Genomic DNA, 115,343 nt, shown 5'->3' on the forward strand with positions numbered 1-115,343 from the left:
GAGACGAGCATGCCGGCCATTCCTCCTGCCCTCACGCTGGAGCGGCGCGTGGTGGTGGTGCGCGAGCTCATCGAGGGACTGCCCGAGGGCCCGGAGAAGGAGACGGTCCGCCTGTTCTATCTGGAGGGCGAGCTGAGCGCGCGAGAGATCGCGGAGCGTCTGGGGCTGGGCAAAAGCGCGGTGACGATGCGCCTGGAGCGCTTCCGGGCACGGGTGAAGCGTGAGCTGTTGGCGCGGCTGCTGGCCGCGGGAGTGGAGTGAGCCATGAGCGACGCGAGCAGACATCTGGACGCGCGGAGCTGGAAGGCCCTGCGCGACAAGTCGCCCGAAGAGGTGGCGTACTTCTCCACGCATCTGTCCCAGCCCTGTGAGGTGTGCGAGGCGTTCCTCGAACGGAGCGACGAGGACGACGCGTTCGGCGTGGAGTCGTTGGCGGATGAGGCGCTGGGCTCGATGTCCACCCCGCGCGAGGACGCGGTGGGGTGGGCTCGCCTGCGCCGTCGCCTTTGGACGCCACGACGCGCGTGGCTCGCGGGCGCCGTGGCGGTGGCCGCCGCGGCCGTGGTCGCCATCGCGGTGCTCCCCCCGGTGGCGTCGAAGGAGCACGAGGACCGCTCGTGGCGGCTGAAGGGTGTCGCGCCGATGTCCCTGGAGCTGTCAGCCGTGGCGCGCCTGCCGGACGGGACGTTGCACGCGGTGACGGAGGACGCCTTGCTTCCTCCCGAGGCCGTGGTCCTGGTGCGCTATCGCGCCAGCGAGGTCTCCGACGCGATGCTCGTGCTGGAGTCCCCGGAGGGCCCCGCGCAGATGCTGGGCGGCTACACGTTGGAGGCGGGGACGCACGACCTGAAGGAGGCAGGCGAACTGGCGGGTGTGTCCCTGGCCGGGGAGCACGGTCCACGGGTGCTGGTGCTGGCCGCGTGGCCACGGGGACCGCGCTCGGCGGCCGCGAGGGACGCGGCCCTCACTCAACGCCTGGTGCCCGAGGAAGCCGCCCAGGCGAGGCTCCGGCTGCGGGTGGAGCCGGGGTATGTTGCCCCCTGAGCGTGCCTTCGTGAGTCGTCCCTGCTTCCGCGTCGTCCTGTGGCTTGCCTTCGCGTCGCTCTGCGCGTGCGGTGCGGCGAGCGTGGGCGAGAAGGGGCGGGCGGTGCGCGTGCGCCTGGATTCGGCGGAGCTGGCGTCGGCGCACGAGGGCGAGCGGCATGCGCTGCTCATCGGCATCAATCAGTATGAGGACGCCTCCTGGCACGGGCTGCGCTACCCGGGCAAGGACGCGGAGGACCTGGGGCGTGTGCTGGCGGACCCGCGACGCGGCGGCTTCCGCTCGGTGACGGTCCTGACGCGGCCGGAGCAGACGACGCGCGCGGCGGTGCTGCAGGCGCTGCGGACGCTGGCCGCACGGCCCTGGAACCCGAAGGACGTGGTGGTCATCTACGTCTCCGGCCATGGCACGCTCGCGCGGGATGCACGGGGCGACCTCCAGCGCTACCTGGTGATGCGCGACACGCGCTTCCGGGACGTGCAGGGCACGGGGCTGGAGATGGCGGCGCTGGAGCGGGAGCTGGAGCACCTGGGCTCCCGGCGACGGGTGCTGGTGCTGGCCACGTGTCACAGCGGCACGGGCAAGTCGCTCCTTCCCCCGGCGGTGCTCGAGGAATTGGAGCGCACCAAGGGGGCGTTCCCACCGCGTCCGCTGGAAGAGGACAGCCGCGCCTCGCTCGTCCTGTCCGCCAGCGACTGGGGCGAAACGGCGCGCGAGGACGATGCGCTCGCCAATGACATCTACACGCACTTCTTCGTCCAGTCGCTCGACGGCCGAGGGGACCGCAACCGGGACGGCGCGGTGAGTGCGACCGAGGCGCATGACTGGGCGCGCCGCCACACGTGGACCTATACGGAGGGCCGGCAGCGCCCGAGCGCGCGGATGACGGAAGTGGGCGCGGACCCGGTGCTGCTCGCGGGCGCGTTGACCCAGCCCGGGCAGCCGGAGGTCTTCTCCTACAGTCCTCGCCTGGAGGGCTTCACGCTCAAGGTGGATGGCGTGGACGCGGGCGAGCTTCCAGGCGGCGTGGCCTTGCCGGAGGGAAGCCGGAAGCTGGGCCTCCACAAGGGTGGCCAGTTGCTGTGGGAAGACACCGTGGCGTTGCGGGCGGGGGAGCGCCGGGCGCTGGATTCGCTGCTGCGCGAGGTGTCGCACGGCCCCCAGCGCACGGTGGCCCTGGAGGTCGGCGCCCTGGGCTTCCTCGACGCGCGCAGCCGCCGCGAGGTTCTTCCGCCCACGGCGCTGGCGGGCGTGGGGCTGCGGCTGGGGGGCGTGCTGCTGGAGCAGCGGCTCGACGTGGGCGTGGACCTGGCCGCGGGGCAGGGGCGTCGGGCGCTGCTGCTCGACGTGGGCGGAACGGTGCCCGTGCGCCATCGGGTGTTGATGCTCGGCGTGACGGTGGGACCCTCGTGGCAATGGGGTCGGCTGGGGTTGTCCACGGGGCCTCGTGTGGCCGCCTTGTGGTTGGAGCGCTCCTTCCAGTTGGACCTGTTGAGCCAGGACGAGCGCTACCTCACGGTGTGGCCTGGCTGGATGGCGGGAGTGTCATGGCGTCTGGGGACGAGGTTTGTATTGGAGGCGAAGGGCCAGCTTCTCTGGGCCTACGTCCCCGTGGACGGGCGCACTCGCGCGGTGGGTTTTGGTGGCCTGTTTCTGGGCGGAGGATATCGCTTCTGATGCGTGCTCCGAGACGCGTGATGCCGCTGGCGTGGGCGGGCCTGGCCCTGATGGGGGCGTGTGGTGGCTTCAACAACGGGCCGCTGGAGGCGGGCACCGTGCGCGGGCGAATCCTCGGCGCCGAGGCCGACGTGGCGGTGGTGAGCGTGCTGGGCCAGCCCGAGTTGAGGGCGCGTGTGTCGTCGGACGGACGCTTCGAACTCGGCGGCGTGCCGGCCACCTCCGTGGAGTTGTTCCTGGTGGCCTCGCGCACCCGCGCGGCCCGCACGAAGGTGGTGGCGCAAGGCGCGCGCATCACCGAACTGGGTGACATCGACGCGCCCCTGGGCGCCTTCATCACCGTTCGCCTGCGAGACAGCGCTGGCAACGTGCCACCGCGTGGCGAGGTGGAGGTGGAGGGGACCGCGCTGGACGAACTGGAGATGGACGCGTCGAGCGGAGAGGTGCGCGTCGGTCCTCTTCCCGAGGGGTGCTACACGCTGGAGGTCAAGGCGGACGGTCTCGAGGAAGTGGAGGAAGAGGTCTGCGTCCGCCAGGGCGAGGAACTGGAGCGCGAGTTCGTCCTGCGTGAGGACGAACTCGGCGGAGACGACGATGGCGGCGGTGACGACGACGGAGGAGACGAGGGCGGCTGAGTGTCCTCGGCGCGTTCCGTCCCCGGTCAGCGTCCCGTGCGCGCGGCCAGGTCGATGAAGCCTCGAATCCAGATGAGGTTCACCGCGTGGCACGCCTCCATGCTCATGGGCGTGGTGGTCTCCAGCGTCGCCGTGTAGGGCACGCCCTGGCGCGCGTACCAGTCCGTGACGCTGCCGTCGTGGTAGACGATGAGCCCGTCGTCGTCGGTGATGTTCTGCTCGTCGACCTTCTGGTTGCGCACCACCGTCGCGTGTTTGGACGAGGCCTCGACGAAGGGGCGGTAGAAGGCCTTGTCTCCGAAGGTGTACGCGTACGTCGCGGCGCCGCCCAGGTAGTTGTCCTGGTGGATATCCAGCGCCGCGTTCGGCGCCCGGAAGCGCGACAGGTCCGAGCGCACCAGGCGCGTCTCCTTGGGCCCGCCGTCGTAGAGGGCCCAGCGCAGGTGGTCCTGCCCCTCGTTCAGCTCACCCCGCCACTCACCGGGCGCCACTTCATAGCGAAGGAAGTCGTTGTTGGGCTTCTCGCCGGAGCGGTTGTAGCGGGTGCCGTCCTCGAAGCCGGAGGGGTTGATACATGGATACACGCGCAGGCCCACGCCGCGTTGCCGGGCATAGGCCACCACTTCGGGGAAGCGCTCGGCCAGGGTGAGGGGACCCGCGGGTTCTTCCCCGTGGAACCCCGAGGTGATGACCAGCCAACGCTCTCCCGGCACGGTGATGCGGAAGAGCGGGTAGGGCTGTCCGCCCTCCAGGACCTGGCCGTACTCGGCCACTTCTCCAAGGTTCTCGAACGAACGGATGCGTTGCGCGTAGTCGGTGTATCTCACACCTTCAACCTATGCGTGACGCTCCCCGTCGCCTACCCATTCCCACCCATGGTCATGGGTGGGCGTTGAGTGGGGGACGGGCACCGAGGGGGCTTCTCACTCCATGCCGGTGCGCTCACGGAACTCCGTGGCCAGCTCCTTGCGCTGCTCCGGCGTCAGCGTGCCGTGGACCTCCAGCGCGGCATCCGTCGCCTGGTGGGCAAACGCGCGCATCGCGTCGATGCGCTCGTCCACCAGCGCGTGGAGCTTCTGCGCGTCGGGCGTGGTCGACTCGAACTGGGTGACGACCTCCGAGCGCACCGCGTGCTGCTCCTTCGCGAGCTTCGCGCCCTCGTCGAGGAGGCGGTCCTTCACGGCGTTGATGGACTTGCGCTGGGCGTCCGTCGCGTCGATGTCGTCCAACTTGTCGTTCAGCTTCCACGACACCATCTGCTTGATGCGCTCGGGGTTGTGGCCCCAGCCGTGGTGGCCTCCGCGGAAGGCGAAACCGCTGAGCAGGACGACGGCGACGACGGCGGAACCGGCGATGGCGAGCTTCTTCATCATAGGACTCTCTCCGAATGCGGGGCCCGACGCGGGCCCGGGTGGCTTCGCCGTGTTGGCGATGTTGCCCAATGTGCCGGGCCGCTTTTTCGGGCGCTTGTACCGGGCGTGAAGAAGTGTGAAGCCCCCCGGCCCTGGAGTTTCGCCCCGGGTGCGCCCGCCTGGACGGCTGGAGGGAGAGCCGGCCCACCGGCCCTGGGGGCCCCGATTTCGGGCCGCGCCCCGCCTTTCCGCTCCCGACAGAACGACTTTCGAGGCCGATTTCTCGGCCTGTGGGACGGGCCACCCTGACGCGTTCGAGAGAGTAGCGGGAGGCCGGGGCCGAACGTAGTGTTCGGGCCATGTCCTTTACCCACCTCCACCTGCACACGCTCTACTCACTGCTCGATGGGGCCATCCGGATGAAGGACCTCATCAAGACGGTGAAGGAGAAGGGGATGTCGAGTGTCGCCGTGACGGACCACGGCAACATGTTCGGAGCCATCGACTTCTACAAGAAGGCGAAGGACGCGGGCATCAAGCCCATCCTCGGCATGGAGGCGTACGTCGCGGGCGCCAAGGGTCGCGAGGACCGCTCGGAGAAGGTCAACCACCACCTCATCCTGGTGGCGAAGAACGCGGAGGGCTACGCGAACCTGCGCTACCTGTCCTCGACCGCGTACATGCAGGGTTTCTACTACCACCCGCGCATCGACAAGAAGGTGCTCGCGGACCACAGCAAGGGGCTCTTCGCGCTGACGGCGTGCCTGGGTGGTGAGGTGACGAGCGCGTGCTTCCGTGGGGACATGGACCACGCCCGCCGCGCGGCCCAGGAGTACAAGGACATCTTCGAGCCCGGGCACTTCTTCCTCGAAGTGCAGTCCAACGGGATGCCTGAGCAGGACAAGGCGAACGTGAACCTGATGCAGCTGTCGCGGGACATGGACATCCCGCTGTGCGCCACCGCGGACGCGCACTACATCAAGCGCGAGGACGCGCGCGCACACGAGCTGCTGATGTGCATCGCCAGCGGCAAGACGCTGGCGGACAGCAAGCGGATGAAGCACGCCACGGACAAGCTCTACGTCACCAGCCCCACGGAGATGCTGGAGTTCTTCAAGGAGATTCCGGAGGCCGTCCACAACACGCAGCGCATCGCCGAGCAGTGCAACCTGGAGCTGAAGCTGGGCAAGCCCATGCTGCCCACGTTCAAGGTGCCGGACAGCCACACGCCGGACAGCTTCATGTCGGAGCTGGCCTACGAGGGCCTGCGCGAGCGCTTCATCGAGTTGGCGGCCACCGTCAGCTATCCCATCGACCGGGAGGAGTACCAGGCGCGCCTGACGCTGGAGTTGGGCGTCATCCAGAAGATGGGGTTCAGCGGCTACTTCCTCATCGTCCAGGACTTCATCAACTGGGCGAAGAAGATGGGCATCCCCGTGGGCCCGGGCCGTGGCTCCGGCGCCGGCAGCCTCGTCGCGTACGCGCTGCGCATCACCGACGTGGACCCGATTCCGTACAACCTCCTGTTCGAGCGCTTCCTGAATCCGGAGCGCGTGTCGATGCCCGACTTCGATATCGACTTCTGCCAGGACCGGCGGGACGAGGTCATCCAGTACGTCGGCCGCAAGTACGGCGAGATGAACGTGGGGCAGATCATCACCTTCGGCTCACTGAAGGCGAAGAGCGTGCTGCGCGACGTGTGCCGCGTGTTCGCGCTGCCCTTCAGCGAAGGTGACCGCATCGCGAAGCTGGTGCCGGAAGTCCTCAACATCACCTTGAAGGAGGCCATCGAGATGGAGCCTCGCCTCAAGGAGATGATGGAGAAGCCCTCCAACATCGGTGAAGTGGAGGGGCGGCCCGTCACCACGAAGGACGTGCTGGAGATCGCGCTCGCGCTGGAGGGCCTGCACCGCCAGCCGGGCATGCACGCGGCCGGCGTGGTCATCGCCGACAAGCCGCTGTGGGAGTTCGTGCCCGTCTACCAGCCGCCGGGTGAGAAGACGCTCATCACCCAGTTCGCCAAGGACGAGGTGGAGGCGGCGGGCCTGGTGAAGTTCGACTTCCTCGGCCTGAAGACCCTCACCGTCATCCAGCACGCGCTGGATTTGGTGAAGCGCAACCACGAGAAGGACATTCCGCGGCATGAGATTCCGCTGAATGACGACAAGGTCTGGGAGTTGATGGCCAAGGGCGACACGGCCGGCGTCTTCCAGATGGAGTCGAGTGGCTTCACGGAAATGGTGGTGAAGCTCAAGCCGTCCTGCTTCGAAGACGTCATCGCCGCGGGCGCGCTCTATCGCCCGGGTCCTCTGGACTCCGGCATGGTGGACGTCTTCATCAACCGCAAGCACGGCCGGGAGAAGGTGTCGTATCCGCATCCCGCGCTGGAGCCGGTGCTCAAGGACACGTACGGCGTCATCGTGTACCAGGAGCAGGTGATGCAGATTTCGCAGGTCCTGGGTGGGTACACCCTGGGCCGCGCGGACCTGCTTCGCCGCGCCATGGGCAAGAAGAAGGCCGAGGTCATGCAGGCCGAGCGGGCCGGCTTTCTCGAGGGCTGCGCGAAGAACAGCGTCGACCTGAAGGTCGCTGGCGAAATCTTCGACCTGATGGAGAAGTTCGCTGAGTACGGCTTCAACAAGAGCCACTCGGCGGCGTACGGCCTCGTCACGATTCACACTGCGTGGCTGAAGGCGCATTACCCCTGTGAGTTCATGGCGGCCCTTCTCTCCAGCGAGAAGGACAACACGGACAAGGTGGTGAAGCACATCGGCGAGGCGCGCGAGTCGGGCCTCCAGGTGTTGCCGCCGGACGTGAATCAGTCCGACCTCCAGTTCGGCGCGGTGGAGGGGAAGATTCGCTTCGGGTTGGGCGCCATCAAGGGCGTGGGCGAGGGCGCCATCGAGTCCATCCTGGATGCGCGCAAGGACGGCTCCTTCAAGAGCCTCTTCGACTTCTGCGAGCGCGTGGACAGCCGGCGCGTCAACAAGAAGGTGTTGGAAGCGCTGGTGAAGGCGGGCTCGTTCGACTTCGAGAAGCGTCCGCGTCGGCAGGTGTTCGACACGATTGAGCGGGCGATGAACCGCGGCTCATCCAGCCAGAAGGACAAGGCGGCGGGGCAGAGCTCGTTGTTCGGCATGCTGGCGGGGCCCGCTTCGGGCGGCGCCGCGATGAAGGACGACTACGTCGTGGTGGAGGAGTGGTCGGAGAAGGAGCGGCTGGCGCTGGAGAAGGAGGCCATCGGCTTCTACGTGTCTGGCCATCCGCTGCATCAGTACGACAAGGAGCTCAAGCGCTACGCGAAGCCGATTACGTCGGTGCAGCGCGCGCGCAAGGACGACAAGCTCACGGTGGCGGGCGTCGTCACGGTGCTGCGCGAGCGGCCCACGAAGACGGGCAAGCGCATGGCGTGGGTGACGATTGAAGACCTGTCCGGGTCGATTGAGCTGGTGTGCTTCCCGGGCAAGGACGGCACGCGCAACGTCATGGGCAGGGATGGCAAGTGGGCGAAGCAGGGGCCCAAGCCGGGGTTCGAGAACTGGGAGCACCTGCTCAAGTCGGACGACCCGATTCTGGTGACGGGGACGGTGCAGATCAGCCAGCGGGATGAGGACTCGCCCACGCCGGAGTTGATTGTCGACGACATCCAGAGCCTGAAGGAGGTGCGTGAGAAGCGCACCAAGCGGCTGGAGCTGCGCGTGCCGGCGGACCTGCTGACGGAGGACCGCGTGGCGAAGCTGCACGAGCTGGCGAAGAAGTTCGCCGGTGCCACACCCGTGGCAGTGAGTGTGTTGTTCCACGGTGAGGCCGAGGCGCTCATCGGGAACACGTCGCTCAAGGTGCAGGTGCATGACGACCTGCTGCTGGCGGTGGACCGGTTGTTCGGGATGCGGGTGGTGGAGTTCGGCTGACGGTCGATTCGGCTCCTGGGCTGGGCAGGGCACCGCCCGGCCCGTTGCTGTCTGGGGCTCGGTCGGGACCTCGACCTGCGCGAGCGCGTGACTTCCCGTTGGGACCGACAGGGTCAACACCCGTCGCTTCAATGCGTTGCATTGCATTCTCAGCACCTGCCCAAAGAGACGGCGGCTGGAGAGGCATTTTGCGACCATGTCGTAAATCCATGTAGAGCCTGACCCAAGAAGGCGAAGTGCCAGGGTGCCCCGCACGCACCTGGAGCTGGTGAGTCCATGCGCTCCTGCGTGGGATTGGCGTACAATGCGAGGGCATCCACTCCAGGGGGAGCCATGCGACGAAGCGGGGCTCGGGTTCGCGCGAGTCACTCAGCCGAGGTGGGAGGTTTCACTCCCGCGGTCCGGCCCGAGTCGGCCATCAGGCCAGACACGTGGGCGCGACCTTCGGGCGAGACCGGGCAGGTCTCACCGGGCGTCCGTTTCGACTTCAGCCGCATCCCGCTCACCCCCACCGTGCAGCGCGTCGCGTGCGGGGGAGGAACGTGCGCGTGCTCGTCCTGCGAGAAGAAGGAGGAGGTGGCTCGAGCGGCGCAACCCGGTGCCTCCGGGGCGGCCTCGTCGGAGCAGGTGTCCGCACAGGTCTCACGAGGACTGGGCTCCGGCCGACCGCTGGAGTCCTCCTCGCGTGCCTTCTTCGAGCCTCGCTTCGGCCATGACTTGAGCGGCGTGCGCATCCACACGGGCGCGAGCGCCTCGGACTCCGCTCGCGCGCTCCAGGCCCGGGCCTACACGGTGGGCAGCGACATCGCGTTCCAGGACGGCGCGTACTCACCCGGCACCCACGCGGGACGTCGGCTGCTCGCGCACGAGCTGACGCATGTGTTGCAACAGACGGGAGGCCGCCCCTCGTCCGGCGTCAGGTTGGCCCGCTTCGCCACGGGCGGGCTCGCGATGTCCTCCCCAGGCGATGCCTCCGAGCGAGAGGCCGAGTCCACGGCGGACGCGGTGATGGGGGAGGGCCCGACGCGAGAGCCTCGACGTCACGGCCCGGGCGTGGCTCGGGACTTCTCTCCGGCGCCCGCGTCCAAGTACACGGTGCCCTCGCCGGCGCCTCCTCCCACTCCGACGGCCGCGCCCCGCGAGGTGGCGACGGATGGCCCGCGGATGCAGTCGGGGACGGCGGTCAACAAGAACGGGCTCGTCGCGCCGGAGGAGGGCGTCAACCTCCGCGCCACGCCTGACGCGGGGCAGGCTCCGCTCGAGCGGCTCCCCCAGAACACGCGCTTGTTCGTCAGTCGCGAGCAGGCCGGGGGCTGGTACTTCGTGGTGCTGCTCGATGGCCGGTTCGGCTACGTGGCGAAGTCACACATCACCGTGGACCTGCCGGACCCGGAGGCCCGGTTGTATCGCATCGCGAAGGGGGAGACGGCGCTCGACATCGTCAAGCGCTTCTACAAGTCGAGCGCGACGCAGTGGGGCCAGGACGAGCGCTTCTTCGTCAACGTGCTGGTGCTCGTCAACTCGGAGCGCGGGCGCAATGGCATCCACAAGCCGGATCCGGACGCGGGATGGGATGCCACCCAGACGCGCGCGGGCTCGCAGATCTGGATTCCAGGCGTGGAGTTCGCCAAGGCGCTCAAGGGGCGCGTCTCCTCGGGCTCCATCAGCTACGAGGCCTATCAGGCCGTCAAGAGCGCCATCAGCGCGGTGGGCGAGTTCCTGCTGGGCTCGGTCGCCTTCGTGGCGGGGCTGCTGCACGGCGTCTTCGAGTCGCTCTGGGACACGCTGGTGGGGCTGGTGGACCTGGCGAAGCTGGCGGGAAAGCTGGTGTGGAGCCTCGTCACCGGCAACCTCATCTCGGATATCCGGGGCTTCTTCAAGGACTTGTCCAAGCTCGACTTCTCGCAGCTCGCGGCGGCGGGGCTCGACTGGCTGGACAAGAAGTGGAACGACCCGAGCCTGCTCAAGCGCTGGCACTTCAGGGGGTGGATTACCGGCTATGCGATTGCCGAAATCGTGATGCTGTTCTTCAGCGGCGGCGCGCTCACGGCGCTGAAGAGCGCGGGGAAGGCGGGCAAGTTCGCCCAGTTGCTCGCGAAGATGCCACGGGTGGTGAAGTTCGTGGAGAAGGCAGGCGACGTCGCCAAGGGGCTCAAGGAGGCGGAGGTCCTGCGCGTGGGGATGCGGGGGCTCCAGGCGGCGCGCGACTGGGCCGTGCGTGTGCTCAAGGTGCCCGGCCACATCCTGCAGAACCTCTCCGCCGAGGCGATTGACAGGCTCAAGCGGCTGCCCCAGTGGGCCATCGAGCGCTTCCGTGAGCTGAGCGACGTGGCCAAGGCGCGGGTGCTGGGCTGCGCCTCGCCGTGCAAGGTGGACCTGGGCGCCATCCAGAAGTACCTGGCGGAGCTGGCCGCGAAGGGAGCCACCGGCGCGAAGAAGCTCACGTCGCCGGAGAGCGTGCTCGCCGCGCTGCCCAAGGACCTTCACGTCGGCAAGATAAAGCAGTACCTGGACGAGTACCCGGCGCTGATGGCGCTCATCCGCAAGGCGGACCTCACGGACCTGGACCTCGCGAAGCTCGCCGACTTCGTCACCGCCGCGGACAAGAGCAACCCGAAGACGGCGTACCAGACCTTCACCCGCTACCTCACCCAGGTGGTGCCCTCGAAGACGGGGGGAGACATCGACGCGTTCAACAAGATCGTGGAGGCGGTGGTGAAGGCGGACCCGCGTCAGGGCGCCGCCCTCAAGGGGCCCATGTTCGAGGCCTTCGCGCGCACCCACCTCCAGGAGTTCGCCGGCAAGGCGTTCACGCGGGAGACCTTTCCACTTCCCGGGGGCAAGCGGCGCACCGCGGACCGCTTCTTCGCGGACAAGGGCGAGCTCTGGGAGATCAAACACCAGCTCACCGACAAGGTGCCTCCGGGCCAGGTGGACGACTACCTGGGCTTCCTGGGCACGAAGGGCGCCAACACGGGGGCCGAGGTGAAGTCGCTGCACTACCTCTTCCCCTCGGAGGAGGCCGCGAAGCTGAACTCGGCCCTCAAGGCGCGCCGCATCACCGTCTGGTATGTCAAGCAGCCCAACGTGTTGACCCGGCTCTAGGGAGGACCCGTCATGGCCGAGGTGAAGTGGACCGCCAGCTCGCAGCACCATGACTGGAATGACCGGCGCGCTCCCGCGGCCTTCATCGACGCCCTCTCCGAGGCGGGGCTCGTGGGGACGGTGGAGGGGGTGTGTGGCTGGGACGAGGACGCCACGCGCCGCGTGGTGAAGCTCGAGGGGGCGGGCGTGGGGGCGCGGGTGATGGCGGAGATTCCCAAGAAGGAGAAGCACCCGTACCTGAAGGCGTGGGGAGCCACGCCGTGGCCCTGGACGCTGACGGTGGGAATCTCTCCCTTCGTCGCCACGGAGGGGCGGGTGAGGGGGCTCAACACCTTCGTCTTCCAGTTCGAGGGCGCGTCGTACGAGGACGAGGCGGGCTCCGCGCGGTTGTTGAAGGCCTTCCATGCGGCCCACGCTCCCGAGACGACGGAGTTCGCCGCCATCCATCCCCTGGCGCGCTACGAGGACCTGGAGTCCGGTGACTACAACCCCGCCGTGACGCTGGGGCCCATGTTCGCGGGCGTGTACTGGGCCAACTTCCTGGGCCGGGGACACCTGGAGCAGTTCGACCGGAAGATGCTGGAGCAACTGCCCTCGGACCAGGTGGAGTGGGTGGACGGTGGGAAGGGCTTGTTCCTCGTCGTCACCCCTCGGCTCGCGGATGCCACCACTCCAGCGGTGGAGGCGGAGATGAAGCGGCTGACCGAGGTGTTCCGCGCGGCCCGGAAGTAGCGGCCAGGTGCTCGCGTGGGCACCGCCTCCCGTCGCCGAGGCGATGCGCGTCAGTGGTGGGCTGTTTTTGCCCAGACAGATGGCGGCGCTCGATGCGACGCACACTGCTTCCATGTGGGTGAGGTACGGTTCGCCCACTCACGCGGGAGGCCGTCATGGACACCACCTACAAGTCGCTGCGCATTGAGAAGGCGGATGGAGTCGCCGAAGTGATTCTCCTGGGCCCCGGTCGTGGCAACGCCATGGGCCCGGACTTCTGGCGGGAGATGCCCGAGGCCATTCGCGCGCTCGACGAGGATGAATCCGTGCGAGTGGTGCTCGTCCGGGGCAACGGGGACCACTTCACCTATGGCCTGGACCTGATGGGGATGATGGAGTCCCTGGGGCCGCTGCTCACCGGCGACAACAACCTCGCCCTGGAGCGCACGAAGCTCCTGAAGCTGATTGGCGACATGCAGCAGTCCACCGAAGGCATTGCCCGCTGTCGCAAGCCGTTCATTGCCGCCGTGCATGGCTGGTGCATCGGTGGAGGCATGGACCTCATCGCCGCGTGTGACTTCCGCTACTGCTCCCGCGACGCGAAGTTCTCCTTGCGCGAAGTGAAGGTCGGTATCGTCGCGGACCTGGGCGCTCTCAATCGCCTGCCGCGCATCATCGGCGAGGGACACACTCGCGAGCTGGCCTACACCGGTGGCGACGTGGATGCCGAGCGCGCCCTCCGCATGGGACTCGTCAACGAGGTCTTCCCGTCGGCCGAGGAACTGCTCACCCAGGCCCGCGCCACCGCGCGACGCATCGCCGAGAACCCGCCCCTCGTCGTCCAGGGCGCCAAGCAGGTGATGGAATACTGCGCTGACAAGTCCACGTCGGACGGCCTGCGCTACGTCGCCGTGTGGAACTCCGCGTTCCTCCAATCACACGACCTCGCAGAAGCCTTCTCCGCGTTCGCCGAGCGTCGCCCCGCGAAATTCGTGGGCCGGTGAGCCCGCCCCTCTCACGAGGGGCTTCCACCCGCTGCTCTCGCAGTGCGAGGATTCCCGTGAAGTCGAGTCTCGGGAGTCCCACGGCATGACGGAGACGGTTGGGTTGCTGGGTTATGGGCGCTTCGGTCGCGCCCTCTCGGGGCTGCTGTCCGACGCGGGCGTGCCGCACAGCGTGTTTGACCCGAGGCAGGACGAGGTCCCTCCAAAGCTGCAGGTACGTTCGCTCGCGGAGCTGGCCGCGCGCTCCACTGTCCTCGTACTGGCGATGCCTGTCTCTGTCATGCGCGAGGCGCTGACGACGCTGCGCCCCATCCTGTCGCCTTCCCACCTCGTCATCGACGTGGGCAGCGTGAAGGTGCGGCCGGTGCAAGTGCTCGCCTCTGTCCTGGGGCGTGACATTCCCTGGGTGGGCACGCATCCGCTCTTCGGCCCCGCGAGCCTGGCGCGTGGCGATGCTCGGCGCACCGTGGTGTGTCCGAATACTCTCCACCCAGAGGCCGTGCGCCGCACCCGTGCGCTGTTCGAACTCCTGGGCTGCGAGGTGACGGAGATGTCGCCCGAGGCCCATGACGAGCTGATGTCCCGCACCCATGTGCTTACGTTCTTCCTGGCCCACGGACTTGTGAAGGCAGGGGCGGGCAGAGACCTGCCCTTCGCGCCTCCCAGCTTCCAGCCCATGGCTCGGCTTGAAGAGTACGCACGGCTGGAGGTGCCACACCTCTTCGCCGTCGTGCAGACGGAGAACCCGTATGCGCGAGAGGCCCGTGTCCGGTTGATGGATGCACTCACGCAGCTCCATCAGGGACTCGAACCACAAGCAGGGGCCGCGAGTTCGACGCCTGAGTCCGCGCCCCCCGCGCTCCTGGGGGTTCGAGAACGCATCGACGGTGTCGACCGCGAACTCGTGTCATTGCTCGCTCGGCGTGCACGCCTCGTTCAAGAGGCGGCCCGTGTGAAGTCGGCGCACGGCTTGCCGTTTCCCGATGCGGAGCGTGAGTCCTCCATGATGGAGACCCGACGTCAGTGGGCCGAGCGGGACGGACTCGACACCGCCGCGCTGGACGATGTCTTCCGTGCCGTGCTTCGCCTTTCTCGTGACTCCGTTGCTGGACCCGACGGGGAAACGTGAGCCCCGGGAGTAGCGCCCCTCGCTGAACGCTTCGGCGAAAGCCCTTGCCGCAACCACACCGGACCGGTTCGCTCGCCGCCTCGTCCCGGCTCAGCGCTGGACGGTGAACGTGGGGTTGAGGACCTTCATCGTCCCCTTCGTCACACCGAACTGCTCATGCACCGCCGCGCGGCGCACGGCCTCCGCCGGAGAGATGCGGCCCGCGAGCAGCTCCTGATACGCCCCCAGGACACGCGTGGCCTCCTCGCGTGACTCACGGACGAACTCCACCCGGAAACGCTTCACTCCTCGCGCCAGCAGCGACGGCACCAGCGACGCCGCGCTCTGCGCCTGCGCGTTGAACACCGTGTTGCGGCAGCCCACGTCCACCACCACCGGATGCTCCAGGCCCTTGTGGTCCCTCAGCGACAACCGGTGCTTCTCGCACGGGCGTCCACAGCTCTTGAAGTCGCGCCCGTGCGACAGCGTGTGCGAATACACGCAGTGCTCCGTGTGGAACGTCGAGATGTGGTGGTGCACCGTCACCGCGAAACGCTCGGCCGGCAGGTGCTCCAACATCGCCCCCAACTGCACCGCGTCCAAATCATGCGCGAACGTGAGCGTGTCCAGCCCCAGCCCCAACAGATGCAGCGCCGTCACGGAGTTGGTCACGTTGAGCGAGAAATCCCCATGCAGCGCCGGCCGTGACTCCCCCGGCGCAAAGGGCCGCTCCAGGAAGTGCATCATCGCGCCCCAGTGCCGCGCCAGCACCGCGTCCGGCTTCAGCTTCGCGATGCGCGCGTCGTAGCCCTCCTCGCCGGGCTTCTGCACCCGCACCGTCGCAATCGTCACGCGCAGCCCCGCCGCCCGCGCCCGCTCCACTGCCCGCTGGAGCCCCACCAGCTCCATCCAATCCAGCTCCACCTCCGGCAGCCCCGCCGCAATCACCGCTTCGAGCTGCTCGTCCGTCCGACACAGCGGCAACAACCGCGCACCGTCAGCCACCGGTGATGCGACCACGCGCTCGCGCTGCGAGGCCCGTACTTCCTCCAGCACCGCCGTCTCCCGCACCGTGCGCGCCGGTCCCCGAGACACCGCCTCCGTCAGCTCCGCCACCAGTGAGCGACGCAGCGCCTTCAGCTCCGATACAGGCAGATGCAGCCCCGTCCCCAGCGCTGTCGTGTCCAGCTCCGTCAGGTGGAACGAAGTGCCACCCAGCGCCGCCAGCTTGTCCTTCAGCAGCGCCGCGTCCATCCCACCCCCGCGAGACTGCGCGAGCGGCACCGTGCTCGACGCCGTGGCCACGTGGCCTCCTCGCGCCGTGCCCGTCACCACCAGCGGCCCTCCCGCCGTCCCCGACACCGTCAGCGCCAGCGGGACACGGCCCTCGGGCTCACCCTGCGCCAGCAGCTCCTCCGTGTGCTTCGCCAGGGAAGGATCACTCGTCACCCAGACACGCTGCCCGCGCGCCACCCGCCCCATGTCCGGTCCGGGATTGCCGAAGCCCAGCACCCAGCCGTGACTCGTGCGCTCGACTCGGAACAGCGGCCCGCCCGCCTCGTGCTTGTCCTCCGGGTGCCCGTCGTCGAACACCACGCCCATGCCCGGACGAGGGGACAGCTCCGCGGCCACCGGCGCATCGCCCTCCAGCGGCGAAGACACCTTGCCCTGCGGCGCCTCCGACTTCGTCCGCGCGTCGTCCTGCCCCAGCCCGCCCGTCCACGGACGGCCCTCCGGGTCCTCCGCCACGAGCACGTCGCGACCCTGCACCGCTTCCACCACGCCCAGGTACGCGCCTCGGTGTTTGGGGAAGCGCCCCTCCACCAGCGTCTGGTGGTCCGAGCCCGCGAAGAAGCCGTGTGAGAAGCCCCGGCTGTACGACAGCGTCATGTCGGCCAGGTCCTTGCGCAGCGCACCCGTGTCCGCCTTGCCCGCCGACACACCGTCCACCCAGCGCCGATACCCCTGCACCGCCGTGGCCACGTACTGCGGCCCCTTCTGCCGGCCCTCAATCTTCAGCGAGTGCACGCCAATCTCAATCAGCTTCGGCACCGCCATGACACCGGCCAGGTCCTTGGGACTGAGCAGGTAGCGCACGTCGCCCAGGTCCTTCGTCTGTCCATCCACCACCAGGTCATACGGCAGCCGACAGGACTGCGCGCACTGCCCCCGGTTCGCCGAGCGCCCACCCCACGCCTCACTCGTAAGGCACTGACCGCTCCAGGACATGCAGAGCGCGCCGTGGATGAACACCTCCAGCTCGATGTCCGTCTCCGCCGCCAGCCGTCCAATCTCCGCCACCGACAGCTCTCGCGGCACGACGATGCGCGTGGCACCCAATCCGCGAGCGAAACGCGCACCCTCCGCGCTCGAAATCGTCATCTGCGTGGAGGCATGAACCTCCATCTGGGGACACACCGCGCGAGCCACCAGCGCGATGGCGGGGTCCTGGACGATGAGCGCGTCCACCCCCGCGGCGGCCACTCGCCGCAGGATGTCCTCCACCACCGGCAGCTCCGGCTCGAACACCAGCGTGTTCATCGTCAGGAACGCGCGCGCGCCCGCGCGGTGCACCAGCGCCAGCGTCTCCGACAGGGTGGCGAGCGAGAAGTTCTCCGCCCGGGCCCTCGCGTTGAAGCCCTCGTCCAGCCCGAAATAGATGGCGTCCGCGCCACTGGCCAGCGCGGCCTTCATCGAGTCGAGGTCTCCAGCGGGGGCGAGGATTTCAGGACGACGGCGCATGTCCGCCCTCTACCACAGCGAGGCTGCCATCGCGCCCGTCCTCACGCGCCCGTGGACGCAGTGCGGCAGGTTCTGGTCAAGTCGCCGCCCGGTTGCTTCCACAGGAGACGAGTCATGGCTGAAGGCGTGTTCAAGGACGGGCTGCTGGCGGGCAAGGTGGCGTTCATCTCGGGCGGCAGCAGCGGCATCAACCTCGGCATCGCCGAGGCGTTCGTGAAGGCGGGGGCCAAGGTGGCCATCAACGGTCGCAATGTGGAGAAGCTGGAGGGCGCGGTGAAGGGCCTCCAGGCCCACGGCACCGCCATGGGGGTGGCCGCGGACGTGCGCGACTACGCCTCCGTGGAGAAGGCGCTCCAGACGGTGCGCGACGCGTACGGGGAGATGGACATCCTCATCTGTGGCGCCGCCGGCAACTTCCCCGCACCGGCCCTGGGCATGTCCTCCAACGGCTTCAAGGCCGTCATGGATATCGACGTGCTGGGCACCTTCAACCTCTGTCGCGCCGGTTTCGAACACCTGCGCAAGCCCGGCGCCAGCATCATCAACATCTCCGCGCCCCAGGCGTACCTGCCCATGGCCATGCAGGCCCACGTGTGCGCCGCCAAGGCCGGCGTGGACATGCTCACCCGCGTGCTGGCGCTCGAGTGGGGCGGCGCAGGCGTGCGTGTCAACGCGATTACCCCCGGCCCCATCGAGGACACCGAGGGCATGCGCCGCCTGGCCCCCAGCGAGGAGGGCCACCAGAGGCTCGCCCAGGCCCTGCCGCTCCAGCGCTTCGGCACCAAGGCGGACATCTCGCGGCTGGCCCTCTTCCTGTCCTCGGAGGCCGCGTCCTACATCACCGGCTCCATCATGGTCTGTGATGGCGGCCAGTCCCTGCTGGGCGGCGCCGCGCTCATGGCGGCCATCGGGATGTAGCCCGACACAGAGGGGGATGGGGTGCTCACGACCTCCTCTGTGAAATTTGTTGTAATTGCAAACTTGTGACCTGGGTCTACGTGGCGGGTGGCGATGTCTGGTACAAGGCATTGCAACCCGCGAGTGGAGTCTTCCCTGGGGGGGACAGCTCGCATCCCGGAGATCCGCATGTCCGTACGCCTTGCCCCGTCAGCCCGACTCCTCGGGCTGGCCGCGCTGTGTCTTGGCCTGTTCGTTGGCTGTGGTGATGACCCGGATCCGCAGCCCCTGCCCACGCCCTCGACGTTGCCGGACGCCACCGCATCCACGGTGGTCCTCGCGCCGGCGAGGGACGTGCTGGCGGACGGCGCGGACCAGGGCACGGTCACTGTCACAGTGAGGAGCAAGAACGGCACCGCGCTCGCGGGGCGCACGGTGACGGTGGCGGTGGAGGGCGACGGCAACCTGGTGTTGCAGCCGGGACAGACGAACAGCCAGGGCGTCGCCGTGGCGACCGTGGTGACCGCGCACGCGGGGACCAAGCGGGTGACGGTCTCCGTCGCGGCCGAAGGGGGCGCGGTGGTGTTGGCCTCCCGGCCCTCGTTCAACTTCGTCGCGCTGGTGGCCACGCGGCTGGAGTTCATCCCCGCGCCGGTGGAGTCCACGGCGGGCGCGCCCATCACCGGCCTGAACGTGCGCTTCCGCGACGCTCAAGGTCGCCCCGTCCTGGGCGCGACGGCGGCGGTGACGTTGTCCCTGGCGGCGAACCCAGGGGATGTCGCGCTGGAGGGCACGCTCACGGTGACGCCGGTGGGTGGCACGGCGAGCTTCACGGACGTGGTGCTGAAGAAGGCCGGCGCGAACTTCCAGCTCAAGGCGTCGGCGGCGGGGATGGAAAATGCGACGAGCGCCGAGTTCTCCGTGGCTCCGGCCGCGGCGGCCTCGCTGGACATCGACGGGTTGGAGTCCACCGCCGTCGCGGGTGCGGCGCGCTCGGCGCAGGTGACGGTGCGTGACGCCTTCGACAACGTGGCCACGAACTACACCGGCACGCTGTCCGTGAGCTCCACGGATGCCACGGCCTCGCTGCCCGGGCCCCATGCCTTCACCCAGACGGATGCGGGGCGCTTCACCTTCATGGGGGTTGTCCTCAAGCGCGCGGGCAGCCATCAGGTCACGCTTCAGGATGTGAGTGTCGCCGCGCTGCGCGCCCAGCAGGACGTGGGCGTGGTGGCGGGGGAGGCGTCGGCGCTGGTGTTCACCCAGGTGCCCGCGTCGGCCTCGACGAGCGCCGTGTTGTCTCCGGTGGAGGTGTCCCTGCGGGATGCCTTTGGAAACCTCTCGGCGGTGGGGGCTCCTCCCGTGGCGGTGTCGCTGGTGGAAACAGGCGACCTCTCCGGGGTTCAGGAGGTCGCGCCAGTGGAGGGCGTGGCTCGCTTCACCGGGCTGCGGGTGAGCACGGAGGGCAGCTATCACCTCCGGGCGAGCGCGACGGGACTGACGGAGGCGAGCAGCACCGCCATCTCGGTCGTCGATGACGTGCCGCCCGCTCGGCCCGTGCTCTCGCTGGGGACGCTCGGCACGGAGTCGGCGACGGTGACGTGGGTGGCCGTGGGTGATGACGGCAGCGTGGGCCGGGCGACGTCGCAGACGTTGCGCTACTCGCTGTCCCCCATCCTCACCGACGCGGAGTTCAACGCGGCGACGCCGGTGGGGGGCGTGAATGCTCCCGCCGAGCCGGGCACCGCCGAGTCCGCGCAGGTCACCGACCTGGTCGCGAACCAGACGTACCATGTCGCGCTGCGGGTGACGGACAACCGCGGCAACTCCGCGCTCTCCAACAGCCTGTCCTTCCAGACGCTGAACGCCGAGGTGACGCGGCTGGCCTTCACCACGCAGCCGGTGAACGGGACCGCGGGCGTGTCGCTTGCGGGCGTGCGAGTCTCCCTCCAGAACGCGCAGGGCGAGGTCGTCACCACGGCCAGCCTGCCGGTGACGCTGTCGCTGGTGGGGGGCTCGGGCTTCGAGCCGAAGCAGGTCTCCGCCGCCTCCGGCGTGGCCCTCTTCTCCGACCTGCGCATCGACCGCGCGGGCACCTATCGCTTCTCCGCCAGCGCCAACGGCCTGACGGTGCAGAGCGATGAGTTCGTCATCGAGGCGGGAGCGGCGTCCCGACTGGCGCTCACGGGGCTCGTGGCGCCCGTCATCGCCGGCCAGTCACAGAGCGTGGAGGTGACGGCGTTCGACGGCTTCGACAACGTGGCCAAGGGCTACTCGGGCACCGTGCGCTTCACGTCCACGGACCCGGAGGCGGAGCTGCCCGCCGACTACACCTTCACCGCGCAGGACCAGGGACGCCACGTCTTCTCCGACGTCGTGCTGGCCAACATGGGCCTTCGCCGGGTGACGGCGACGGACACCGCCAACGCGCAGCTCACGGCCTTCATGGAGGTGGAGGTGACGAACGACGCCGCCCACCACCTGGACCTGGAGGGGCTGCCGACGCAGGCGGCGGCGGGTGGCAGTCACACGCTGACCCTCAGCGTGAGGGACCGCTTTGGCAACCTCGTCACGGGCTACACCGGCGAGGTGGACTTCGCCTCGGACGACCCTCGCGCCACGCTGCCTCCCGAGCACGTGTTCACCGCCGGGGATGCGGGCCGCTTCACGTTCAGCGTGACGCTGGAGAGCGCCGGCGAGCGCTCCCTCACCGTGGCGGAAGTGGGCGGGGCACTGTCCATCACCCGGAGCACGCAGGTGTCCCCGGGGAACGCGGAGTCGCTGTCGCTTGTGCTGTCGACGGCGTCTCCGGCCGCCGGTCAGTCGGTGAGCGCGACGGTGACGCTGGTGGATGCGTATGGCAATCAGGCCGCCGGCTATCGAGGCACGGTGGCGCTGAGCGTGGCGCAGGACCCCGGGGCCACGGTTCCGGGGCCGTACACCTTCACCGAGACGGATGCGGGCCGGCACGTCTTCAGCGTGACGTTCGCCCAGGCGCAGGCGACCACGCTGTCCGCCGTGGACACCCAGCAGGCGACGTTGTCCGCCTCCGAGGCCGTGACGGTGAGCGCCGGCGTGGCCACCGCGCTGCGCGTGTCGCCCGTGACAGAGTCCCTGACGGCCGGTGTCGCCCATGTGTTCTCCGTCAGCGCGAGGGACCGCTTCGACAACCTGTCCCGCGACTACGTGGGCACGGTGCAGCCGTCGGCGACGGATGCCAACGCGGGGCCGCTCACCGCCCACACGTTCACCGCGGCGGACCAGGGGGAGCACGGCTTCACCCTTGCCCTGCGCACCGCGGGCACGCAGACCGTCACCTTCACGGACGCCGCGCTCGCGGTGTCGGCGGCGCGCGAGGTGACGGTGGACGCCGCTGCCCCGGCGCGGCTGGGCTTCGTGTCCGCACCGGGCTCGGCTTCGGTGCGCCAGGTGCTCGCCGCGGTGAGCGTGGCCGTACAGGACGAGTTCGGCAACACCTCGTCCAGTGGTGCCCCGGTGGTGACGCTCTCGCTCTCGGGCGGCGGTGTGCTCGACGGTGACGTCACCGCCACGGCCGTCGCGGGCGTGGCGCGCTTCACCACGCTCTCGGTGGCCCAGGAGGGGGACTACACGCTGACCGCCTCCGTGTCCGACGCGAGCCTGCCGGCCGCCTCCAGGGCGCTGTCCATCATCGACGACCAGGTGCCCTCGCCGGTGGCCACGCTCGAGGCGAGCGTGGTGGGCGCTGACTCCGTGAGGCTGCGTTGGGTCGCCACGGGCGACGACGGCCAGCTGGGCCAGGCCTCGTCCTACCAGCTGCGCTACGGCCTGGCGCCGCTGAACGAGACGAACTTCGAGGTGGCCGTGGTGGTGCCCACGGGCACGCCGGGCCTGCCTGGAGCGCAGGAGGAGGCGACCGTCGCGGGCCTCGCGGTGGGCCGCACGTACTACTTCGCGGTGCGCGTGGTGGACGGCGCGGGGAACTCCAGCCCGCTGACGACCACCTCCCTGGACCTGCCCAGCGCGTGTGGCAGCCAGGTGTGCGCGCCCCGTGCGCCCGAGTGCTCCGAGTCGGGCGTGGAGGTGGTGACGTATGAGGCCACCTGCGAGATTCTGGCCGGTGAGCCGACGTGCGTTTACGTGCCCACCGCGTCAGCGTGCACCGGTGTGGATGCCGTCTGCTACCAGGCGGCGTGCACCACGGCGGCGGCGCCCGGCGAGCGCACGCTCATCATCACCGAGGTCATGGCCTCCCCGAGCACTGGCACGACGGAGTACATCGAAGTGACGAGCACGTCCGACGCGCTGCTCAACATCAACGGCCTCTCGCTCATCTCCTCGGCCACGACCACCGTCTCGGTGGACAAGGGCCCGGGCGCGGCCGTGGTGCTGCCGGCGCGCGGCATCCTGGTGCTGGCGAGCAACCCGGACCTCGCCACCAACGGTGGCGTGGACGCGGACTACGGCTATGGGAACGCCCTGGAGCTGGAGAGCACGGGCCAGCTGTCCCTTCGCGTCAATGGCGTGGTGATGGACGACCTCACCTACGACGAGGAGTTCCCGCTGGTGGCGGGCCGCTCCCTGAGCCTGTCCTCGGAGCTGGTGGGCAGCACCGCGAGCCGCTACTCCTGGTTCTGGTGCGCGTCCAACGACGAGCTGTCGGGCGGAGACCGGGGCACGCCGGGCCTGCCCAACGAGACGTGCGGCGTGGACATCCAGCCGCCCGTGGAGTTCTGCGCCATCGAGTCCCCCAAGTCGTTCCCGGCGGTCATCGCGCGCGGCTCCTCCCATGAGGTCACCAGCCGCGTCTACGAGCCGCAGGTGACGACGCGCAGCACGGCGGGCAATGACCACTTCCCGTACCTCGTCTCGGAGCTGGGCTACGGCACGGACGCCAACGCCCCGGAGTCCTGGACGTGGGTGCCCGCGACGCCGAACCCCAGCTATGGCGCGCTCGGCGGCAACGACGACGAGATGTTGGCCACCCTCCAGATTCCCACGAACGGGAGCTTCCTCTACGGCTTCCGCTACCGCTTCACGCGTGGCCCTGTGGGCGCTGACACGTGGGTCTACTGCGACCAGAGCGGCGTCGTCTCGCCTGGGGTCCCGGCGAGCTACGGCACCGTGACGGTGGACGAGGTCCTCCCGGTGGCGGACCACGTGGTCATCAGCGAGGTCAGCGGCCGGGGTATCACGTCGCAGACGGACGAGTTCGTCGAGCTGTACAACCCGACGAACCAGGTCGTGGACCTGAGCGGCTGGATGATGCAGTACAAGTCGGCGGGGGGGTCCACGTACACGGGCACCTTCGTGATTCCCGCCGGCAAGGTCATCCCCGCGCACGGCTACTTCCTGCTCGCGCACACGGGCTACACCGGAACCGGAGCGCTGGCCGCGGATGCGACGTGGTCCGGCTTCGACCTGTCGGCCTCCACGACGACGGGCGGCCATGTCCGCATCGGTCAGTCGCTGAGCACGCCCACTCCCATCGAGGTGGACAAGCTGGGGTGGGGGACGGCGAACTCGCCGGAGGGCTCCGCGGCCGGTCCGTTCCACCCGGCGGCGGGCGGCAGCATCGAGCGCAAGGCGCTGCCCACGTCGACGCAGGCCACGATGGCCGAGGGCGGCTCCGACGCGAGCCGGGGCAACGGTTCCGATTTGAACAACAACAGCGCGGACTTCGTGGTTCGCACCACCCGCCAGCCGCAGAACTCCCTGAGCGGGACCGAGCGGCCGTAGTCCGCGGGACATCCTGAGCGGTACGGGAGGCCGTCCTGGCTGTACGCCGGGGCGGCCTCCCTGTCTTCCGAGGCTCAGGCGCGGCGGGCCCACTGTCGGCCAGAGTGCCGTCCGGCCATCAAAGGCTGCTGCCCGGAGGCGGCGGGCGGATTACCTTTGCGGCGCACACTTCCCGTCAGCAGCACGCCCAGGAGAGCAGCCCGTGCCTGAAACGCCTGTCCCCGACGCCGTCCGCCTCATCACCTGTCCGCCCGCCGAGTTCCGACGCTCCGGTGAAGCCGCCATGGAGGCCACCCGCGCCGGAATCGCCCGCCTCAAGGCGCTTCGCGCCCCCTTCGACGTGGTCCAGGTGCTGGAGCTGTACGACGAGGCCATGGCCTCGCTGGACGATGCGGGGGCCCGCGCGAGCGTCGCGCGGCACTCCCACCCGGAGGCCGCCATGCGCGAGGCCGCCGAGGCCGCCGAGCAGGAGCTGGAGACGCTCGCCACCGACATCCGCATGGACCGGGGCGTCTACGACGTGCTCGCCTCGTTGGACCTCTCCGGCCAGGACGCGCAGACGCGCAAATGGATGGAGAAGGTGCTGCGCGACTTCCGCCGCTCCGGCGTGGACCGCGATGACGCCACCCGCGCGCGGGTGAAGGCGCTCAACGATGAGCTGGTCCGCATTGGCCAGGAGTTCAGCCGCAACATGCTCCAGGACACGCGCGCGGTGTCCCTGCCTCCCTCCGCGCTGGACGGGCTGCCTGACGACTACGTCCGGGCCCATCCCCCGGGCGCGGACGGTCAGGTGAGCATCACCACCGACTATCCGGACATCATCCCCTTCATGACGTACTCGCGCGACGCGAAGGCGCGCGAGCAGATGTGGCGGGCCTTCCGCATGCGGGGCCACCCCAGCAACACGGACGTGCTGGAGCGCATGGTGGCGCGCCGTCACGAGCTGGCCACGCTGCTGGGCTACCGCAACTGGGCGGCCTTCGCGACGGAGGACAAGATGATTCGCGACGAGCAGGCCGCCGCGGACTTCATCGCGAAGATTTCCGACGCGTCCGGCGCGCGCATGCAGCGCGACTACGCGCTGCTGCTGGAGCGCAAGCGCCGGGACGTGCCGGGTGCCGCGCGCGTGGACCCGTGGGACCAGGCGTACCTGGAGGACCGCATCAAGGCGGAGCAGTACGCCTTCGACTCGCAGGCGGTGCGCCCGTACTTCGAATACACGCGCGTGAAGCAGGGCATGCTGGATTTGACGGCGCGGATGTTCGGCGTGACGTACCGGCGCATCCAGGACGCCACGGTGTGGCACCCGGACGTGGAGGCCTACGACGTGCTGGAGGGCGGCACGGTGAAGGGCCGCTTCTACCTGGACATGCACCCGCGCGCGGACAAGTACAAGCACGCGGCGCAGTTCACCCTCACCAGCGGCAAGTCCGACCGCCGGCTGCCCGAGGGCGTGCTGATGTGCAACTTCCCCAAGCCCGGCACGGAGCCCGCGCTGCTCCAGCATGACGACGTGGAGACGTTCCTCCACGAGTTCGGCCACCTGCTGCACCACATCTTCGGCGGCCACACGCGCTGGGCGGGCGTGTCCGGCGTGCGCACGGAGTGGGACTTCGTGGAGGCGCCGTCGCAGATGCTGGAGGAGTGGGCGCGCGACACGGCGAGCCTCCAGACGTTCGCGAAGCACTACCAGACGGGCGAGCCGCTGCCGGCGGAGATGGTGACGCGGATGCGCAGCGCGGAGGAGTTCGGCAAGGGCCTGTGGGTGCGCCAGCAGATGTTCTACGCGGCGCTCAGCCTGGAAATCTACCGGAGGGACCCGGCGGGCCTGGACGCCACCGCGCTGGTGCGGGAACTCCAGGGCACATACACGCCGTTCCCCTACGTGGAGGGCACGTACTTCCACCTGTCCTTCGGGCACCTGGAGGGGTACTCGTCCAACTACTACACGTATATGTGGTCGCTAGTCATCGCCAAGGACCTCTTCACCGTGTTCCAGAAGCAGGGGATGTTGTCCCCCGAGCCCGCGCAGGCGTACCGGCGCGCGGTGCTGGAGCCGGGCGGTTCGGACGACGCGGCCAGGCTGGTGCATGCCTTCCTGGGTCGCGACTACGACTTCCACGCGTACGAGGCCTGGCTGAACAAGGCGGCGTGAGCATCAAGGCGTGAAGGGGGGGCGCCATTCCGGGCGCCCCTCTGGGCCTACACTTCGATATTGATTTGCAGAATCAAGTGGTGCGTGTCCGTGCACGGACTGGTATGTGGGGCGGCGCCGTCCCGCGACCTGGGTCTTTCCGTTCCGCGAGCACTGGCTGGATGAAACCGTGAGCACACCTGACAGGCGTCCCTTTCCCCTCTTCGCGATTCTCGGTGTCGTCGCCGTGGTGGCCGCCGTCGCGATCGCCGTGAAGCTCCAGAGCGGCTCCTCCTCGGAGTCCGCGCCCGCGCCGGTGGCCCAGGCCCCCGCGGTGCCGGAAGCACAAGGCCGGACCTTCAAGCACGGCCAGGGGACCACCGTCGTCCCGCTGAATCCCCAGCGCGTCGTGGTCTTCGACCTGGTCGCCCTGGACATCCTGCAGGCGCTGGAAGTGGGCGTGCTCGGCGTCGCGGGTGACCAGTTCCCCCACCATCTGGCGCCGTTCGCCGACGCGAAGTACCTGCGCATGGGGACGCTGTTCGAGCCCGACTACGAGGCCATCCACGCCGCGAAGCCGGACCTCATCATCACCGGGGGCCGCTCCAGCGCGAAGTACGCGAGCCTGTCGAAAATCGCCCCCACCGTCGACCTGCCGATGGGCGGCGTGAACTACATCGACACGGTGGTGGCCAACACGGAGCTGCTGGCGAGCATCTTCGGCAAGGAAGAGAAGGCCCGTGCGCTGGTGGCCCAGCTGCGAGAGTCCATCGCGAAGCTGAAGGAGACGACGGCGGGCCGAGGCAAGGGGCTGGTGGTGCTCGTCACCGGAGGCCGCATCAGCGCCTATGGTCCGGGTTCGCGCTTCGGCGTCATCCACGGTGACTTCGGCGTGCCGGTGGCCGCCGAGGGGCTCAGCGCGTCGCTGCACGGTGAGGTCGTCGGCTCGGAGTTCATCCGGGAGAAGAACCCCGACTGGCTCTTCGTGATTGACCGTGACGCGGGCATGGGCCAGCAGGGTGGGGCCCAGAAGGTGCTCGACAACGAGCTGGTCCAGCAGACGACGGCCTGGAAGTCGGGGCAGGTCGTCTACCTGGACCCCCTGACGACCTACCTCATTGGCGGTGGCATCCAGGCGGTGAATGCCCTGCGGAGCCAGATTGCGGACGCCTACGCCGCGCGGGCCCAGTAGGCTGCCCGGGCCGTGAAACGCTTCATCGCCGCCGCCGCCGTCATCGCCCTGCTGGCCCTGGTCAGCCTGTTCATTGGCGTCAGCAACGTGTCGTGGGACTCGCTCTTCTCGCCGAGCCCCGACGAGCGCGCCCTCCAGGTGTTGGTCATCAGCCGCATCCCCCGGCTCCTGGCCGTCATGCTGGTGGGAACGTCGCTGGGGGTGGCGGGGCTGTTGATGCAGATGCTCGCGCGCAATCGCTTCGTGGAGCCCGCGACGGCGGGGTCGGCGGAGTCCGCGAGCCTGGGGGTGCTGGCCGCCACGGCCCTGGCCCCTCAGCTTCCCGTGCTCGGGAAGATGCTCGTCGCGGCTTGCTTCGCCCTGGCGGGGACGGCGCTCTTCCTGCTCATCCTGCGCCGCATCCCCATGCGCTCGGTGCTCATCGTGCCGCTGGTGGGCCTGGTACTGGGCAGCGTCTTCGATTCGGTGACGACCTTCTTCGCCTACCGGTTCGACCTGCTCCAGTCGGTCAACGCGTGGAAGACGGGCGACTTCTCCACCGTCTTGCGCGGTCGCTACGAGCTGCTCTGGGTGACGCTGGTCCTCACGCTGTGCGCCTATGTGGCGGCGGACCGCTTCACTGTCGTGGGCATGGGGGAGTCCTTCACCACCAACCTGGGACTGCGCTACTCGCGCATCGTCGCGCTGGGGCTCGTCATCGTCTCCCTGGTCACCGCGATGGTGGTGGTCACCGTGGGAATGATTCCCTTCCTGGGGCTCCTGGTGCCGAACGTCGTCAGCCTGTTCATGGGAGACAACGCTCGAAAGTCCATTCCCTGGGTGGCGGTGGGGGGCGCGGGCTTCGTCCTGCTCTGCGACATCATCGGCCGCGTGGTGCGCTTCCCGTACGAGATTCCGGGGGCGACCATCGCCGGAGTCATTGGCAGCGGGCTCTTCCTCTTCCTCCTGCTGAGGAGGGACGCCCGTGTCGGCTGACGGCCTCGTGGTGGTGAGGCGGCCCGAGTGCACCCTGTTCATCCTCGGGTGCGTGGCGATGGCCTGCGCGGCCCTGTTCATGCTCATCGACGTGGGCGGGCAGTGGGACTTCGTCCTGCCGTTCCGCGGGCGGAAGCTGGCGACGGCGCTCCTGGTGGGCTACGCCATCGCGGTCTCCACGGTGCTCTTCCAGACGGTGACGGGCAACCGCGTGCTCACGCCCGCGATTCTCGGGTTCGACAACCTCTACGTGCTCATCCAGACGTGCCTGCTCTTCTTCCTGGGCTCTGGCACGGTGGCGAGCCTGGACCCCCGGCTCCTGTTCGGCGTGGAGGTCCTCATCATGGTGGCCTTCTCGGGGCTGCTGTACTGGGGGATGTTCGGCGGGGCCCGGCGCAGCCTGCACCTGGTGCTCCTGACGGGCGTGGTGCTGGGGGTGTTGTTCCGGAGCCTGTCGTCCTTCCTCCAGCGCCTCATCGACCCCAACGAGTTCATCTTCCTCCAGGACCGCTTCTTTGCGAGCTTCAACAACCCGGACCAGGAGTTGCTCGTCGTCTCGTTCCTCCTGACGTTGGGCGTGTCCATCATGGGGTTCCGAATGCTGCGCACCTTCGATGTCCTGGTGCTGGGGAAGGAGACGGCCATCAACCTGGGGGTGGACTACCAGCGGACGGTGGCGCTCACCCTGGTGCTGGTGGCCATCCTCGTCTCGGTGTCGAGCGCGCTGGTGGGGCCGGTGACGTTCTTCGGCCTGCTGGTCTCCAATCTGGCGCATGCGCTGGTGCGCACGTACAAGCACGCGCTCATCCTGCCCGCCGCCGCGCTGGTCGCCGCGGTGGCGCTGGTCGCCGGACAGGTCGTCCTGGAGCAGGTCTTCGCCTTCGACACCAACCCGCGCGTCATCATCGAGTTCGTGGGCGGGCTGGTGTTCATCACGATGCTCATGAGGAAGTCCCCGAGATGATCGAGGCGAAGAACGTCACGAAGCGCTACGGCCCTACGCTCGTCGTGGACGACGTCTCCCTGCGTTTTCCCGTCGGCGGCATCACCTCCATCATCGGCCCCAATGGCGCGGGCAAGTCGACGCTGCTGTCGATGATTTCCCGCGTGTTGCCCATGTCCTCCGGCAACGTGCTGGTGGATGGGCTGGACGTCGTCACCACGCCGGGAGACGAGCTCGCCCGGCGGCTGGCCATCTTGCGTCAGGACAACCACCTCACCTCACGGCTGACGGTGCGCGAGCTGGTGACGTTCGGCCGCTATCCCCACTCGAAGGGGCGGCCCACGGTGAAGGACCAGGAGCACGTCGAGCGGGCGATTCAGCACATGGGCCTGGAGGCGCTCTCGGCGCGGTTCCTGGACGAGCTGTCGGGCGGCCAGCGCCAGCGGGCCTTCGTGGCCATGGTGCTCTGCCAGGACACGGACTACGTCCTCCTGGACGAGCCGCTCAACGGCCTGGACTTGAAGCACGCGGTGTCGATGATGAAGCAGCTGCGGACGGCCGCCAACACGCTGGGCAAGAGCTTTGTCCTGGTGCTGCACGACCTCAACTTCGCGTCCTGCTACTCCGACCACCTCATCGCGATGCGGGACGGCAAGGTCGCGTTCCAGGGGCGCTCGGAAGACATCATGCGGCCGGACGTGCTGCGGGCTGTCTATGATTTGGAGATCGCCATTCAGCAAATCAATGGCGACTGGATTGCCACGCATTACCGCTGACGTCGCGCGGCTTATTGCCTCGCGGGCTCATGATGAAAGGATGATGGAGGCATGCGGTCGGCATGACTCCGCGCGAGCGTGGATGGGAGAGCCTCCGGTGACTCGAGAGGAGAGCGACCCGTGCATGAGTCCGATTTCGAGAGGGGTTTCAGGAACGCCCCTCGGTTGATGGCGCTGGTGTTGGCGGCGCTGTTCATTCCGGGGCCTCGCGCCCAGGCCTACCCCATTCCCCCGGAGACGCTCTGGGGACTGACCGAGGAGGCCGAGTGGGTGGTGTGGGCGGACGTCGAGGAGGCATGGCCGTTGCCGAAGGATGAACGCGAGCGCGCTCAAAAGGAGGACTGGGAATCGGGCCATGTCGCGCGCCTGCGCGTCCGCGAGGCGTGGAAGGGGAATGCCCGTCAGGGCGAACGGCTCGAGGTGCATTGGATTGAACTGGCGTGTCCAGCACCCGCTCGCTTCGAGAAAGGGCTCGCGGTGGTGGCGTTCCTGACGCACAGGGCCGGCAAGTGGCGCGCCGTGGCGAAGTCGTACGGGACGCGCTACCCGGCGAGCAATGATGACCTGGAGGCCTATCGCCGCGCGGTGACGCTCGCGAGGAACGCGCACGAGAAGTGGACGCAGGAGCGCATCGTGGGGCGGGGCGGGAATCTGGAGGCGGCGCGGGTGGACTGGCAGGTGCGCGTGTCCGCGCATCCCGCAACGCGCTGGGATGGGTTGTACGGGCTGGTGCCGGAGGGGGACTCGGCCCGCGCGTTCTACGATGGACGCGTCAGGACTCCCGTGGTGTTGACCGGCGCGCAGCGCGAGCAACTGGCGCGGGGGTTCGTCGAGCGCCCTCCGCTGGACCGGGCCCTCCCCATGATGCTCAAGGCCCTGCGGGGGCATGCGGACAAGGAGGTGGACCTGAGGGCCGCACGCGCGCTCGAGACAGCGCTCACCCTGGACGGACCCCCGGGCTGGGTACCCCGTGCCTTCAGCCTGCTCCGTGAGCGCTTTGGAGAGAAGCTCCCGCCGCGAAGGGCGCCGACCCAGGAGGAACTCATGACCCGGATGCTTCGCGATGGGCTTTCGGGGCCCAGCCACGAGGAGCTGGAGGGGTTCATTGAGGAGTGGACGCGCTTCAAGCAGCGCCATCAGTTGACCCCGGCACTGCTGCCTCTGCCGGTGGAGCCTCCCGTCCCTGGCACAGGGGGCGACTCACCGCTCTGAGGCGTCGTCAGTTGCGTCCCCACTGCCGGGGGCGGGTGAAGCGCAGGAAGCCACCAGCCTCTTCCTGACCAATCGTCTCCGCCTCACCGCCGAAGTAGCGCGCGCGAAGCTCCACCAGCTTCGCCTCCAGCGCCTCTCCGGACAGCTCCTTCGCGAGCGCCTCCCGCTCCGCCATGTACTTCGCGCCCGCGTCCCAGCGGGCGTCCCGGCTCTGGTCCAACGTGTCCCAGCGCTGGAGGGCCTCGTCGTCCAGGCCCATCTCCTTGCGGACCGAGCGCAGGCTCCTGGCGCGCTCGTCGGCCGGCATGGCGCCCAGGTCCGTCTGCACGGAGGGCAGGTCCAGGAAGCGGTTCATCAGCTCCTGCTGGTGGCGCTCCACGTAGGCCGCGGCCTGCTCACCGTGCACCTCCTGGAGGCGCTCCTTGTAGGTGGACAGCTTCTTCTCCAGGCTCACGCCTTCCTGCGCGCCGAGCGTCCGCAGCGTGTCCGCGATGGCCTGGTTCTTCCGCTCCGACGCCCAGATGCGCTCGGCGTTCTCCTTGCCGAAGAGGCGGTGGCGCGCGTCCCACGTCGCCGCACGGCGCTCCGTGTCGCCCAGCCCTCTCAAATAAGACTCGCTGTCCCGGACCCACTTCTCGTAGTCCACGCGGTTGCGCAGCATCGCCGCCAGCGTGTCGTAGTGCTCCGGGAAGTTCGCCTTGAGGAAGGCCAAGAGCTCCTGCTCCCAGCGGTCCGGGAAGCGCTCCTGGAAGAAGCGCATCAGCTCCTCCACCATCCGTATCTGGAGATACGGCTCGTGGAGCTTCGCCCCGTACTTCTCTCGCAGCGACGTCGCGAGCGCCTCCAGCTCCGCGTCCACGGCACCGGGCACTGGGGCAGGGGAGGGCATCACGGGTGGCGCGGTGACGGCCGAGGGACGGGCCGTGACAGGGGCCTGCCGTGTGGCTGCGCCGGAAGTGGACGGAGAGGCGGGCGTCGTGGGCGGGACAACCGCCCCGGTGGGCCGGACCAGGCCCCAGCCCAGCACGCCACACGCCACGGCCACCGCGCTCACCAGCAAGACCTTCGTGCGCTGTCGCATGAATCCACTCCCTGGGGCACGGTGAAGAACGCCGGGAGGCCAGGTGACGGGCCTCCCGGCGATGGACGACTCAGCGCGGGGTCAGTCGACCTTCGCGATGTAGTCGATGATGGCCGCGTAGAACTCCATCTCGCTGAACGTGTCGGGCCCCAGGCCGATGACGTCCAGGTGGTCCTGGTTGATGACGCTGGACATGGAGGTCGACTGCAGCGCGCTGGGCGCGTTGATGTTGGACACGTAGCCCAGCGCGGAGTCCTGGGCGATGAGGTCCGAGCCCAGGCGCTCCGTGTAGCGCAGCCGGTAGCCCATCTGCTGCGAGTTGATGCCCACCAGGCCGTCGTCGTCCTGCTCGGACCGGTTGCCGTCGCCCTTGCCGCCGGCGCCGTCGTTGTCGCAGTCATCGGCGCAAGCGCCGTCACCGTCGATGTCGAACAGGAACTCACGCACCACGAACAGCGCGGGGTTCACGCTCAGCCCCTGCTGCGCGGTGATGAGCGACGCGTAGTGGGACGCGTAGGACGCGTTGATGGGGTTGGCGATGTTGAAGGCCTTCGCGCCCGTCGTCTTCCCGTCGTTCGCGTCCGCGTCGTTGTAGATGAGCGCCTTCACCGCCGCGTAGCCGTCATTGCCCGGGGCATAGACGACGTCGCCGTAGAGGCGGAACAGCGCGTCCAGCACGCTGGTGATGCCCGGCCCCAGGTCCAGGATGTACTTGGCGACCGGCGAGCCACGGTGCGGCGAGGACACGCTCACCAGCGCCTTCACCACCGTGTAGCCCTTGCGCTCGCGCAGCACGCGCGCGGCCTTGCGCACATCAATGCCACCCTGCGAGTGGCCCACCAGATTCACGTAGGACGAGCCCGCGGTGGCCATGAAGCCCTCCACGTCATTGGCCAGGTCCAGCCCGCGCACGTCGGAGCTCTGCACCGGCGGCACCGCCGCGGCGAAGGCGCGCTGCCCGCTGTTCAGGCCGCTGTTGCACGACGTCTCGAACAGCTCGTTGCACGGGTCACCCACGAAGGTGCCGTAGTCGTCACCCCAGTAGTCGTACCCGAGGATGTCGTCGAAGCCTCCCAAGCCATGCGCGAACACGACGGGGTAGGTGGTCTTCTCCGCGGCGGTGGCCGGACTGACGACGCCCAGGACACCGAGCGTCAGGACTGCAAGGAACAGCGGCTGTTGTTTCATGGGGGACTCCTGGCTTTGGGAGGAACGCCTGCTGCAACCGATGCACGTCGGAACAGAACCCCGGGAGCCGGCCTCACTCAGAGGCACCCTGCGACTCAGCCCAACCCCACGACCGAGCGAATCCCGAAGAACCGGGAGATCAGTGCCTCAGGATTGATTCCAGAGTCAACACGTCGCGCTGCGTTGGCTTCACGCGGCGAGCCGTCTGTTTGCTGGCGCACTGCGTTGTCTGTGATTGCGCGGTGCGCTGTCTCAATGCGTCAATTATTGCGCGTCGCGTCGCGACTCGCTTCACACGGGCGGGTCGCCCCCCGTCGCCGGAGCGGTCAACGGGGGGGGGGCGCGGCGCGGCCTTACGGCTCCACGGGCGTCTGCTGGATGCGCCAGATTTCTTCCGCGTACTGCTTGATGGTGCGGTCCGAGGAGAAGATGCCGGCGCGCGCCACGTTGATGATGCACTTGCGCGTCCAGCCCTCGGCGTCCTGGTAGGCGCGGACGACTTCATCCTGCTTCGCCGCGTAGGCCGCGAAGTCCGCCAGCACCAGGTAGCGGTCCTCTTCCAGCAGGCTGTCCACCAGCGGCTTGTAGAGGGCGCGGTCCTCCGGGGAGAAGAAGCCGGTGGAGATGAGGTCCAACGCCTCGCGCAGCTCCAGGTTCTTCTCGTACTCGTCGCGCGGCCGGTAGCCGGCGCGCTTGCGGGCAATCACTTCATCGGCGGTGAGGCCGAAGAGGAAGAAGTTCTCGTCGCCCACCGCCTCGCGAATCTCCACGTTGGCGCCGTCCAGCGTGCCCAGCGTCAAGGCGCCGTTGAGCATCAGCTTCATGTTGCCCGTGCCGGAGGCCTCCATGCCCGCCGTCGAAATCTGCTCGGACACGTCCGCCGCGGGGATGATGCGCTCGGCCAGGCTCACCCGGTAGTTGGGGGCGAAGACCACTTGCAGCCCCGTCGTGCCCGCGTCGCTGTTGACCACCTCGGCGATGCCGTTGATGAGCCGGATGGTCAGCTTCGCCAGGTGGTAGCCCGGCGCCGCCTTGGCGCCGAAGAGGAACGCGCGCGGGTGGATGATGGTGCTCGGGTCCCTGCGCGCCCGCATCCACAGCGCGACGATGTGCACCGCGTCCAGGAGCTGCCGCTTGTACTCGTGCAGGCGCTTGATCTGCACGTCGAAGATGGCGTCGGGGTTGAGCCGCACCGAGCGGAGGTCCCGGATGTGCTGGGACAGGTCTTCCTTGTTGGCGCGCTTCACCTCGCGGAACGCCTTGCGGAAGGCCGGGTCCTCCGCGTGCGGCTCCAATTCGCGCAGCTTGTCCAGGTTCGTCGCCCAGCCCTCGCCGATGCGGGAGGTAATCAGCTTGGACAGGCGCGGGTTGCACCACGCCAGCCACCGGCGCGGCGTCACGCCGTTCGTCTTGTTGTTGAAGCGCTCCGGGTACATGGCCGCGAAGTCCGGCAGCACGTCCCGGCGCAGCAGGTCCGTGTGCAGCGCGGCCACGCCGTTGATGCTGTGGCTGCCCACCACCGCCAGGTGGGCCATGCGAATCTTCTTCTCCGGGCCCTCCTCCACCAGGCTCATCCGCCGCTGCTTCTCCTGGTCATAGGGGTAGCGAATCTGCACCTGGCGCAGGAAGCGCTGGTTGATTTCGTAGATGAGCTCCAGGTGACGGGGCAAGAGCCGCTCGAACAGCGTCGCCGGCCACTTCTCCATCGCTTCCGCCAAGAGCGTGTGGTTCGTGTAGCCGAACACCGCCTGCGTAATCGACCAGGCCTCGTCCCAGGGCAGTCGCTTCTCGTCCACCAGCACGCGCATCAGCTCCGCCACGCCGATGGCCGGGTGCGTGTCGTTGAGCTGGATGGCCGCCTTCTTGGGGAAGTCCCTGAAGTCCGTGTGGTTCTTCAGGAAGCGCCGGACGATGTCGGCGATGGAGCACGCGACGAAGAAGTACTGCTGCTTGAGGCGCAGCTCCTTGCCCGCCTGGAACGCGTCGTTCGGATAGAGGACCTTGGAGATGACCTCCGAGTCGTTCTTCTCGACGACGGAGCGCTCGTAGTCGCCCGCGTTGAAGAGCAGCAGGTCGAACTCCTCGGACGCGCGCGCCTGCCACAGCCGCAGGGTGTTGACGGTGTCGTTGTGGTAGCCGGCGATGGGCGTGTCGTAGGGGACGCCCACCACCGTCTTGCCGCCCACCCAGCGCGCCACGGGCCTGCCGTCCGGACCCTGGTGGTGCTCCACCCGCCCGAAGAAGCGCACCGGCACGGCCTTCTCCGGCCGGACGATTTCCCACGGGTTGCCGAACTTGAGCCACTCGTCGGCGCGCTCCACCTGGTAGCCGTCGACGATGTCCTGCGTGAAGATGCCGAACTCGTAGCGGATGCCGTACCCCATGCCGGGGTAGCCGAGCGTCGCCAGCGAGTCCAGGAAGCACGCCGCCAGGCGCCCCAGGCCGCCGTTGCCCAGGCCCGCGTCCGGCTCCATCTCCAGGAGGTTGGTGAGGTCCACCCCCACCTCGCGCATGGCCTCGGACGCGGCGTCGTGCATGCCCAGGCTCAACAGGTTGTTTCCCAGCGCCCGACCCAGCAGGTACTCCGCGGACAGGTAGTAGGCGCGTTTGACGTCCTTCTCGTAGTAGGTGCGCGCGGTGCGGACCCAGCGGTCCGCCAGCCTGTCTCGCACCGCGAGGGACAGCGCCATGAAGCGGTCGTGCGCGGTGGACGTCTCGTAGTTCTTCCCACGCGAGTAGCGCACGTGGTCCAGGAACGAGCGGCGCATGGACGTCGCGTCGCTCCCGGTGCGGCCGCTGTCGTCATTCGAGTTCGACGCCGCGGGACGGGACTGCGGGGAAGCGGAGGCGGGAGAGGCCATGTCGCGAGAGGTCTCCATCCGGGTGTGACTTCGGGTGGGAAGGCTGATGCGGGGTGTCAGGGTAGCGCAGCCCTGGCGGACGTCGCATGGGAAAGCGCGGAGCCAGGAAGGGGAGGGATGCTCCCTGGGAAGGACCTGGGACGTCCAGGAGCGAAGCGCGATGCGCGCCCATCCGCCTGCTTTCCCACAGCGCTTACGTGGAACGGGCGCCCCTGGCAGGCCGGTTTGATGTAGAAATCAACGGTCATGGCCTTCCCGAAGAATGACTTGGACCAGCGGCTCGCGCTGGTGCGGCCCGAAGACACGGTCCGCGGCCTCATCTTCAACGCGGTGCTGACGCTCGCGGAGAAGCAGCTGGGGCCGGACACGGCCGCCCGGCTGCGCGAGCCGCTCTTCAAGCGCTCACCGGTGGACTTCTTCTCCTACTCCGCGGTGGACGCCATCCGGTTGCTGTACGCCACGTCTGACGCGCTCGCGAAGGCGGGGCGCTTCACCTCCCAGGAGGACGCGGTGCGCGCGTGTGGCGCGGCCGCCGTGACGGGCTTCTTCTCCTCCACGGTGGGCCAGACGCTGACGCGGCTGATTGGCAAGGGCGACCCCAAGCGCCTCCTGTCCAACGCGCCCACCGCCTACTCCACGCTGGTGAGCTACGGGCGCCGGGAGTACTCCGTGCTGAGCGAGCGCCACGTGCGCCTGTCCTTCCACGGCGACATGCAGCCGGTGCAGTTCCACGAAGGGGTGCTCCAGGAGGCCCTGAAGGCCATCCAGTGCAAGGGCACCGTCGTGGGCACGCCGCACGGCTACTTCGCGGCGGACTACGACATCGTCTGGGAGTAGTCCGCTGACGGCCCCGGTGCCGCCTCAGGGCGCCGCGGGGGCCTGTCCGGCGACGGCGGCCACGGAGACGGCCTCCATCTGTCCCGCGAGCTCCTGCGCCTTGGCGAGGAAGTCCGGCAGGAGCGTCTTGGGCAGCGGGTCCGCGCGGGGGAACTGCTGGTTGAGCGGGTTGGTGTAGCCGCCGCCGCGCTTCATGCCGAAGTGCAGGTGCGGTCCGGTGGAGCGGCCGGTGTTGCCCGAATAGGCGATGACCTGCTTCTGGCTGACGCGCGCGCCCACGCGCACGCCCTCACCCACCTTCGACAGGTGCATGTACTGCGTCTCGAAGCCGTTGGCGTGGCGCAGGACGACCATGTTGCCGGCCGCGCCGGCCCAGCCCGCCTGCGTCACCGTGCCGTCCGCCACGGCCCACACCGGCGTGCCGATGGGCGTGCCGTAGTCCACGCCGTTGTGGTTCTTCAGGTACTGGAGCACCGGGTGGAAGCGCGAGCCGAACTTGCTGGTGACGTGCGCGTACTTCAGCGGGCTCTTGAGGAAGGTCTTCTTCGCGCTGGCGCCGTCCTCCTGGAAGTAGTTGGGCTGCCCGTCCGGCAGGACGTAGCGGTAGACCTTCTTGGGGCCGACGAGGCCGCCGACGTACTGGGCGGCGAGCACCTCGCCGTAGCGCAGCACGCGGCCCTTGGAGACGAACTTCTCCACCAGCGCCCGCGCGGTGTCGCCCTTGCGCACGTCCCGGTAGAAGTCGATGTCCCAGGCGAACACGTCCGCCAGCACCATGCCGATGGCCGGGTCCTCGCCCGCGTCCACCGCCGCCTCGTAGAGCGACGTCTGGATTTCGAGCGAGACGACGGACACCTGCTTCTCGACTTCGATGGAGCGCTTGCTGCCCACGTACTTCTCGCCGTCGCGGCGCACCTGCCACTCGTCGACGAGGCTCTGGCGGTAGTCGAAGAAGTCCAGCTCGCCATCGCGCAGGACGATGCGGAACTGGTCGCCCACGCGGGACTTGCGGAAGTCGAACACGCCTTCCAGCGCGGAGATGACCGCGGTCACCTGGGCGTCGGGTAACTGGGCCTCATGCAGCGCGCCCGCCAACGTCTGGCGCGGTTCAATCCGGCGATTCTTGATGTCGTACCGGACGGCGGCCTCGGAAGCGGAGGACACGGTCAGCAGGGCGGCCAGGGCGAAGAGGGGGGCAAGTCGCATGGGGCGGGGAGCGAGTGTAGTGGACACTCGCGCCCCTGCCCAACTGGCGGCTCGGGTTTTTCCCGAGCCTGCCTGCCTGGCTGCTTCGCCGAGTCAGCTCCGGCGCCGGCGCCGGGCCATGAGCAGCAGCACGCCGAGCATTCCGAGAGGCCCCGCGAGCCCCGCGCCGCCCCCGAAGCTGGTGCAGCCCGTGTGTTCACCGGGGCGCTTGGGAGGCTCGGGCACGGAGCCGGCGTCGGTCCCCGCGTCGGAGCCGGCGTCAGTCCCCGCGTCGGAGCCGGCGTCGGTCCCCGCGTCGGAGCCCGCATCAGCGCCGGCGTCCGGTTCAGGGTCGGGGCCGGCGTCCTGGCCCGCGTCCACGACGACGGGGCGTGGCCGGACGGTGACTTTCACCGGGGCGGAGGCGGAGAGCTCCGCGTCACTCACGGTCAGCTCGAACGTCAGGTCCGTGTCCACCTGGACGGTGGGCGCGGTGAAGCCCGGCCGCTCCGGCTCACTCACATCCAGCGTCACGGTGGGGCCCGTGAGCTGCTTCCAGGTGAATGCCAGCGTGTCTCCATTCGGGTCGGTGCTCCCCTCGCCATCGAGCGTCACCGGGTCGCCACTGAAGACGGTCTGGTCCACTCCGACGACGACGCGGGGATGGCAGGTGCCGACGTCTGCGGCGAGCTTCAGGAAGGGCGGCGCGGTGGCGCCCTGGACGGTGATGTTGTCGATTTCCCAGCCGTGGGCCTCGAGCGCCAGGGCCGAGCCCAGGCGGAAGCGCAACTTCACCGTGCTACCCTGGAGCCGGGTCCCGAAGTCCAGGGTGACGGTGTTGGTGTTGGGCCAGGCCGTGTTCTCCTTCACATAGGCCAGTCTGCCCCCCAGGTTGTTGCCGGTCTCCGCGTCGAGGGGGCCGCCATAGTCCAGGCCCGCGGTGACGAGGGTGCTGACGTCCTGCCAGGTCTGACCATTGTTCCGGGTGAACTCGATGACGCCCCCGTTCCAGTAGTCCGTCACGCCGGTGTGCTCGCTGGTGAAGTAGGCGAAGGAGTGGCGATGCTCGAACGACAGGCTGAACCGCCCGCCAGCGGGGATGACCATCTCCGGGGTCTGCAACGCCGTGTCCGCGAAGTCGAAGGCATCCTGCGCGAACCAGATGCGGTCCCCCGGAGCGCGCGGCGACTCCTGGATGCGCCAGGTCTGGCTTGCTTCACCTTCGAGCACGTCGGGCACCCAGGTGCTCCGGTGGCCCTCGACCCTGTCCGTCACGGACGGGACCAGGTCATAGTCGAGCTGCGCGGTGTGCTGCTGGGTGGAGGACGTCTGGCAGGAGGTGGCGCTGTCGAGGGTGACGTCGTAGCGCGCGATGCTCGCCGAACCCACCGAGAGGGCCAGCTCGACTGGAATCGAAACCGTCCGGGCCGAGAACGGCGCCACGACGCCCACGGTGACGAAGTTCCCCTGGGGGAACAGCAGGGTCGTCGGGCCGTTGGAGACCGTCACTCTCGCGGAGGAGGCGTCGGCGGGGCCGTGGTTCCTGACGGTGACTTCGATTCTGCCCGTCTCCGCGCCATCCAGCACCCCGTCGTGGTTGTCACAGGAGCGCGCGCCTTCTTTCAGCGTGACGCCCTCCAGCCTCAGGTCGGATTGAAGGTGCTGGGCCTCGACGAGCCCGCTGAAGCCCACGGAGTCGCGTGGCGGCGACACGGCGCAGGAGCCGGCGCCGCGGTCCGCGAAGGCCTGGGCCAGCAGCTCCATGTCCTGGAGGTCTTTCGCCGCGGCGGCCATGAGCAGCGCGTCCCGCTGCTCCGTGAAGGTGGCGTCCACCGGCGCCAGCATCATCCCGGTGACCACATAGTCGGCCATGCGTCGCCTGGCCTCGGCGAAGGAGGGGATGCGCGGCGAGTTCCCCCGGCTCTGCCCGACCAGGGCCAGGTAGCCATCGAAGAGCATGCTGGCCCAGACCTCGCCGGCGTTGTGCATCTGGGCGTTCCCAAACGCGTTGGAGCGCACCGGGTGGGTCGCGGGCAGGGCGGTGCCCTGGGTGATGTGCCGGAACCTGAGCGCGTTCTTCGTCGCCAGCCGCGAGTAGGGAATCCGACGGACACCGAAGTAGGAACTCTCCCCCCGGAGCTGGGCCGCGAAGCCGCCCACCGCGAACGTCCCATCCAGGTTGTCATTCTCGCGCAGCATCAGGTGGAGGGCCGTGAAGTCACTCCAGCCTTCACTCATGGCGTCGCACTGCGGCGTCGAGCATTCGGCCAGGCGATGGAAGAGCACGTGCCCCCACTCGTGGGCCACGATGGTGTTGTCCAGGGTGCCATCCCTGTCGGCGCTGGCCGCGCGCCTCATGGTCCCCTGCGAGGGGCCCTGCGCGAGCAGCGCCTTGAGCGCCTGTCCATCCTCGTAGGAGAGGGACAGCACCGGAAGTGAGGGATTGGGCGCCGGGTCTCCCTCGAACAGGGTGGGCGCCGGGGCACCGGGGACGTGATTGATGACGATGAGGCCCGCCGCCAGGGCGGCCTCCGCGTGGATGGCCTTGCGCTCGTCCGTGCAGCCACCCCGGTTGACCACGATGATGGCGTCCTCCGCGTTGGCATTCACCAGCGGCTGGCACCCGTCTTCTCCAGGCGCCTGCCCGTCATCCGCGAGGACCAGGGGCTTCTGCAGGTTGAAGTCCCGGGCGCCAAACGCGGCCTTGCCGGTGGTGTATGAGAAACCCGTGCCGGAGAACGCGCGGACCTCGGGTGTCTCCCAGAGGTAGAACTCCAGCCGGGGAGACACCCCGTCCGAGGGGACGAAAGCGAAGGCATTGTTGCGCGCCCGCGCATCCGGCCCCTGGTTCTGGGCCTCGGCCAGCAACCTGTCGTTGGCCTCTCCGCCTCGATTCAGGTTGTCGGTCTGCGTGTTGCCCGCCTGCTCATCGAAGCCAGAGAGGTAGAAATAGTCGTGCAACCAGTTGGTGGTGTAGAACAACTGGACCACCGACGCGGATGTCTGTGTTTGAGAGGCCAGGGGGGCGGCGCTGGTGTCGTATTCATGCGGGAAGTCTCGCGTGCCTGGCGTGACGAACGCTTGCGTGTCCTTCCCGGCGGGACCCTCGGAGAAGCCGTCCGGGCTGTAGTGGTCGGCGTAGGCCCACACGTTATTGCCAGCGGTCCGGGTCGCCCCGGCGGGCAGCCACGGGTCCATCTGGAGCGTGCCGGGGTGGACCAATCCCTCCGCGGACACCTGTATCGGCTGGGTGAATCCCGGCTCCCGTCCGTCGGGTTCGCCTTTCGGGTGAGGGGTGTAGTCGTCCTGGGGGCTGTCCAGCGGGACGCCATTCGCATCCGCCCAGACGCGGTACGTGAACGCGTCCGCCATGACGCGGTCGCGACGATGGAGCACGCGCCCATCCTCCACGTGGAGCAGGTAGCCATGTCCTCGCGGGTGTTCATCCCCCGCGCGCTCGGCGAGGAGCTCCACCGAGTAGGCTGGGAGCAACTGACCCCGCATGGGGACGTACACCTGCTTGACCCGGGCCGGAGTCACCAGGGAGACACCGGAGCGCTTGTTCACGCTGTCGGGCACGAAGTCGAAGAAAGAGCCCCCCGCCTGGGCGTGACGCACCTCGTGGACTTCACCCGCCAGGGATTGGCCATACATGTCCCCGAGCGCGCTCAGCACCGCCTCGCCAGGGGAATGACGGGGACTGGCGGTCGCCAGGGTGGAGCCGGCGAGCTGCTGGGCGCGCTCCACCCCACGACTCAGGTGGCCCGTGAGGCCCACGAGCGCCAGGTCCCGGGTCAGGAGCACCTTCAACTCATTGCGCACCACCTCCAGGCCCGCGACGCGCTGCCTGAAGAAGACGATGATTCCGCCCCGGCCAATGTCATGCACGCGATGGACATACGCCGCGCGCAGGTCGGCCGGGGACAATCCATACAGCGGCGCCTGCTGCTCCAGATAGGCACGCGCGGCCGCCTCGGGGGTGTCATGGCTGGGATTCGGGCGCGACGTGGCGCGCTCGGCCCAGACCAGGGTCGGAGTGTTCCGGTCCACGTCGCGAGAGACGACCGCGACGGAGGGGAGCGCCGCGGCGCTCCCGACCTGTCTGCTCGGGTCGGGAGCGCTTCCCGTGGGGAGTTCCACCGCACACCCTGTGCCTATCGCCAGGGCCCACACCACGGTGGGAACACTGCTCACAAGACTCTTGGCCACTTGACCCCCCACGGATTCACTGCTTTCCCTTGACGGGAGCGCCGGCCCTTACTGGCAGATGGTAGTATCCCGCAGCCGGCTGATATGGCCAACAGCATTGCCTATCAGTGAGCGTGCGTAGATGCCTCCCACCCAACTGCCGTTCGCGAAGCTGAAATGGGCATTGGGTGCAAGGACTGTGCCGTAGAAGCCATAGTCAAAGGCGGTGATGGCGGTTGCTTCGGGGAAGTTGAAGAGGACGCCGTGCTCGTCAATGCCACCCGTGAAGACGTGTCCGAAGTTGGCGAAGCGCGCCGTGGTTCCGCGGACGTTGATGACAGCCAGGGAATTGGCGGGGGCTTCGAGGGAGAGCAGCGTGGCGTTGGTGAACACGCTGGCCTCCACGTTGAAGACATTCACCTCGGGGTTGACACCGCGCAGCAGGACGCCCCCCCAGCTCTCGATGATGACGGTGCCCGCGGAAGGCAGGTTGGACAGGCGGGTGGAGAGCGCGCGCAGCGCGGTGAAGCGCGCGGCGAAGTCGATGGGATTGCCTCGCGCCGCGGTGCCGCGGTTCACAACCACCGAGCCCTGGGGAAGGAGTTGTCCGCCATATCTGGCATTGCCCCAGACGGTGCCGTTGTTGAGGATGAGATTGCCACCCGCGACCAGGACGTTGGTGGTCTCCGTCGCGGGGAGCTTCCAGCCGACCTGGAAGTCCTTGAGGGAGATGTTGCCGCCGGCGGCCACCTGTCCTCCGACGTCGATGCCCTCGCGATAGTCCTCCTGGACGAAGAGGTTGTAGTCCCCCAGGTGGACATCGAGACACTGGCGGGTGCTGCCCTCGCTGACCTTCACGGTGATGCTGGTGTGGAGGCCCCCATTCCGGATGACGATGGTCGCGAGCCCCACGCCTTGAGACGTCACGGTTCCACCCAGGGTCACCGTGGCCACGTCCGCGTTGGACGCGGAGTACACCGTGCCCAGCGCGGGCGAGGAGATGTCGCGCTTCACGCCGTCGTCATAGTGGCCCACCACGACCAGGTGCCGTGTCGAGCCCACGCCGCGAAGCGTGGAGTCGCCGTTGATGACGGACATGGACGTCAGCTTCGCCGTGGTGGTCACGGGAAGCACGAGCGGAGGGGACTCCGCGGAGGTGCCCGTCGCATCGAAGCCATAGGCGGTGAGCGTCACCGTGCCAATGGCATCCCTCGGAATCCGGAGCTGGGTCGTGAAGGGCGCGGTCTTCATGAACGCCCCGTGGCCCACGCCTCCGACGAGCGCGCTCACGGGGAGGAAGCCTCCGGTGCCTTGCAGGCTCACCGTTATCAGGCTCCCCGGCGTCACAGGCGTGCCCGCGGCCGGCGAGACGATTTGCATGGCGCCCGCCAGCAAGGGGAGCGGCTCTGGGGGTGGGGGGCTGTCCTCGAGGGGCGCCAGGGTGGGCGGGCAGCTGTTCTCCCGGGTCAGGAGTCCTGGCGCGGGCATGGACGTGGCGAACAAGGGGCCCTTGACGGGGCTGTTGAGCAGCTCGACGATCCGGTTGTCCTGGGCGTCGTTGCTCATGACCTGGAAGTGTTCGGAGTCGTTGTCGCCGCTGACGACCGGGAGGGTGGTCAATGGGGTGCTGGTGCTGTTGTTGGCGAGCCCTCCCCGCTGGTCTGCCTCGGCGAGGAAGAGGTCGTACGGGTCGTCGCAGAAGATGCGGCTCTTGTTGCCTGTGACGGTGTCCAGTTTGGTCAGGATGAGCCTGTCCTTCACAGAGGACTCGGCGCCCTTGGTGTAGGGGTGTCTGTTCTGCATGTTGATGTACAGCGTCCGGGTGGAGGGAAGCAGCATCTCGAAGGCGGTACCGTGCTCGATGGTGTTTCCTCCGGTGCCGACCAGCACATGCGATGGGACCGGGGTGGTCTGGATGCTGTTGATGGTCGGGCTCTGCGTCACGAGGTCATCAATGGCGCCTCCCTCGGCCCCGTCGATTTTGACGCCGAAGTTGCGCAACATGTTCCTGACGGCGGTCATCTCCGATGCGTTCAAGGACGTTCGCATCCTCACGACCTCGTCCGCGATGCGCGTGCCCAGGTGGGGGGTGTTCACGGTGATGAGCCGGTTGAAGTAGCCTTTTCCGAGGTTCGAGTCGTCGTGGTAGTCGGTCCGGTCGACGAACTTGCGGGCCATCAATCCGCCCATGCCATGGCCGATGACGTCGACCTGGGTGACGGCGACATTGTCATGGCGGTGCTCGGTCAAGGCCTCGTCCACGGCCTTCGAAACGACGTCGACGTTCTGCGGAGACTCGATGCCCGCCGAATTGTAGAGCGCGTAGTCCGCACAGGTGACGTCGAACAGGGGGTTGCCGGAGATGCGGGCGCTGCCCGTCCAGAACAGGCAGCTGGACCAGATGTCGTGAACGACCACCAGGGGGGGGCGGATGATGTTGAGCGGGAGCGTCTCCGTGACAGTGGCCCCTCCCGTCGGGGTGAAGGCCGCGGAGAGCGTCGTGGTCCGCTTGTTGACCCCGGCGGAGGTGCCGTTGTTGAAGTCCTCGGGACTCGTATACAGCGCCAGCGCGTAGAAGCCCGTGCTGAGCTGCACGGCGGGGACCGACACCGTGTTGCTCACGGTGGAACTCCCAATGGCGCTCAAGACGCCGTTCGGGTTCCCGGTGGCGGCGGGCACGGAGAACACCATGTTTCCAGCGCCGCTGACCTTGGCGCGCACGACGAGCTTGGTTTCGCCATCGGCGACCACCGCGCGAATGGAGGCGCCGTTGTCCTCGTGCGCGAGCGCCTCCAGGTCTTGCGACACCGTGCGCGAGCTCCTGTCGATAAGCTCGGGGTTCGGGTCGACCACCTGGAAGGTCCCGAAGGTGATGTTGTCCAGGACCACCGCCGAGTCCAGGATGCCGTCCCCGAGGTCCTGGATGGAGAACTCGAGGGTGACGGGCCCACCGCCCCTGATGGGAATGTTGATGATTTTGTAGTTGGTGATGCCCATGTCCGGGAACGTGGGGATGGTGGACGGGTAGGTGATGGGGAAGTAGTCGATGCCATCCGGGTCGTCGGCGAGCAGGTCGAACCCGGAGCCTCCGGCGCGCGTGGCGGAGGCATCGAAGAATTCGGCGCTGTTCACCGACGTCTGCTCGATGATGCGCGTGTTCGTGGCATCGGTCACCCGGACCGTGAACACGTCATTGAATTCGCTGCCGACGTAGTCGGGCGACTCGGCGCTCAGGAAGCGATAGTCGAAAGACATGCGGGAGATTCCCGCGCGCACGTTGAAGGTGAGCCGCAGCGTCACCGCGTCCCCCTCGATTCCCGTGGGCGTGAAGTCCGTACCGGGCTCGGTGGCGCGCGTCGCATGCTGGTTGATGGTGCCGGTGCTCAGGACGGCCAGGGTGTTTCCCATGCGGGGCTTGATGACCCCGAAGGTGGGCAGCACGAGCGCCGAGTCATCCGCGGGCGCCGTGAGCGTGGCGGTGGTCCCCGCGGGAGCGTCCATCGCCGCGGCGAGCGCCGCGGCCGTGGCGTTCAGGGTGTTGGAGGTTGCTGGCGCTGGCGCCATGAACTGGCCCGCGAGGCGCAGACGCTCCGTCCTGGCCTCGGCGCGCAGCCTGGAGGCTCGTGGCTGTTCCGGCTCGGGCGGAGGGAGACTGGCGTCACCACACGCCACGGCGAGCGCTACGACAAACGGGAGCAGGAGAACGGTGCGCGTCTGCATCAGGTTCACTCCGTGGTGTTGAGCTGGTGTGGCACGTGGGATGCGGGCTTCGGTGGGCGATAACGGGCACGGCCACCCAGCGGTTTCCCACTGGGTGGCCGGGTCTTCCGAGCAGGGGCCTGACTTTGGCCGCGAGCCAGGCGCGCTCTACTTGCGCTTGGCGGACATCACGTAGTCGCGGTGCCACTTCTTGGGCAGGTGGGCGAGCACATTGCCGTCCTTGCTCGTCATCGCGATGGACTCGTACTTCTGCTGAATCTGGCCGTCACCCACCACGAAGCCGTTGGCGTAGACGACGGTCTGGTCCGCGGCGAGCGCCAGCTTCTCCGCATCCGAGCCCACCTTGACGTTGTAGACCTTGCCGGCGTACGGCTCGCGGCTGACGTCGACGAGCTTGCTGGGGCCCGTCTTGGTCATGACCACGTCGCCCTTCTTCAGGGAGCGGGCCTGGACCATGCCGCGCGCCATGACCTGGATGGGGTGCATCTCCGTCATCAGCAGGGAGCGGCCGGACTCACTGCGGATGCGCACCATGGGCACGGTCTCCACGCCGATGGCCGTGTCCATGACGGTGAGCGCGGGCTGGTGCGGGTTGAGCACCCGGTCACCGGCCTTCACCGACTCGATGGGCGCCACCTTGCCCGCGGCCAGCTCGATTTCAGTCCCCGCCGCCAGGCAGCTGTTGGTGATGGTGAGCTTCTTGAAGGAGTAGCTCGGCCGGTCCACCAGGTCGTCGTTGCTCAGGGTGATGGAGGACTGGTAGGGCGTGGAGACGGTGCCGGAGACGAGCACGAGCGGCAGCGTGATTTGCGCCGTCAGCTTCACCGTGTCCTGCACCTGACGGCAGCCGTCGTCGAAGAACGCGGCGTTGGCCTCCGTCATGTCCCAGTAGAGCGTCTTCTTGTCCGAGCTCAGCGTCACGCGGTTCCAGAACTGCGCCATCTTGGCCTGCAGGGTGTTGGTGTCCGTGACATCGCAGCCGCCGCCCACGTTGGTGAGGATGAGCTTGATGTGGCCGGAGTCGGGACGCGCCACGTTGTTGTTCAGGTCGACGCGGTACTGATTGATGACCGCCTCGTTGAACGTGTGCGCGCTGCGGATGGAGACGTTGCCCTTGAACGGCAGCTTGACGGACTGGGGATTGCCCGTCAGGTCGTAGTCGCAATCCTGGGTCCAGGTGCGGTTGAGGCACACGGAGATGAGGTTGTCGTTGAACTTGATGTCCAGCGGCGCCTCGATGACCGGCGGGAGGTTCAGCCGCGGCTGCTGGGTGGTGGTGGTCGCGACGTCGGAGCCGACCTCCTTGAAGACGTACGAGTCCGTGAAGCCCTCCACGGTGTCCTCGGCCTTGTATGACGCAATCCGGTAGCGCGTGAGCCGGGTCAGGGCCAGGTTGCCCTTGGCGTTGACCGTCACGTTCGTTCCGAGGTCGTACTGCTCACCCCAGATGAGCTCGCCCAGCGGGTACCCCGTGGTGTCGGTATAGGTCGTGTCCGTATAGGTGTAGAAGGAGCCACCCGGGAACGAGGACGTGGACGTGCCCGTGCCATCGTTGAGGACGTCGGTGTCCTCACCCGTGCTCGCGGCGGCGATGACGTGCTGCTCCTGCCGCGCGGCGGAGTTCTCCGCGAGGTCCTTGCTCACGGGCAGCAGGCCCGGCTTGTAGCCCAGGGCCACGTGCTCGCGGTGCCGCGTCTCCATCGCCTCGAACAGGTAGGGAGAGTTCTCCGGCGTCTTGCCGGCGATCTTGAGCCGCGCGAGCGCGAAGCGGTACTGCGCCGGGTCCGCCAGGTTCAGGCGGATGCGGACGTCGGGCTTGGCGATGCCGTGCAGGTAGCTCTGGTCTGCCTGGTACGTGGCCCACTCGGCCTTGGTCAGCCGCGAGGCATCTCCCACTCCTTGCCTGGTGCGGCCGAAGTTCGCCACCTGTTCATCCCGGGGCGCCGACGTGCAGCCCGACAGCAACGCCAGTCCCGTGGTGCAACCCATCACCAGAAAACGACGCATTCCCATCATAGTGCCTCCTCCGCTTCAGACCGCCGTCAAGGACATCCAGACACGTTCAAATCACTCACACACCTGGGCGTAGTCGGGGCAGCAGTCGCCGAACTCCGCGCAGCCCGGGTCGCAGAAGCAGCCGTCCGCGGCCTCGCCGCAGAGCCCCACGCAGCTTCCGGGCGCGGCGCAGACGAAGTTGCCCTGGTTCAAGTCACTGAAGAGCAGCACGTTGGGCGAGTTCTGGGGATGCAGTACGCAGTCAAGGGTCGCCGAGGCCTTGAGGTTGGTGTTGATCTGCGTCGGGGTGGCCGAGCGGTGGGTGCTCAGGTATTGGGCCACGGCCCCCGCGACGTGGGGGCTGGCCATGGAGGTCCCGTCGTCGACGTGGGTGGCCACCGCGTCACCAATGGACGCACCGAGGATGCTCACGCCCGGGGCGAACAGGTCCACGCATTGCCCCCAGTTGGAGAACCCCGCCCGGGTGTCCGCGTCGTCGACGGCCGCGACGGTGATGGCCTTGGGTTCGCTCGAGGGGGAGCGGGTGCAGGCATCCACGTTGTCATTGCCAGCGGCGACCACGACGGTGATGCCCTGATTCACCAGGTTGGCCACCGCGGTGTTGACGGGGACGAACGTCTCCCCGGCCAGGCTCATGTTGACGACGCAGGGCCCATCCTGGAGGGGACAGTGCGTCCCGACGAAGTTCAGGCCGGCGATGATGCCAGCCCAGCTTCCCTTGCCCGTGCAGCGCAACACCCGCACGGGATGGACGGTGGCCTCCTTGGCCATCCCGTAGAGGGTGCCAGCGATGGTGCTGCTCACGTGGGTGCCGTGGCCGTTGCAGTCGTCGGTGCCCAGGCCGTCGACCACGGAGGTGAACCCCTCGCCCACCCGGCCGGAGAACTCCGAGTGCTCCGCGTTGAGGCCCGTGTCCAGGACATACACATGGACCCCGGCGCCCGTGCTGCCATGGTCATTGTAGGTGCCGTCGTGGCCCTGGCGCTGGTCCGCCCGGTCGATGCCATCCGCGGGGCTGGGGACCAGCCCCGTGAGCGAGACCTGCTGGTTCTCGTGGATGGAGGCCACGCCCGGGTTTCGCATCAGCCGGTCGAGCTCCGCCTTGTCCAGCCGCGCGGCGAACCCGGGGATGACCGAGTACGGGTGCATCAGCGAGTTGCCTCCACCCGCGCGGGCGATCTGGTTCGCCGCCGCGTCGATGGCCATCCCGGTGACCCCTTCGGAGAAGACGACGATGTACTCATCGGGGATGCGCAGGTCGTCGGGTGCCTTCGCCAGGCGCACGCGCTCGTGAGAGAGGCTCGTGTCGGCCTGGGGCTCTTGCGCCTGTCGCTCACAGCCGCCGCTCCCCACCAGGGCGAGGGTTGCGAGCGCGGACAGGACCTGGGCTCTGTTTCGAGGGCCGCGGAAGAAGTGAGGCTGTGGGGATCGCATGTCGTCTCCGCGTGGGGCAGGTGGACTGGTGGCGCGATGGCAACGGGGCTCCGCTGCCAGGTGGATGTGCTGGAGTGGGGGAGCGGCGGGGGAGACCGCTCGAGGCCGAGGCCGTGTGGCGCCAGGCACCCACGGGAATCCGCTAGACGGCGACTCCGGGGACGGGGTGCCAACGCAATGTTCGCGAGTTAATGACGCCCGCTGGCTTCAACCTATGCAGAGATTCTCAAATTTCACTTAGAGTGAATACTTTCATTGAGGATGCTGCTGAGGCTGAGATTGATTTGACTCTCCACGGTCCGGAGCACGCTGGTGAACTCCTGGGAGGAGAGGTCCAGGCGTTCCATGAGCAGCCGTCGCGTCTCGTCGTGCACGGCCTGTTGGGCACTCTGGAGCCACCGGGAGACGGTGGACTGGTTGACGCTGAAGAGGGCGCCAATCTTGGTCGTGGAGAGGTGATCCACGAAGTGCAGGCGGAGCAGGTAGCGATGCTCGCTGGGGAGGGCGGCGAAGGCGTCCTCCAGGGCCCGGCGGAACTCGTCGTGGTAGCGGCGCTGGATGACCTCGAGCTCCGGGTCCGAGTGGGGGGCGGGGAGCAGCTCCAGGAGGGCGTCACTGAGTGGGCCTTCGTCGTGGGTTGTCCGGAGCAGGCTCAGGGCCGTGCGCAGGGAGATGACCCGCACCCAGTTGGCCAGGGTGCCCCGACCGGAGTACTCGGCGATCTTCGGTGCGCCTCGGCCGCGCACCAGCAGCCGCTCCCGGACGCGTTGGCGGACCTCGTCGACCACCGCGGGGGACAGCCGCATGTGCGCGAGCACGGAGGGCAGGCTCGCCATGTGGTGTCGCTCGAAGGCGGCGAGCGCCGAGGGAAGGCCCTCCGCGCACGCACACGCGAGGAAGAGGTCCGCTGGCACCAGCTGGGCGAGCAGGTGCGCCAGCGCGTCGCCTGACGCCCGGTGGGGGACGTGGGTGGCCAGATGACAGACGAAGGCGTCGGCACCCAGGGGGATGTCTGGCCACTGTTCACTGCCCGCCCTCCAGCAACGCAGCAGTTGCTGCTCGAGGCCGTCAGGGGGCTGGGCCCCTTCGCCGCGAGTGCCGATGCGCGCGAGGAATAACGGTGCGAATGCCAAGCCCCCCCCCTTCTGGGCACCATTATATCCCAGCGTATGACCTTGCTGGCTAGGCAGGGTAATCTGGGTGAAGGTCGTCTTTGGGCATGAAAAGGGCGAGTTTCCAGGTTTTCCGAATGAGGCCCGTTTTGTGCGAGGCTTCACCCGGGGTGCTTCAGGGGGGTGGCAAATCCTTTCATCCAGCTGCCTGTGCGAAGAAGAGGTGGTGGCCCTGATGGAAGGGGGGCTGGAGACAGGGGCGCGTGCCCGGGTCCATCACCATGCCGCGGCGTGCCCGGCCTGCCGCGAGTTGCTGGTGGCCGTCGTGCGCAGCGAGGCGTTTCACCTGGACCCGGTGGAGTCGGTGTTCGCTCCGCATCGGATGGCCCCCCTGGGGGAGACGTGGACGCCGCCGACGGAGCTGGACGAGTTCCGATTGATGCGGCTTCTGGGGCGCGGGGGGATGGGGGCCGTGTATCTGGCGCACGACACGTCCTTGGACCGGCTGGTCGCGCTGAAGCTCAGCGTCGCGCTCCAGCCGGACACGAGCACGCTGGCGAGCTTCGCCATCGAGGCGCGGGCCATCGCGCGCATCAAGCACCCGAATGTCGTCACCGTCTTCCGCGCCGGTCAAATCGAGGGGCGGCCCTATCTGGTGTACGAATACGTCGATGGGAAGAGCCTGGCGGAGCTGCCCTTGCCCTTGCCCTGGCGCTACGTGTTGGACATCGCCCTGGGGTTCTCACGGGGACTGAGGGCCGCGCACCAGCGCGGTGTGCTTCACCGTGACCTCAAGCCGGGCAATGCCATCCTGGACTCAGACGGCACCATCAAGCTGCTCGACTTCGGGCTGGCCGCCTTCGTGGGGACGGACCGCTCGACGCCCTGGGCCGTGCCGGGCGTCGTCGGTACGCCTCGCTACATGGCGCCCGAGGTTCGCCTGGGCGCGGCGGCCACGCCGCAGAGTGACCTCTACGCGCTGGGCCTCCTGCTGTACGAGCTGTGCACGGGCAAGGTTCCCCGCGTGAGGCCGACCGCCACCGCGCCGCTGGCAGGGCCGCGAGCCGGGAGCCTGGTGCCGTTGACGGAGCTGGTGCCGGGAATCGACCGGGACTTCGCGGGGGCCATCGAGCGCTGCCTCGCGGACGACCCCGCCGGGCGCTTCGGCCTCGCGGACGCGTTGTGCCTGGCGCTGGAGCGCCTGATGACACCGCTTGGAGGCGAAGCGGCCTTTTCCCCGGAGAGGGCTTCTCCGGGGGCCGTCCAACCCTGGGAAGGGCTCACCACGCTCTGACGGCTTCACGCCGCCGCCTGGTGAGCCTGCGTCAGCGTCCCGGCGAAGGCCGCGGCGCGGGAAGCTACAGCTCGACCTTCTTCTCCGTCTGCGTCGTCCCGTCGAACCGGAGCATCACGCCCTTGTTGTCATAGCGGGTGATGATGTTGACGGGCCGGCGCCAGAGGGACTGGAGGTTCTTGAGCGTCTCTCGGGCGTAGTCGCCCTTGAGGTCCTGCCCGTCGTGTTTGTGCGCGAGCAGCAGCTCTCCCCGGTTCTCGTGGTTGCCGTCCACGACTTCGATGATGGGCTGGCCAAAGTTGGTGAGCCCCTGGAGCAGCTTGCTCTTCACCTTGCGGAACTCGCGGTCGAGAATCTCCCAGGAGTTGCGTTTGTCATTGAAGCCATACACGAAGAGCTTCTGCTCCATCGCGAATTCGGGCGTCAGGAACGTGTCGATGAAGGTGATGTCGTTGTAGTGCTTGCGGACCTCGAAAATCTTCTCGCGGCCAGCGCCCGATTTCTTGTCCCAGGAGCGGCGGGCGCGCAAGTCGTCACACTCGTCCCACTCCTTGCCGAAGCGGCCCTTGTTCCACCGCTCCTCGATATCCCGCCACAGCTCGATGCCCAGCTTGTAGGGGTTGATGGCGCCGGGGCGGGTGCCCATGGTGCCGGAGTGGTGGTCCGCGTAGTCGATGATTTCGTCATCGCGCAGGGCGCGGCGGGTCATGATGGTGGAGTGCCAGTAGCTGGCCCAGCCCTCGTTCATGATTTTCGTCTGGCCTTGCGGCGCGAAGTAATGCGCCTCCTCGCGCAGAATCGCGAGGATGTCCGACTCCCACGGCTCCAGCGGAGCTTCTTCCAGCAGGAAGAGCAGCACGTCGCGCTGGGGGCGCTCGGGGAACTTCTTGGCGCGCTGCTTCTCGTCCTCCACCTTCTTGCGCTGGGAGTCGAGGAACTCCGACGGGTTGATGTAGCCGCGCATGTACTCGCGGCCGACCTTGAAGCCCTCCACGCGCTCGTTGGCCTTCAGCTCGTCTTCCGCCCGCCGGGGGTCCGGGTTGCGCCGGATGTGGGGCGAGTGCTGGTCGATGAGGTTCTCCAGGCTGAGCGTGCGGTCGATGAAGTCCTCGACCTTCTCCACGCCAATCTTGTCCACCCAGCGGCGCACCCGCGTGGCGTGGTTGGCCATCTCGTCAATCATCCGCCGGTTGGTGTGGCGGAAGGAGAAGTTGTTCTTGAAGAAGTCGCAGTGTCCGTAGACGTGGGCCATGACCAGCTTCTGGTCCACCTCCGGATTGCTCTCCATCAAGTAGGCGTAGCAAGGGTCATTGTTGATGACGAGCTCATAGATTTTGCTGAGCCCATACTCGTAGCCCTTCGCGAGCTGCTCGTATTCCATGCCCCAGCGCCAGTGGGGGTAGCGCGTGGGGAAGCCGCCGTAGGCGGCCACCATGTTCATCTCGTCGTAGGACACCATCTCGAAGACGGTGTCGAAGAAGTCGAGGCCGAACTCCTTCGCGTAGCCGTGGATTTCGTCCCTCAGCGCGGCGAGACGGGGTGTGAGGCTCTTGGGCATCGGGAAGTCTCTCCGAGGGGCACGTGGGGGAGGCCAGACGTCAGCGGCCCTTGCCGAGGAAGTCCTTGATGGACGCGTAGATGGCGTCCTTGTCCGCGATTTCGCTGAGCGCGACGTTGGGGGTGTCTCCCACCGCCTCGCGCAAGTCCTTGATGAACTGGCCGCTGCCGTAGGGGGACTCCACCTGTCCGTAGGCGAACTGGTTGACGTTGGGCAGCACGTCGTTGCGCAGCATCTCGATGCACTGGCGCGTGTCGTCCGCGCTCCAGTTGTCACCGTCGCTGAAGTGGAATGGGTAGATGTTCCACGCGCTCTTGGGGTAGTCCGCCAGGATGATGTCCCGGCAGAGCTTGTAGGCGCTGGAGATCATCGTCCCGCCGGACTCGCGGGTGTGGAAGAAGGTGTCGCGGTCCACTTCGCGCGCCACCGCATCGTGGATGATGTAGCGCGCCTCCAGGCCCTTGTATTGATGACGCAGCCACGTATCGAGCCAGAAGCTCTCGATGCGGACGATCTCCTTCTGCTCGTCGCCCATGGAGCCGGACACGTCCATCATGTAGATGATGACCGCGTTGGTCTCCGGCAGGTCCTGGAGCTTGTAGCTGCGGTAGCGGCGGTCTTCTCGCGTGGGGATGATGACCGGGCGCGCGGGGTCGTACGTGCCCGCGGCGATCTGCCGCCGCAGGGCCTGCTTGAAGGTGCGCTTGAAGTGCCTGAGCGATTCCGGACCGGTGGTGTTGATGCCGGTGTAGCGAATCTTCTGGGTGACGATCTTCTCGTTGTGGCGCCGCTCGATGTTGGGCAGCGACAGCTCCTCGCCCAGGATTTGCGCCAGCTCCTCGAGCGTGACGTCCACCTCCAGGGCGTGGTCTCCCTCGCCCTGGCCGGCCTGGTGGCCCTCCCCGGGCTCCACCGCCCCGGGGCCGAGCTGCTGACCCACCTCGCCCTCTCCCTGTCCGACGCCGCCCTGTTCCTTGTGGCCGTACTTGAAGCGAGGGATGTCGATGAAGGGAATGGGGATGCTGATGGCATCCTTGCCTTTCTTCCCAATCATCTCGCCCTTCTGCACGTACTTGCGCAGGTTGGCTTTGATCTTCCCGCGGACGATCTGCTTGAAGCGGGAATGGTCCTGGTGGATCTTCAAGGTCACGACGGCTCGCCCTTCTCCTGAGGTGGTTACTCCTTCGCGTCGCCGCGGGCGAAGATGCTCGCCACGAAGTTCAGCACGTCCGTGGAGCAGATCTCGCAGTAGCCGTAGTTCTTCATCATCCGGTCCTTCACCAGGTCGATCTTCTCCTGGGTCTCCTTGTCCACGACGGAGGAGACGAGGTTCTTCAGCTTGATGCTGTCCTTCTGGTCCTCGAACAGCTTCAGCTCCAGCGCCTTGTGCAGCCGCTCGTTCGTCCGGTAGTTGAAGGTCTTCCCCTCCACCGCCAGCGCGCCGATGTAGTTCATGATTTCGCGGCGGAAGTCATCCTTGCGGCTGTCGGGGATGTCTATCTTCTCCTCAATCGCACGCATCAGGCGCTCATCGGGCTCTTCGTAGAGGCCGGTGTACTTGTTCTTGACCTTCTCCTTCTGGGTGTAGGCCTTGATGTTGTCGATGTAGTTGCCGCACAGCTTGCCGATGGCGTCCTCGTCGGCGGAGATGGCGCGCTGGACCTCGTTCTTGACGATGTCCTCGTACTCCTGCTTCACGGACGTGAGCAGCTCCTTCATCCGCTTGCGCGCGTCCTCGTTGCTGATGAGCGAGTGTGTCTTGAGACCCGCCTCCAGCTCGTTGAGGACCATGAAGGGGTTGATGCAGCCCTCGCCCTTGTCGCTCACCAGGGCGTTGGAGATCTTGTCCTGGATGTAGCGCGGGGAGATGCCCTCCAGGCCCTCCCGGTTGCTCTCCTTGCGCAGCTCCTTGATGTTGTCTTCGGTGAAGTTGGGGAGCGTCTTGCCGTTGTAGAGCTTGAGCTTCTGGAGGAGGGAGAGGTTGTGCTTCTTGGGCTCCTCCAGGCGGGTGAGGACGGCCCACATGGCGGCCATCTCCAGCGTGTGCGGGGCAATGTGCTTGCCCTTGATGGCGCGGGAGTTGAAGTCCTTCTCGTAGATCTTCACCTCCTCCGCGAGCTTGGTGATGTACGGCACGTCGATCTTCACCGTGCGGTCACGCAAGGCCTCCATGAACTCGTTGTTCTCGAGCTTCTTGTACTCGGGCTCGTTGGTGTGGCCGAGGATGACCTCGTCGATGTCCGTCTGCGGGAACTTCTTCGGCTTGATTTTGTGCTCCTGCGACGCGCCGAGCAGGTCGTAGAGGAACGCGACGTCCAGCTTGAGCACCTCGACGAACTCGATGATGCCTCGGTTGGCGATGTTGAATTCGCCATCGAAGTTGAAGGCGCGCGGGTCGGAGTCGGAGCCGTACTCGGCGATCTTCCGGTAGTTGATGTCGCCGGTGAGCTCGGTCGAGTCCTGGTTCTTTTCGTCCTTGGGCTGGAACGTGCCAATGCCCACGCGGTCCTTCTCGCTGAAGATGAGCCGGTGGACGTGGATGTGGTCCATCACCCGGGCGAAGTCACCGTGGTACTGCGTCATCAGGTCCTTGAAGACGAAGCGGCACGCGGGGCACAGCTCGGAGCCGTCAGGAATGGTGTGGCCGGACTCCGGCGGGGAGATTTCCGCGTAGACCTTGGGGCGCCACTCCCGGGGAACGAGGTTGAGGGGCTCCTCGTTCATGGGGCACTTCATCTTCTCCTTCACGGTGGTGCCATCCGGCAGCTTCTTGTCGGTGGTCCAGGAGAAGGTGTACGCGGCGCCTTCGGGCGTCTTGGAGTAGTCCTCCGTGCCCTTCTTGAGCAGGCGGGCGATGGTGGACTTGGAGGAGCCGACGGGGCCGTGCAGCAGGATGACGCGCTTCTCGGTGCCGTAGCCCTGGGCCGCGGACTTGAAGACGTTCACCAGCTTCATCAGCGGCACGTCCAGGCCGAAGATGGCGTCGCGGCCGCCGAACTTCTCGTCGCTGAAGAAGTGGTAGCGGATGAGCTTCTTCTTGTTGTCGATGTACTCCGTCTTCCCGTGGCTGAGGATCATGTCGTAGATCCTCTGGAAGGCGGTGCGTGTCACCTTGGGGTTCTTGCGGACGATTTCGAGGTAGTCCTCGAATGAGCCCTCCCAGGTGAGCTCCGCGTAGGTCTTCGCGTCCTGGAGCGCGGCGATTCTGGAGACCCACGAACCCTTTTCAGCGTCCCTCATGTCTCTCCCTCGGGGGCCGTCCAGGGGTGCGAAATGTTCACACCCGAGGGGGCCAGAATGGTGAACCTGGAGGGCTGGATTGCCATTCCACAACCATCCCGCCGAGGTCCCAGGCACGACAGCCCTGCAGCCAATTCGGGACCCCGCCGCGGAATGGGACCGCGCGTTACGCTCGTGTCAGGGGCAGGACGCCGACCAGGCGCGCCCCCTCCACGGGGTGAAGAGGCAGAGGTGATTATAGGGCGGCGCTGGCGAGGGGGTAGGTGCCCCCCCCGAACGCGAGGGGTATTGAACGCCTGAAGGGTTTTCGGGCGCCCGCGGAAGGGCCAACTGTCCGCTGGTTGTGGGGCGGCGTCTCCGTTCGCTCCACATGTCGGCGTCAGGGTTTGCGTTCGTGCGAGGAAAGAGCGGCAGCCAGGCGGGCGACCCGGGCCTGGAGGGTGATACCTTCGCCCATTTGCGTACGGTGGGCGGGCTGGAAGAAGACGCACGCGCGGTGAGGCTCCGGGCGTTTCGGGGCGGGCTTCGCTGAGGGTGAAGTCGCTGGGAGGGCGAGGGCGGCGGAAGCGGGGGTCGCCAGCTTGGCTTTGTGCCGTGCCTGCGTATCCTGCCGCGCGTCATGGCGACCGCACCTACTCCTGTCTCCCACCCTTCGTCCCCCGTGCCGAGCCTCGCGGCGGTCCCCACCCCCGCGCACGAGCCGAGCACGCGCTGGCTTCTGGGGATTCTGCTGGTGGTGGCCCTGTTGCCGCGGCTGGTGGTGTTCTTCCTCAACGAGAATCTCTACGGCGACGCGGTGGTGCGCACGGAGCTGGCGGAGCGCTGGCTGCGCGAGCCGCACCTCATCACCGCGTACGGGGATGGCGCGTACCAGTTCGGTCCGCTGCACCTGTACCTGGTGGGCGTGGCCCTGTCGGTGTTCGACAGGGAGGTGGCGGGGCGCGTGGTGAGCCTGCTGTTCGGCGTGCTGTCGGTGGTGCCGCTGTTCGCGCTGACGCGGCGGTTGTTCGGCTGGCGCGAGGGCGTGGTGGCCGGGCTGGCCTTCGCCGCCTGGGGCATGCATCTGCAGTTCTCCACCACGGCGGGCAGCGAGGCGGTGTCGCTGTTCTTCATGCTGGCCGCCTTCGCGCTGTACGCGGAAGCGGTGGACGAGAACCGCTTCGCGCCGCTGTTCCAGGCCGCGCTGATGCTCAACCTCGCGTGCGCGCTGCGCTACGACGCGTGGATGTACATCCCGCTGCTCTGCGTGGCGCTGGTCTTCAGCAGCCAGGACAAGGTGGCGGCGTTGACGCGCGCGGTGGGCTTCGGGCTGGCGTGCCTGCCGTTCCCCCTGCTGTGGATGCAGGGCAACGAGCTGATGCACGGCGATCCGTTCTTCCCCGTGAAGGCGGTGGAGGACTTCCATCGCAACTGGGTGCTGTCCTCGGCGGGCTCGGGGGCCGCCATCGGGTGGCGGGTGCAACAGCTGTTCTTCTGGCCCGGGGTGGCGCTGCTCACCCTGTCGCCGGGCGTGGCGTTGCTGGGCATGGTGGGCATGGTGAAGGCGTGGAAGGCGCGGCCGGACACGCGCTGGCTGGTGGCGGCGGCGGTGGTGCCCACCGCGTACTTCACGTTCCGCGCGGTGGTGCTGTTGAACTTCGTGCCGCTGGGGCGCTTCACGGTGACGCAGCTGGTGGTTCTGCCGGTGTTCGTGGCCTTCGGCTTCGCGGCGCTGGTGGGCAGCAAGGGCGAGGGGCTGCGCAAGGCGGTGGTGGGCGTGACGGCGGTGCTCGCGGTGGCGCTGCCGGTGGCCATGGGCCTGTTCACCTTCCACGCGGAGGGGCGGCTGCAGGATTCCTTGCGGCCGGTGAGTCCCACGTCGACCAACCCGGTGCCGGTGATGCGGGTGGCGGACTTCGTGAAGGAGCAGGTGGCGGCGAAGGGGGGCGCGGTGGCCCTCGACGACGACCCCAGCTACATGGACCTGCAGGTGGCCTTCTTCTCCGGGCTGCCCGAGGAGCGCATCGCCCGCGTGCGCTGGGACACCTTCCGCAAGCGGCTGGCGGAGGCTCGGCCGGAGGTGTTGGTGCGCTTCGACCAGGGCTCGCTGGTGAAGGACCCCGGCGTGAAGCTGGAGGGGCGCACGCTGACGCTGGATGGCGTCGGCTACGAGGAGGTCGAGGGATTCACCGCGCCGCTGCACGTGTACCGGCGCCGCGACTAGCGGGGCGGGGGCCTCAGGGCTTGCGGGGCGCTGCCTGCTGCTTGCGGAAGAACTCCACCTGCCACTGCTTCACGAGCGCCTGGTGGCAGGCGTAGGTGGGGCAGAAGAGGTGCGTGCCGTCGTTGCGTGACACGAAGAAGAGGTCCTCACAGGCCATGGGCGCGAGCGCGGCCTGGAGTGCCGCGGCGCCCGGGCTGGCGATGGGGCCCGGAGGCAGGCCCGACACCCTGTACGTGTTGTACGGGTGCGGCGTCTGGAGGTCCGCGCGGGTGAGGTTCTTCGTGAAGACGCCGCGCAAGAGGCGCATGGCGTAGAGCACCGTGGGGTCCGTCTCCAGGCGCATGCCCTTGCGGAGTCGGTTGTGGAAGACGCAGGCGATGCGAGGCCGCTCCTCGGGCGCTCCCGTCTCCTTCTCCACGATGGAGGCGAGCGTGAAGGTCTGCAGCAGGCTCAGCTTCACGCCCGGCTGCCTCGCCGCGTCCGCCTTCCGGTATTCCTCCAGCGCTCGCGCCACCATCTTCCCGAGCACGGCCTCTTCGCCTACGCCCTTGGAAAAGGTGTACGTGTCCGGGAAGAGGAAGCCCTCGATGGACTTCGCCGGCACGCCTGCTTCTCTCAGGAAGGCCGCATCGGTGGTGAGCGCTTCGAGCTTCTGGAGGTCGAGGCCGATTCCGGATGCCGCGAGCAGGGGGAGGATCTCCTCCGCGCGCAGTCCCTCCGGCACGGTGAAGCGGTGCAACTTCACCTGTCCGGTGACGATTCTCTCCAGGACCTGGGCCGGAGTGATGGGGCCTTGGAATTCGTACTCACCGGCCTTCAGTCGGGGCCCGAATCCCTCCTGTCGCAGGTAGCGATAGGTCCGCTCCTCGTCCGGCACCACGCCTCGGGCCGCCAGGAGCCGGGCGAGCGCGCGAGGCCCCGTGCCAGGAGCAACGTCCACCGTCACGGGCGCGGGCAGCGCGGAGGGCGTGTCGGCGAAGTCGTCGAGGTGGCGCGCTTGCTGGAAGTACCAGCCTCCCACGCCCGCCGCCGCGAGGACGGCGAGCGCGAGCACGGCGACCAGGGCCTTCTTCACTCCGAGGGTTCCGAGTCGTAGTCGTCGTAGTCATCCGCGTGCAGTGCCGTCTCCGGGGGGCGGCGGGCGTCCAGCCAGCCCTGGAGGATGAACTGCGCGGCCACCTGGTCGATGACCTCCTTGCGGCGGGCTCGGCTGACGTCGGCTTCCAGGAGCGTGCGGGTGGCGGCCACGGTGGACAGGCGCTCGTCACACAGCTCCACCTGGACACCGAGGGACTGGGCGACGGCGTCCCCGAACTTGCGCGAGGCCTCCGCGCGCGGGCCCTCGGAGCCGTCCATGTTGAGGGGCAGTCCGATGACCATGCGGTCCACCTCGTGCTCGCGCGCCAGGGCGCCGAGGGCGGCGAGGTCCGCCTTGAGCGAGGTTCGTCGGATGGTGGTGACGCCCTGGGCGGTGAGACCCAGGCCATCCGAGACGGCCACGCCGATGGTCTTGGTTCCGAAGTCCAAACCGAAGGTGCGCATGTGCCGGGGACCATAACCGCAATCCTCCGTCGCGGACCGCTCCGTCCGACGTCGGGGACGCGCCTTGCCTGTCAGTCAGGCTAACCGACGGAATTCGCTGCGACGACGTGCGAGCCGTCAGGCGGCATCCCCTCTGCAAACCCGACGGCCCATCGCACGGCACTGCTTCCAACACGCCGCGCGGGAGGGCTCATGGTGGACTTTCTGAAGGGCGCGACGAACCTGCTGGCCAGCCCTGAGGGCACGGCGATGAATGGGGCGGGTGACGCGGGGGGACTGCCGCCCCTGGTTTCCAACTCCATCAAGACGGCGGCGGGCGTCGCGACGGGCAACGTGTTGTTGGCGGCGAGCGGCGTGGTCGGGGTGGCGGAGGACTTGAAGAAGAACCCGCCCGCGAAGACGGAGTACGCGTCGGCTTCGGGGGGAGCGGCGGCGAAGACGGAGGGCTATGCGGCAATCCTGCCCACGGGCACCAGCGCGCTGGACCCGAAGATGCTCGACTACGAGGACGCGCTGAAGGTGCTCGAGGCGAACTTCGACCAGCTGGACCTCGCGGATGGAAAGAAGTCCGGCTCGCTGTCGAAGGACGAACTGCGGCGCGCGGCCAACGACGCGAGCCTGTCCCCGCAGTTGCGAAGCGCGGCCCGCTTCCTGACGGAGAACGCGGCGTTGTTCGAGCGGGTGGATTCGAGCGGGCTGCTCGCGCGGTTCATGCCGGTGGTGGGGCGGCTGTACAACGACGACCGCATCAAGCTGTCGGGAGTGCGCTCGGAGCTGAAGCGCGTGGGCGAGGAGTTCGCTCGCTACGGACGACCGGAGCGCCCTCGGACGCCGAAGCCCGAGCCGGAGACGTGTCCGCCCTCGACGGGTACGCCGGGCACGCGCCCTCCCACCACGGGAGGCCCATCGCCGGGCACTCCTTCACCGGGCACGCGTCCTCCGTCCACGGGTGGCCCTTCGCCGGGCACTTCGTCACCGGGCACGGGTGGAGGAACGGGCCCGGTGGGTGGCGGTGGCAAGCCGCCCACGTCGAAGGACCCGGACTTTCGCGAGTACCTCGAGGCGGTGGCGGTGCTGCGCGACAACTGGGGCACGTTCGACACGGCGTCGGGGACGAAGGATGACCGCGTCACGCGCGAGGACATGGTGGCGCTGTTGGCGAGCCCCGCGGCGTCCTCGACGCTGAAGAAGGCCGCGCAGTTCTTCAAGGACCACCCGCTGTACTTCGACCGGCTGGAGATGGCGGCGGGCATCGACGGCCGCGACGGCATCATCGGGTTGCTGGATGTGAAGGCGGAGCTGGAGCTGTCGGGAGGCGCGAAGCCGGGCACGTCGCCGACGAAGGTGTCGAGCGCGCGCTCCATCGTCGACAACCCGAACATGAGCATCGAGGACAAGGTGCAGGCCATCCTCGGCTCCATCTCCACGGAGACGGACGCGGAGATTCTCCAGGTCATGGAAAGCATGGCGAGCGCGGGGGAGGACCGCGCGGCGCTGGGCACGTCGGACGCGGACAAGAAGAAGGCGGCGACGCTCGACGGGAACATGCGCGAACTGGAGCTGCGGCTTCAGCGACTGCTGGAGAAGCGCAAGTCCATGTTCGACCTGATGAGCAACATGTCCGCGAAGTTCAACGAGATGGCGAAGACGGCCATCTCCAACCTGCGCGGGGCCTGAGGAGCCATGGGACGCGTCATCAAACACGAAGGGGCTGAGGCGATGCGGATGGAGAGCGGCGCGGTGCAGCGGATGAAGTCCTTCGCGCGGGGCGAGGCGACGTGGGCGGAGGTGGAGGGGATGACCTTCGAGGAGGCGAAGGCGATTGCGCAGGTGGGGTGTGACCTGGCCGCGGCGGGGCGGCTGGAGGAGGCGCGCATCCTCTTCGAGGGCCTGGTGGCGGGGAACCCGAGGGACGCGGGGGCTCGCGCGGCGCTGGGCACCGTGTACCAGAAGCTCGGGAGGCTGGAGGAAGCCATCGCGGAGTACAGCGCGGCGCTGGCGAGGGATGCCGCGCATCCGGTGGCGTTGGCGAATCGGGGGGAGTTGTACCTGCGCAAGGGGGAGCGGCAGGGGTTCACGGACCTCTCCAACGCCGTGGAGGTGGACCCGCACGGTGAGACAGCGGCGGGCCGCCGGGCGAGGGCGCTGGTGAAGGCCATCACCCTGGTGGCGGTGGAGAAGCTGAAGCAGGACGCCCAGCAGCCGTAGCTGGGCGCGGGGGTGGGTGTGGTGCCGCCGGCGCTCGGGGGAGTGGCCCGGCGGCGGCTGTCGGCGGGTGGGCTCGGGTGGAGAGGGAACGGGAAATGGGGGAGCCCACCTGCCGGCCGCTTTTTCGGGTCGCGTCAGGGTTGAGGCAGGTCGGCGAGCCGCTCGCCAATGGGGGGATGGCTCTGTCCCTTGAGGACGACCCAGCGGGGGGGCGCGGGGTCCATCTTGTTCACGCGGGCGGCCTTCACCAGCATGCGGCGGAACGCGTCGACATCGTGGGTGAGGCGCAGCGCGTAGCGGTCCGCCTCGCGCTCGCGCTCGCGAGAGAAGGCCCCGGCGATGGGGCCGCCGACGAGGAGGACGCCGGACAGGAGCAGGGAGAGCAGGGGGAGGGTGCGGATGTCCGCGAAGCGCGTGGTGCCAAACCAGCCTCGCGTGGAGGCGGCGCGCAGGAGTCGGTCGATGGCGAAGAGGAGCGCCACCAGGGCCAGCGAGGAGGCGATGCGGCCGGGCCACTTCGGCTCATGCACATGGCCCGCCTCGTGAGCCACGGCGGCGAGCACCTCGTCCTCGGTGAGCTCCTGCAGGATGATGTCGTTGAGGACGATGGTGCGCGTGGGGCCCTGGCCCGCGAAGTACGCCTGGAGCCGGCGTGAGGCGATGGAGGTCTTTTCCACCAGCACGTCGGAGAAGGCGATGTCCGCCTGGGTCATCAGCTCCGTCATCCGCGTGCGCAAGGGGCCCGCGGGAAGCGGGTGCTGGTCGAAGTAGAGGCGTCCCCGGTATGGGTCCAGCGCGGAGGAGACGAGCAGGAGCAGGGCGACGGGCACACCCAGAATCCACCACCAGTGGCGCGTGCGACGGGCCAGGCCGTACAGGCCGATGACGAGCGCCGCGATGGCGAGCGCTCCCAGCAGGTGGCCCTTGAGCATGTCCCGGGCGAAGGCGGCCGGGGTGTAGTTGGACATGCCGTGCTGGTGCTCCAGCGAGTACGCGAACCAGATGTCCACCGGCGCGTAGACGAGCTTCACGAACAGGTCCGTCATCAAGGCGAAGAGGACGGCCGCGCCCCAGCCCGACTCACCCCACAGCCGGTCCATGGCGCGAAAGAAGGCGCGGCTGACGGGGGCGGTGCGCAAGAAGCCGAGCCTGCGCTCCAGGCCGGCCGCGGCCGCCGTGGCCATGCGGAAGAAGGGGCGGACGAGCACGCCCAGGAGCAGCGCCAGCAGGGCCAGCCGCGCGAAGGGGTCCACCGCGGCCCGGACGTAGTAGGGCAGGTGGTAGGCGTGAATCTCCGCCAGTTGCTCGGGCGTGAAGAGGGGCTCCATGCGAAGTCCCCAGGCTACGCCGCGCGGCCCCTGGCTGCCCAGCCAGGGGTGGTCCACCGGTCTACGTATGGGGCTCCAGCTCGGAGGCGGGTGGGGCGGGGACGGGCTCCCCTTCCGCGTCCGCCAGGAGCAGGGCCTTCACCTTGGCGAGGCTCTCCCGCGTGCGGTCCACGAAGGCGCTCTGCGAGCCGATGCGTTCGGCCGTCTCCAGGGTGCGCTCGTAGATGTTGATGGACTTGGTGAGCAGCACGCGAATCTTCTTCCGCAGCTCCTGTCGGTAGACGACGGACTCCTCGGCGTTGAGCTCCGAGGGCGCCGGTGAGCTCACCATCTGCGCGTAGAGGTCCTCGTAAAGCGCGCCAATCTGCGAGCCCGCGGCGGTGGCCCAGTAGCCGTTGCCCACGCGGATGGAGCGCAGGTAGTGCCCTTGCGCGGACAGGAGGAGTTCCGCCTTGTAGTTGAGGTCCTCGGCGAGCTTGTCGGCGCCCTTGGCCGGGTCCAGCTTCACGTTCTCGTAGTGCAGCCGGTACAGCTCCCCCATGAAGAAGTGCGCCTGCGCGGGGAAGTAGTCGTCCACCTCGTCCTTGTCGGCCAGGGCCTCGTAGGACGAGATGGCCTTGCGCAGCGTGGCCTCCGCGGCGTCGGTGCGGCCCGCCTCCAGCTCGCAGACGCCCTGCTGCACCCGGGCTTCGATTCGGCGGTTGGCCGGGAGGTCCTCGCGCGCGGCGATGGTGGTCAACACCGCGATGGCCTCGTCGTAGCGCTCCAGGTGGTACTGCGTCTCCGCCACGCGGAAGGACGCGTCCAGTGCGTCACCCTGGCCTTTGGCCGGGTCCGCCAGCTCGGAGAAGCGGTGCCACGCCTCCTCCCACTCCTTGAGGCGCTGGTGGGCGAGGCCCGCGTTGTAGAGAGACGAGCGACGGTGCTGGCTGTTGGGGTGGAAGTCCGCCAACCGGCCGAAGTAGCGCGCCGCCTGCTTGAAGTCGTTGGCCGCGAAGGCCGACGTCCCCCCGGCGAAGAGTTCCTCGTCGTTGAGCTTGTCCAGCTCCAGGTCCGCCGTCACCGTCACGGCGTCGAACTGGAGCTCCTGCTTCGGGCCTGACTCGGAGGCCTCCGGACGCGCGGCGCTGCCCGTCGTCCGACATCCGGTGACGCCCAGCCCCAGGGCCACTACCCACCACCAACGGCTGACCGACATGTACGTCCGCTCGCTTCCCGTCACGGAATGCGCCTCCTGGCCTTGCCGCCTCAGGACAACGCACCGTCCCTCGGAGTTCCCACCGCTCAGGTGGGCGCGCCCAGTTTAATGCGTCCCCCTGTTTCGTGCCGCCCCGGCTGGCCGCCTCCCGGGCGGGCCTGGCCGGGTGCTCGGCCCAGACTTCAGAAGGTGTCGTCGCCGAGCAGGTAGCGGCCCGTCTGCCACAGGCTGGTGATGTCGTGTACGTCCAGTCCGAAGCGCGGCACCTGAATCAGGGGGATGCCCGGGCAGGCGGCCTGGAGCTGGGCGATGCCGCGTCCATCCTGCTCGGCCAGGACCTGGAGTTCGCGCAGCGTCTCCTCCACCTTGGCGCGCCGGGTGGGCGTCAGCGTGGCGGCGTCAGCCCACATGGCCTCGGTGGGCAGCGGGTGGACGCGATTCACCACCAGCGCCACCACCTCCATCCGGTGCTGCTTCAACAGGGTGTTGAAGTGGATGGCCTCATCCATGCGCTCCGGATGCGGGCTCGTCACCAGCACGAAGCCCGTGGTGGCGTCCTCCAGAAGGGCTCGCACGCCGCGCGCGCGCTCGCGGAAGCCCTCGTTCATGCCGGACAGCGACAGCATGAAGCTGGACAGCTCCTGGAGCATCTCCGTGCCGGTGAACTTGGACAGCGCGCGCAGCACGTAGCCGCTGCGGTTGAACAGCGACAGGCCGAACTTGCCTGCCTTCAGCGCGGGGGCCAGCAGCCACTTCGCCGCCTCGTTGTCCAGGAAGTCGAGGACGCGGTTGGGCGCGTCGAGGAAGTCCAGGGCGTGGGCCGTGGGCGGTGTGTCGAGCACGACGAGCTCGTACTCGCCCTTGCGGCGCAGCTCCCACACCTTCTCCATGGCGATATATTCCTGGCTGCCCGCCAGGGCCGTGGAGAGCGACTGGTAGAAGCGGTTGGCGAGGATGCGCTCGCGCTGGTCGGGCGGCGCGACGCGGGTGATGAGGTCATCCCACGTCTGCTTCATGTCCAGCATCATCGCGTGGAGGGACGCGCGGGCCGTCACGCCCAGCGGCTCCAGGGCGGAGGACGGCACCTGCGTCTCCGCGTTGCCCAGGGCGGACAGGCCCAGCGAGTTGGCCAGGCGCTTCGCCGGGTCGATGGTGCACACCAGGCTGCCGCGGCCGTCCACCGCCGCGCGCAGGGCCAGGGTGGCCGCGACTGTCGTCTTGCCGACACCGCCGGAGCCGACGCAGATGAGGACGCGCTTCTTGGCGAGCGCGGGACCGAGGGCCGTCGTGCTCACTTCTCCCCCATCACCAGTGCTTCGAGGTGGCCCATGACCTGTTCAATCGCATCCCGACCGAAGGTGGGGAGGTACAGCCGGGGGACGGTGAACACCGGCGCGTGAAGGTTGCGCTCCAGTTTGGTGCCCGCGAGCACCGTCAGCGACGCGCGGTCATGGTTCGCTTGCGCCACCCGGTGCAGCTCGGGGTGGCCCACCAGCGCTTCCAGGTCCGCCTCCGTGAAGCGCTCCGGGATGGACTGGTTGAGCACCGCCGCGTGCGTGCGGATGTGCACCTTGTCCTTGAGCGCCGCGTGCAGCTCCAGCGCCTCGTTCACCGGCATCTCCTCCGGGAGCGCCACCAGCACCGCCGCCGTCACCGACGGATCCACCAGCAGGTCTCGCATCTTCTGCGCCTCGCGGGACATGGGCCCCTGAGGCACCGTCTGCACGAGCACGTGCGGCACGCTGAGGAAGGAGATGGCGTGACCGGTGGCCGGCGCGTCCAGGACGATGGTGTCGAAGCGCCACCTGCCGTCGGGGAGCTTCTCCTGCAGGTGGTACATGATCTTCCCCAGCAGGACGAGCTCCTGCAGGGACGGGATGAAGCGCAGGAAGTAGCGCACCAGCCGGTTCTCGAAGACCGTTTTGTAGAGGGCCTCGAAGCGCAGCACCATGAGGCCGTACTCGCGCATGGCCTCCTGCGGACGCACGTCCACCGCCCAGAGGTTCTCTTCCAACAAGGTGACTTCGGGGCCGGCGGCGGGGTGCTCCAGGAAGCGACTGATGCGCTCCTGCGTGTTCACCTCGCACACCAACGTCCTTCGCCCCGCGCGCGCCGAGCGAAGGGCGAGCGCCGCGGCAACCGTGCTCTTGCCCACGCCGCCCTTGCCGGAGACGACCCACAACCGCTTGTCCAGGAGCCCTGCCATAAGAGAGCGGCGAACCGTAGGAATCGTGTCTCCAGGAGTCAACGCGTTTGGCCAAGGGGTGTTGCCCTGCTTGACACGTCGCGTTGCCCCCTCGCAGAGTGCGGCGTCTTTTTCCCGACGTCCTGTTGGCGGGTGTCTCCCGCGCGGGTGAAGCTCCTGATTCCCATGCTCAAGAACAACCCGATGATGAAGAAGCTCGTCGAGACGGGCGAGGAGCGCGTCGGCAAGCTGGCGCAGCAGCTCCTGTCGAACGAGAAGTTCGTGGCGACGGTGCAGACGCTGGTGTCGCGCTCGCTGGCGGCGAAGGGCACGTTGGACAGCGCCCTGCGCTCGGCCCTGTCGGCGATGAACCTGCCGTCCACCGCGGACCTGGAGCAGCTGCGCGCGAAGGTGGATGACCTGGAGCGGCTGCTCGCGTCGGTGGAGAGCAAGGTGGACACCCTGGTGGCGCAGAAGGCGCCGTCGTCGAAGAAGTAAGCACCCGGACCCGAGCCGGGGAGTCCAAGGCCCATGCGGCGCATCGCCTTCATCAACGAGAAGGGCGGCACCTGCAAGACGACGCTGGCGGTGAACACCGCCGCGTGGCTCGCGAAGGAGCGGGACTTGCGGGTGCTGCTGGTGGACCTGGATACCCAGGGGCATGCCGGCAAGGCGCTCGGCCTGGACGTGCGCACGCTTTCTCGCAACGTCTTCCACCTGTTGACCGACGACACGGTCCGCCTCGAGGACGTGGTGCGCCCCTCGGCCGTGCCTGGGCTGGACGTGCTGCCCGCGTACAAGGAGATGGCGGACTTCCCCGTGGTGGTGGCGGCGGATGCTCGCCGGGCCCACCGGCTGGCGGACCGGCTGGAGGCGGCTCGGGAGGCGGGTTACGACGCCGTCGTCTTCGACTCGCCGCCGTCCATGGGGCTCACGACGCGCAACATCCTCGTCGCCGCCACGGAGGTGGTGGTGCCCGTGGCGCTGACGTACCTGGCGCTGGACGGCTGTGCGGAGGTGGCGGACACGGTGCGGCAGGTGGGCGAAGCCGAGGGACGTCCGGAGCTGAGCGTCACCAAGGTGGTGCCCACGCTGTACCGGAAGACGGCCCTGGCCACGGCGATTCTGGAGCGGCTCCGGGCGTACTTCCCGGACTCACTGGCCACCACGCCCCTGGGCTACGACGTCAAGGTGGACGAGGCGCAGAGCCACGGGAAGACCATCTTCGAGTACGCGCCCCGGAGCCGAGGGGCGCGGATGCTGTCGGCCATCGCCGCGGAAATCCACGGTGGGCCCGCTCCCCGGAAACGGAAGCGGGCGGCGCGAGCCGACTAGGGTTCCTGCTTCTTCTGCTGCTCGAACTGCTCGAGCTTCTTCTCCAGCTCCTCCAGACGCTGGGTGAGCGACTGCATGTCGCGGCCCAGGGCGGGGAGGTTGCCGGTCAGGTTCTCGACGACGTGCTTGACGCGCTCGTCGATCTTCCGCTGCCAGTCCTCGAAGGCGCGCTGGCTGGCCTTGAGCAGGTCGGCGGGGGACAGGCCACCGGCGGCAGCCGAGTCAGCGGCCTGCAGGGGCTCCTCGGTGGTGGCGGCGGCCTCGGGGATGCCCGCCTTGGCGGCTTCCTCGCGACGCAGGAGCTTGTCGAGACGGGATTCCGCTTCCTCTCGGATGGAGGCGACGCGGGGAGTGACCTCCTTCTGGATGAAACCAGAGATGGACTCGCCAGGGTGACGGATGATTTCCCGGAGCACCGACAGCGGCATCTGGTTCTTCTTCTTCTCCTCCTCGAAGATGATCTGCGCGAGGGTGACCGAGGTCAGGTCTTCTTTCGTGCGGTTATCGACAATCCGCACCTCGGTGCCCTCCTTGATCATCGCGGCGATCTCATCCAGCGTCACGTACCTGCTCTCCACGGTGTCGTAGAGTTTTCGGTTCGTGTACCGCTTGATGATCTTCGGCTCCTTGCTCGGAGCGCCTGCTTGCTCGGCCTCGCTCATCGGTCTCTCCGCCCCTTTTGGGCTCGACTCAAAGCCAGCTTCCATGTCTGAGTCTCGCAGGGGCGAACCTCGTACCAGAGGGGTTGGAGGCGAGCAAGCAGCGAGAACCCGACTCGCCGTACTCGCCCGGTGGCCCTATACTCGTCCCCGCCCCAGGCCTGAATGATCGTCAAGTGCGCGCGGTGCCAGACGCGGTTCAAGATCCCCGACGAGAAGGTGACCGATAAGGGGGTCAAGGTCCGCTGCACCAAATGTCAGAACACGTTCCGCGTCACCCGCGAACCTGGCGGGGAGGATGCCGGTGCGTCCTCGCCTCCCTCCTCGGCCGGGCAGGCCGACCCCTTCGCCGAGTTCGGTGTCGCTCCCGACCCCAAGGGCGTGGAAGTCACGCGCCCCGGCTTCTTCGCCCAGGGCGTCGCGGCCACGCGCGCTCTGTCGGGCTCGCCGTCCTCGTCCGAGAACCCCTCCTGGAACAGCATGGACGGGGAACTCGATACGGAGGACGGAGTCTTCCGCGAGCCCACGCGCATCGGTCCGATGCCGCGGCCTCCGCTCCAGGCTTCGGGCTCGCCGGGTGTCGCCGCGGCGCGCAACGGGGGCGCCGTGCCCCTGCCCGCACCGCCCGAAGCCATTCGTCCACCTGTCGACACTTCGACGGGGCTGTACGGCGGCGCGGTGCCCCCTCCTGTCGAGGATGGCGCGCCGATGCCGGCTGGCGCCGTGCCCTTGCCGGGCTTTGCCCCCAGTTCCCCGCGGGCCGGGCCGGGAGTTGCCTCCCCTCGGAGCGCGCCACCGGGTGGGATGGCGGCTCGCGCCATGCCGCCGCCCCCTCCGCCCGCCGCATTGCGCCAGGGTGGGGGAGCCGTTCCCCCGCCGCCGCCCGGTTCGGGGACTCTCGCGGGCAGCGCTTCGCCCCCGGCGCCCGACGCGGACGACCCGTTCGCTGACTTCCTCTCCGCCCCGATGCCCGGGGGCGCGCAGGATCCATTCGACGCGCTGCCCGCGCCCGTGACGGGGCCCAGCATCGCCGACCGACGCCCGTCGGCTCCCGGCTCGCGAGCGGCTCCTCCCGCGCCGCCCGCCGTGGATGACGACCCGTTCGCGTCCATCGACATCGACGACTCGACGATGGTGGGCAGTCCGCGCGCCCAGGTCGCGCCCGTCGCGTCCGCTCCTCCCAGCGTGGAGGACGACCCGTTCGCGTCCATCGACATCGACGACTCGACGATGGCGGGACAGCCGTCGTTCTCGCCGGTGGCACCTGCTTCACGCGGGGCGCCGCCGAGTGCCCCGGCCGCGCGCGGTGGCGCGGGGGCTCCGTCGGGAGCACGTGCGCCCTCGGCGGGTGGCTCCGCGCCACATCCTGCTCCGGCGGGAGCTGCTGTCGCGGCGCCACGTGCGGCCTCGGCGGGAGCACCTGTCACGGCGCCACGCTCGGCACCGGCGGGAGCACCCGTTGCCGCGTCCGCGCCACCTGCCGCCCCGACGGGAGCATCTGTCGGCGCGTCCGCGCCGCGTGCGGTCTTGGCGGGAGCTCCCCTCACCGCGCCTCCAGCGCGCGCTGCCCAGCCGGGAGCCTCCTTCACCGGGCCCGACGACGCGACGCAGGCGGGACGGCCTCCGCATCAGGGGGCTGCTCCGTCGGCCCGTGCGGCGCTGTTCTCCGGGCCTGAAGACGCGACGGTGCCCGGCCGTCCTCCGCTCCAGTCGGCTCCGGGGGGCCCGGACCCGTTTGGTGCGCTCGACCTCGGCGACGCGACGATGCCCGGCCGCCCTCCGCTCCAGTCGGCTCCGGGGGGCGCGGACCCGTTTGGTGCGCTCGACCTCGGCGACGCGACGATGCCCGGCCGTCCTCCGCACCCGGCCGCCGGGGCGGGCTTCGAGTCACCCTCGGCGCCGCCCGCGGGTGCCCAGGACCTGTTCGACCTCTCCTCGGACGGCGACTTCGGTGAGCACGCGGGCCTGCAGCCCTCCGACACCGGGCGCGCCGCGCTGTTCGGCACCTCGTCCCAGGGCGCGCTCGGGCTCGATGACTCCCAGGCGCACTCGACGGGTTCGCTCCTTGACGACGTTCCTCCCCCTGAAGAGGGCCTGGACTTCGGAGGAGTCACGCTCGGCCGCATTGGCGGGGCGGGAGTGGGGCAGCGCGAGGTGCTCGAACTGGACCCGCAGATGTCCGCCGCGCCCGTGGTCTCCGTGGCCAAGCCCACGGCCCGGCCGGAAGACGTCGGCATTCCCCAGGCCCGGCCGCCGAGTCGCGCGCGCAAGGTGACGGCGCTGCTCGTCAACCTCATGGTGGCCGCGGCGCTCGTGGTGGGACTGGGCGCGGTGGGCAGCGTCTATCTGAGCGAAGGTCGACTGGACCTGTCGGTGCTGTCGCCCGAGAACCTGCGCGCCCTCTTCGTCCCCGCTCCCAAGCCGCTGGTGGCGCTCGACGTCTCCAACGGCCTGTTCGAAACGCAGGCGGGGCGCCCGCTCTTCTTCATCCGGGGTGACGCGGAGAACCGGACCGCGTCGGCGACCCACATCCGCGTGCGAGGCGCCCTCTTCGATGGCAACCAGCGCGTGCGCTCCGTCGAGGGGCTCGCGGGGCTGGTGGCGACTCCCGAGGAACTCCACGCCGTGGGCAACGCGGAGGCGGCTCAAGCGCTGCGCAAGCGCCTGGACGCGGGCGCCGTGTCCGTGGCGCCTGGGGCCCGCGTGCCCTTCCTCCTCGTGTTCCACGAGTATCCGGCGGCCCTCGGGAGCTTCCGGCTCGAAGTCACCGTGGAGGCCGTCCCGCCACCCGCCGAGGCCGCTCCCGCACCCACGGAGGCCGCGCCGCCTCAGGCACCCGCCCAGGCCGCGCCCACGGAGTAAGCGCCATGCCCTCAGTGGACGACGCACGCAACGTCGCCAGGTTCCTCCACGCGCTGGGTGGTGGGGCCGAGGTGCGCCGCAAGGCCGCCGCGAGGGAGCTGTCGCGTGGTGACCCGTTCGACGCGAATGAGCTGGTGGGTCACCTCATCTCCCTCTCGCGGCACGGCTGGGAGCCCGCCACCTGCGTGCTGTCCGACTTCCTGGCCGCGCTGGAGCAGGAGGCGGAACACATTCCCCACGTCACCGAGCTGCGCAGGCTCGCGCACGTGCAGGCGCTCGACTCGGTGGCGGACCTGTTCGCCCAGGGCCCGGCGAAGCGCGAGATGAACCCGGATGCCGCCGCGCGGGCGGACGCCAACGCCTTCTCCCAGTCGCTGGGTCACCTCAAGCAGCAGGCCCGGCTCACCAGGGACCCGGACACGCTGTCGCGCCTGGCCACCGTCAGCAACCCGTCCGTGCTGCGCAACGTCCTCATCAATCCGCGACTGACCGAGGACCTGGTGGTGCGCATCGCCGCCCGCCGTCCGGCCCGCCCCGAGCCCTTGGTGGAAATCTGGAGGTCGGCCCGCTGGTCCGTGCGCCATGCGGTGCGCCGCGCGCTCGTCTTCAACCCGTACCTGCCCCCTGAAATCGGCGCGAAAATCGTCCCCCTGCTCAACACCAGTGACTTGCGCGAGCTCACGTCGAGTACCGCGCTGCACGTGTCCCTGAGGGAGCAGGCCGCGCGACTGCTGACGGAAGGTCCCGCGGCGCAGCGACTCACGAGCGAGGAATCGCCCGAGCCCCCACGCGGAGCCCGTCACACCCACGACTGAACGGGAATGGAAGAGGGGACGAGCGGACTAGCGGCGGCGAGGTGAGTCGTGCTCGCTGTACTCGGCGTCGGTGGAGCCCCGGCGCGAGGACGGCAGCGACTTCGCGTCGACCAGGTCCTCGCCCTTGGACGCCTTGCGGAACGAGTAGACGAACTTGCCCACCGCGTTGCCAAGCTGACCCATCCGGGCGGCCGAGAAGACCACCAGCAGGATGAAGCCGAGGACGATGATTTCTCCGAGGCCGAGGCCCAACATGATGAGGGCACAGTGCAGCAAAGGAGCAGGGGAGGCAAGCCGCGCGTCAACCCGTGGACGCCCGTCCGCTCTTCTGCTGCGCACGGACCGGCTTCCATCGCACACTGCGGCCCATGCTCCTGCTTGCCCACCGAGGCGCCTCGGCTGACGCCCCCGAGAACACCCTGGAAGCCTTCGCCGAGGCCGCCCGGCAGGGGGCCGACGGCGTGGAGCTGGATGCCATGGTGTGCGGCTCGGGCGAGGTGGTGGTCTGCCACGATGAGCGGCTGGAGCGGCTGGCGCGGCTTCCCTGGGAGGTGCGCCACACGCCCTGGTGGAAGCTGCAGCGCGCTGACGTGGGGACGTCACTGGGCTTCGCTCCGGCGCGCATCCCCCTGCTGGAGGATGTGCTGGACGCGCTGCCACCGCAGCTCATCGTCAACATCGAGCTGAAGTGCGACCGGTTCGACGACGACGGGCTCTCCCAGAAGGTTGCGGACCTGGTGCGCCGCCGGGGACTGGCCGAGCGCGTGGTCGTCTCCAGCTTCAACCCGCTGTGCCTCTTCCGCCTCCTCGCCGTCGCGCCCGAGCTGCGGCGGGGCTACCTCATCGACCCGGACCGGCGCTGGGGCGTGCACGCGTACGCGGTGAGCCCGCTCGTCTCGTCCCACTCGGTGCACCCCTACTACGAGGACTGCACTCCGGAGCGGGTTGCCACCTGGCGCGCCGCGGGGCTGCGGGTGGCCACCTGGACGGTGGACGACGCCGCGAGGGCCCGCGCGCTGGAGCAGATGGGGGTCAGCTACCTCATCACCAACCGGCCCGGCGCGCTGCGAGAGGCCCTGCGCGCCGCGGCCTGACCGCCGTGCCTAGAAGTCCAGGCCGAGCGTGGTGCTGAAGGCGAACACCGCCGGGAGACCCCGGTCCTCCAGCGCGTTCGGATTGTCCGCGCGAGGCGTCTCGACGCTGCCCGTGCGCGTGAGCGACAGCTCCGCGCCCAGCTGCAGCACGCCGCCGATGAAGCGCACGCCGCCGTAGATGCGCTGGTTCACGTTGTCGCCGAAGGACACCTTGGCGTAGTTGTCCGTGCCCGTCAGCGCACCGCGCGAGTCGCCCACGGTGGAGTCCTCGTAGCTGCGCGAGGGGTCGAAGTCGAGGCGGCTCGTGGTGGCCCCGACGAAGCCCAGGTCCAGGCCTCCGTAGGGCGTCAGCGTCACCATGCCGCCCAGGGGGAACTGCTTGCCCACGCCGATGTCCAGGCCCATCACCGTCAGGCTCAAGTCCCGGGCGCCGAACAGCTTCGTCACGTGCCCGCGCAGGCCCACGTCCGGCAGCCACGTGAAGCCCTCGTTGACGGCCCACTTCACCTCGCCGGTGGCCACCACCTGGCTGCTCTTCTCCACCCAGCCCACGCGCCCGCCCAGCTCCAACGAAAAGGGCAGGCCCTTGCGCACGTGGAAGGAGGGGATGAGCACCGTGGAGGGCTGCTCCGGGTTCTCCGTGGGGATGCGCACGCTGTCCGGCAGCGACACCACGGACAGCTCCGCGTTGACGGCCCAGGCCGAGTGCCCCGTCGTCTCCGGCGGCATCAGGTTCGCCGAGGTGATGGCGGCCCCCATGACGCGGGCGAAGGCGCGGAAGTTCGCGTTCGCGGCGGCGTTGGTGAGCGCTCCGCCCTGCATCGCCTTCGGATCTCCGAAGTCGGCGATGCGCAAATCGTTGTCGTCCGCGTATGCGGTCGCTCCCGAGACACACGCCGCCAGGGCGAGCCACCGACTGAACGTCCGCATTCGAGTCACCGCCTCCCGGGAACCCGCCGGCCGGGGGCGCCCCACAGCGGCGGACGCTAACGCCAGCCCGCGAGGAGCGTCAACAAAACGGGCGGCCCTTCCGACGAGTCTCGTGAGGAGAACCCACCGGAAGGGCCGCCCGGAAGGCGGCGCCGCGTGTCGTCAGACGCCTACTGCGGCTGCGGCTTCACCCCGCCGGGGCTCTGGCCCGTGACTTTCTGGGCGACTTCCGCCGGACGGCGGCGGATGACCAGGGTGCGGCGGCTGGCGAAGTCGGTGCTCTCCCGCGCCACCACCAGCACATTGTTGTTGCCTTCCTTCAGGGTGAACTCGGTGGAGAACTTCAGGGTGTTCGGCTCGCCACCCTTCGGGTCCACGCCCTTGAAGTAGACCTTCTGGTCGTTGACCAGCACGTAGACGTCCAACAGGCCGTTGGGGTCCGTCACCACGCCGGACAGGGTGAACTTCTCCCCGTTGGCGACCAGGCCGCCCGCGGACGGGTCCGCGTCCAGCTTGATGTCCGGCGGGCGCCGCGTCGTCGTCCACGCCAGCTTCGGCTGCACGGGCTTGCCCGTCTTCACCTCGCGGGCATCCTGGGCGCGCACGAAGGCGAAGCGGTTCTTCTCCAGCTCCACGCGGAAGAAGCCCTTGTTCGCGGCCTCCACCGGCAGCACCGCGGCCGCGTTCAGCTTCGCCACCGTGCGGCCCCCTTCCACGGGCGAGCCGAGGAACTCCGTCTTCTCCGCCACGCGCACCGAGCCCTTCTTCGCCTCGAGCGTCGCCACCGGAGCGTCCTTCACGGGCAGCTCCATCTTCTCCATGACGAACTCCTCCAGCGGCTCGTCGATGATGGCCAGCTTCAGCGGGAAGGTGTCGCCCTTGTAGCCCTTCTTCACCTCCACCTGGAACCGCGCCGTCTTCGTCTCGCCGGCCTTCAGCTCGCCCAGCTTGAAGCGGCCCTTCTCGATGAAGATGTTCGCGTCCCCGCCATTCTTGATCTGCGTGAAGGAATCCATCGCGACGCCGGGGCCGACGTTCGTCACGTCCAGCAGCACCGCCACCGACTCGCCCCGCTGCACCGTGCCGTCGCCGTTGCAGCTGGCGCAGTCATCGACGACCTGCCAGTTGAAGGCGAAGGACGGCCGCGGCAGCTCCGCGAAGTTCAGCTCCGACACGCGAGTTTCCGGCAGCGCGCCCTGGTCATCGAAGAAGCGCACCGTCACGTCGTCGCGGCGGCTGGTCAGGTCCTTGGGCAGCCGGACCTTCACCTTCCAGGACTTCTTCTCGCCCGGGTTGAGCGCGCCGAAGAGGAACTCGCGGCGGTCCAGGAAGGCGTTGTCGCTCTCCGTCCAGGCGCGCACGCGCTTGAGCGGCTCGGTGCCCTTGTTCTCCGCCGTCACCACCATCTCCAAGAGCTCGCCCGCGTGAATCTTGGTGTCCGGCGTCGGCGTCAGCGTGCCCGTCAGCTGCACGTTCTTCGGCGTGGGACCGGCGCTCCAGTCCACACCCAGCGCGGCGATGGCGGCGTTGATGCGGGTCTCCTCTTCACGGCGCTTCTGCTCGATGAAGGCCTTGCCCTGCTGCAGCTGCTGCTGACGGGTGGCCGCCGGGGCCTTCAGCACGTAGTCCCGCGCGAACTGCACCTCGAAGTCCTCCTTGATCTCCTCCTGCGACTCCGCGTCCAGCTGGTCGTCCAGGTCCTCGCCCTGGCCCGCCACGTCGAGCAGCGGGTCGTTCTCCCCATGCGGCTTCTTGTCCCCGTCCTTGCTCGCGGCGACGGCCTTGGGGTTCTTGGGCTCCTCCTTCGCGGCGACCGCCAGCTTCTCCTGCTGCTTGGGGTCCACCTTCAGGTACTTGAGGCTCTCGCGCGGCTTCTCGCGGTCCAACACGTCCTCGCGCTTCTTGGCGACGGTGGCCGAGTCCGGGTTGCCGAAGTGCTGATCCAGGTCCGCCTCGCCCATGGAGCGGCGCGACGCGAACACGTCCACGCGCTCGTCGGTGACGCGGGTGGGGACGAGCTGGATGTCCGGGACGATGCCCACTTCCTGGATGGAGACGTCGCCGGGCGTCAGGTACTTGGCGATGGTCAGCTTCAGCGCGCTGTCATCCGGGAAGTCGTACAGCACCTGCACGCTGCCCTTGCCGAACGTCTGCCGGCCGATGATGACCGCGCGGTTGAGGTTCTTCAGCGCGCCCGCCACGATTTCCGACGCGGAGGCGCTGCCTGCGTTGACGAGCACCGCGATGGGATAGGTGTCCTCGCCCTCGGTGGGACGCGCGCGCTTCTCCTCGCGCAGCTTGTCCGACAGGCCCACCGTCGCGACGATGGTGCCGTTGGACAGGAACGTGTCGGACACCTGGATGGCCTGCTCCAGGAGGCCGCCCGGGTTGCCACGCATGTCCAGCACCAGGCCCTTGAAGCCGCCCTTGGCGTCCGCCTGCTTGCGCAGCTCGCCCAGCGCCGACTCAAGGTCGCGCGTGGTGTTGCCCTGGAAGTTCTTCAGGCGGATGTAGCCCACGTTGCCGGAGAGCATCTTGTGCTGGACGCTCTCGATGGAAATCATCGCGCGGGCCAGCGTCATCACGCGGGGCTTGTCCCAGCCGTCGCGCTCCACGGTGATGATGATGCGGCTGTCCACCGGGCCGCGCAGCTTGGACACGGCCTCGTTGAGGTCCATGTTGACGGTGGACTCCTCGCCAATCTTCTTGATGCGGTCGTCCTTCTGGATGCCGGCGCGGTGCGCGGGCGTCTTGGGCAGCACCTTGACGACGGTGAGGTTGCCCTCGCGCATCTGGATGACGAAGCCCAGGCCGCCGAACTCACCCTTGGTGGACAGCTTCATCTCCCGGTACAGCTCCGGGCGCAGCAGCACCGAGTGCGGGTCCAACGTGGACAGCATGCCGTTGACGGCCGCGTACTCGATGTCGCGCGTGTCCTCGATGGGACGCATGTTCTTCGACAGGAAGTCGAACACGTCCTTGAGGGCGAAGGACATCTTCCACAGCGAGTCGACATGCCCGATGTCGAACTCACGCGTCTTGCCGTTGACGTTGACGGCCAGCTTGCCCGTCTCCGGGTTGCCGTCCACCAGCACGTCCGGAACGCTCTTCTCCACGTACTCGAGCGAGGAGATCATCATCTCCTTCGGCTTGATGCGCTTGGGGTCGACGTAGTTTTCCTTCACGTAGAGGATGACCTTGGTCAGCACGCGAAGGCTGTTGAGGTCGTGGGGTGCCTTCTCGCCCTTGGCGGAGGGCAGGCTGCCATCCCAGGTGCCTTGTCCCTGCCCGGCCTCGGCCGCTCCCATCATCAGCGGAATCGGCGCCCGGTGACTGCCCACGAGGGCCCAGGCGCCGAGGAGCACGGCAACAGCGGCGATGCGGCGGAGAAAACGCGGCATGTGATTCATCCAAGCTGGAGCGCTTGTGGGCGCCCCGGGGTGTGGCGTGAAATGCCTAGAAAATCCGAACGTTTGAAACGGTAGCTGGGCATTGAAGCGGCCGGGCAAGCCTAATCACGGCTTTCTGGTGCTTCAAGGCATCGACTCTCCGCTGAAGAGGCAGAACGTCCCTGGCGGGCACTGCGTTCCCGCCTTGGAGGGACCGACAGTCGGTGGAGGCGTTTATTTCAGGGCAGCGCCCCCTGGCTGCTCGTGGGCGGAGGCGGCAGAAGGTTCGCTTCGCGCAGCCCTCGGTACATGAGCGTCCCGGCGACGATGGCCACGGGCAGGAAGAAGGTATTCAGGATGGGAACCCAGAGGAGCAGGTAGACGCCCGCTCCCAGGCCCAGGGTGAGGGCCCGGCGCTGGCGGAGCATGCGCCTCACCTCGGCGAAAGGGTAGAGGTGACGCGTCATGGGGGCCGCCAGGAACTCGCCCGCCATCCAGGTCATGGTCCACAAGGCGCCGAGCACCGTCCACAAGAGGCTGCCCACCCCGGGCAACAGGTGGAGCGGCAAGAGGAGCGTCAGCCCGGCGAGCAGGAAGAACAGCCGTGCCAGGGTGTGTGCAAGCCCCGTGACGATGCCCCGCACGAAGCTGGACAGGGTGAAGGGCGGGCCGTCGCCTCCCCCACAGAGGGCCTCGGTGGCCTCGGAGAGGGGGTCCTGGAGGGGGGCCAGCAGGAGCGGGGGGACGATGTTGGCGCCCACCACCCACAGCACGAGGCAGGACAGGACGAGCACCGTGTACCAGGCCCCCCGGCCATACCAGGACTCGGGCTGGGTCCAGAGGGAGCCCAGGGCCCCCGGGGCGTAGTGCCACAGGAGCCAGGCCAGCCCCACCAGGGCCACGGCGGTGACGGCGGCGCACAGGGCGGACAGGACGAAGAGGCGCCGGGAGCGGAAGATGAGGCCGAAGGCCCGGCCGAGCAGGCCCAGCCCCTGGAAGAAGTCGGCCAGGCGGGGCTGCGGGGAGATGGAAGGGATGGGGGATGGGGGGGGCATGGCGGGGCCGGTGTGCAAATCGAAAGCGGCTCTGGAGTTACACGTTATATAGGGCGCGCTCATGTCCCTCGACCTCAAGCGCGCCAACTCCGAGCCGATCACCTCTGTCGACCTGCTGGTGTCGGGTTTTCGGTCCGCCGAGAAGCCCCAGGGCCACCTTCGTCTGGGCCTGGAACACGAGAAGCTGCTGTTCCCCGTGGGTTCAGACGCTCCTGTCCCTTACGAGGGTCCGTCCGGAGTGGGGGCCCTGCTGAACCGGCTGGCCCCCGAGGGCTATGTCCCCTTCCGGGAGACGCCCGAGTCCCCGGTCATCGCCCTCCAGCGGGAGCGCGGCGAGGCGACCATCTCCCTGGAGCCGGGTGGACAGTTCGAGCTGTCCGGCAGCCCCTTCCACACGGCGCGCGAGGCGCACGCGGAGAACCTGGCCCACCTGAAGCAGGTGAAGGCGGCGGCGGGGGAGCTGGGGCTGCGGCTGGTGACGATGGGGTACCGCCCCACGGGCACGACGGCGACGATGCCGTGGATGCCCAAGTCGCGCTACCTGGTGATGCGGCGCACCCTGCCGGAGCGGGGCCAGCTGGCGCTGAACATGATGTTGATGACGGCCACCGGACAGGTGTCGCTCGACTGGAAGGACGAGGCGGACTGTGTCCGGAAGACGGTGGTGGTGGCGCGGCTCTCCCCGGTGATGAACGCGCTGTACGCCAACAGCCCGCTGGTGGACGGCAAGCCCTCCGGCTACCTGTCCTACCGCAACCGTGTCTGGGACGAAGTGGACCCGACGCGCTGTGGCTATCTGCCCGCGTTCTTCGACGGCTCCTTCTCGTACCGGGCCTATGTCGAGTGGGCGATGGACGCGCCGCTGCTCTTCCTGCGCCGCGAGGGCCAGTACCTGCACCCGAAGCTCACCTTCCGACAGTTGCTGGAGCAGGGCTTCGAGGGACAGCCCCCGGACCTGGCGGACTGGACCGACCATCTCTCCACGCTCTTCCCCGAGGTGCGCCTGAAGAAGGTCGTCGAGGTGCGCGGCGCGGACTGTGGAAACGCGGCGATGACGGGCGCGCTGGGAGCGTTGTGGCGCGGCATCCTCTACGACGCCACGGCGCTGGACGAGGCGGAGCGGCTGTTGCCGAAGCTCACGTACACCGAGCACCTGGCCTTCCACGACACCGCGCGCCGCGAGGGGCTGGCCGGGAAGCTGGGCACGCACGAGTTGTCCCGGCTCGCGGAGGAGATGGTGGGCATTGCCCGGCGGGGCCTAATGCGCCTGGACGCGGCGGACGCGCCCCTTCTGGACCCGCTGGCGGAAGTGGCCGCGTCGAAGCGCTCTCCCGCGGCGGTGCTGCTCGAGGCGTGGGCGAAGGACCCACGCCCCGAGACAGTGCTCTCGCTGGCGAGCGTGTGAAGCGAGGCCGCTAGAAGCGGCCGCCCAGCGTGAGGTTCGCGTTGAAGAGGCTGCCCTTCGCCGCGCTGTTGGTGCCTGGGCGGTCGACGACGTCCTCGCCGCCCAGCAGGCGATAGGTGGCCCGGGCCCCCGCGAACAGGACGCTGCCGAAGCGATAGTCCACGCCGGCGGCGAGCGGAATCTCGGTCATCCAGTCGTTCTGGTAGACGTCATCCGCGCCGTCGGAGGGGTCCAGGTAGCTCAGGCCGAAGCCCGCGCCGACGAAGGGCCGCCACTTCTGGTCGATGAGCGGCCCGGCCTTGGCCAGCACGCCGAAGTTGTTGCGCCACAGGCCCGCATCCTCGTCGTCGATTCGACGCGAGTCGATGGGCAGGCGTTGCAGCTCATAGCCCACCTCGATTCCCACGTACTTCCACGCCTGGGCGTCGGCGTTGATGCCGAACGTGGCGCCCACGCCGACGTCCTCGCCCAGGTCTCCCGTGAAGCTGCCGAGACCCAGTCGCACGTCCATGCCGACCTCCGGCTCCTTCTTCATGTCCAAGGCCCCGGCCACTCGCTGGGCCTCGATCGCGAAAGCCGGGCTCGCCAGAGCCATGGCTGCCACGGCGACTCCTCCCACCATCGAACGTCGCATCGCATACCTCCCCGAAGTTTCGGTCAGCGACAAGGTGGGCATCCGTTGAGTCGGCTACAGAGAGGGCCCGCTGGGTTGGCGGTGGACCGCAGGGCCCTCGAGGAGCCGGACGGGAAGGCGCTCAGCGGCGGCCGAACAGCTTCTTCAACCCGGACAGCAGGCCGCTTGGACGCGCCTCGGGCTCGCCAATCAGCGGCGAGCGGGCAACGAGCGCCTCGCGCCCCGCGTCGTCCAGGTCCTCCAGGGAGAGGGAGACGGGCTGGCGGCGGACTCCGGGCAGCGTGGCTTCCAGCGAGAGGGCTCCGTCGGCGGAGAGCGAGAAGTGCAGCTCCACCTCGCCCGCGCGCTCCACGTTGAGGGAGAGCCGACCCAGGTACTCGTTCTCCGCCGCGAGCGGCGAGGGGCCCTGGAAGAGGGCGAGCTCCAGGGGGCCCGGAGCGATGGGGATGACGAGCGTCTTGCCGGCGGGCAGTCGCGTCGTGCGCTCGAGCACTCGGCGCAGGGTGCCTCCTCGCTCGGCGACGCCAATGGGCGCGGAGAGCACCTCGGAGACGGAGGCGGCGGGCTTGCCGCCTTCAGCCAGCACGATTCCGCGGCCGAGCAGCGCGGCGCCCAGGGCCACGCCGCCTCGGGCGTCGACGTCGTCGCGCACGGGGACGCCCAGGCTTTCCTCCAGCCGGCGGCGGACCAGGGGCGTGCGTCCCTGTCCGCCCACGAGCAGCACGGCGTCGAGGCCCTGGGGCGAGAGGGCGTTCGAGTCGAGCACCTCGCGCACGACGGACGTCACGCGCTGGGCGAGGTCCGCGGTGAGGGCCTCCATTCGCTCGCGGGTCAGCGGGGGCACGGTGCCCGAGGGCAGGGTGACGTCCACCTGTTCGCGCTCGGAGAGGGCCACCTTGGCGGCCTCGGCGGCGGTGCGCAGGGGGCCCCAATCGAGCGCGTGTTCAGGGCGGGGAATGCCCTGGTCCGCGAGGTCGCTGGCGAGGGCTTCCGCGATGCGGGCGTCGAAGTCCAGGCCACCCACCGTGGGGTCGCCGCCGGTGGTGATGACCTCCAGGTCATCGCCGGTGACTTGCACCACGGCGACGCCGAGTCCTCCGCCGCCCAGGTCGATGACGAGCACGCGCTTGCGAGCCAGGCCGCGTCCGTGTCCGTGGGCCAGGGCTGCCGCGGCGGGGGCGGTGAGGATGCGCTGTGCGTCGAGCCCCGCGAGGGTGGCCGCGTCACGCAGGGCCGCGCGCTGGCGGTCCGTGAAGTGGGTGGGGGCGCAGATGACGGCGCGGGTGGCCTTGCGTCCGACGAAGGTCGTGGCGGCGTGCTTGAGCTCGCGCAGGAGCAGGGCCGTGAAGAGGGTGGGGGCGACGAGCCGGCCACCGAGCTCCACGCAAGCATCGCCGCTCGGGTCGGCGGCGACGGGGAAGGGGAGTTGTGGGGCCAGGGCGCGGAGTCGGGGGGAGCGGGCGCGCAGGCCGAGCAGGCGCATGAGGCCGGGCGCGGCACGGCGGGGAGCGCGCATGGCTTCGACTTGAGCCGCCGGGCCGACGAGCAGTTCGTCATTGCCGTCCACTGCGACGAGCGCGGGGAGTTCGTGGCCGTCCGTGCCCGGGAGCGGAACGAGTTGAGCGACGCCATCGTGGAAGACAGCGACTCGTGCGTGTGAGGTGCCCAGGTCGATGCCGAGCACCACCTCTGGACCGGCGGGGGAGGTGGAGGGCGCGGAGACAGGGACCTCCAGGAGCGCCCGGCGGCGATTGCGCGCGGTATCGGCGTCCTGGGGAGCGGGTGGCTCGGTGGGCTCGGTGCGTGCCTCGGTGACGGGGCGCGGCGAGGTGGCGGGGGCAGGCTCCGCGCGAGCAAGGGCGGGTGTGAGGGCCCCCGGGGCCTGGTCGGTGGGAGCCGTGTTACCGGCTTGAAAGGCCGGTGTCATGGGGGCTTGCTCGACCGCGGTCGCTGGCTGAGTGGCGGAGGCCGTTGCTTCCGTCGAGGAGGAGGAGTTGCTGGTGCTGGTTCGAGTCTCGGTCGAGCTGCGCGCAGTGGGCTCCATGGGGCCTTCTGCTGCGTTCTCGGAGCGTGGCGTCGGCGATGGCGCGGACGTGGAGTCGCTGGCGTTGGCGCGTGCCTCGATCGAGCGGAGCGCAGTGGGCTCCGTGGGGCCTTCTGCTGCGTGCTCGGAGCGTGGCGTCGGCGATGCCGTGGAGGCGGAGTCGCTGGCGTTGGCGCGTGCCTCGGTCGCTCCGGGTGCGGTGGTCCCCGTCGCGACTTGTGTTGCGTGCTCGGAGCGTGGCGTCGGCGATGCCGCGGAGGTGGAGTCGCTGGCGTTGGCTCGTGACTCAGCCGCTCCGAGCGCGGTGGACTCCGTAGTGACTTGTGCTGCGTGCTCGGAGCGTAGAGTCGGCGATACCGTGGAGGTGGAGTCGCTGGCGTTGGCGCGTGCCTCGGTCGCTCCGGGTGCGGTGGTCCCCGTAGCGACTTGTGTTGCGTGCTCGGAGCGTGGCGTCGGCGATGACTTAGAGGTGGAGTCGCTGGTGGTGGCTCGCGCCTCGGCTGCTCCGAGTGCGCTGCTCGCCGTAGTGACTTGTGCTGCGTGCTCGGAGCGCGGCGTCGGTGCGCCTGTCTCTGCCGCGGAGGTGGACTCGCTTGCGTCGGTCGCGCCGTGTGCAACTGGCGCCGAAGAGGACTGTGCGGCTGGTGTACCCGTGTCGGCGTACGCCTTGTCCGCGCTCCGCGCGGCTGGATCCGTGGAGCCCTCTGCGGCTGTGGGCTTCGGAATTTCCGCTGTCGTCTTCGTGTCGGCCAGTGCCGCAGCCGCCCCGTGCACGGCAGGCTCCGTGGACGACCGTGCGGTCAGGATGCCTGCTGGCTCGGTGCGAGCCGGCGGCTCCGTGGAGAAGCGGTCGTCGCTGGACTCGTGCGGCTCGGTGCCTGCCGCAGACGGGGTGACTGCAGGCCTGGTGCGAGCCGACGGCTCCGTGGAGGAGCGGTCGTCCCTGGTGGCGGGCGGCTCCGTGTCTGCCGCGGGCGGGGTGACGGATGGCTCAGTGCGACCTGGGAAATCCGTGGAGGACCGGGCCGCTGTGGTGGCGAACGACTCAGCACGTGCCGAGGTGTCTTGCGCTGTCTCCGACGCCGCGTTCTCGATGCGCGACAGTGCCGCTGCCGTGGACTCAATGTCGGTGCCGACGTTGGTCTGGGTGTGAGCAGTGGAGACAGGGACAGTCGTGTCGTTCGGCGACTCGGTACGTGCCCGCAGGTTCGTGGACACGGCTGCCTCGATGGCAACCCTGGCCTCGTCATGCGAAGCGAGCGACCGAGTTGAGCTCTCTTCCGGGGCGGCTGATTCAGTGCCGCTGGAGCTGGCCGTGATGCCCCACGGGTCTATGTCGCTCGTGGGCTCGATGGGCGACGTGGGTGTCGCCTCGACGCGAGAAGACGCCGCAACTGCGTGAGTCGGTGCCGCAGAGGTCCTCGCCCGCTCGAAGCGTTTGTCGTCGGCGCCCTGGGGGCTGGAGGACGAAGGCTGCTCCTCGGTGTCCGGAGCCAGTCCGGTGGCCGCGTCGAGAGAGGGAGGGGCAGTCACCTCGGAGGGACTTGCCTCCCATGCTGGGACCTCCGGCGTTCCGAACCAGGGCACCTCGGACGACGTGTCCTCGGTGGTATCGGGAGTTCCCGCGCCGGAGCGATTCAAGAAGGCTTCGGGTGCGACGTTCGCGGAGGTCCCCGATTCGAAGCTCGAGCCCGCTTCCATCTCGTCAATCGACGAGGACGCGAAGTTCGAGGGCTGTTCCTCGGCGCCGGCTCCGGAGGCCGCGTTCCTTGTGCCTGGGTCGTGCTCCTGGACGAAAGCGTCGGACGCAGGGGCCGCGCCGAACGTGGGTGCGCTCACCGCGCTCGTTGCTGATTCCGAGGAAGAGAAAAGGTCGCGGGGCGCCTGGGCTGTCCCTGCGTCCAGGATGCGTTCGTCCGTTGCTGGCGCCTGTGCGGGCTGCTCCGTCGACCCCGCGCCCTGCTCACTTCCTGTCGAGGGCTCATCCTCATCGGGATCAAACAAGCTCGCGGTGATGTCGAAGTCGAGTTCGCGATCTTCGTCAGCGGCGAGAGAGGTGGCTTCGGAGGATGTGGATGCCGTGGTCGCGGCACTCTCCGTCCACGAGGACGATGCCTGCTCGGTCGTGTTCCCGAATCCTGGAGATGTGTCGGCGGCGCTCGCGTTGAACGAAGCCGCATCCGACGGCTCACCCTTGCCATGGTGTGGCACTGGCGGTTCCGCTTCGGGTGACTGGTGAGGAGTGGTGTCCTCGACGTGCCGCGCGGTATCGCCGGTGTGTGGGCTCAGGGCCTCGCTGGACGTCCCGGCTTCATTGCTCGCCGGAGCGAAGTGGCCGCCGTGCGGAGTCTCCGGGGTGTTGTCGCTCTCGGTGGCGAAGGAGCTGCCTTGAGCAGCCTCGGTGGCGAAGAAACCGCGCGGTCCGGTCTCAGGAGCAGCAGGAGGACTCTCCGCCTCGCCGCGCTCATCCTGGGAGGCCGCTAACTGCGCCGGCGGCTCGGGTGGGCGGACTGGAACCGGCTTGGGTGCCTGCGTCTTGCGAACCAGTCCGGGGACGGTCTGCTGCGGCTCGGGTGCGGCCCGACGCGCGACCACGCGGTCGACGAGCGCCTTGCTCGCGGCGTCCAGTTTCACGAAGCGCACCGTCATCCCAGCGCGCCCGCCGCCTGCGTCCACCTGCGACTTCACCACCACGCCTTCGCCGCGCAGCAGTCGGGTGCCATCCGCGAGGACGAACTCGAACGCCAGCCCGGTGCCCTCGGGCTTCAGGGCACGCGTGGCGACGAACACGCCTCCGCGCGCCACGTTCGAGCCGTACTTGTCGACGAACTCCTCCTCCGTGCTGTACGGGAGGCGGATGCGCAGCGGAAGCAGCTTGGACACAAGCCCGCTCATCGCAGGGGGATCCGCACCTCTCCCCCCGTCCCTTGCATGATCAGGTGCAGGGCACCTTCCCGCAGGGCCGGCGGGGGGAGCTCGAACAGGAGGATGATGTCGGCGCGCTCTTCAGGGGCCCAGGTGCGGCGCAGCGGCCGCGTTCCCGCGAGCACCTGCGCGTCCCGGGCCAGCACATACGACGCGCCTTGCGCGTCCACGACCGTGACTGACTCCAGGTCCAGCGTCACGGGCTTCGGGCCCACGTTCTGGGTGACGAACTGCACGCGGAGGAACAGCTCCTCCGTGGTCACGCTCATCTTCCCCGAGCCCTTCGCCGAGTGAGAGGACTCCAGCCCGGTGAGCTTCACCGCCACCGAGTCCACATGCACCGTGGCGTTGCCCTCGGGCACGCCCAACTGTCGGGGCGCGGCCTCTTCCAGTCCCGCGGCGAGTCCCGCGAGCTGGGCGTTCGGCGCGCCCCGGGTGGCCTCGGGTCCATGGGCCTGGCGACCCCCCTGGTTCACCCGGTCCACTTCCTGCCGCAGCTTCTGGAGCGTGCGCTCATCCGCCGTGCCCAGGGCCTCGGACGAGGGCTCCTCCTTCGTGCAGCCCCCGATGAGGAGGGCCGCAGCCAGGAGGCGCGCCACCGGCGCCAGCACGAGAGAGGCGCGAGCGCTCACGCGTTGCCCGCTCCCTTCACCAGCTCGTACAGCTTCTCCAGCGCAGCGGGCAGCTTCGACGCGTCGGGGCCGCCAGCCTGCGCCATGTCGGCCTTGCCGCCGCCCTTGCCGCCGACTTCCTTGGCCATCTCTCGCACGAGGTCTCCCGCGCTGATGCCCTTGGCCACCACGTCCTTCGTCAGCGCGACGAGGATGATGGCGCGGCCGTCCTTCTCGCCGCCAATGGCGATGACGCCGGAGCGCATGCGGTCGCGAAGCTGGTCCGCCATGCCGCGGAACACCTTGTCGTCCGCCGGGTCCACTCGCGTGGCGAGCACCTTCATGCCGTTGACGTCGCGCGCCTGCTCCAGCAGGTCCTTGCTGCCCGCCGTATTCGCCTTCACGGCCACTTCCTCGACCTTGCGCTCGAGCTCCTTCACGCGCTTCTGCGCCGCTTCCACGCGCTTGACCACGTCCTTGGGGGACGTCTTCAAGAGCTCGGCAGCCTTGCGCAGTTCGTGCTCCTGCTCGCGCACGTGCTGGAGCGCGCCCACGCCCGTGAGCGCGATGATGCGGCGCACGCCGGACGCCACGCCGCTCTCGCTGGAGAGCTTGAACAGGCCGATGTCGCCGCTGCGCCGCACATGCGTGCCGCCGCACAGCTCGGTGGACTCCGGATGCACGGTGACGACGCGCACCGTCTCGCCGTACTTCTCGCCGAACATCGCCACCGCGCCGGACTTCTTCGCATCCTCGAGCGCCATGACGCGCGTCTCGGCCGCGGCGTTGTCGCGAATCCAGCCGTTGACCAGGTCCTCGACCTTCTCCGCCTGCTCGGCCGTGACAGGCCCGAAGTGCGAGAAGTCGAAGCGCAGGAAGTCCGGCGCCACGACGGAGCCCGCCTGCTTCACGTGCTCGCCCAGCACCAGCTTGAGCGCCTTGTGCAGCAGGTGCGTCGCGGAGTGGTTCGAGCGGATGGCCTTGCGGCGCTCCACGTCCACCGCGGTCTGCACCATGTCGCCGACCTTGAAGGTGCCCTCGGTGACTTCCACGGAGTGGACGATGAGGCCCGGCACCGGACGCTGCGCGTCCTTCACCTGCGCCACCGCCTTGCCGCCGTGGCCCACGATGTTGCCGCTGTCTCCGAGCTGACCGCCGGACTCGCCGTAGAAGGGCGTCCGGTCCAGCACCAGCTCCACCTTGTCACCCTGGGACGCCTGGACCACTTCCACGCCGTCGCGAATCATCGCGCGGACGCTGCCCTCACCCTCGTGGCCCTCGCCCTCGTAGCCGAGGAACTCGGTGGTCCCGAGCTTCTCCACGAGCTTGAGGTAGACGTCGCCGATGGCCTTGTCCTTGTTGAGCTCGCCGCCCTTGCCGCGCTCGGCCTCCTTCACCAGCTCCGCGTCGAAGCCGGGGATGTCCGCGTCGAGCCCGTGTTCACGGAGGATGATCTGCGTCAGGTCCCACGGGAAGCCGTAGGTGCCGTGGAGCAGGAAGACGTCCGCGCCGGACATCAGCGTCTCGCCCGCCTTCTTCATCCGGGCGACGCTCTCCTCAATCATCTTCATGCCGCGGCTGAGCGTGCGCCGGAAGCTCTCCTCCTCGTGCTCGGAGACCTTGAGCAGGAAGGGGCGGCTCTCGCGCAGCTCCGGGTAGGCGTCGCCCATCACCTCGATGACGCGGTCGACGACCTTGAAGAAGAAGAGCTGGTCCAGCCCCAGCAGCGTGCCGTGGCGGATCGCGCGGCGCATGATGCGGCGCAGGACGTAGCCCCGGCCCTCGTTGGAGGGCTGCACGCCGTCCGCGATGAGGAACGCCGCCGCGCGGCCGTGGTCCGCGATGACGCGGTGGGAGGCGCCCGTCTCCTGCGAATACGGCTTGCCGGAGACCTCGACGACCTTCGCGATGATGTTCTGGAACAGGTCCGTGTCGTAGTTGGAGCGCTTGCCCTGCACGACGGAGGCGATGCGCTCCAGGCCCGCGCCCGTGTCGATGGACGGCTTGGGCAGCGGAATCAGCGGCGCGTCCTTCTCCTTGCGCTCGAACTGCATGAACACGAGGTTCCAGATTTCGAGCCACCGGTCGCAGTCGCACGCGACGCCCTGACACTTGCGGCCCGCCGCTTCCTCGACACAGGGGATGTCGTCACCCTGGTGATAGTGGATTTCGGAGCAGGGACCGCACGGGCCCGTCTCGCCCATGGACCAGAAGTTGTCCTTCTTGCCGAGCTTGTAGATGCGGTCGCGAGACACGCCCTGCTGCGCCCACAGCTCGAACGCTTCCTCGTCCCAGGGGATGCCGTCCTCGCCGTTGAACACGGTGATGGACAGCCGCGCCTTGTCGAGCCCGAGCGTCTTCGTCACGAACTCCCAGCCGTACGCAATCGCGTCCGCCTTGAAGTAGTCGCCGAAGGAGAAGTTGCCGAGCATCTCGAAGAACGTGTGGTGCCGGGCCGTGTAGCCCACGTTGTCGAGGTCGTTGTGCTTGCCACCGGCGCGCACGCACTTCTGCGACGTGGTGGCGCGGCTGTAGTCGCGCCGCTCGCGGCCGGTGAAGACATCCTTGAACTGGACCATGCCCGCGTTGGTGAACAGCAGGGTCGGGTCGTTCGCCGGCACCAGTGAGGAGGAGGGGACGCGGCGGTGTCCACGCTCCTCGAAGAACTTGAGGAACGCCTCGCGAATCTCGGAGGCGGTCAGGGCGGAAGGCATGGTGTGGGTATATGCCACAAGAGGAGGCCGCGCAGGAGTTCTTGGAGGTTGCATGAGGGGGAGGACGGCCCGGGAGGGGGGACTCCGACAGCCCTGGCACGCCTGGACGGCAGGTGGGGTGGGGGGCGGGAAACACCGCGCCACGCCCGCGTGGGGTCCGCCCCTCAGTGTCCGTTCGCGGCCTTCTGCTTCACCACCCGGGCGGGGGCTCCCGCCACCACGGCCATGGGGGGCACATCCGAGATGACCAGGGCTCCTGCGCCAATCACCGCGCCGTCTCCCACAGTCACCGGGCCGATGATCTGCGCGCCCACGCCCACATAGACGTTGCGGCCGATGCGGGGGACTCCCGCCTCGCCGCGCCTCGGCTCCACGCTGACGTTCTGGGAGAGGAAGCTGCCTTCGCCCACTTCCACCCCCGGCGCCACCACCACGCCCACGCCGCCGTAACCCAGCCCCACGGAGGCGTGCAGGCGCGCGTCGATGTCCACATGGCAGTGCAACAGCCGGTCACCCACGGCGGCCACCATGCTCGGAAGCACGGGCACGCCCAGGCTCTTCAGCCGCCTCGCGGCCCGGTAGAAGGTCAGCGCGTCCGGGCCCATGCCCCACCCCGCGCCACCCCCCAGCGACCGGACGGCGTCTCAGCCAGGAGGCGGTCCTCGCCCACGCTCGCCATCCCGAGGAGGGAGGTGGGGGGAGACAGGGAAGCCGTCCAGGGTGAAGGGCGCGTCGTGGCCATCGCTCCGCGCCAATCTAGGGGACCTCCTGGCTCGGGCCAGCCGCTCGTTCGAGAGGCCCTGGGGAGCGTCCGCCAGCGAACCTCCGACGGTCCGCGCCGGCCCTGGAGTGCCACCGGGCGGACACTCGGCTCGGTGGCTCACGGGGGCGCGTGCTTCAGGAGGCCGCGCTCTCGCGCAGCCGCTTCAGGGCCTCCTCGACGTACTGGACGCCCTTGGGCGTGATGGCCTTCCCCTTCTTGGTGTCCTGCGCGTAGCCGGCGTGCAGACGCAGCGCCTTCGCGGCGTTGGGGGCGGCGTAGGTGACGCCCAGCTCGCCCCAGAAGCGGGACGTCGTCCCCGACGTCACTTCCAGGTCCAGCTCCACCGCCCGGGCCAGGTACAGCGGAATCAGCGAGCGCACGAGCTGATCCTTCAGCTTGCCCGCGGAGCGCAGCTCCTCGTGACGGGGGTGTGCGCGGAGCGCTTCCATCAGTTGGCCCACGGCCTGACCCGTGTCCGCCGAGGACGCCGCCTGGGACGCGGGAGCCGCCTCGCGCTTCTTCGCGCGGGCCTTGCTCCGGGCCGGGCTCTTGCCCGACTTCGTGACGGAGGCCTTGGCGGCGGCGGGCTTCGCGGACTTCACGGCCCGGGTCTTCTTCGCCACCTTCGAGGCACGAGGCGCCGGTGGCTCGGCGGCGACGGCTTCGGCGGGAGGGCCGTCCGCCTCGGAGATGGGGCGCGGGCGCGGTGTGCGCTCGACGCGCGTGGACTCTGGCGCGCTGGGAGGCGCGGCGGCCACGGGGGCAGGGGACGGCGAGTCCCGCCGATCCACGTGACGGGGTGCGGAATGGTCGGCACCGTTGCGGGAAGGGGCCTGCGGGCGCGCATAGCCCAGGCGCGAACGCACCTCTTCCACCACGCCGCTCAACCCCACTTGCTGCAGCAGACCTTCCAACCGGGAAGCGAATGACACCGGGCATGCCCTCCTGGACGTGCGCACGTTACCCCAGGATGGCCCCAGGTCGGATCCACCCTGCCTACGCAAGCAGGGAAGGTGGGTGTGCGTGGACCGGGCATCCTGCAACTGTTCGTCACCGGGCAGACGGCGCTACACTCTCCGTCGTCCCCGCCATGCGGCTGCCTGCCCTCCCCCTCCTCGTGTTGCTCGTCGTGCCCGGTGTGACCCTCGCCCAGGGGGACACCCGCCTTGCGTTCCTCGGGCGCCAGCTCACGCAGGGCAAGGACCCCCGTTCGCGCTCCCAGGCGGCCCTGGTTCTGGGGGCCACCGAGGATCCAGAGGCCGTGACGCCCCTGTGTGGCGGCCTGAAGGACCCGAGCGAGCTGGTGCGCGCGGCCGTCGCGAAGTCCCTGGCGAAGCTGCAGGAGTCCTCCGCGCTGCCCTGCCTGGAGGCCCACAAGGCGGAGGCGGACGCGACGGTGCAGGCTGCCGTGCGCGAGGCGGTGAGCGCGCTGAAGGAGTACCAGGCACGACTTCCGCGCTTCTACGTCTCGCTGGAGGGGATGAAGGACCTCACGCGCTCGTTGCCGGCCGAGCTGGTGAAGGCCACCGAGGCGCGGTTGCGCTCGCGGCTGATTCGCCGGGGCGCGCTGCTGGCGCCGGCCAAGGAGTCCAAGGCGGCGGCGAAGGGGGCGTTGAAGAAGCTGGGCCTGCATGGCTATCGCATCACCCCGGAGGTCCATGCGATGGAGGGAGGTGGGTTGCGGGTGGCCATCGTCTGCCTGAGCTACCCGGACCTGTCCCTGCTGGGGCAGGTGGATGTGAAGGCCGCGGGCGCGCAGCCGGCGGACCTCCTCAAGGCGCTGGTGCCGCGCGCGGTGGAGGAAGCAGCGGAAACCTTCGAGTGGAGCAACGAGACATGACGACGAGCACGACGGCGCACGCGGCGGCCCCGAAGCGGCGCTGGCGTAACTTCCTCCTGGATACGAGCTTCCAGCTCAAGCTGACCGCGTACATGGTTGGAGTGACGGTGGTGCTGTCGGCCCTGCTGGGCGTGTTCCTGGTGCGCTCCGCCTGGGCGCTGATGCGGGAGACGGCGACAGCGGTGGAGGCCCGCTCCCGGGCCGCCGAGGTCAGCCGGGAGTTGTCCGGCGCCACGCTGTCCAACGAACTGCTTGCGCGGATGGACGACCCGACGTTCGAGGCCACCTTCCGGGAGAAGGCGCAAGGCATCGACGCGGCCTACGAGGCGGAGCGGGCCGCCATCGTCGAGCAACGCGCGGAGTTGGAGTGGCGTCAGCGCGCGACGTGGTGGGTGCTGGGGGCCTTCCTGGTGGGCTTCATCGCCGTGGTGGCGATGGGCACTATCGTCGTGACGCACCGGGTGGCCGGGCCGCTGCTGCGCATCCGGCGCATGGTGGGCGACGTGTACGAGGGCAAGCTGCGCCCGCCGCAGTACGGCCTGCGCGACGGCGACGAACTGCGGGAATTGTTCGACGCGACGCGGAGCATGATGCAGAAGCTGCGAGACCAGAGCGAAGAGGATGCTCGGGTGCTGGCGAAGGCGCTGGAGACGGCGGAGCGCTCCGGCGTGCCGGGCGAGTCGCTCGATGAGCTGCGCGCGCTGGAGTCCCGCTTCCGCGCGCGCCTGGAGGCCTGAGTCTCGTGAAGCCGTCCCCGGTCAGTGCTTCCGGGGACGCAGCTTGCGGAGCTCGGCTTTCATCTTCGCCATTTGTTCCTCGGCGTCCTTGAGGGCCAATTCCAGCTTACGTCGCTGCCGGATCTCCGCCTGCCGACGTCGACGGGCCTCCGCTTGTCGGCGCAGCCGGGCCTTCTCCATCCGGGCCTTGAGCTGGTCAATCATCTCGGTGGACTCGAGCAACAGCGTCTCACCGGCCCAGAGGAACATCTTGTCGCCACGGACCTCGAACTCGAGCCCCAGCACCTTCGAGGTGAACCGTCCCTGCTTCGACCGAAGGGGGACATAGGTCCTGTCCTTGGCGGACTTCAGCCGGAACCCCTCCAGTCGCTCCCGACCCGCGTCGTAGATGAAGTATTCGCGGATGCCGAGCCGCGCGTTCCGCTCCACGTTGACCACGGCGTCCTTCTTCCGGTTGCCGCCCGAGTGAACCTCCATCACCCAGTCCAGGCCCTTGCCCTCATGGCTCACCAGCCACTTCTCACGAGGGTGTGGCTCGACGTCGAACACCACCAGCAGGTCCGGCGCGAAGCGGCGCTCCCCGGGGTAATACACGGGCAGCTCCGAGCCGACGTAGGCCTTGCGCCGCCGATGACGGAAGTGATGCCTGAGCACATCGAGCACCCGGTGCTTCGCGTCTTGATGCAAGTCCCCCTCGGGCGGCGACATCTCCCGGTACGTCACCTCCGCTGGCAGTGACTCCACCACCTGCGCCCTCTCCTCGGGCCCCATCGCGTCCCACGCCTCCTGGGTGGGCGCCCGAGGGAAGGCGTCACCACGAACTCTGTCCGCGTGCCGTCCCATGCTTCAAAGCGTGGAGTTGGCAGCCTCGCGCGTCAATGCCCGAGGCGGATGAGCAAGGCGTGGGCCATGCACAATCGCGCGCGCTCTGAAGCAGGAATCAAGCAATGCGAGTGAATCGTGTTCCAGGACTCCGTGAAGGAGTCCACGGGAGCGGACTTGTGAAGCTTCACGGTGGCGAGGCCACGTCCACGGTGAGCCCTGTCTGCTTGAGCACGGCGTGGATGCGCAGGCGTGCCTGGGCCCACGGAAGCGCCTCCACGCGATAGCCCTCGAGCGCTTCCATGAGGTGTGCGCGGTAGCTCGGGTGGCCCGGGTCCGCGACGATGACGACACCTCGGTCCGTGGTGGAGCGGATGAGTCGACCCACGCCCTGGCGCAGGAGCAGTAGCGCGCGCGGAAGTCGGTACTGGAGGAAGCCCTGGTACTCGCCACCGGAGCGGGCCAGCGGCTCCTCACGCGCGGCCACCAACGGACGCAGCGCGGGCTCCAGCGGGAGCTTGTCGATGAAGACGCAGCCGACGCCCCGGCCTGGGATATCCACGCCCTGCCAGAAGCTCTTCGTGCCCAGCAGCACCGTGCCCGTGTCGCGCTCCTGCCGAGCCGCCAGCGAGCGACTGTGTCCGCGCGACTGCCGCAGCACTTCGATGCCCAGCGGCTCCAGTCGGCTCCGCGCTTCCGCGCCCACGCGCTCCATGCGCCGCGTGGAGGCGAACAGGCCCAGCAGCCGTCCACCCATCGTCTGCGCGAGGCCCGAAATCCGCGTCGCGGCCCACTCGACAAACGGGTCCTCGTGCGCGCGCGGGGCATCGGTGACGAGCACCACCAGCGCCTGCTCGTGGAGCTGAAAGGGAGACGGCGCGCGCAACAGCCGGGGGGCAGGGCGGTCTCCGCGTCCATCCAGCCCCAGCCGCTTCAACACGAAGGGCGTTCCCGAGCCGTGGCTCGTGGGACCCAACGTGGCCGAGGTCAACACCAGCGCGCGCTTGTTCGCCGCGAAGTCACGCGACACGTGGAACGACACGTCCACTGGCTGCGCGCCCACGTTCCATCGCTGCCGCCGAGGCTCGGCTGTCGCGGAGTAGCACCGTCCCGCCGCCGCTTCGCCCGAGAGCTCCTGCGCCAGCGTCGCCAGTTCGCCCAGCTCCGTGGTGGCACCGGACAGCTCGCGCTCCAGCGCGGGCATCCGCGCGGCGAGCTCCGGCAGGGCCTCCAGCACCCGCACCGCGAGCAGCGTATGCAGCGCCTGCAGCGCGCCGCGCACCAGCTCCAGGCCGTCACGCACCGGCTCCCACGTGGGCAGCGCGCGCACCGCCTCCGTCACGCGCAGCTCCGGCGCATACGCGCCCTCGTCGGGGTCCTCCCCCGCGGTGGTCGCCGAGGGCTCGCACAGCTCTGTCACCCGCGAGCCCAGGTCCCGCGCCTCGTCCATCAGCCGGCGCAGCGCGTCCTCCACCTGGCCCATCAGCGCGCGCGACTCCTCGCGACGCGACGCGGAGAGGGCCCGGCGCAGCTCCGCGAAGAGGCCGTGGCGTCCATCGCGTCCATGCAGTCGCTCGGTGAGCCGCTGGAAGGCCAGGTCCGACAGCTCCACGGTGAGGGCCGTGGTGGCCACGTCCTCCACCTCGTGCGCTTCGTCGAGGACCAGATGCTCCAGCTTCGGGTAGCGCGCCGGCCACGCGAAGGCGAGGGACTGGTTGATGACCAGCACATCCGCCTCGCGCGCCTGGGCCACCGCCGAGTGGTAGAAACACCGGTGGTAGTGCGGGCACTTCTCGCCGAGCGTCGTCGCGGCCTCGGAGCGCACCGCGGGCGTCAGGCCCATCAGGACGGGGAAGCGCTCGCGGAACCAGTGGCTCAGCCGGTCCATGTCGCCATCCACACTGCGGCGCAGGTACGCGCGCAGGTAGGCGCGAGGCGCGCGCGCGGAGTGCCCCATGCCCGGCTCCACGCGCGTGGCCTCCAGGGCGCGGCGTCGGCACAGGTAGTTCGACTGTCCCTTGAGCAGCGCGTAGCCGAAGGTGCCGCCCATCGCCTTGTGCAGCCGAGGCAGGTCCTTCTCCAGCAACTGGTCCTGGAGCGTCTTCGTGTGCGGGGCCACGCCGACCTTGCGCCCGTTGCGCGCGGCGAAGAGGGCCGCGGGCGCCAGGTACGCGAGCGACTTGCCCGTGCCCGTGCCCGCCTCCACCGCCACCTGCTCACCGTCCGACAGCGCGCGCGCCACCGCATGCGCCATCTCGAGCTGCGCGGGCCGACTCCGGAAGCCTTCCTCCATCCGCTCCAGCGCGCCTCCAGCGCCCAGCACCGCCGTCACCTCGTCGGCCCGCACAGGCAGCACCGGCGCGTCGGTCTCGGGCTCGGGCAGCGAGGGGACACCGGCCGCTCGCCGTCGCTCGGGCTTCCCGCGAAGGAAGCCTTGCGTTTCCAGCGCCAGCGACGCGGGCGCGGCGCGACAGGCGTCGCTCAGTCGCGACAGCAGCTCCAGCAGCGGCCACTCCTCATAGTCGAACGCGCCGCCGTCCGTCTCCGGAGTCCCCAGCCGCCGCGCGGCCCGAGGGTCCAGCGTGGCCAGCAGGTCGGAGACGTCCTCGCCCCGGCCCTCGCGCACGAAGCGGTCCATCGTCTGCACGAGCACGGCGTGCACCGCTTCGCAGTCGGACAGCGCGCGGTGCGGCTGGCGGATGCCCAGCCCGGCCCAGCGCAAAAGCGACTCCAGCGAGTGGCTGGTCAGCTCCGGGTGCAGGTAGTGCATCAACTCGCACGAGTCGAGCACCGGCGCGCGGATGGGACCCAGCAGGTCCGGCAGGAAGCCCTTCTCGAACGGCGCGTTGTGCGCCACCACCGTCCAGCCCGTGAGCCGACTTCGCAGCTCCTCGATGTCAGTCCCGAAGCGAGGCCGACCCGCCAGGTCCGCGTCCGTCAGGCCCGTCAGCCGTCGGATGGTGAGAGGCAGGGGTCGCGACGCCGAGTACAACCGCGCGAAGCGGTCCACCTCGCGTCCGTTCTCGAAGAAGAGACACCCCAGCTCGATGATTTCGTCGGCACGTGGATCCAACCCCGTGGTTTCGAGGTCGAGGAAGACATTCCGCGTGAAAAGCTCCGCCGCGCCGCCCATGCAGGGCCGGGAGACTAACGCTTCCCGGCGCGGTGCCCAGATTTCAGCCTACGTCTTCAGTCCACCAGGAAAACGCCGGAAATCATCTTCCCCATGGCACACCCGTAGACGAGTTTTCCGGACTCCTTGGGTGTGAAGGAGATGTCCACCGGCTGGTTGAGCGGCAGCGGCGTGTTGATGTCGTAGCCGTCCATCACCACTTCGGTGGCGCACGTCTGGTCCGTCTTGCGCGTCACCACCAGCTTCACCGGCTCGCCCTTCTTGAGCGTCACGGGGCTGGGCTCGTAGCCCTTCTCCGTCACCGTCAGCTCCACCACGCGCACGCCGTTCTCCCGCTTCTCGGGGACGGTGGGCGCCGAGGGGGCCGCTTCGGCGGCGGGCGTGTCCTTGGTGCATCCCTGCTGCGTGGCGCCCACCATGGCGGCCGTCGCGGCGAGCGCGAGCCAGGGCTTGATGATGCGGGAGAAGAAGGGGCGCATGGGTGCCTCGAACGAAGGACTGGCGAAGGTGAAAGGGGCGGCGCCCCCGACGTCAGGGCCCTCAGGCCTCGTCGACGGGAGCGCTCGCGGGACCCGGCTCGAACCGGAGCAGGGCGTGGAGCGGGACGAAGACCTCGTGGCCCGGCTCACCCAGGAGCAGGTCGAACCGGCCCACGTGCATCAGCGGGAGCTGGAGGGTGATGCCGTTGCGCAGCACCAGCTTCACCGTCTCGCCCAGGTGGTCCAGGAACGCGCGCGGGTCCGAGTACGGGCGCTTGTCCGGCTGACGCGCCACCGTGGAAGGCTTCTGCGTCAACTTGGCGTCGCGCTCCAGGCCAGGCAAGAGCCGTTCCCACTCCGCGCGACGCGCCAGCAGCACCACCTGAAGCTTCTCCAGCCGCCCGGTGCGCTCCAGCGTGAAGGCGATGGGCTCCTCGGCGACGAGCGTGTCCAGCAGCGAGCGCTCCGCCAGGACGACGGAGACCTCCACCTTGCCGGCGATGAGGCCGCCGAGCAGCTCCGCCACCACGGCGTTGTCGACCTCGCCGCGCGCCTGCTTGATGGCCGCCTTGCGCTGGGTGCGCTCCTTGCGCGCCATGAACTCCGCCACCGTCATGCCGCTCTGGAGCACGCCGAAGGCATCCCCCAACGACAAGCTCGGCGTCTGGCCCATCAGCTCGTAGACCTGGTCGAAGCGCTTCGCCTCCTCGGCGTGCAGCTTGCGCCAGATGCGGGCCTTCATCTTCCCTTCCAGCTCCCCCTTGGCGATGCGCGCGGGCACATGCTCGCGCTGCGCCAGCGCGAGGATCTGCTCGGGCGTGGGCGGAGGCCGAGGCGTCGAGGAGCGGAAGCCCCCCGGCCGACCACCGAAGCCGCCCGGACGCGCACCGGGTCCCCCCGGGCCTCCGGGTGCTCTCGGCGCCAGTGGACGGGCCCCCGGCGTCACGCTCGCCGGACGCGGCGAGGGTGCGGGTGCCGCGCCGGTGGGCCGGGGAGTGGGCAAGGGGGCGGCGGTCGTCGGCGCCGTCGCCGCGGGAGCGGCGGGGCGGGGCGAAGGACTCACCCCCGAGGGCCGAGGAACCGCCGGCGTGAGGGGGGGCGCCGTGCCGGCGGTGGGCCGGGGCGTGGGCGTGGGGCGCGGCGTGGGCGCCGGAGGGGCGGATTCCAAGGGGGACGGAGTCTGGGCGGCGCTGCCGGGCGTCGAGGCCGGCCGCCGGATGACTTCGACCGCGGGAACCACCCGCCGTGTCTTCCGATCGTTCACAGTCGTACGTTACCTGATGCGAGGAGCCCGAGCATGCCCGGCTTCACGGCTGGAGGGAGGCTGAGAGGTCCACTTTCCACCCAGACGGCTCTCGGACCATCCGGACCTCGTGGGTGCTGCCTGACGAGCGAACGAGCACGGTCGCCTCGTCGCCCGCCTCCCGGACCAGGGAGACCTCCGTAACATCCGGAGGAGGGGGGACATTCGCGAAGAAGAGGCCCAGGGGCTCGGGTTTCACCGCGCCCCCGGAGGCGTCACTCACCGCCTGGGCCCGCTTCGTCAGGGCCGTCTGGGTGGGCTGGGACAGTGCGCCCCAGGCCGCGCGCAACTCGCCGCGCTTCACCAGACGGTGGAAGGACGTATACGCATCTTGCGGTGTGCCGAAGCGGGGCTGGTTGCAGCCGGCCACGCCCACCAGGAGCAGGGCCAGCAACCAGGGCATCGTCGCGGTCAGGCGCATGGACGTGGGGTTTAGGTCAAAGCGGCGCCGGGGGAAAGCCTTGGGTGCGTCCGTCTCACGGAACGTGTTGCTGGACACGGTTGCGCCCCGCTCCCTTGGCCGCGTAGAGCCCCGCATCCGCCGCGCGAAGAAGCTCCTCCGCGCTCCCCAGGTCTTCCGAGGGCACCGTCGCCACGCCGAGCGACGCCGTCAGGCGCACCTCCTGCCGCTTCCCGTCCACGCCCACGTGCTCCACCCGCAGGCCGGCGATGGCCTCGCGCACGCGCTCGCACACCTTGAGCGCGTCCGCCGTCGCCGTCTCTGGCAACAACGCGATGAACTCCTCCCCGCCATAACGCGCCAGCACGTCCACCTCGCGCAGCCGCGAGCGCGTCGTCTGCGCCACCGCCTTGAGCACCTGGTCCCCGAAGGGGTGGCCGAAGGTGTCGTTGATGCGCTTGAAGTGGTCGATGTCCAGCATCACCAGCGACAGGGGGGACTGGTAGCGCCGCGAGCGCGCGAACTCGTCGCTCAGGCGCTCCTCGAAGCAGCGCCGGTTGAACAGCCCCGTGAGCGCGTCCGTCCGGCTGAGCGCCAGGAGCTCCTCGCGCCGCCGCGCCAGCTCCTTGTTGGCCTTGTCCAGCTCCCGGTTCTTCTCCACCAGAGCGTCCTGGAGCGCCTTGAGCCGCAGCATCGACTTCACTCGCGCCGACAGCTCCAACATGTCGAAGGGCTTCACCAGGTAGTCGTCCGCCCCCAGCTCCAGCCCCTCCACCTTTCCCGCCGCCTGCCGCGCCGTCATCAGAATCACCGGGATGAAGCCGAAGCCTTCCTCCCCGGAGTTCGCCTTGATGATGCGGCACACCTCCACGCCGCCCAGCCCCGGCATCTCCACGTCCATCAAGATGAGGTCCGGCCGCGCCTCGCGAATGGCCGACAGCGCCTGTGTGCCGTCATGGGCTTCCTTGAAGACGTACCCCCGCGGCGCCAGCCCCTCGCGCACATGTGCCACGTGCGATGGATCGTCATCGACGATGAGCACCGTCCGGCCGCTCAGCTCGCCGCCTGCCCCAGTCCGCCGGGCTACCTCCGGCGTCCTCTTCCTGTCACCCTCCGCCATGCGGTTGCGCCCCCAGTGCAATCATCCCGCGCTGCCAGAATGCCTGTGATTGTCTCCCGCCGACTCCAGGAAGCCAAGGGGTAGGGTAAGTCCCCGTCTTTCGGAGGCTCAGGCGGGTTTGACGAGGCGGGCCCGGTACACCGGCTCTCCCGAGGTGAGATACCGCCGCTCACGCGTCGAGGGCACCTCCTCCGGGTCATACGGATGGAAAACACCGGAACCCAAGGGGTTGTGGAAACCCACGGATTCCAGGATGGAGAGCATGTTGTGGGCGCGGTCCTCGACGTCGGTGCGCATGTCGAAGCGGCCGCCGGGGGCGAGCCTGGTGAGCAGGAGGGCGGCGAAGTCCGGCTGCACGACGGCGCGCTTGGCGTGGGCGCGCTTCCACCAGGGGTCGGGGAACTGGAGGTGGATGGCGGAGAGCGAGCCGGCCGCGAAGATGCGGGGGACGGCGAAGCGGGCGTCGGACTCGACGACGCGCAGGTTCTTCATCCCGGCCTTCTGGGCGCGCTCCTGGGTGTCGCGCGCGTACTTCTTGCGCCACTCGAAGGCGACGAAGCGGATGGTGGGGTTGCGGCGGCAGTACTCCAGCGCGTGGCCCCCGGCGCCGGAGCCGATTTCGAGCTCCAGGGGGCCCGGGAAGCCGAACTCGGCGTCCCAGTCCGGAGGGGTCTCCTGGGCGATGAGGTGGAGGCCGACGGGGTCTGGCAGCAAGCGGGGGCGTGGCATGAGGAGGGCGCTCCAACCACGGCCGAGCGGGGTCTGGCCAGGGAAAAACACTGGTATAGGGGAGGGATGAAGGTCTTCCAGTCGGTGGCGGAGGCGGGCCGGGCGCTGATCGGCCGAGCGCTCGCCCTGGGCAACTTCGACGGGGTGCACGTGGGCCACCAGGCCCTCTTCGCGGAGGCGCGCAAGCACGCTTCCCCCGCGGCGTTCACCTTCAACCCCCACCCGGGCAAGGTGCTCCAGCCAGACCTTGCGCCCAAGCTGATTACCTTGCTGCCCCGCCGCCTGGAGCTGCTCGCCGACCTGGGGCTGGAGGCCACGGTGGTGCAGGCCTTCTCGCGTGACTATGCGCGCACGGGCCCCGCGGACTTCGAGGCCACGCTCTTCGACGCGCTCGGCGTGGCGCACGTGGTGGTGGGCAGCGACTTCACCTACGGCGTGGCGCGCGCGGGCAACGTGGAGACGCTGCGCGAGGCGGCGTCCCGGCGGGGTGCCCGCGTCCATGTGGTGACGCCCGTCACGGTGGACGGGGTGGTGGCCTCGTCCTCACGGGTGCGTGAGTACATCCTCGAGGGGCGCGTGTCCGCCGCGTGCCGGCTCCTGGGTCGCCCGTTCGATCTGGACGGGATGGTCGTGGCGGGGGCGGGGCGGGGGAGGACCATCGGCTTTCCCACCGCCAACGTGGACACCCAGAACGAGCTGCGGCCCGCGCCGGGCGTCTATGCCATCCGCGTGCGCTTCCTCACGGGGGAGGGCGTGGGCACCTGGCATGGGGGCGCCGCCAATATCGGCATCAAGCCCACCTTCGGCGGCACCGAGGTCACCATCGAGGCGCACCTGCTGGATTTCGCGGGGGATATCTACGGGCGGGAGCTGCGCGTGCAGTTCCTGGAGCGCCTTCGCCCCGAGCAGCGGTTCGGCTCCGTGGCGGAGCTGACCGGGCAGATCAAGCGCGACGTGGAGGCCGCTCGCACGGTGATTGCGCGGGCCGGGGAGTGACGCACGCACTTTTCCCGTGATTGTTCAACGGGTTGGCGAGTCCGGGCCCCCAGAGGGCGCCTTGACGGATGTGCGCGGCTCCCCTCTAATTCGCTGTCAGGAACCGTGCCAAAGGTGCTGTGGGGCCCCGAGGCAACGCCCCTGTCTCCCAAGAGCGAGGCGGGCCCCCGCCCGTCTCATCCTTCTGTGCCACAAGGAAGAGGCTTCACGAATGTCCGGTCGATTGGGTGAACTGCTGGTCCGCGAGAATCTCATCTCCGTCCAGCAGCTGCGCAAGGCCCAGGAAGAACAGCAGAAGAGCGGCACGCGCATCGGCACCGCGCTCATCAAGACGGGCGCCATCGAGGAGTCGAAGCTCACCGACTTCCTCTCCAAGCAGTACGGCGTGCCGGCCATCAACCTGAAGGACTTCGACATCGACCCGGACATCATCAAGCTCGTGCCGAAGGAAGTGGCCGAGAAGCACCTGGTGATTCCCGTCAATCGCGCCGGTCCCTCGCTGATCGTCGCCATGTGCGACCCGTCCAACATCTTCGCGGTGGACGACCTGAAGTTCCTCACCGGCTACAACATCGAGACGGTGGTGGCCTCGGAGGTCTCCATCCGCGAGGCCATCGAGCGCTACTACGCGGAGAAGGGCCCCTCGATGGAGGAGATCGTCGGCGACGTCGACGACGAAGTCGAGCTGGCGAAGGAGGAGACGGAGAACATCGACGAGATGGCGAAGGCCGCGGATGACGCGCCCGTCGTCAAGCTGGTGAACCTCATCCTCATGGACGCCATCAAGAAGCGCGCGTCCGATATCCACATCGAACCGTATGAGCGCGACTTCCGCGTCCGCTTCCGGATCGACGGCGTGATGTACGAGGTCATGCGCCCGCCGATGAAGCTGCGCAACGCGATTACGTCGCGTTTGAAGATCATGGCCTCGCTGGACATCTCCGAGCGACGCCTGCCGCAGGACGGCCGCATCAAGATCAAGATTGGCGGCGGCAAGGAGATGGACTTCCGCGTGAGCGTGTGTCCCACGCTCTTCGGCGAGAAGGTCGTGATGCGTCTGCTCGACAAGAGCAACCTGCAGCTCGACATGACGAAGCTGGGCTTCGACGCGGAGCCCCTGGCCTGGTTCAAGGAAGCCATCGACCGTCCCTACGGCATGGTGCTGGTGACGGGCCCCACCGGTTCCGGCAAGACGACGACGCTGTACTCGGCGCTCTCCAGCCTCAACGACGTTGGCACCAACATCTGCACCGCCGAGGACCCGGTCGAATTCAACTTCGCCGGCATCAACCAGGTGCAGATGCATGAAGACATCGGCCTGAACTTCGCCGCGGGCCTGCGCTCGTTCCTCCGCCAGGACCCGGACATCATCATGATTGGTGAGATCCGCGACTTCGAGACGGCGGAAATCGGCGTCAAGGCCGCCCTCACCGGCCACCTGGTGCTCTCCACGCTGCACACCAACGACGCCCCTGGCACGGTGAGCCGTCTGCTCAACATGGGCATCGAGCCGTTCCTCGTGACGGCCTCGCTCAACCTCATCCTCGCCCAGCGTCTGGCGCGCCGCCTGTGCCCCGCCTGCAAGAAGCCGGCGGACAAGGTGGACGAGCAGGCCCTCATCGACGCCGGCATCCCCCCGGACAAGATGGGCACCTTCACCGTGTACGAGAAGGTCGGCTGCCGCGACTGCAATGACCGAGGCTACCGGGGTCGCGTGGCCATCTACGAGGTCATGCCCTTCTGGGACGGCCTCAAGGAGCTGGTCATCAACGGTGGGTCCGCCGCGGAGCTCAAGCAGGAGGCCATCCGTCTGGGCATGAGCAGCCTTCGCATGAGTGGCCTCAAGAAGGTGATGGACGGCTTCACCACTCTGGAAGAAGTGGTCGGCAACACCGCCCCGGACCGTTTCTAGTCACCCCCTCCCCCAGCCTCACCGAAGGACATCCCCACCGTGGCCAACCTGCACCAGCTCCTCAAGGCGATGGTCGAGAAGGGCGCTTCCGACCTCCACGTCACCACCGGCTCGCCGCCGCAATTGCGCGTGGACGGCGAGCTCGTCCCCTTGAAGACGGCGCCGCTGACGCCCGTGGAGACCAAGCAGCTCTGCTACTCCATCCTCACGGACGCCCAGAAGCACAAGTTCGAGGAGGACAACGAGCTGGACCTGTCCTTCGGCGTGAAGGGGCTGTCGCGCTTCCGCGCCAACATCTTCATGCAGCGTGGCGCGGTGGCCGGGGCGTTCCGCACCATTCCCTTCAAGATCCTGACCTTCCAGGAGCTGGGCCTGCCGCCCGTCGTGGCGGAGCTGGTGAAGAAGCCGCGCGGCCTCATCCTGGTGACGGGACCCACGGGGTCGGGCAAGTCCACCACGCTGGCCTCGATGATCGACAAGATCAACACCGAGCGTCATGAGCACATCATGACCATCGAGGACCCCATCGAGTACCTGCACCCGCACAAGAACTGCCTCGTCAATCAGCGCGAGGTGGGTGCGGACACGCGGAACTTCAAGACGGCCCTCAAGTACATCCTGCGTCAGGATCCGGACATCGTGCTGGTGGGCGAGTTGCGCGACCTGGAGACCATCGAGGCCGCGCTCACCATCGCCGAGACGGGCCACATCTGCTACGCGACGCTGCACACCAACAGCGCGGTGCAGACCATCAACCGCGTGCTGGACGTGTTCCCGCCGTACCAGCAGCCGCAGGTGCGCGCCCAGATGTCCTTCGTGCTGGAGGGCGTGATGAGCCAGGCGCTGGTGGCCAAGGCGGGCGCTCCGGGCCGCATCCTCGCCCTGGAGGTCATGATTCCCAACCCCGCCATCCGGAACCTCATCCGCGAGGACAAGGTCCACCAGATCTACTCCTCCATGCAGGTGGGTCAGGCCAAGTACGGCATGCAGACCTTCAATCAGGCCCTGGCGGCGCTGCTCCTGCGCCGGCTCATCACCCAGGACGAGGCCTTCGGTCGCTCCAGCGACCCGGACGAACTGCGCAACATCCTTTCCACTGGGGGTGGCGGGCTACCGGGTACCCAGCGACCAGCCGGAGGAGCGACGGGTCGTTAGTTCCTGGTTTCGAGATTCAGCGGTTAGACTCGCGCGGCGTTTGCGGAGGTCGAGCTCATGGCAGCACCGGCAGTCCAGAAGGCAACAGCTTCCAAGAAGAACACCGCCCAGTTCCTCTGGGAGGCGAAGACCAAGAGCGGGGAGACGAAGAAGGGCGAGATGGAGGCCTCGGACAGCGAGGCCGTCAACGCCCGTCTGAAGTCCCTGGGCCTCAATCCCGTCAAGGTGCGCAAGAAGAGCGCCTTCGACGGCGAAGTCACCATCCCGGGCTTCGGCGGCGTCACCGGCAAGGACATCCTCGTCTTCACGCGCCAGTTCGCGACGATGATCGACGCGGGTCTCCCCCTGGTGCAGTGCTTGGACATCCTCGCCAACCAGATGGACAACCCCGCCTTCAAGAAGGTGGTGCTGGCCATCAAGGCGAAGGTGGAGCAGGGCAGCACCTTCGCGGATGCGCTCAAGGAGCACCCCAAGGTCTTCGACGAGCTCTACATCCAGCTCTGCGCGGCCGGTGAGGTCGGCGGTATCCTCGACACCATCCTCAACCGTCTGGCGGCCTACCGCGAGAAGGCGGAGAAGCTCAAGCGCAAGGTCAAGGGCGCGATGACCTACCCGGCCATCGTCATCCTCGTGGCCATTGGCGTGACGGCGCTGCTGCTGCTCAAGGTGACGCCCGTGTTCGCGGCCATGTTCGCGGACTTCGGCTCGGCGCTGCCCGCTCCCACCCAGTTCGTGGTGGACTTGTCCGCCTGGGCGGAGGCGTACTGGCTGCACGTCCTCAGCATCATCACCGCGGTCGTCGTCTCCTTCACCTGGAGCTACAAGCAGCCCAGGGGCCGCAAGTTCTGGGACAAGGTCTTCCTGAAGGTGCCGCTGTTCGGCCCGGTGCTCCGCAAGGTGGCGGTGGCGCGCTTCACGCGCACGCTGGGCACGATGATCTCCTCGGGCGTGCCCATCCTCGACGCGCTCGACGTGACGGCGAAGACGGCTGGTAACCGCACGGTGGAAGAGGCCATCTACTACGTGCGTGGGAAGATCTCCGAAGGCAAGAACATCGCCGGTCCGCTGCTCGAGACGAAGGTGTTCCCGTCCATGGTGGTGCAGATGATTGGCGTCGGTGAAGCGACGGGCGCCATGGACACCATGCTCAACAAGATCGCCGACTTCTACGACGACGAAGTGGACACCGCCGTCAGCGCGCTGACGGCCATGATCGAGCCCCTGTTGATGGTGTTCCTCGGCGGCGTGGTCGGTGGCTTCCTCATCGCCATGTACCTGCCCATCTTCTCCATTGCCGGTGCCATCAAGTAGCTCCGCTGTCGCCAGGGCGCGCGCGGACGAGTCCGAGAGGCTCCGCGCGCGCCTGGTCTGGCTGGTGTTGTTCCGCACGGTGGCGGCGAGTCTGTCGCTCGTCATCACCGTGGGTCGCCTGCTGCTCCAGCCCCTCGAGGAGCCGAGCCGGGCGGACTCGCTCTCGCTCTCCGTCATCGTCGCCGCGTATGTCTCCACGGTGGTGGTGGGCATCCGGCTGCGGCGGGAGAAGGCCGGACGGCTGGACGCGTGGGTGCAGGTGCTGGGCGACGTCGTCATCGCCACGGGCCTTGTGTACCTCAGCGGCGGGGCCGACTCCCCGCTGACGTTCCTCTACAGCCTGGCCGTCATCGGCGCCGCCGTGGTGTTGGACTGGCGGGGCGCGCTCTGGGTGGCGGCGGCGGGCGCGGTGGCCTTCGCCGGACTGGTGGGGGTTCTGCGGCTGTTGGACACCTCGCCGCTGGGCCCGCTGCTCTCCAGCCGGGGCCTCTTCGTGCTGGGCAGCAACCTGCTGGCGCTGGCGCTCATCGCCGTGCTGGCGGGCTACCTGTCCCGACAGCTCTCCGCGACGGGCGGCGCGTTGTCCGCGCGCGAGGCGGACCTGCGAAAGCTGGGAGGGCTGCAGCAGCAGATTCTCTCCTCCATGCCCTCGGGGCTCATCACCTGCGACGCGCAGAAGCGCATCACATACGTCAACGCCGCCGCGCGCGGCATCCTCCATGGGGAGGAGTCGGTCAGCGTGGGCCAGCCGCTGGAGTCGCTGCTCCCCGGAGTGTCGGGGCTCGCGCCGCGCTCGTCGCGCGGCGAGCTGGTGGTGGGCACGGACGGGGGGCGTCGTCGCATCATCCTCGGGCTGTCGGTGACGCCGCTGGAGGGCGAGCCGGGGGCGCTGCTCATCGTCTTCCAGGATTTGACGGAGCTGCGGCGGATGGAGGAGGACCTGGAGCGCTCGGACCGGCTCGCGAGCCTGGGGGCGCTCTCCGCGCAGCTGGCGCACGAGCTGCGCAACCCGCTGGCGGCGATGCGGGGCTCCGCGCAGCTGCTGGCGCAGGAGTGCTCGCGGGACGTGGTGGTGCAGAAGCTCACCAACATCCTGGTGCGCGAGTCGGATCGGCTCGGGCGGCTGGTGGAGGACTTCCTGCGCTTCGCGCGTCCTCCGGAGCCCATGCGTCGCGAGGTGTCGCTGGACGCGCTCCTGGCGGAGACGGTGGACATGTTGCGGGCGGACCCCCTGGCGCGGGACGTGCGGGTGGAGGTGTCCGCGCAGGAGCGACTGACGGCCGCGGTGGATCCGGACCAGCTGCGTCAGGTGCTCATCAACCTGGTGCGCAACGGGTTCCAGGCGGCGGGACCGAGGGGCGAGGTGCGGGTGGGGCTGGCGAGAAGCGAGAAGGAAGCGCAGATTCGGGTGTGGGACTCGGCGGGAAGCATCACCGAGGAGATGATGGGCCATCTGTTCGAGCCTTTCTTCACCACGCGGGACGGAGGCACGGGACTGGGGTTGTCCACCGCGCACTCCATCGTCCGCGCGCATGGCGGCTCCATCCGCGTGCGCTCGGACCCGGCCGAGGGAACGGAGTTCGTCGTGGGGTTGCCGCTGTGACGACCGCGCATGCAGCAGAGAGCGGAGTGAGAGGCCACATTCTCGTCGTGGACGACGAGCTGTCCATGCGGGAGTACCTGGAGCTGTTGCTGCACCGCGAGGGTTACGCGGTGACGAGCGTGCCCGGGGTGAAGCCCGCGTGCGAGGTGCTCGCGCGCGACGGGGTGGACCTGGTCATCTCCGACATGAAGCTGGGGACGGGCAGCGGCCTGGACGTGCTGCGCACGGCGCGGGCGCGCAAGGAGCCTCCGGAAGTCGTGCTGATTACGGCCTACGGGACGCCGTCCGCCGCCGTGGAGGCGATGCGCGAGGGGGCGTACGACTACATCTGCAAGCCCTTCGACAACGAGGAGCTGCGGCTGCTGGTGCAGAAGGCGCTGGAGAAGCGCACGTTGCGGCAGGAGAACATCACGCTGCGCGCGCGGCTGTTGCCCGGGCTGGGCGTGGCGGTGGGGCAGAGCGCGCGGATGCAGGCGGTGTGGTCCCTGGTGGAGAAGGTGGCGCCGGGGCGCAGCACGGTGCTGGTGACGGGGGAGAGCGGCACGGGCAAGGAGCTGGTGGCGCGTGGCATCCACATGCGCGGCAATCGGGCGGCGCAGCCCTTCCTGCCCTTCAACTGCGCGGCGCTCAACGAGGGCACGCTGGAGAGCGAGCTGTTTGGCCACGTGAAGGGGGCCTTCACGGGGGCGTTGCACGAGCGCGCGGGCCTGCTGGTGTCCGCGGGTGAGGGCACGGTGATGCTGGACGAAGTCGGCGAGATGCCGCTGGCCACGCAGGTGAAGCTCCTGCGGGTGCTCCAGGAGCGGAAGGTGAAGCCGGTGGGGAGCGCGGCGGAGGTGCCCTTCCAGGCGCGAGTCATCGCGGCGACGAACCGGCGGCTGGAGACGGAAGTGAAGGCGGGGCGCTTTCGCGAGGACCTCTTCTACCGACTCAATGTGATTACGCTGGAGCTGCCACCCCTGCGCGAGCGCGCGGGCGACATCTCGCTCCTGGCGGGCCACTTCCTGTCGAGGATGGCGGAGGAGCTGGGGCGGCCGGGCCTGCGCTTCGCGCCAGAGACGCTGGCGTTGCTCGAGCGCTACGCGTTCCCCGGCAACGTGCGGCAGCTTCAGAACATGGTGGAGCGCGCGGCCACGCTGTCGGACTCGGACCTGCTGGGGCCGTCCACGCTGCCGCCCGCGGTGCGCGGCGAGGCGGAGCCGGTGGCGCGTCCGGGCGAGGGCGGCGAGCCCCAGTTGAGCGGCGGCTTCAACCTGGAGCGCCACCTGGACGACAGCGAGCGGCGCTACCTGCTGGCGGCGCTGAAGCAGGCGGGTGGGGTGAAGACGCGCGCGGCGGACCTGCTCGGCCTGTCCTTCCGCTCGTTCCGCTACCGGCTGGCGAAGCACGGCCTCACGGACGAACTGGAGGACCCCGCGCCGGTGCGAAGCGGAGAGTGACGCTCCCTTCGCGGGCCCGGACCTAGAAGCCGAGCGCCGCCCTGGCGCCGTCCGCGGCCTCCAGGCCCATGCGCCAGTTGGCGTCCTGGCTGTTGTAGGAGAAGCGGCCGCCGCGGCCGATGGAACTCAGGCGCTCGAAGTTGTCGAGGTGCTCCTGGAGGGGCTGGAGGACGCGTTGGAAGCCGGGCTGGTACACTGGATAGCAGCGCGGCAGGCGCACCACGTGGAATCGCCCGACCGGGGCCGGCCCCAGCAGGCCCACGGACTCCAGCTCCTTCCTGGCGAGCGCCGCCATGGCTTCATCGGACTCGCTCCAGAGGGCCTCGTCCTGGGAGCACCAGTACTCCGCGCAGAGGATGGTGGAGCGCTCCGCGCCGTAGAGTCCGGGGACCCAGTTGCGGAAGTTGGTGACGCGGCAGGTCCTGACCGCGCGCGTGTGCATCTCCAGCCACGACTCGGGGAACAGCCCCGTCTCGTGGACCTCCAGATACACCAGGAGCGCGCTTCGGAAGGTGAGCACGTCGCGCGCCTCGGTGAGCGCCCGTTGCACCTCGGGGGGCTGGCCTGGAAGCTGTGCCACGAGCGGCACCAGCGGGGCGCTGGAGATGATGTAGTCGTAGGCCCGCGAGCCGTGGGAGGACTTCAGCCCCGTCACGCGGCGGCCCTCGACCTCCAGCGCCTCCACCCGGCTCTCCAGGAGTACTTCGCCGCCGTGGTCTCGGACGAACTGGGCCATGCGCTCGTACACCTCTCCGGTGCCGCGCTGGGGGTAGGGGAACTGCTCGGTGACCTGCTTGACGGCGCGTGCCCGGGCGTTGCTCGCGCCCGTGCGCAAGGCGGCGAGCACGGTGTCGACCAGCGAGGCGTCCTTGGCCGCGGCGCCGGACACGCTGGCGTCCACCGCGGAGCAGGGCCGTCCGAAGAACTTCTCGTTGAAGTCTCGGAAGAACTGCTCGTAGACGCGGCGGCCAAAGTGCTGCACCAGCCAGTCCTCGAACGTTCGAACCTCCGGAAGCGGGCGCAGTTGCTGGCGCCCGTAGTCGAGCACGCACCGGATGGATTCGGTGAGGCCCACCTTGCGCACCACATCCACCACCTGGAGCGGGTAGCGCAGCACCTTCCCATCATTCCGGAAGACACCGGGATGGGACTCGACGGTGGCCCAGTCCTCTCCCACCACGCTCTTCCAGAGCGAGTCGATGCGCGCATCCTGCGTGTGGAAGCGGTGCGGCCCCAGGTCCACCCGCTGGTTCCACAAGTCCAGGGTGCGCGACAGTCCGCCGACGACGCGGCTGCCCTCGTGGACCTCGACCTGGGCACCGGCCTTCGCCAGGACATAGGCGGCGGTGAGGCCCGCGGGGCCGGCACCCACCACCGCGATGCGGGGACGGGGCGACAGGGGCGAGGGGGCGCTGGAGGCGGAGATGCTCATGGCGAGACGGGGCGCGGGGCGGAGCGGAAGTAGCGGGCGAAGGCGGGGTCCGCGTGTCGCGCGTGGACGTGCTCGGGGCGGTACACGCGCAACGTGTATTCGTAGAGGGGCCCCGCGGCATCCAGCTCCCAGAACCGACTCAGCTTGCCCACCACGAAGTCCAGCAGCGCGCCCGGCGGCTGGTAGTACAGCTCCTCGCGCGTGTACTCGGGGTCGTGGAACGTGGTGAGGAAGTTCACCGAGAAGCCCTTCGTGCACAGCGCGTACATGGCGGCCAGCATGCCCTCGACGAAGCCGCGCCAGGCCTCGGGCGTGGCCGAGAGCCGGACGTTGAAGGTCCCCGACAGCGTCAGGTAGTCGTACCGTTCGGGCGGAAGGCTCGCGACGATGTCGCGCGTATGGAAGGTGCCCTGGGGAAACTTGCGCGCGCACGACTCCGTGAACGAGGGATGGACGTCGCTGCCGGAGTAGCGGGCCTCCGGGTGATGGTGCTGGAGGAACTCGCCGAAGTGCCCCATGCCGCACCCCACCTCGTGCACGGAGAAGGGGCCCGACGCGCCTTCGAAGAGCCGGGCCAGCCGGTGGAAGCGCTCGTATTGGGTGGCCTGGTCCCGGTGCGACAGGGCACGGGGGTCGTCTCCGTACTGGTCCAGGAGCGCGCCGTAGAAGGCGCGCTGCTCTTCAGCGATGTCCATGGAGGGTCTCCTGTCGCGCGGGCTCGGCCCGTGGCTCCGCGACGGCCAGCCTGGAGGTGCTCGTCGCCTGCCGCACCACCGCCTGGGGCTTCTGATTGATTTGGAGGAAGATGCGCGCCACGTACTCGGAGAGGATGCCCACGCCGAGCAGCGTCACTCCCGAGGAGAACAGCACCGCCACCGCCAGCGATGCCCAGCCAGGCACGGTGATGGTCCCGGTGATGCGCGAGAAGACCACCACTCCGCCCGCGATGGCGGACAGCACGGACAAGAGGAAGCCGCCGACGGAGGCGAGCCGGAGGGGGAAGGTGGCGTAGTTGAAGAGCAGGTTGAAGAACACCGTCACCAGTCGGCCCAGCGTGTACGAGCTGCGCAGCCCCTCGGGGTGCTCGTGGCGCACCTCGGCGGCGGTGATGCGGTCGGTGACCCAGGACAGGTAGATGTCGAGGATGATGTCGTGCCGCTCGCTGCGGGCGACCTCGGCGGCGACGCGCCCGGAGATGAGCCGGAAGGCGGAGATGTCGAAGGCCACCCGCATCACCCTGCGAGGGATGACCATGATGAGGCGCGAGGCCAGCGAGCGCCACCCGGGGCCCTGCCTCACGCGGGGCAGACCGTAGACGACATCCGCGTCGGCCTGCTCGGCGCGGGCCAGCAGCGCGCCAATCTCCTCGGGCGGGTTCTGCAGGTCCTCGTCGAGCGTCACGACCCAGCGCCCACGGGCATGCCGGAAGCCGCACACCGTGGCGTTGTGTTGCCCGAAGTTGCGCATCAGCCGCACGCCCACGATGTGCTCATCCCCCTGCGCCAGCTTCTCGATGACGGCCCACAGCGCGGGCCTGGCGCTGTCGTCGACCAGGATGATTTCGAAGGGGGTGTGGCGGGCCTCCAACGTGCGGACCAGCCGCGCGCACAGCTCGGGGAGCGAGGACTCCCCACGAAAGCAGGGGACGACCACGGAGATGTCGACGACGGATGGGCTCATGCGAAGGAGGGCGGGCGGGGGAGCCCAACGCTCGCGAATCCTACCGCGTTCCCTGGAACTGTCGCGCGGCGGAGTGCGCTCGCCTGGTCGCCGCGAGTCCCTGGGGCACCCCGAGCGCGGTGTCCTCCGGGCGGGCGGGGGAGCCCCTCCGAGGCTCAAGCGGCTCCCGGAGCCCGGGAGGGTGCTGTAGCCTGGAGGCCCTCCCGCCTGCTTCATCGTGACGCCATGACCATTCCCTTCAATCGGCTGCAGATGCTCGGAGACGAGGCGAAGTACATCGAGCAGGCGCTGGCCAACAGCCACCTCATGGGCGATGGAGGTTTCACGCGCAAGTGCCATGCGCTGCTGGAGGAGCTGCTGGGCGTGAGGCGGGCGCTGCTGACCACGTCCTGCACCCACGCGCTGGAGATGGCCGGACTGCTGCTCGATTTGCAGCCGGGGGACGAGGTCATCGTCCCGTCCTTCACCTTCGTCTCCACCGCGAACGCCTTCGCGTTGCGGGGCGCGCGTCCCGTCTTCGCGGACGTGCGGCCCGACACGCTGAACCTGGATGAGCGCAAGCTGGAGGCGCTCATCACCGAGCGCACGCGCCTCATCGTCCCCGTCCACTACGCGGGCGTGGGCTGTGAGATGGACGCCATCATGGACATCGCCACGCGCCGAGGCGTGGCCGTGGTGGAGGACAACGCGCATGGCCTCTTTGGCCACTACCGGGGACGGGCCCTGGGCACCTTCGGGACCTTCTCCACGCTCAGCTTCCACGAGACGAAGAACGTGAGCTGTGGAGAAGGGGGGGCGCTGCTCATCAACGACGCGCACCATGCCGAGCGGGCGGAAATCATCCGCGAGAAGGGCACCAACCGCAGCCGTTTCTTCCGCGGCATGGTGGACAAGTACACGTGGGTGGACATCGGCTCCAGCTACGTCATGTCGGACTTGCTGGCGGCCTTCCTCTACGGGCAGCTTCGCGAGCATGAGCGCATCCAGGCGCGGCGCCGGGCGCTCTGGGACACGTACCACCAGGAGCTCTCCGCCTGGGCGACCGCCCAGGGCGTGGCCCAGCCCCACGTGCCCGCGCACTGCGAGCAGGCCTATCACATGTATTACCTGCTGATGCCGTCGCTGGAGGCCCGCACGCGCTTCATCCAGCAGCTGCGTCAGCAGGGCATCAACGCCGTGTTCCACTACCTGCCGCTGCACAGTTCGGAGATGGGCCGGAAGTTTGGCGGAGAGGTGGGCGCCTGTCCGGTGACGGAGGACGTCAGCGACCGGCTGGTGCGGCTGCCGTTCTACAGCACGATGACGGAAGCGGAGCAGTCCACGGTGCTCTCCGCCGTGAGGGACTTCCGGTGCTAGCGGCCCGGCACTCCGTCGCCATCATCCAATCCAACTACCTGCCCTGGAAGGGCTACTTCGACATCATCCACGATGTGGACACGTTCATCTTCTACGATGACGTGCAGTACACGCACCGCGACTGGCGCAACCGCAATCGCGTGAAGACGGCCCAGGGGCCGGTGTGGCTCACGGTGCCGGTGGGCTCCAGCACGGATCGGCTCATCTGCGACGTGCGAATCGAAGAGGGCACGTGGGCGCGCAAGCATTGGGAGACGCTGCGACACCAGTACGGCCGCGCGCCCCACTTCGAGCGCTATGCGCCGCTCTTGCGTGAGGTGTACCTGGAGCGGACGTGGACGCACCTGTCGGAGCTGAACCAGTTCCTGGTGCGCCGAATCGCCGAGGAGTGTCTGGGCATCCAGGTGCGCTTTCGCGACTCGCGCGAATGGACGCTCACCGGCGCGAAGCGGGAGCGGATCCTCGACCTGCTGCGGCACGCGGGCGCCACGCACTATGTTTCGGGCCCCGCGGCTCGCGACTACCTTCGACAGGAGGACTTCGACGCCGCGGGAATCCAGCTCACCTACAAGGACTACGCGGGGTACCCCACGTACCCCCAGCCCCATCCACCCTTCGAGCACGCGGTGACGGTGCTGGATGTGCTCTTCCACCTGGGGCCGGAAGCACCCGAGGCCATCTGGGGCTGGCGCCAGCGGGCTCGCTGAGGGGCTGCCTGCCCCCTGTTCGTCCTCGCGTCCGTGCTTGCGGCTTTGCCCGGCGCGCGAGGGGTGTGCTACCCCACGAGAGCGATGACTTCGGCTCGTGGCAGTACGGGATGGAACGCGGTGGCCCAGGGCGCCCTGGGGTGTTTTCTGGTGGCGGCCTTCTTCGGGTTGAAAGAGACCGCACCCGGGCTGACCGTCTCCTTCCGCATGCCCTTCAGCGCCAGCTCTTCCGGAGAGCTGTACCAGTGGCTGGGCCACGCGCTGTTGCTGGTGCCGGGAGGTGTCCTGCTGGGGCTGTCGCTCGTGCACGGGCTGTCGGCGCCAGCGGTCCGGATGTGGCGCCGGCTGGAGGCGCTGAGCGCGCAGGAGCGGCGCGCTGGAGCCGTGTTGGTGGCGGTGGTGGCCTTCCTGCTCGCGCGAGTCGGGCGCTTCGTGTTCCTGC

At 68.8% G+C, this 115,343-nt stretch carries 83 protein-coding genes and 1 pseudogene (2 of these 84 only partly in view); 41 read left to right on the forward strand and 43 right to left on the reverse strand.

Going from position 1 to position 115,343, the window contains the following annotated elements; genetic code table 11:
• The 4 genes in view from HUA75_RS01915 to HUA75_RS01930 are tightly spaced (at most 3 nt apart) and all read left to right on the forward strand, a layout consistent with a single transcriptional unit that may run on beyond the window.
• Positions 1–261: the 3' end of an RNA polymerase sigma factor gene (locus HUA75_RS01915; protein WP_141640675.1), read on the forward strand. It extends 312 nt beyond the left edge of the window; only the last 261 of its 573 coding nucleotides appear in the window; the start codon falls outside the window, past its left edge; the stop codon is at positions 259–261.
• Between the two features lie 3 nt (positions 262–264).
• Positions 265–1,044 (forward strand): hypothetical protein, encoded by a 780-nt coding sequence (locus tag HUA75_RS01920; RefSeq protein ID WP_174485389.1) that lies wholly within the window; start codon positions 265–267, stop codon positions 1,042–1,044.
• A complete protein-coding gene (locus HUA75_RS01925) occupies positions 1,031–2,719 on the forward strand; it encodes a caspase family protein (RefSeq protein ID WP_174485390.1) in 1,689 nt (562 codons plus the stop codon). The genes HUA75_RS01920 and HUA75_RS01925 overlap by 14 nt, the downstream gene beginning before the upstream one ends.
• A complete protein-coding gene (locus HUA75_RS01930; protein ID WP_174485391.1) occupies positions 2,719–3,354 on the forward strand; it encodes a carboxypeptidase regulatory-like domain-containing protein in 636 nt (211 codons plus the stop codon). The genes HUA75_RS01925 and HUA75_RS01930 overlap by 1 nt, the downstream gene beginning before the upstream one ends.
• A 26-nt stretch (positions 3,355–3,380) precedes the next feature.
• Here HUA75_RS01930 and HUA75_RS01935 read toward each other — a convergent pair whose 3' ends face one another.
• Both HUA75_RS01935 and HUA75_RS01940 read right to left on the reverse strand, forming a co-directional pair.
• Positions 3,381–4,181: a hypothetical protein gene (locus tag HUA75_RS01935; RefSeq protein ID WP_174464556.1), complete on the reverse strand. Its 801-nt coding sequence runs from the start codon at positions 4,179–4,181 to the stop codon at positions 3,381–3,383.
• 96 nt (positions 4,182–4,277) lie between these two features.
• Positions 4,278–4,727, reverse strand: coding sequence for a Spy/CpxP family protein refolding chaperone (locus HUA75_RS01940; protein ID WP_174485392.1), 450 nt, complete (start codon positions 4,725–4,727; stop codon positions 4,278–4,280).
• A gap of 338 nt (positions 4,728–5,065) precedes the next feature.
• Here HUA75_RS01940 and dnaE point away from each other — a divergent pair, with 338 nt between their 5' ends.
• The 5 genes from dnaE to HUA75_RS01965 all read left to right on the forward strand — a co-directional run bounded on the left by dnaE (position 5,066) and on the right by HUA75_RS01965 (position 14,566).
• On the forward strand, positions 5,066–8,617 hold the full coding sequence (gene dnaE / locus HUA75_RS01945; protein WP_141640669.1) for a DNA polymerase III subunit alpha: 3,552 nt from the start codon (positions 5,066–5,068) through the stop codon (positions 8,615–8,617).
• 576 nt (positions 8,618–9,193) lie between these two features.
• Positions 9,194–11,722: a DUF4157 domain-containing protein gene (locus HUA75_RS01950; protein ID WP_174485393.1), complete on the forward strand. Its 2,529-nt coding sequence runs from the start codon at positions 9,194–9,196 to the stop codon at positions 11,720–11,722.
• A 12-nt stretch (positions 11,723–11,734) separates the two neighbouring features.
• Positions 11,735–12,454: a hypothetical protein gene (locus tag HUA75_RS01955; protein ID WP_174485394.1), complete on the forward strand. Its 720-nt coding sequence runs from the start codon at positions 11,735–11,737 to the stop codon at positions 12,452–12,454.
• Positions 12,455–12,609: 155 nt separating this feature from the next.
• Entirely contained in the window at positions 12,610–13,437 is an 828-nt protein-coding gene (locus tag HUA75_RS01960; RefSeq protein WP_174461595.1) for a crotonase/enoyl-CoA hydratase family protein, read from the forward strand.
• An 85-nt stretch (positions 13,438–13,522) separates the two neighbouring features.
• On the forward strand, positions 13,523–14,566 hold the full coding sequence (locus HUA75_RS01965; protein WP_174485395.1) for a prephenate dehydrogenase/arogenate dehydrogenase family protein: 1,044 nt from the start codon (positions 13,523–13,525) through the stop codon (positions 14,564–14,566).
• A gap of 90 nt (positions 14,567–14,656) precedes the next feature.
• Here the strand turns inward: HUA75_RS01965 and HUA75_RS01970 are convergent, their stop codons facing one another.
• Complete coding sequence (locus tag HUA75_RS01970) at positions 14,657–17,287, reverse strand: DUF3656 domain-containing protein (RefSeq protein WP_174485396.1); 2,631 nt, start codon at positions 17,285–17,287, stop codon at positions 14,657–14,659.
• Positions 17,288–17,401: 114 nt separating this feature from the next.
• Between HUA75_RS01970 and HUA75_RS01975 the strand changes: the two genes are divergently transcribed.
• The 8 genes from HUA75_RS01975 to HUA75_RS02010 all read left to right on the forward strand — a co-directional run bounded on the left by HUA75_RS01975 (position 17,402) and on the right by HUA75_RS02010 (position 31,134).
• Positions 17,402–18,205, forward strand: a complete 804-nt coding sequence (locus HUA75_RS01975) for an SDR family oxidoreductase (RefSeq protein WP_141645391.1) — start codon at positions 17,402–17,404, stop codon at positions 18,203–18,205.
• Between the two features lie 168 nt (positions 18,206–18,373).
• The gene (locus tag HUA75_RS01980) at positions 18,374–23,902 is read left to right on the forward strand and encodes a lamin tail domain-containing protein (RefSeq protein ID WP_174485397.1); all 5,529 of its coding nucleotides are present in this window, start codon (positions 18,374–18,376) and stop codon (positions 23,900–23,902) included.
• A gap of 202 nt (positions 23,903–24,104) precedes the next feature.
• The gene (locus HUA75_RS01985; protein WP_141645393.1) at positions 24,105–26,057 is read left to right on the forward strand and encodes a M3 family metallopeptidase; all 1,953 of its coding nucleotides are present in this window, start codon (positions 24,105–24,107) and stop codon (positions 26,055–26,057) included.
• Between the two features lie 169 nt (positions 26,058–26,226).
• On the forward strand, positions 26,227–27,228 hold the full coding sequence (locus tag HUA75_RS01990) for a siderophore ABC transporter substrate-binding protein (RefSeq protein ID WP_174485398.1): 1,002 nt from the start codon (positions 26,227–26,229) through the stop codon (positions 27,226–27,228).
• Between the two features lie 12 nt (positions 27,229–27,240).
• Positions 27,241–28,203, forward strand: coding sequence for an ABC transporter permease (locus HUA75_RS01995; protein WP_141645395.1), 963 nt, complete (start codon positions 27,241–27,243; stop codon positions 28,201–28,203).
• Entirely contained in the window at positions 28,193–29,167 is a 975-nt protein-coding gene (locus HUA75_RS02000; protein ID WP_371746037.1) for an iron chelate uptake ABC transporter family permease subunit, read from the forward strand. The genes HUA75_RS01995 and HUA75_RS02000 overlap by 11 nt, the downstream gene beginning before the upstream one ends.
• Complete coding sequence (locus tag HUA75_RS02005; RefSeq protein ID WP_141645396.1) at positions 29,164–29,922, forward strand: ABC transporter ATP-binding protein; 759 nt, start codon at positions 29,164–29,166, stop codon at positions 29,920–29,922. Before HUA75_RS02000 ends, HUA75_RS02005 begins: the two co-directional genes overlap by 4 nt.
• Before the next feature lie 120 nt (positions 29,923–30,042).
• Positions 30,043–31,134, forward strand: coding sequence for a hypothetical protein (locus HUA75_RS02010; protein ID WP_174485399.1), 1,092 nt, complete (start codon positions 30,043–30,045; stop codon positions 31,132–31,134).
• A 7-nt stretch (positions 31,135–31,141) separates the two neighbouring features.
• Here the strand turns inward: HUA75_RS02010 and HUA75_RS02015 are convergent, their stop codons facing one another.
• From HUA75_RS02015 to HUA75_RS02025, 3 genes are all read right to left on the reverse strand, one after another.
• Positions 31,142–32,215, reverse strand: a complete 1,074-nt coding sequence (locus tag HUA75_RS02015) for a hypothetical protein (protein WP_174485400.1) — start codon at positions 32,213–32,215, stop codon at positions 31,142–31,144.
• An 81-nt stretch (positions 32,216–32,296) separates the two neighbouring features.
• Positions 32,297–33,403: a triacylglycerol lipase gene (locus HUA75_RS02020; protein WP_174485401.1), complete on the reverse strand. Its 1,107-nt coding sequence runs from the start codon at positions 33,401–33,403 to the stop codon at positions 32,297–32,299.
• A gap of 353 nt (positions 33,404–33,756) precedes the next feature.
• On the reverse strand, positions 33,757–36,171 hold the full coding sequence (locus HUA75_RS02025; protein ID WP_246137431.1) for a glycogen/starch/alpha-glucan phosphorylase: 2,415 nt from the start codon (positions 36,169–36,171) through the stop codon (positions 33,757–33,759).
• Here HUA75_RS02025 and HUA75_RS47450 point away from each other — a divergent pair.
• Positions 36,170–36,292 carry a hypothetical protein gene (locus HUA75_RS47450; RefSeq protein WP_256433081.1) on the forward strand — a complete coding sequence of 41 codons (123 nt, stop codon included), beginning with the start codon at positions 36,170–36,172 and terminating at the stop codon, positions 36,290–36,292. The genes HUA75_RS02025 and HUA75_RS47450 overlap by 2 nt on opposite strands.
• A gap of 218 nt (positions 36,293–36,510) precedes the next feature.
• The gene (locus HUA75_RS02030) at positions 36,511–37,101 is read left to right on the forward strand and encodes a DUF2378 family protein (protein WP_174452983.1); all 591 of its coding nucleotides are present in this window, start codon (positions 36,511–36,513) and stop codon (positions 37,099–37,101) included.
• Between the two features lie 24 nt (positions 37,102–37,125).
• Here HUA75_RS02030 and HUA75_RS02035 read toward each other — a convergent pair whose 3' ends face one another.
• From HUA75_RS02035 to HUA75_RS02060, 6 genes are all read right to left on the reverse strand, one after another.
• Entirely contained in the window at positions 37,126–38,307 is a 1,182-nt protein-coding gene (locus HUA75_RS02035) for a M23 family metallopeptidase (protein WP_141645402.1), read from the reverse strand.
• 93 nt (positions 38,308–38,400) lie between these two features.
• Positions 38,401–42,495 (reverse strand): M36 family metallopeptidase, encoded by a 4,095-nt coding sequence (locus HUA75_RS02040; protein WP_174485402.1) that lies wholly within the window; start codon positions 42,493–42,495, stop codon positions 38,401–38,403.
• Positions 42,496–42,543: 48 nt separating this feature from the next.
• Positions 42,544–46,194: a choice-of-anchor A family protein gene (locus HUA75_RS02045; protein WP_174485403.1), complete on the reverse strand. Its 3,651-nt coding sequence runs from the start codon at positions 46,192–46,194 to the stop codon at positions 42,544–42,546.
• A 147-nt stretch (positions 46,195–46,341) separates the two neighbouring features.
• Positions 46,342–48,201: a Hint domain-containing protein gene (locus HUA75_RS02050; RefSeq protein ID WP_246137378.1), complete on the reverse strand. Its 1,860-nt coding sequence runs from the start codon at positions 48,199–48,201 to the stop codon at positions 46,342–46,344.
• A 60-nt stretch (positions 48,202–48,261) separates the two neighbouring features.
• Positions 48,262–49,644, reverse strand: coding sequence for a S8 family serine peptidase (locus HUA75_RS02055; protein ID WP_174485404.1), 1,383 nt, complete (start codon positions 49,642–49,644; stop codon positions 48,262–48,264).
• 233 nt (positions 49,645–49,877) lie between these two features.
• Positions 49,878–50,777, reverse strand: coding sequence for a sigma-70 family RNA polymerase sigma factor (locus HUA75_RS02060; protein WP_174452989.1), 900 nt, complete (start codon positions 50,775–50,777; stop codon positions 49,878–49,880).
• Between the two features lie 214 nt (positions 50,778–50,991).
• Here HUA75_RS02060 and HUA75_RS02065 point away from each other — a divergent pair, with 214 nt between their 5' ends.
• Positions 50,992–52,050 (forward strand): serine/threonine-protein kinase, encoded by a 1,059-nt coding sequence (locus tag HUA75_RS02065; RefSeq protein WP_254627393.1) that lies wholly within the window; start codon positions 50,992–50,994, stop codon positions 52,048–52,050.
• Between the two features lie 64 nt (positions 52,051–52,114).
• On the opposite strand, the gene HUA75_RS02070 is transcribed toward HUA75_RS02065, so the two are convergent.
• Genes HUA75_RS02070 through HUA75_RS02080 form a run of 3 tightly spaced genes read right to left on the reverse strand, consistent with a single transcriptional unit; the run spans position 52,115 to position 56,848 of the window.
• Positions 52,115–53,608 carry a SpoVR family protein gene (locus HUA75_RS02070; RefSeq protein WP_141644900.1) on the reverse strand — a complete coding sequence of 498 codons (1,494 nt, stop codon included), beginning with the start codon at positions 53,606–53,608 and terminating at the stop codon, positions 52,115–52,117.
• 40 nt (positions 53,609–53,648) lie between these two features.
• A complete protein-coding gene (locus HUA75_RS02075; protein WP_141644901.1) occupies positions 53,649–54,758 on the reverse strand; it encodes a DUF444 family protein in 1,110 nt (369 codons plus the stop codon).
• 26 nt (positions 54,759–54,784) lie between these two features.
• Positions 54,785–56,848 carry a PrkA family serine protein kinase gene (locus HUA75_RS02080; RefSeq protein ID WP_141644902.1) on the reverse strand — a complete coding sequence of 688 codons (2,064 nt, stop codon included), beginning with the start codon at positions 56,846–56,848 and terminating at the stop codon, positions 54,785–54,787.
• 619 nt (positions 56,849–57,467) lie between these two features.
• Here HUA75_RS02080 and HUA75_RS02085 point away from each other — a divergent pair.
• Entirely contained in the window at positions 57,468–59,051 is a 1,584-nt protein-coding gene (locus HUA75_RS02085) for a glycosyltransferase family 39 protein (RefSeq protein ID WP_174485405.1), read from the forward strand.
• A 13-nt stretch (positions 59,052–59,064) separates the two neighbouring features.
• On the opposite strand, the gene mltG is transcribed toward HUA75_RS02085, so the two are convergent.
• Both mltG and ruvX read right to left on the reverse strand, forming a co-directional pair.
• Positions 59,065–60,126 (reverse strand): endolytic transglycosylase MltG, encoded by a 1,062-nt coding sequence (mltG, locus tag HUA75_RS02090; protein ID WP_174485406.1) that lies wholly within the window; start codon positions 60,124–60,126, stop codon positions 59,065–59,067.
• Entirely contained in the window at positions 60,123–60,593 is a 471-nt protein-coding gene (gene ruvX / locus HUA75_RS02095; protein WP_141644905.1) for a Holliday junction resolvase RuvX, read from the reverse strand. The genes mltG and ruvX overlap by 4 nt, the downstream gene beginning before the upstream one ends.
• A 192-nt stretch (positions 60,594–60,785) precedes the next feature.
• Between ruvX and HUA75_RS02100 the strand changes: the two genes are divergently transcribed.
• Positions 60,786–62,270, forward strand: coding sequence for a hypothetical protein (locus tag HUA75_RS02100; RefSeq protein WP_174485407.1), 1,485 nt, complete (start codon positions 60,786–60,788; stop codon positions 62,268–62,270).
• 6 nt (positions 62,271–62,276) lie between these two features.
• Positions 62,277–62,801, forward strand: a complete 525-nt coding sequence (locus tag HUA75_RS02105) for a tetratricopeptide repeat protein (protein WP_141644907.1) — start codon at positions 62,277–62,279, stop codon at positions 62,799–62,801.
• A 134-nt stretch (positions 62,802–62,935) separates the two neighbouring features.
• Here the strand turns inward: HUA75_RS02105 and HUA75_RS02110 are convergent, their stop codons facing one another.
• The 4 genes from HUA75_RS02110 to HUA75_RS02125 all read right to left on the reverse strand — a co-directional run bounded on the left by HUA75_RS02110 (position 62,936) and on the right by HUA75_RS02125 (position 67,533).
• Positions 62,936–64,129, reverse strand: a complete 1,194-nt coding sequence (locus tag HUA75_RS02110) for a M48 family metalloprotease (RefSeq protein ID WP_174485408.1) — start codon at positions 64,127–64,129, stop codon at positions 62,936–62,938.
• Between the two features lie 61 nt (positions 64,130–64,190).
• On the reverse strand, positions 64,191–65,327 hold the full coding sequence (locus tag HUA75_RS02115) for a tetratricopeptide repeat protein (protein ID WP_141644920.1): 1,137 nt from the start codon (positions 65,325–65,327) through the stop codon (positions 64,191–64,193).
• A gap of 182 nt (positions 65,328–65,509) precedes the next feature.
• Positions 65,510–66,622, reverse strand: coding sequence for an ArsA-related P-loop ATPase (locus HUA75_RS02120; protein WP_174475743.1), 1,113 nt, complete (start codon positions 66,620–66,622; stop codon positions 65,510–65,512).
• Entirely contained in the window at positions 66,619–67,533 is a 915-nt protein-coding gene (locus tag HUA75_RS02125; RefSeq protein ID WP_141644910.1) for an ArsA family ATPase, read from the reverse strand. The genes HUA75_RS02120 and HUA75_RS02125 overlap by 4 nt, the downstream gene beginning before the upstream one ends.
• A gap of 165 nt (positions 67,534–67,698) precedes the next feature.
• On the opposite strand from HUA75_RS02125, the gene HUA75_RS02130 reads away from it, so the two are divergent.
• Positions 67,699–68,010, forward strand: coding sequence for a hypothetical protein (locus HUA75_RS02130; protein WP_141644921.1), 312 nt, complete (start codon positions 67,699–67,701; stop codon positions 68,008–68,010).
• Between the two features lie 33 nt (positions 68,011–68,043).
• Positions 68,044–68,847, forward strand: coding sequence for a ParA family protein (locus HUA75_RS02135; RefSeq protein WP_141644911.1), 804 nt, complete (start codon positions 68,044–68,046; stop codon positions 68,845–68,847).
• On the opposite strand, the gene HUA75_RS02140 is transcribed toward HUA75_RS02135, so the two are convergent.
• Entirely contained in the window at positions 68,844–69,509 is a 666-nt protein-coding gene (locus HUA75_RS02140; RefSeq protein ID WP_141644912.1) for a polyhydroxyalkanoate synthesis regulator DNA-binding domain-containing protein, read from the reverse strand. The two genes, HUA75_RS02135 and HUA75_RS02140, sit on opposite strands and share 4 nt — an antisense overlap.
• Positions 69,510–69,671: 162 nt before the next feature.
• Here HUA75_RS02140 and HUA75_RS02145 point away from each other — a divergent pair, with 162 nt between their 5' ends.
• Both HUA75_RS02145 and HUA75_RS02150 read left to right on the forward strand, forming a co-directional pair.
• Positions 69,672–72,368 (forward strand): zinc-ribbon domain-containing protein, encoded by a 2,697-nt coding sequence (locus HUA75_RS02145; protein ID WP_174485409.1) that lies wholly within the window; start codon positions 69,672–69,674, stop codon positions 72,366–72,368.
• Between the two features lie 5 nt (positions 72,369–72,373).
• A complete protein-coding gene (locus HUA75_RS02150) occupies positions 72,374–73,183 on the forward strand; it encodes a hypothetical protein (RefSeq protein ID WP_174485410.1) in 810 nt (269 codons plus the stop codon).
• 27 nt (positions 73,184–73,210) lie between these two features.
• On the opposite strand, the gene HUA75_RS02155 is transcribed toward HUA75_RS02150, so the two are convergent.
• Positions 73,211–73,438: a twin-arginine translocase TatA/TatE family subunit gene (locus HUA75_RS02155; protein WP_141644922.1), complete on the reverse strand. Its 228-nt coding sequence runs from the start codon at positions 73,436–73,438 to the stop codon at positions 73,211–73,213.
• Between the two features lie 113 nt (positions 73,439–73,551).
• Between HUA75_RS02155 and HUA75_RS02160 the strand changes: the two genes are divergently transcribed.
• Positions 73,552–74,277: a glycerophosphodiester phosphodiesterase family protein gene (locus HUA75_RS02160; protein WP_141644915.1), complete on the forward strand. Its 726-nt coding sequence runs from the start codon at positions 73,552–73,554 to the stop codon at positions 74,275–74,277.
• Positions 74,278–74,286: 9 nt separating this feature from the next.
• Here HUA75_RS02160 and HUA75_RS02165 read toward each other — a convergent pair whose 3' ends face one another.
• The 3 genes from HUA75_RS02165 to HUA75_RS02175 all read right to left on the reverse strand — a co-directional run bounded on the left by HUA75_RS02165 (position 74,287) and on the right by HUA75_RS02175 (position 79,651).
• Entirely contained in the window at positions 74,287–75,207 is a 921-nt protein-coding gene (locus tag HUA75_RS02165) for a hypothetical protein (RefSeq protein ID WP_141644916.1), read from the reverse strand.
• A gap of 170 nt (positions 75,208–75,377) precedes the next feature.
• Positions 75,378–78,617 (reverse strand): MXAN_5808 family serine peptidase, encoded by a 3,240-nt coding sequence (locus HUA75_RS02170; RefSeq protein WP_174453000.1) that lies wholly within the window; start codon positions 78,615–78,617, stop codon positions 75,378–75,380.
• Positions 78,618–78,835: 218 nt separating this feature from the next.
• Positions 78,836–79,651: an EI24 domain-containing protein gene (locus tag HUA75_RS02175; RefSeq protein WP_174453001.1), complete on the reverse strand. Its 816-nt coding sequence runs from the start codon at positions 79,649–79,651 to the stop codon at positions 78,836–78,838.
• A 61-nt stretch (positions 79,652–79,712) separates the two neighbouring features.
• Here HUA75_RS02175 and HUA75_RS02180 point away from each other — a divergent pair, with 61 nt between their 5' ends.
• Positions 79,713–81,056, forward strand: coding sequence for a glutamate--cysteine ligase (locus HUA75_RS02180; protein WP_174485411.1), 1,344 nt, complete (start codon positions 79,713–79,715; stop codon positions 81,054–81,056).
• Positions 81,057–81,066: 10 nt separating this feature from the next.
• Here the strand turns inward: HUA75_RS02180 and HUA75_RS02185 are convergent, their stop codons facing one another.
• The gene (locus HUA75_RS02185) at positions 81,067–81,651 is read right to left on the reverse strand and encodes an outer membrane beta-barrel protein (RefSeq protein ID WP_246137894.1); all 585 of its coding nucleotides are present in this window, start codon (positions 81,649–81,651) and stop codon (positions 81,067–81,069) included.
• Positions 81,652–81,811: 160 nt separating this feature from the next.
• Positions 81,812–83,617, reverse strand: coding sequence for an Hsp70 family protein (locus tag HUA75_RS02190; RefSeq protein ID WP_174485412.1), 1,806 nt, complete (start codon positions 83,615–83,617; stop codon positions 81,812–81,814).
• Between the two features lie 31 nt (positions 83,618–83,648).
• Here HUA75_RS02190 and HUA75_RS02195 point away from each other — a divergent pair, with 31 nt between their 5' ends.
• Positions 83,649–84,887 carry a hypothetical protein gene (locus tag HUA75_RS02195; RefSeq protein WP_174485413.1) on the forward strand — a complete coding sequence of 413 codons (1,239 nt, stop codon included), beginning with the start codon at positions 83,649–83,651 and terminating at the stop codon, positions 84,885–84,887.
• Between the two features lie 1,493 nt (positions 84,888–86,380).
• On the opposite strand, the pseudogene HUA75_RS46410 reads toward HUA75_RS02195, so the two are convergent.
• The 5 genes and pseudogenes from HUA75_RS46410 to HUA75_RS02220 form a co-directional block, all read right to left on the reverse strand.
• Positions 86,381–86,629, reverse strand: a pseudogene (locus HUA75_RS46410) (TIGR02266 family protein); the annotation flags it as partial.
• Positions 86,626–87,291 carry a hypothetical protein gene (locus tag HUA75_RS02205; RefSeq protein WP_174453003.1) on the reverse strand — a complete coding sequence of 222 codons (666 nt, stop codon included), beginning with the start codon at positions 87,289–87,291 and terminating at the stop codon, positions 86,626–86,628. The gene HUA75_RS02205 and the pseudogene HUA75_RS46410, both read right to left, overlap by 4 nt.
• Positions 87,288–89,984: an alanine--tRNA ligase gene (alaS, locus tag HUA75_RS02210; RefSeq protein WP_174485414.1), complete on the reverse strand. Its 2,697-nt coding sequence runs from the start codon at positions 89,982–89,984 to the stop codon at positions 87,288–87,290. The genes HUA75_RS02205 and alaS overlap by 4 nt, the downstream gene beginning before the upstream one ends.
• Before the next feature lie 164 nt (positions 89,985–90,148).
• A complete protein-coding gene (locus HUA75_RS02215; protein ID WP_141647926.1) occupies positions 90,149–90,589 on the reverse strand; it encodes an acetyltransferase in 441 nt (146 codons plus the stop codon).
• A 292-nt stretch (positions 90,590–90,881) separates the two neighbouring features.
• Entirely contained in the window at positions 90,882–91,679 is a 798-nt protein-coding gene (locus HUA75_RS02220) for a hypothetical protein (RefSeq protein WP_174485415.1), read from the reverse strand.
• A 158-nt stretch (positions 91,680–91,837) separates the two neighbouring features.
• Here HUA75_RS02220 and HUA75_RS02225 point away from each other — a divergent pair, with 158 nt between their 5' ends.
• Together HUA75_RS02225 and HUA75_RS02230 are read left to right on the forward strand one after the other, a co-directional pair.
• Complete coding sequence (locus tag HUA75_RS02225; protein ID WP_174485416.1) at positions 91,838–92,587, forward strand: HEAT repeat domain-containing protein; 750 nt, start codon at positions 91,838–91,840, stop codon at positions 92,585–92,587.
• The gene (locus HUA75_RS02230) at positions 92,584–93,324 is read left to right on the forward strand and encodes a HAMP domain-containing protein (RefSeq protein ID WP_141647923.1); all 741 of its coding nucleotides are present in this window, start codon (positions 92,584–92,586) and stop codon (positions 93,322–93,324) included. The genes HUA75_RS02225 and HUA75_RS02230 overlap by 4 nt, the downstream gene beginning before the upstream one ends.
• 21 nt (positions 93,325–93,345) lie before the next feature.
• Here HUA75_RS02230 and HUA75_RS02235 read toward each other — a convergent pair whose 3' ends face one another.
• From HUA75_RS02235 to HUA75_RS02265, 7 genes are all read right to left on the reverse strand, one after another.
• Entirely contained in the window at positions 93,346–94,095 is a 750-nt protein-coding gene (locus tag HUA75_RS02235; RefSeq protein ID WP_246137718.1) for a Uma2 family endonuclease, read from the reverse strand.
• 238 nt (positions 94,096–94,333) lie between these two features.
• Entirely contained in the window at positions 94,334–97,279 is a 2,946-nt protein-coding gene (locus tag HUA75_RS02240) for a helicase C-terminal domain-containing protein (protein ID WP_174485417.1), read from the reverse strand.
• Positions 97,280–97,335: 56 nt separating this feature from the next.
• Complete coding sequence (locus HUA75_RS02245; protein WP_174453008.1) at positions 97,336–97,758, reverse strand: cupredoxin domain-containing protein; 423 nt, start codon at positions 97,756–97,758, stop codon at positions 97,336–97,338.
• Positions 97,759–97,819: 61 nt separating this feature from the next.
• Positions 97,820–98,761: a hypothetical protein gene (locus HUA75_RS46150; protein WP_254627344.1), complete on the reverse strand. Its 942-nt coding sequence runs from the start codon at positions 98,759–98,761 to the stop codon at positions 97,820–97,822.
• A gap of 304 nt (positions 98,762–99,065) precedes the next feature.
• Entirely contained in the window at positions 99,066–99,482 is a 417-nt protein-coding gene (locus HUA75_RS02255) for a hypothetical protein (protein WP_141649421.1), read from the reverse strand.
• Positions 99,483–99,537: 55 nt separating this feature from the next.
• Positions 99,538–100,581 (reverse strand): diguanylate cyclase, encoded by a 1,044-nt coding sequence (locus HUA75_RS02260; RefSeq protein ID WP_141649420.1) that lies wholly within the window; start codon positions 100,579–100,581, stop codon positions 99,538–99,540.
• Between the two features lie 108 nt (positions 100,582–100,689).
• Positions 100,690–101,310 (reverse strand): tRNA (guanosine(46)-N(7))-methyltransferase TrmB, encoded by a 621-nt coding sequence (locus HUA75_RS02265; RefSeq protein ID WP_141649419.1) that lies wholly within the window; start codon positions 101,308–101,310, stop codon positions 100,690–100,692.
• A gap of 66 nt (positions 101,311–101,376) precedes the next feature.
• On the opposite strand from HUA75_RS02265, the gene HUA75_RS02270 reads away from it, so the two are divergent.
• The 6 genes from HUA75_RS02270 to HUA75_RS02295 all read left to right on the forward strand — a co-directional run bounded on the left by HUA75_RS02270 (position 101,377) and on the right by HUA75_RS02295 (position 109,726).
• Positions 101,377–102,306 carry a bifunctional riboflavin kinase/FAD synthetase gene (locus HUA75_RS02270; RefSeq protein WP_174453010.1) on the forward strand — a complete coding sequence of 310 codons (930 nt, stop codon included), beginning with the start codon at positions 101,377–101,379 and terminating at the stop codon, positions 102,304–102,306.
• A 211-nt stretch (positions 102,307–102,517) separates the two neighbouring features.
• Complete coding sequence (gene pilB / locus HUA75_RS02275; protein ID WP_141648911.1) at positions 102,518–104,218, forward strand: type IV-A pilus assembly ATPase PilB; 1,701 nt, start codon at positions 102,518–102,520, stop codon at positions 104,216–104,218.
• Between the two features lie 39 nt (positions 104,219–104,257).
• Entirely contained in the window at positions 104,258–105,373 is a 1,116-nt protein-coding gene (locus HUA75_RS02280; protein WP_141648910.1) for a type IV pilus twitching motility protein PilT, read from the forward strand.
• A gap of 57 nt (positions 105,374–105,430) precedes the next feature.
• Positions 105,431–106,684 carry a type II secretion system F family protein gene (locus HUA75_RS02285; RefSeq protein ID WP_174485418.1) on the forward strand — a complete coding sequence of 418 codons (1,254 nt, stop codon included), beginning with the start codon at positions 105,431–105,433 and terminating at the stop codon, positions 106,682–106,684.
• Positions 106,685–106,745: 61 nt separating this feature from the next.
• Positions 106,746–108,287 carry a nitrogen regulation protein NR(II) gene (locus HUA75_RS02290; protein WP_174485898.1) on the forward strand — a complete coding sequence of 514 codons (1,542 nt, stop codon included), beginning with the start codon at positions 106,746–106,748 and terminating at the stop codon, positions 108,285–108,287.
• Positions 108,288–108,313: 26 nt separating this feature from the next.
• Positions 108,314–109,726, forward strand: a complete 1,413-nt coding sequence (locus HUA75_RS02295) for a sigma-54 dependent transcriptional regulator (RefSeq protein WP_281291621.1) — start codon at positions 108,314–108,316, stop codon at positions 109,724–109,726.
• Positions 109,727–109,748: 22 nt separating this feature from the next.
• Here HUA75_RS02295 and HUA75_RS02300 read toward each other — a convergent pair whose 3' ends face one another.
• The 3 genes from HUA75_RS02300 to HUA75_RS02310 are packed head-to-tail and all read right to left on the reverse strand — an operon-like array spanning position 109,749 to position 112,838.
• The gene (locus HUA75_RS02300; RefSeq protein ID WP_174485419.1) at positions 109,749–111,158 is read right to left on the reverse strand and encodes an FAD-dependent oxidoreductase; all 1,410 of its coding nucleotides are present in this window, start codon (positions 111,156–111,158) and stop codon (positions 109,749–109,751) included.
• Positions 111,155–111,853 (reverse strand): class I SAM-dependent methyltransferase, encoded by a 699-nt coding sequence (locus HUA75_RS02305; RefSeq protein ID WP_141642900.1) that lies wholly within the window; start codon positions 111,851–111,853, stop codon positions 111,155–111,157. Before HUA75_RS02305 ends, HUA75_RS02300 begins: the two co-directional genes overlap by 4 nt.
• Positions 111,840–112,838 (reverse strand): glycosyltransferase family 2 protein, encoded by a 999-nt coding sequence (locus HUA75_RS02310; protein WP_174485420.1) that lies wholly within the window; start codon positions 112,836–112,838, stop codon positions 111,840–111,842. Before HUA75_RS02310 ends, HUA75_RS02305 begins: the two co-directional genes overlap by 14 nt.
• A gap of 225 nt (positions 112,839–113,063) precedes the next feature.
• Here HUA75_RS02310 and rffA point away from each other — a divergent pair, with 225 nt between their 5' ends.
• The 3 genes from rffA to HUA75_RS02325 form a co-directional block, all read left to right on the forward strand.
• Complete coding sequence (gene rffA / locus HUA75_RS02315) at positions 113,064–114,194, forward strand: dTDP-4-amino-4,6-dideoxygalactose transaminase (RefSeq protein WP_141642898.1); 1,131 nt, start codon at positions 113,064–113,066, stop codon at positions 114,192–114,194.
• The gene (locus HUA75_RS02320; protein ID WP_141642897.1) at positions 114,188–114,901 is read left to right on the forward strand and encodes a WbqC family protein; all 714 of its coding nucleotides are present in this window, start codon (positions 114,188–114,190) and stop codon (positions 114,899–114,901) included. The genes rffA and HUA75_RS02320 overlap by 7 nt, the downstream gene beginning before the upstream one ends.
• Positions 114,902–114,985: 84 nt before the next feature.
• On the forward strand, positions 114,986–115,343 hold the start of the coding sequence (locus HUA75_RS02325) for a glycosyltransferase family 39 protein (protein ID WP_174485421.1). 1,433 nt of this gene lie beyond the right edge of the window; the window shows 358 of its 1,791 coding nt (coding positions 1–358); its start codon is at positions 114,986–114,988; its stop codon lies beyond the right edge, outside the window.

The organism is Myxococcus sp. CA040A, assembly GCF_013336725.1.
Taxonomy (GTDB): domain Bacteria; phylum Myxococcota; class Myxococcia; order Myxococcales; family Myxococcaceae; genus Myxococcus; species Myxococcus llanfairpwllgwyngyllgogerychwyrndrobwllllantysiliogogogochensis.

Excerpts from the sequence above, each read along its gene's own strand:
- HUA75_RS02025 (WP_246137431.1), bottom strand. The coding sequence starts at position 36,171 with ATGCGCCGCTCGTTCCTGGACCACGTGCGCTACTCGCGTGGGAAGAAC.
- HUA75_RS47450 (WP_256433081.1), top strand. The coding sequence starts at position 36,170 with ATGGACGTCGCGTCGCTCCCGGTGCGGCCGCTGTCGTCATTCGAGTTC.
- rffA (WP_141642898.1), top strand. The coding sequence starts at position 113,064 with ATGACCATTCCCTTCAATCGGCTGCAGATGCTCGGAGACGAGGCGAAG.
- HUA75_RS02035 (WP_141645402.1), bottom strand. The coding sequence starts at position 38,307 with ATGCGACTTGCCCCCCTCTTCGCCCTGGCCGCCCTGCTGACCGTGTCC.
- HUA75_RS01930 (WP_174485391.1), top strand. The coding sequence starts at position 2,719 with ATGCGTGCTCCGAGACGCGTGATGCCGCTGGCGTGGGCGGGCCTGGCC.
- HUA75_RS01960 (WP_174461595.1), top strand. The coding sequence starts at position 12,610 with ATGGACACCACCTACAAGTCGCTGCGCATTGAGAAGGCGGATGGAGTC.
- HUA75_RS02285 (WP_174485418.1), top strand. The coding sequence starts at position 105,431 with ATGGCAGCACCGGCAGTCCAGAAGGCAACAGCTTCCAAGAAGAACACC.
- pilB (WP_141648911.1), top strand. The coding sequence starts at position 102,518 with ATGTCCGGTCGATTGGGTGAACTGCTGGTCCGCGAGAATCTCATCTCC.
- HUA75_RS02235 (WP_246137718.1), bottom strand. The coding sequence starts at position 94,095 with ATGGGGCCCGAGGAGAGGGCGCAGGTGGTGGAGTCACTGCCAGCGGAG.
- HUA75_RS02270 (WP_174453010.1), top strand. The coding sequence starts at position 101,377 with ATGAAGGTCTTCCAGTCGGTGGCGGAGGCGGGCCGGGCGCTGATCGGC.
- dnaE (WP_141640669.1), top strand. The coding sequence starts at position 5,066 with ATGTCCTTTACCCACCTCCACCTGCACACGCTCTACTCACTGCTCGAT.
- HUA75_RS02155 (WP_141644922.1), bottom strand. The coding sequence starts at position 73,438 with ATGTTGGGCCTCGGCCTCGGAGAAATCATCGTCCTCGGCTTCATCCTG.
- HUA75_RS02085 (WP_174485405.1), top strand. The coding sequence starts at position 57,468 with ATGGCGACCGCACCTACTCCTGTCTCCCACCCTTCGTCCCCCGTGCCG.
- HUA75_RS02105 (WP_141644907.1), top strand. The coding sequence starts at position 62,277 with ATGGGACGCGTCATCAAACACGAAGGGGCTGAGGCGATGCGGATGGAG.
- HUA75_RS02230 (WP_141647923.1), top strand. The coding sequence starts at position 92,584 with ATGACGACGAGCACGACGGCGCACGCGGCGGCCCCGAAGCGGCGCTGG.
- HUA75_RS02185 (WP_246137894.1), bottom strand. The coding sequence starts at position 81,651 with ATGGCTCTGGCGAGCCCGGCTTTCGCGATCGAGGCCCAGCGAGTGGCC.
- HUA75_RS02255 (WP_141649421.1), bottom strand. The coding sequence starts at position 99,482 with ATGCGCCTGACCGCGACGATGCCCTGGTTGCTGGCCCTGCTCCTGGTG.
- HUA75_RS01970 (WP_174485396.1), bottom strand. The coding sequence starts at position 17,287 with ATGCGCCGTCGTCCTGAAATCCTCGCCCCCGCTGGAGACCTCGACTCG.
- HUA75_RS02180 (WP_174485411.1), top strand. The coding sequence starts at position 79,713 with ATGTCCCTCGACCTCAAGCGCGCCAACTCCGAGCCGATCACCTCTGTC.
- HUA75_RS02030 (WP_174452983.1), top strand. The coding sequence starts at position 36,511 with ATGGCCTTCCCGAAGAATGACTTGGACCAGCGGCTCGCGCTGGTGCGG.
- HUA75_RS02300 (WP_174485419.1), bottom strand. The coding sequence starts at position 111,158 with ATGAGCATCTCCGCCTCCAGCGCCCCCTCGCCCCTGTCGCCCCGTCCC.
- HUA75_RS01920 (WP_174485389.1), top strand. The coding sequence starts at position 265 with ATGAGCGACGCGAGCAGACATCTGGACGCGCGGAGCTGGAAGGCCCTG.
- HUA75_RS02145 (WP_174485409.1), top strand. The coding sequence starts at position 69,672 with ATGATCGTCAAGTGCGCGCGGTGCCAGACGCGGTTCAAGATCCCCGAC.
- HUA75_RS02240 (WP_174485417.1), bottom strand. The coding sequence starts at position 97,279 with ATGGGCGGCGCGGCGGAGCTTTTCACGCGGAATGTCTTCCTCGACCTC.
- HUA75_RS02110 (WP_174485408.1), bottom strand. The coding sequence starts at position 64,129 with ATGGAGCCCCTCTTCACGCCCGAGCAACTGGCGGAGATTCACGCCTAC.
- HUA75_RS01955 (WP_174485394.1), top strand. The coding sequence starts at position 11,735 with ATGGCCGAGGTGAAGTGGACCGCCAGCTCGCAGCACCATGACTGGAAT.
- HUA75_RS02130 (WP_141644921.1), top strand. The coding sequence starts at position 67,699 with ATGCTCAAGAACAACCCGATGATGAAGAAGCTCGTCGAGACGGGCGAG.
- HUA75_RS02140 (WP_141644912.1), bottom strand. The coding sequence starts at position 69,509 with ATGAGCGAGGCCGAGCAAGCAGGCGCTCCGAGCAAGGAGCCGAAGATC.
- HUA75_RS02125 (WP_141644910.1), bottom strand. The coding sequence starts at position 67,533 with ATGGCAGGGCTCCTGGACAAGCGGTTGTGGGTCGTCTCCGGCAAGGGC.
- HUA75_RS02160 (WP_141644915.1), top strand. The coding sequence starts at position 73,552 with ATGCTCCTGCTTGCCCACCGAGGCGCCTCGGCTGACGCCCCCGAGAAC.
- HUA75_RS02135 (WP_141644911.1), top strand. The coding sequence starts at position 68,044 with ATGCGGCGCATCGCCTTCATCAACGAGAAGGGCGGCACCTGCAAGACG.
- HUA75_RS02115 (WP_141644920.1), bottom strand. The coding sequence starts at position 65,327 with ATGTCGGTCAGCCGTTGGTGGTGGGTAGTGGCCCTGGGGCTGGGCGTC.
- ruvX (WP_141644905.1), bottom strand. The coding sequence starts at position 60,593 with ATGCGCACCTTCGGTTTGGACTTCGGAACCAAGACCATCGGCGTGGCC.
- HUA75_RS02170 (WP_174453000.1), bottom strand. The coding sequence starts at position 78,617 with ATGAATCACATGCCGCGTTTTCTCCGCCGCATCGCCGCTGTTGCCGTG.
- HUA75_RS02225 (WP_174485416.1), top strand. The coding sequence starts at position 91,838 with ATGCGGCTGCCTGCCCTCCCCCTCCTCGTGTTGCTCGTCGTGCCCGGT.
- HUA75_RS02310 (WP_174485420.1), bottom strand. The coding sequence starts at position 112,838 with ATGAGCCCATCCGTCGTCGACATCTCCGTGGTCGTCCCCTGCTTTCGT.
- HUA75_RS02165 (WP_141644916.1), bottom strand. The coding sequence starts at position 75,207 with ATGCGGACGTTCAGTCGGTGGCTCGCCCTGGCGGCGTGTGTCTCGGGA.
- HUA75_RS02020 (WP_174485401.1), bottom strand. The coding sequence starts at position 33,403 with ATGAAACAACAGCCGCTGTTCCTTGCAGTCCTGACGCTCGGTGTCCTG.
- HUA75_RS02175 (WP_174453001.1), bottom strand. The coding sequence starts at position 79,651 with ATGCCCCCCCCATCCCCCATCCCTTCCATCTCCCCGCAGCCCCGCCTG.
- HUA75_RS01940 (WP_174485392.1), bottom strand. The coding sequence starts at position 4,727 with ATGATGAAGAAGCTCGCCATCGCCGGTTCCGCCGTCGTCGCCGTCGTC.
- HUA75_RS02265 (WP_141649419.1), bottom strand. The coding sequence starts at position 101,310 with ATGCCACGCCCCCGCTTGCTGCCAGACCCCGTCGGCCTCCACCTCATC.
- HUA75_RS02215 (WP_141647926.1), bottom strand. The coding sequence starts at position 90,589 with ATGGGCCCGGACGCGCTGACCTTCTACCGGGCCGCGAGGCGGCTGAAG.
- alaS (WP_174485414.1), bottom strand. The coding sequence starts at position 89,984 with ATGCCTTCCGCCCTGACCGCCTCCGAGATTCGCGAGGCGTTCCTCAAG.
- HUA75_RS01925 (WP_174485390.1), top strand. The coding sequence starts at position 1,031 with ATGTTGCCCCCTGAGCGTGCCTTCGTGAGTCGTCCCTGCTTCCGCGTC.
- HUA75_RS02245 (WP_174453008.1), bottom strand. The coding sequence starts at position 97,758 with ATGCGCCCCTTCTTCTCCCGCATCATCAAGCCCTGGCTCGCGCTCGCC.
- HUA75_RS02100 (WP_174485407.1), top strand. The coding sequence starts at position 60,786 with ATGGTGGACTTTCTGAAGGGCGCGACGAACCTGCTGGCCAGCCCTGAG.
- HUA75_RS02005 (WP_141645396.1), top strand. The coding sequence starts at position 29,164 with ATGATCGAGGCGAAGAACGTCACGAAGCGCTACGGCCCTACGCTCGTC.
- HUA75_RS02065 (WP_254627393.1), top strand. The coding sequence starts at position 50,992 with ATGGAAGGGGGGCTGGAGACAGGGGCGCGTGCCCGGGTCCATCACCAT.
- HUA75_RS02070 (WP_141644900.1), bottom strand. The coding sequence starts at position 53,608 with ATGCCCAAGAGCCTCACACCCCGTCTCGCCGCGCTGAGGGACGAAATC.
- HUA75_RS02015 (WP_174485400.1), bottom strand. The coding sequence starts at position 32,215 with ATGCGACAGCGCACGAAGGTCTTGCTGGTGAGCGCGGTGGCCGTGGCG.
- HUA75_RS02190 (WP_174485412.1), bottom strand. The coding sequence starts at position 83,617 with ATGACACCGGCCTTTCAAGCCGGTAACACGGCTCCCACCGACCAGGCC.
- HUA75_RS01975 (WP_141645391.1), top strand. The coding sequence starts at position 17,402 with ATGGCTGAAGGCGTGTTCAAGGACGGGCTGCTGGCGGGCAAGGTGGCG.
- HUA75_RS02055 (WP_174485404.1), bottom strand. The coding sequence starts at position 49,644 with ATGCGATCCCCACAGCCTCACTTCTTCCGCGGCCCTCGAAACAGAGCC.
- HUA75_RS01980 (WP_174485397.1), top strand. The coding sequence starts at position 18,374 with ATGTCCGTACGCCTTGCCCCGTCAGCCCGACTCCTCGGGCTGGCCGCG.
- HUA75_RS02150 (WP_174485410.1), top strand. The coding sequence starts at position 72,374 with ATGCCCTCAGTGGACGACGCACGCAACGTCGCCAGGTTCCTCCACGCG.
- HUA75_RS02305 (WP_141642900.1), bottom strand. The coding sequence starts at position 111,853 with ATGGACATCGCTGAAGAGCAGCGCGCCTTCTACGGCGCGCTCCTGGAC.
- HUA75_RS02050 (WP_246137378.1), bottom strand. The coding sequence starts at position 48,201 with ATGCGTCGTTTTCTGGTGATGGGTTGCACCACGGGACTGGCGTTGCTG.
- HUA75_RS02260 (WP_141649420.1), bottom strand. The coding sequence starts at position 100,581 with ATGGCGGAGGGTGACAGGAAGAGGACGCCGGAGGTAGCCCGGCGGACT.
- HUA75_RS02045 (WP_174485403.1), bottom strand. The coding sequence starts at position 46,194 with ATGCAGACGCGCACCGTTCTCCTGCTCCCGTTTGTCGTAGCGCTCGCC.
- HUA75_RS02080 (WP_141644902.1), bottom strand. The coding sequence starts at position 56,848 with ATGAGGGACGCTGAAAAGGGTTCGTGGGTCTCCAGAATCGCCGCGCTC.
- HUA75_RS01965 (WP_174485395.1), top strand. The coding sequence starts at position 13,523 with ATGACGGAGACGGTTGGGTTGCTGGGTTATGGGCGCTTCGGTCGCGCC.